Origin of the sequence: Leucothrix arctica, from assembly GCF_003172895.1 — a bacterium.
Lineage (GTDB): Bacteria > Pseudomonadota > Gammaproteobacteria > Thiotrichales > Thiotrichaceae > Leucothrix > Leucothrix arctica.
Genome location: NZ_QGKL01000006.1, coordinates 1 through 111125 on the forward strand (window position 1 = coordinate 1; position 111125 = coordinate 111125).

90 protein-coding genes, 1 pseudogene and 5 CRISPR repeat arrays are annotated in these 111125 nt (G+C 44.7%); of the genes and pseudogenes, 38 read left to right on the forward strand and 53 right to left on the reverse strand.

Features of this window, described 5'->3' with window-relative positions; genetic code table 11:
- A partial coding sequence (locus DKT75_RS00965) for an integrase core domain-containing protein (protein ID WP_146201295.1) occupies positions 1–365 on the forward strand: 365 nt, incomplete at its 5' end.
- A 286-nt stretch (positions 366–651) separates the two neighbouring features.
- Positions 652–1344, forward strand: coding sequence for a DUF3047 domain-containing protein (locus DKT75_RS00970; protein ID WP_109821571.1), 693 nt, complete (start codon positions 652–654; stop codon positions 1342–1344).
- Between the two features lie 9 nt (positions 1345–1353).
- On the opposite strand, the gene DKT75_RS00975 is transcribed toward DKT75_RS00970, so the two are convergent.
- Both DKT75_RS00975 and DKT75_RS00985 read right to left on the reverse strand, forming a co-directional pair.
- Entirely contained in the window at positions 1354–1611 is a 258-nt protein-coding gene (locus DKT75_RS00975) for a cysteine-rich CWC family protein (RefSeq protein ID WP_211665107.1), read from the reverse strand.
- A 539-nt stretch (positions 1612–2150) separates the two neighbouring features.
- Complete coding sequence (locus DKT75_RS00985; protein ID WP_158278770.1) at positions 2151–3161, reverse strand: pentapeptide repeat-containing protein; 1011 nt, start codon at positions 3159–3161, stop codon at positions 2151–2153.
- A gap of 373 nt (positions 3162–3534) precedes the next feature.
- On the opposite strand from DKT75_RS00985, the gene DKT75_RS00990 reads away from it, so the two are divergent.
- Positions 3535–4164 (forward strand): LysE family translocator, encoded by a 630-nt coding sequence (locus DKT75_RS00990; protein WP_109821574.1) that lies wholly within the window; start codon positions 3535–3537, stop codon positions 4162–4164.
- Positions 4165–4269: 105 nt separating this feature from the next.
- On the forward strand, positions 4270–6033 hold the full coding sequence (locus DKT75_RS00995) for a chloride channel protein (RefSeq protein ID WP_109821575.1): 1764 nt from the start codon (positions 4270–4272) through the stop codon (positions 6031–6033).
- A 41-nt stretch (positions 6034–6074) separates the two neighbouring features.
- Here the strand turns inward: DKT75_RS00995 and DKT75_RS01000 are convergent, their stop codons facing one another.
- The 4 genes from DKT75_RS01000 to DKT75_RS01015 form a co-directional block, all read right to left on the reverse strand.
- The gene (locus DKT75_RS01000) at positions 6075–7058 is read right to left on the reverse strand and encodes a hypothetical protein (protein ID WP_109821576.1); all 984 of its coding nucleotides are present in this window, start codon (positions 7056–7058) and stop codon (positions 6075–6077) included.
- 100 nt (positions 7059–7158) lie between these two features.
- The gene (locus DKT75_RS01005; RefSeq protein WP_109821577.1) at positions 7159–7926 is read right to left on the reverse strand and encodes a lysophospholipid acyltransferase family protein; all 768 of its coding nucleotides are present in this window, start codon (positions 7924–7926) and stop codon (positions 7159–7161) included.
- Positions 7927–7933: 7 nt separating this feature from the next.
- The gene (locus DKT75_RS01010; protein WP_109821578.1) at positions 7934–8662 is read right to left on the reverse strand and encodes a UDP-2,3-diacylglucosamine diphosphatase; all 729 of its coding nucleotides are present in this window, start codon (positions 8660–8662) and stop codon (positions 7934–7936) included.
- Positions 8663–8676: 14 nt separating this feature from the next.
- A complete protein-coding gene (locus DKT75_RS01015; protein WP_245923028.1) occupies positions 8677–9318 on the reverse strand; it encodes a peptidylprolyl isomerase in 642 nt (213 codons plus the stop codon).
- Positions 9319–9546: 228 nt separating this feature from the next.
- Here DKT75_RS01015 and cysS point away from each other — a divergent pair, with 228 nt between their 5' ends.
- The 4 genes from cysS (at position 9547) to DKT75_RS01035 (ending at position 14238) form a co-directional block, all read left to right on the forward strand.
- On the forward strand, positions 9547–10932 hold the full coding sequence (gene cysS, locus DKT75_RS01020; protein ID WP_109821579.1) for a cysteine--tRNA ligase: 1386 nt from the start codon (positions 9547–9549) through the stop codon (positions 10930–10932).
- Positions 10933–11072: 140 nt separating this feature from the next.
- Positions 11073–12725 (forward strand): glycosyltransferase family 32 protein, encoded by a 1653-nt coding sequence (locus DKT75_RS01025; RefSeq protein ID WP_109821580.1) that lies wholly within the window; start codon positions 11073–11075, stop codon positions 12723–12725.
- Positions 12726–12825: 100 nt separating this feature from the next.
- Positions 12826–13926 (forward strand): YHYH protein, encoded by a 1101-nt coding sequence (locus DKT75_RS01030; RefSeq protein WP_109821581.1) that lies wholly within the window; start codon positions 12826–12828, stop codon positions 13924–13926.
- Between the two features lie 12 nt (positions 13927–13938).
- Positions 13939–14238 (forward strand): hypothetical protein, encoded by a 300-nt coding sequence (locus DKT75_RS01035; RefSeq protein WP_109821582.1) that lies wholly within the window; start codon positions 13939–13941, stop codon positions 14236–14238.
- An 82-nt stretch (positions 14239–14320) separates the two neighbouring features.
- On the opposite strand, the gene yghU is transcribed toward DKT75_RS01035, so the two are convergent.
- On the reverse strand, positions 14321–15103 hold the full coding sequence (gene yghU, locus DKT75_RS01040; RefSeq protein WP_109821583.1) for a glutathione-dependent disulfide-bond oxidoreductase: 783 nt from the start codon (positions 15101–15103) through the stop codon (positions 14321–14323).
- Positions 15104–15284: 181 nt separating this feature from the next.
- On the opposite strand from yghU, the pseudogene DKT75_RS01045 reads away from it, so the two are divergent.
- From DKT75_RS01045 to DKT75_RS01055, 3 genes and pseudogenes are all read left to right on the forward strand, one after another.
- Positions 15285–16868 (forward strand): annotated as a pseudogene (locus DKT75_RS01045) (ATP-binding protein).
- Between the two features lie 171 nt (positions 16869–17039).
- A complete protein-coding gene (locus tag DKT75_RS01050; RefSeq protein ID WP_109821584.1) occupies positions 17040–17663 on the forward strand; it encodes a metallophosphoesterase family protein in 624 nt (207 codons plus the stop codon).
- A 92-nt stretch (positions 17664–17755) separates the two neighbouring features.
- The gene (locus tag DKT75_RS01055; protein WP_109821585.1) at positions 17756–18130 is read left to right on the forward strand and encodes a TIR domain-containing protein; all 375 of its coding nucleotides are present in this window, start codon (positions 17756–17758) and stop codon (positions 18128–18130) included.
- A 204-nt stretch (positions 18131–18334) separates the two neighbouring features.
- A CRISPR array of direct repeats spans positions 18335–19068; the repeat unit is 36 nt; unit sequence GTCTTAATCCCTTCTTCATCAGGGCACTGTTTTCAC.
- Positions 19069–19267: 199 nt separating this feature from the next.
- On the opposite strand, the gene cas6 is transcribed toward DKT75_RS01055, so the two are convergent.
- From cas6 to csm6, 12 genes are all read right to left on the reverse strand, one after another.
- A complete protein-coding gene (gene cas6 / locus DKT75_RS01060; RefSeq protein ID WP_109821586.1) occupies positions 19268–20209 on the reverse strand; it encodes a CRISPR system precrRNA processing endoribonuclease RAMP protein Cas6 in 942 nt (313 codons plus the stop codon).
- 26 nt (positions 20210–20235) lie between these two features.
- Positions 20236–20834: direct repeats of the CRISPR family, unit length 36 nt.
- Between the two features lie 95 nt (positions 20835–20929).
- Positions 20930–21352, reverse strand: coding sequence for a hypothetical protein (locus DKT75_RS01065; protein ID WP_109821587.1), 423 nt, complete (start codon positions 21350–21352; stop codon positions 20930–20932).
- A complete protein-coding gene (gene csx16, locus DKT75_RS01070; RefSeq protein WP_109821588.1) occupies positions 21349–21645 on the reverse strand; it encodes a CRISPR-associated protein Csx16 in 297 nt (98 codons plus the stop codon). The genes DKT75_RS01065 and csx16 overlap by 4 nt, the downstream gene beginning before the upstream one ends.
- Before the next feature lie 4 nt (positions 21646–21649).
- On the reverse strand, positions 21650–22789 hold the full coding sequence (locus DKT75_RS01075) for a Card1-like endonuclease domain-containing protein (RefSeq protein ID WP_109821589.1): 1140 nt from the start codon (positions 22787–22789) through the stop codon (positions 21650–21652).
- Positions 22786–24051: a TIGR02710 family CRISPR-associated CARF protein gene (locus DKT75_RS01080; RefSeq protein WP_109821590.1), complete on the reverse strand. Its 1266-nt coding sequence runs from the start codon at positions 24049–24051 to the stop codon at positions 22786–22788. Before DKT75_RS01080 ends, DKT75_RS01075 begins: the two co-directional genes overlap by 4 nt.
- Positions 24052–24053: 2 nt before the next feature.
- On the reverse strand, positions 24054–25166 hold the full coding sequence (cmr6, locus tag DKT75_RS01085; protein WP_109821591.1) for a type III-B CRISPR module RAMP protein Cmr6: 1113 nt from the start codon (positions 25164–25166) through the stop codon (positions 24054–24056).
- The gene (cmr5, locus tag DKT75_RS01090; RefSeq protein WP_109821592.1) at positions 25163–25588 is read right to left on the reverse strand and encodes a type III-B CRISPR module-associated protein Cmr5; all 426 of its coding nucleotides are present in this window, start codon (positions 25586–25588) and stop codon (positions 25163–25165) included. The genes cmr6 and cmr5 overlap by 4 nt, the downstream gene beginning before the upstream one ends.
- Positions 25588–26502: a type III-B CRISPR module RAMP protein Cmr4 gene (cmr4, locus tag DKT75_RS01095; RefSeq protein ID WP_109821593.1), complete on the reverse strand. Its 915-nt coding sequence runs from the start codon at positions 26500–26502 to the stop codon at positions 25588–25590. The genes cmr5 and cmr4 overlap by 1 nt, the downstream gene beginning before the upstream one ends.
- Positions 26499–27683, reverse strand: coding sequence for a type III-B CRISPR module-associated protein Cmr3 (cmr3, locus tag DKT75_RS01100; protein ID WP_109821594.1), 1185 nt, complete (start codon positions 27681–27683; stop codon positions 26499–26501). The genes cmr4 and cmr3 overlap by 4 nt, the downstream gene beginning before the upstream one ends.
- Positions 27680–29731, reverse strand: coding sequence for a type III-B CRISPR-associated protein Cas10/Cmr2 (gene cas10 / locus DKT75_RS01105; protein WP_109821595.1), 2052 nt, complete (start codon positions 29729–29731; stop codon positions 27680–27682). Before cas10 ends, cmr3 begins: the two co-directional genes overlap by 4 nt.
- A complete protein-coding gene (cmr1, locus tag DKT75_RS01110) occupies positions 29728–30729 on the reverse strand; it encodes a type III-B CRISPR module RAMP protein Cmr1 (RefSeq protein ID WP_109821596.1) in 1002 nt (333 codons plus the stop codon). The genes cas10 and cmr1 overlap by 4 nt, the downstream gene beginning before the upstream one ends.
- Positions 30730–30912: 183 nt before the next feature.
- Positions 30913–32034, reverse strand: coding sequence for a CRISPR-associated ring nuclease Csm6 (gene csm6 / locus DKT75_RS01115; RefSeq protein ID WP_109821597.1), 1122 nt, complete (start codon positions 32032–32034; stop codon positions 30913–30915).
- A gap of 58 nt (positions 32035–32092) precedes the next feature.
- A CRISPR array of direct repeats spans positions 32093–33035; the repeat unit is 36 nt; unit sequence GTCTTAATCCCTTCTTCATCAGGGCATCGTTTTCAC.
- A gap of 220 nt (positions 33036–33255) precedes the next feature.
- Between csm6 and DKT75_RS01120 the strand changes: the two genes are divergently transcribed.
- The 4 genes from DKT75_RS01120 to cas2 are packed head-to-tail and all read left to right on the forward strand — an operon-like array spanning position 33256 to position 35541.
- Positions 33256–33540 carry a CRISPR-associated endonuclease Cas2 gene (locus tag DKT75_RS01120; protein WP_109821598.1) on the forward strand — a complete coding sequence of 95 codons (285 nt, stop codon included), beginning with the start codon at positions 33256–33258 and terminating at the stop codon, positions 33538–33540.
- A gap of 4 nt (positions 33541–33544) precedes the next feature.
- Complete coding sequence (cas1, locus tag DKT75_RS01125; protein WP_109821599.1) at positions 33545–34513, forward strand: CRISPR-associated endonuclease Cas1; 969 nt, start codon at positions 33545–33547, stop codon at positions 34511–34513.
- Positions 34494–35258, forward strand: coding sequence for a CRISPR-associated endonuclease Cas1 (locus DKT75_RS01130; RefSeq protein ID WP_109821600.1), 765 nt, complete (start codon positions 34494–34496; stop codon positions 35256–35258). Before cas1 ends, DKT75_RS01130 begins: the two co-directional genes overlap by 20 nt.
- Complete coding sequence (gene cas2, locus DKT75_RS01135; RefSeq protein ID WP_109821601.1) at positions 35245–35541, forward strand: CRISPR-associated endonuclease Cas2; 297 nt, start codon at positions 35245–35247, stop codon at positions 35539–35541. The genes DKT75_RS01130 and cas2 overlap by 14 nt, the downstream gene beginning before the upstream one ends.
- A CRISPR array of direct repeats spans positions 35542–36135; the repeat unit is 36 nt; unit sequence GTCTTAATCCCTTCTTCATCAGGGCATCATTTTCAC. It begins immediately after the preceding gene.
- Between the two features lie 184 nt (positions 36136–36319).
- Here the strand turns inward: cas2 and DKT75_RS01140 are convergent.
- Positions 36320–37702: an ATP-binding protein gene (locus tag DKT75_RS01140; protein WP_109821602.1), complete on the reverse strand. Its 1383-nt coding sequence runs from the start codon at positions 37700–37702 to the stop codon at positions 36320–36322.
- A gap of 83 nt (positions 37703–37785) precedes the next feature.
- Positions 37786–38771: direct repeats of the CRISPR family, unit length 36 nt; unit sequence GTCTTAATCCCTTCTTCATCAGGGCATCGTTTTCAC.
- 299 nt (positions 38772–39070) lie between these two features.
- Complete coding sequence (locus tag DKT75_RS01145) at positions 39071–39391, reverse strand: HPF/RaiA family ribosome-associated protein (RefSeq protein WP_109821603.1); 321 nt, start codon at positions 39389–39391, stop codon at positions 39071–39073.
- Positions 39392–39692: 301 nt separating this feature from the next.
- Between DKT75_RS01145 and DKT75_RS01150 the strand changes: the two genes are divergently transcribed.
- The 3 genes from DKT75_RS01150 to DKT75_RS01160 all read left to right on the forward strand — a co-directional run bounded on the left by DKT75_RS01150 (position 39693) and on the right by DKT75_RS01160 (position 44778).
- A complete protein-coding gene (locus DKT75_RS01150; RefSeq protein WP_109821604.1) occupies positions 39693–40811 on the forward strand; it encodes an endonuclease/exonuclease/phosphatase family protein in 1119 nt (372 codons plus the stop codon).
- A gap of 85 nt (positions 40812–40896) precedes the next feature.
- A complete protein-coding gene (locus DKT75_RS01155) occupies positions 40897–41859 on the forward strand; it encodes a PDC sensor domain-containing protein (protein ID WP_109821605.1) in 963 nt (320 codons plus the stop codon).
- Between the two features lie 225 nt (positions 41860–42084).
- Positions 42085–44778 (forward strand): ExeM/NucH family extracellular endonuclease, encoded by a 2694-nt coding sequence (locus DKT75_RS01160; protein ID WP_109821606.1) that lies wholly within the window; start codon positions 42085–42087, stop codon positions 44776–44778.
- A 113-nt stretch (positions 44779–44891) separates the two neighbouring features.
- Here DKT75_RS01160 and DKT75_RS01165 read toward each other — a convergent pair whose 3' ends face one another.
- The 10 genes from DKT75_RS01165 to DKT75_RS01210 form a co-directional block, all read right to left on the reverse strand.
- Positions 44892–45884: an ABC transporter ATP-binding protein gene (locus DKT75_RS01165; RefSeq protein ID WP_109821607.1), complete on the reverse strand. Its 993-nt coding sequence runs from the start codon at positions 45882–45884 to the stop codon at positions 44892–44894.
- Between the two features lie 69 nt (positions 45885–45953).
- Complete coding sequence (locus tag DKT75_RS01170) at positions 45954–46937, reverse strand: ABC transporter ATP-binding protein (protein ID WP_109821608.1); 984 nt, start codon at positions 46935–46937, stop codon at positions 45954–45956.
- Positions 46934–47872 (reverse strand): ABC transporter permease, encoded by a 939-nt coding sequence (locus tag DKT75_RS01175; protein ID WP_109821609.1) that lies wholly within the window; start codon positions 47870–47872, stop codon positions 46934–46936. The genes DKT75_RS01170 and DKT75_RS01175 overlap by 4 nt, the downstream gene beginning before the upstream one ends.
- A gap of 17 nt (positions 47873–47889) precedes the next feature.
- A complete protein-coding gene (locus DKT75_RS01180; protein WP_109821610.1) occupies positions 47890–48870 on the reverse strand; it encodes an ABC transporter permease in 981 nt (326 codons plus the stop codon).
- Between the two features lie 13 nt (positions 48871–48883).
- Positions 48884–50530, reverse strand: coding sequence for an ABC transporter substrate-binding protein (locus tag DKT75_RS01185; RefSeq protein WP_109821611.1), 1647 nt, complete (start codon positions 50528–50530; stop codon positions 48884–48886).
- A gap of 171 nt (positions 50531–50701) precedes the next feature.
- Positions 50702–54187 (reverse strand): hypothetical protein, encoded by a 3486-nt coding sequence (locus tag DKT75_RS01190; protein ID WP_211665108.1) that lies wholly within the window; start codon positions 54185–54187, stop codon positions 50702–50704.
- An 87-nt stretch (positions 54188–54274) separates the two neighbouring features.
- Positions 54275–54937: a hypothetical protein gene (locus tag DKT75_RS01195; RefSeq protein ID WP_109821612.1), complete on the reverse strand. Its 663-nt coding sequence runs from the start codon at positions 54935–54937 to the stop codon at positions 54275–54277.
- 24 nt (positions 54938–54961) lie between these two features.
- Entirely contained in the window at positions 54962–58045 is a 3084-nt protein-coding gene (locus DKT75_RS01200; RefSeq protein WP_109821613.1) for a glycoside hydrolase 5 family protein, read from the reverse strand.
- A 201-nt stretch (positions 58046–58246) separates the two neighbouring features.
- The gene (locus tag DKT75_RS01205; protein ID WP_211665109.1) at positions 58247–59836 is read right to left on the reverse strand and encodes a glycoside hydrolase family 30 protein; all 1590 of its coding nucleotides are present in this window, start codon (positions 59834–59836) and stop codon (positions 58247–58249) included.
- Positions 59837–59947: 111 nt separating this feature from the next.
- Entirely contained in the window at positions 59948–64087 is a 4140-nt protein-coding gene (locus tag DKT75_RS01210) for a carbohydrate binding domain-containing protein (RefSeq protein WP_109821615.1), read from the reverse strand.
- Between the two features lie 589 nt (positions 64088–64676).
- Between DKT75_RS01210 and DKT75_RS01215 the strand changes: the two genes are divergently transcribed.
- On the forward strand, positions 64677–65747 hold the full coding sequence (locus DKT75_RS01215; RefSeq protein WP_109821616.1) for a LacI family DNA-binding transcriptional regulator: 1071 nt from the start codon (positions 64677–64679) through the stop codon (positions 65745–65747).
- 10 nt (positions 65748–65757) lie between these two features.
- Here the strand turns inward: DKT75_RS01215 and DKT75_RS01220 are convergent, their stop codons facing one another.
- Positions 65758–66636, reverse strand: coding sequence for a glycoside hydrolase family 16 protein (locus DKT75_RS01220; RefSeq protein WP_109821617.1), 879 nt, complete (start codon positions 66634–66636; stop codon positions 65758–65760).
- Between the two features lie 35 nt (positions 66637–66671).
- Positions 66672–69380 (reverse strand): glycoside hydrolase family 3 protein, encoded by a 2709-nt coding sequence (locus tag DKT75_RS01225; RefSeq protein ID WP_245923030.1) that lies wholly within the window; start codon positions 69378–69380, stop codon positions 66672–66674.
- 154 nt (positions 69381–69534) lie between these two features.
- On the opposite strand from DKT75_RS01225, the gene DKT75_RS01230 reads away from it, so the two are divergent.
- Together DKT75_RS01230 and DKT75_RS01235 are read left to right on the forward strand one after the other, a co-directional pair.
- Positions 69535–72225, forward strand: a complete 2691-nt coding sequence (locus tag DKT75_RS01230) for a di-heme oxidoredictase family protein (protein WP_211665111.1) — start codon at positions 69535–69537, stop codon at positions 72223–72225.
- Positions 72226–72314: 89 nt separating this feature from the next.
- Positions 72315–73154: a formylglycine-generating enzyme family protein gene (locus DKT75_RS01235; RefSeq protein ID WP_109821619.1), complete on the forward strand. Its 840-nt coding sequence runs from the start codon at positions 72315–72317 to the stop codon at positions 73152–73154.
- On the opposite strand, the gene yjeH is transcribed toward DKT75_RS01235, so the two are convergent.
- Positions 73151–74386 (reverse strand): L-methionine/branched-chain amino acid transporter, encoded by a 1236-nt coding sequence (gene yjeH / locus DKT75_RS01240; RefSeq protein ID WP_109821658.1) that lies wholly within the window; start codon positions 74384–74386, stop codon positions 73151–73153. The two genes, DKT75_RS01235 and yjeH, sit on opposite strands and share 4 nt — an antisense overlap.
- 120 nt (positions 74387–74506) lie before the next feature.
- On the opposite strand from yjeH, the gene DKT75_RS01245 reads away from it, so the two are divergent.
- Complete coding sequence (locus DKT75_RS01245; RefSeq protein WP_109821620.1) at positions 74507–74929, forward strand: Lrp/AsnC family transcriptional regulator; 423 nt, start codon at positions 74507–74509, stop codon at positions 74927–74929.
- A gap of 271 nt (positions 74930–75200) precedes the next feature.
- Positions 75201–75914, forward strand: coding sequence for an autoinducer binding domain-containing protein (locus DKT75_RS01250; RefSeq protein WP_158278772.1), 714 nt, complete (start codon positions 75201–75203; stop codon positions 75912–75914).
- An 83-nt stretch (positions 75915–75997) separates the two neighbouring features.
- Here the strand turns inward: DKT75_RS01250 and DKT75_RS01255 are convergent, their stop codons facing one another.
- Positions 75998–77122, reverse strand: a complete 1125-nt coding sequence (locus DKT75_RS01255) for a Gfo/Idh/MocA family protein (RefSeq protein WP_109821622.1) — start codon at positions 77120–77122, stop codon at positions 75998–76000.
- Positions 77123–77162: 40 nt separating this feature from the next.
- On the reverse strand, positions 77163–77885 hold the full coding sequence (locus tag DKT75_RS01260; protein WP_109821623.1) for a GntR family transcriptional regulator: 723 nt from the start codon (positions 77883–77885) through the stop codon (positions 77163–77165).
- A 145-nt stretch (positions 77886–78030) separates the two neighbouring features.
- On the opposite strand from DKT75_RS01260, the gene DKT75_RS01265 reads away from it, so the two are divergent.
- Genes DKT75_RS01265 through DKT75_RS01290 form a run of 6 tightly spaced genes read left to right on the forward strand, consistent with a single transcriptional unit; the run spans position 78031 to position 83585 of the window.
- A complete protein-coding gene (locus DKT75_RS01265) occupies positions 78031–79188 on the forward strand; it encodes an LLM class flavin-dependent oxidoreductase (protein ID WP_109821624.1) in 1158 nt (385 codons plus the stop codon).
- Positions 79188–80090, forward strand: coding sequence for an aldo/keto reductase (locus tag DKT75_RS01270; protein WP_109821625.1), 903 nt, complete (start codon positions 79188–79190; stop codon positions 80088–80090). The genes DKT75_RS01265 and DKT75_RS01270 overlap by 1 nt, the downstream gene beginning before the upstream one ends.
- A complete protein-coding gene (locus DKT75_RS01275; RefSeq protein WP_109821626.1) occupies positions 80087–80575 on the forward strand; it encodes a flavin reductase family protein in 489 nt (162 codons plus the stop codon). The genes DKT75_RS01270 and DKT75_RS01275 overlap by 4 nt, the downstream gene beginning before the upstream one ends.
- Before the next feature lie 55 nt (positions 80576–80630).
- Positions 80631–81188 carry a TRAP transporter small permease gene (locus DKT75_RS01280; RefSeq protein WP_211665112.1) on the forward strand — a complete coding sequence of 186 codons (558 nt, stop codon included), beginning with the start codon at positions 80631–80633 and terminating at the stop codon, positions 81186–81188.
- Between the two features lie 3 nt (positions 81189–81191).
- The gene (locus DKT75_RS01285; protein WP_109821627.1) at positions 81192–82478 is read left to right on the forward strand and encodes a TRAP transporter large permease; all 1287 of its coding nucleotides are present in this window, start codon (positions 81192–81194) and stop codon (positions 82476–82478) included.
- Positions 82479–82514: 36 nt separating this feature from the next.
- Complete coding sequence (locus DKT75_RS01290; RefSeq protein WP_109821628.1) at positions 82515–83585, forward strand: TRAP transporter substrate-binding protein; 1071 nt, start codon at positions 82515–82517, stop codon at positions 83583–83585.
- A gap of 76 nt (positions 83586–83661) precedes the next feature.
- Here the strand turns inward: DKT75_RS01290 and DKT75_RS01295 are convergent, their stop codons facing one another.
- Positions 83662–84150: a tetratricopeptide repeat protein gene (locus DKT75_RS01295; protein ID WP_109821629.1), complete on the reverse strand. Its 489-nt coding sequence runs from the start codon at positions 84148–84150 to the stop codon at positions 83662–83664.
- Between the two features lie 86 nt (positions 84151–84236).
- Between DKT75_RS01295 and DKT75_RS01300 the strand changes: the two genes are divergently transcribed.
- Positions 84237–85586, forward strand: coding sequence for a cytochrome-c peroxidase (locus DKT75_RS01300; protein ID WP_109821630.1), 1350 nt, complete (start codon positions 84237–84239; stop codon positions 85584–85586).
- 24 nt (positions 85587–85610) lie between these two features.
- On the opposite strand, the gene DKT75_RS01305 is transcribed toward DKT75_RS01300, so the two are convergent.
- From DKT75_RS01305 to DKT75_RS01380, 16 genes are all read right to left on the reverse strand, one after another.
- Positions 85611–86372: an SDR family NAD(P)-dependent oxidoreductase gene (locus DKT75_RS01305; protein ID WP_109821660.1), complete on the reverse strand. Its 762-nt coding sequence runs from the start codon at positions 86370–86372 to the stop codon at positions 85611–85613.
- 22 nt (positions 86373–86394) lie between these two features.
- Positions 86395–87132 (reverse strand): SDR family oxidoreductase, encoded by a 738-nt coding sequence (locus DKT75_RS01310; protein ID WP_109821631.1) that lies wholly within the window; start codon positions 87130–87132, stop codon positions 86395–86397.
- Positions 87133–87173: 41 nt separating this feature from the next.
- Positions 87174–88211 (reverse strand): LacI family DNA-binding transcriptional regulator, encoded by a 1038-nt coding sequence (locus DKT75_RS01315; protein ID WP_109821632.1) that lies wholly within the window; start codon positions 88209–88211, stop codon positions 87174–87176.
- 339 nt (positions 88212–88550) lie between these two features.
- A complete protein-coding gene (locus tag DKT75_RS01320) occupies positions 88551–89417 on the reverse strand; it encodes a DUF1853 family protein (RefSeq protein ID WP_109821633.1) in 867 nt (288 codons plus the stop codon).
- Complete coding sequence (locus DKT75_RS01325; RefSeq protein ID WP_109821634.1) at positions 89410–90135, reverse strand: lipoprotein intramolecular transacylase Lit; 726 nt, start codon at positions 90133–90135, stop codon at positions 89410–89412. Before DKT75_RS01325 ends, DKT75_RS01320 begins: the two co-directional genes overlap by 8 nt.
- Before the next feature lie 21 nt (positions 90136–90156).
- Positions 90157–91386: a heme biosynthesis HemY N-terminal domain-containing protein gene (locus tag DKT75_RS01330; protein WP_109821635.1), complete on the reverse strand. Its 1230-nt coding sequence runs from the start codon at positions 91384–91386 to the stop codon at positions 90157–90159.
- The gene (locus DKT75_RS01335; RefSeq protein WP_109821636.1) at positions 91383–92468 is read right to left on the reverse strand and encodes a uroporphyrinogen-III C-methyltransferase; all 1086 of its coding nucleotides are present in this window, start codon (positions 92466–92468) and stop codon (positions 91383–91385) included. The genes DKT75_RS01330 and DKT75_RS01335 overlap by 4 nt, the downstream gene beginning before the upstream one ends.
- 18 nt (positions 92469–92486) lie before the next feature.
- Positions 92487–93257 (reverse strand): uroporphyrinogen-III synthase, encoded by a 771-nt coding sequence (locus tag DKT75_RS01340; protein WP_109821637.1) that lies wholly within the window; start codon positions 93255–93257, stop codon positions 92487–92489.
- Positions 93257–94189: a hydroxymethylbilane synthase gene (gene hemC / locus DKT75_RS01345; RefSeq protein WP_109821638.1), complete on the reverse strand. Its 933-nt coding sequence runs from the start codon at positions 94187–94189 to the stop codon at positions 93257–93259. Before hemC ends, DKT75_RS01340 begins: the two co-directional genes overlap by 1 nt.
- A gap of 479 nt (positions 94190–94668) precedes the next feature.
- Positions 94669–95499: a class II fructose-bisphosphate aldolase gene (locus DKT75_RS01350; RefSeq protein WP_109821639.1), complete on the reverse strand. Its 831-nt coding sequence runs from the start codon at positions 95497–95499 to the stop codon at positions 94669–94671.
- 18 nt (positions 95500–95517) lie between these two features.
- A complete protein-coding gene (locus tag DKT75_RS01355; protein ID WP_109821640.1) occupies positions 95518–96357 on the reverse strand; it encodes a 5-deoxy-glucuronate isomerase in 840 nt (279 codons plus the stop codon).
- Between the two features lie 2 nt (positions 96358–96359).
- Positions 96360–97346, reverse strand: coding sequence for a PfkB family carbohydrate kinase (locus tag DKT75_RS01360; RefSeq protein ID WP_109821641.1), 987 nt, complete (start codon positions 97344–97346; stop codon positions 96360–96362).
- The gene (locus tag DKT75_RS01365; RefSeq protein WP_109821642.1) at positions 97339–98463 is read right to left on the reverse strand and encodes a Gfo/Idh/MocA family protein; all 1125 of its coding nucleotides are present in this window, start codon (positions 98461–98463) and stop codon (positions 97339–97341) included. The genes DKT75_RS01360 and DKT75_RS01365 overlap by 8 nt, the downstream gene beginning before the upstream one ends.
- A 40-nt stretch (positions 98464–98503) precedes the next feature.
- The gene (locus DKT75_RS01370; protein WP_109821643.1) at positions 98504–99268 is read right to left on the reverse strand and encodes an ATP-binding cassette domain-containing protein; all 765 of its coding nucleotides are present in this window, start codon (positions 99266–99268) and stop codon (positions 98504–98506) included.
- A gap of 1 nt (position 99269) precedes the next feature.
- Positions 99270–100391 (reverse strand): ABC transporter permease, encoded by a 1122-nt coding sequence (locus tag DKT75_RS01375; protein WP_109821644.1) that lies wholly within the window; start codon positions 100389–100391, stop codon positions 99270–99272.
- Between the two features lie 72 nt (positions 100392–100463).
- The gene (locus tag DKT75_RS01380; protein WP_109821645.1) at positions 100464–101420 is read right to left on the reverse strand and encodes a sugar ABC transporter substrate-binding protein; all 957 of its coding nucleotides are present in this window, start codon (positions 101418–101420) and stop codon (positions 100464–100466) included.
- Positions 101421–101736: 316 nt separating this feature from the next.
- On the opposite strand from DKT75_RS01380, the gene DKT75_RS01385 reads away from it, so the two are divergent.
- From DKT75_RS01385 to DKT75_RS01420, 8 genes are all read left to right on the forward strand, one after another.
- A complete protein-coding gene (locus tag DKT75_RS01385; RefSeq protein ID WP_109821646.1) occupies positions 101737–102579 on the forward strand; it encodes a MurR/RpiR family transcriptional regulator in 843 nt (280 codons plus the stop codon).
- Between the two features lie 10 nt (positions 102580–102589).
- Positions 102590–104491: a bifunctional 5-dehydro-2-deoxygluconokinase/5-dehydro-2-deoxyphosphogluconate aldolase gene (locus DKT75_RS01390; RefSeq protein ID WP_109821647.1), complete on the forward strand. Its 1902-nt coding sequence runs from the start codon at positions 102590–102592 to the stop codon at positions 104489–104491.
- A 72-nt stretch (positions 104492–104563) separates the two neighbouring features.
- Positions 104564–106405, forward strand: coding sequence for a 3D-(3,5/4)-trihydroxycyclohexane-1,2-dione acylhydrolase (decyclizing) (iolD, locus tag DKT75_RS01395; protein WP_109821648.1), 1842 nt, complete (start codon positions 104564–104566; stop codon positions 106403–106405).
- Positions 106405–107202 carry a 5-deoxy-glucuronate isomerase gene (iolB, locus tag DKT75_RS01400; RefSeq protein ID WP_109821649.1) on the forward strand — a complete coding sequence of 266 codons (798 nt, stop codon included), beginning with the start codon at positions 106405–106407 and terminating at the stop codon, positions 107200–107202. Before iolD ends, iolB begins: the two co-directional genes overlap by 1 nt.
- 20 nt (positions 107203–107222) lie before the next feature.
- A complete protein-coding gene (iolE, locus tag DKT75_RS01405; RefSeq protein ID WP_109821650.1) occupies positions 107223–108122 on the forward strand; it encodes a myo-inosose-2 dehydratase in 900 nt (299 codons plus the stop codon).
- A 22-nt stretch (positions 108123–108144) separates the two neighbouring features.
- A complete protein-coding gene (iolG, locus tag DKT75_RS01410; RefSeq protein ID WP_109821651.1) occupies positions 108145–109143 on the forward strand; it encodes an inositol 2-dehydrogenase in 999 nt (332 codons plus the stop codon).
- Between the two features lie 47 nt (positions 109144–109190).
- On the forward strand, positions 109191–110285 hold the full coding sequence (locus tag DKT75_RS01415) for a Gfo/Idh/MocA family protein (RefSeq protein WP_109821652.1): 1095 nt from the start codon (positions 109191–109193) through the stop codon (positions 110283–110285).
- Between the two features lie 183 nt (positions 110286–110468).
- On the forward strand, positions 110469–110831 hold the full coding sequence (locus tag DKT75_RS01420) for a DUF3316 domain-containing protein (RefSeq protein WP_109821653.1): 363 nt from the start codon (positions 110469–110471) through the stop codon (positions 110829–110831).
- The last annotated feature ends 294 nt before the right edge of the window (positions 110832–111125 follow it).

A 111125-nucleotide genomic window follows, 5' to 3' on the forward strand; every position in this document is an offset into this window, starting at 1 on the left:
TAAGAATGGCCTATGAAAGCAGAAGGAAACCTAAACGTATTCTATTTCATAGTGACCAAGGCTGCCACTACACCAGTAAGGCGTACCGTCAATGCCTGTGGCATTTTGGCATGAGGCAAAGCCTTAGCCGACGAGGAAACTGTTGGGATAATTCACCCGTAGAACGGTTCTTTAGAAGCTTTAAAACCGAGTGGATGCCAAAATCAGGTTACGTTTCATTTAACGAAGGTGCTCAGGCGATTACTCAATACATTAATCAGTATTATAATCGTTACCGCCCACATGCTAACAATGGCGGGCTATCGCCAATAATGGCAGAAGAAAAATTTGGATTAACCTCTAAAGAGGTGGCCAGTTTTAGTTGACCACAACACTGCGGCTAATTGGTCGACCAGACTTTTTCCGACTAAACCAGTGGCTCCTACAACTATTGCTATTTTCATAGTATTCACGTTTCCTTGTAGAACTTACATATTCAATCTACCATAATCAGTCTAAATACTGTGTCCCCACGCAACTAAGTAGATCATTCTTGCGTATATAAATTTAAAGGATTGTGGCGTATGAAACGCCTCACAAACTGGTTAGCTTCGAAGCCATAAAGCTTTCAATCGCTTTAGCCCCTAATCAACACCGCTGCAAAGGTTCAATATGAAAAAAATACTACTCATCCTAGTTCTTATTACCGTTGCAGCTGCTGTTTACTGGAAAACACGACCATCACCATTCGATACTGGTGACCAGTTGCTAGCAAGCGGTGATTCTGTCGCACTATTGGCAGGTCTCAACACTGAGGAGCTACCATCAGGTTGGGTGCATCGAAAATTTATGACGGTAAGCCCTGCGGACTATCAAATGGTCGAAGACGATGGGAAATCAGTGTTGCGCTGCTCCACAGACAATAGCGCGTCTATCTTTGCCCGTGATACTGCTATCCCGCTCGATACACTTCCAATGCTCTCATGGCGCTGGAAAGTCACTCAACCAATCGACAGTGACGTTGATGAAGCCACCCACGAAGGAGACGATCACCCTGTCCGATTCTATCTAACCTTCTCGAACGAGAACGGAGAGCGCCGTTCGATGGAAATTATCTGGAGTAACAAAAAGTATGCCTCAGGCGATTACAAAATAATCGGTAACTTTTACCACTACGTAGCAAATGGTCTAAATAGTAATGTCGGAAAATGGTTTGATCAGAAAGTCGACCTTAGACAACTATACAAAGACATCGGTGGTACTGGCACAGCAACACTCGAAACCCTTGGTTTCTTTTGTGATAGCGACGAAACCGCGGCCAAAAGTGAAGCTCTAGTCAGTGATGTCGTGCTTTCGGCAAATTAAAATTTACGTCTATCGAGCCTTGTGCTTTAACGCACAAGGTTTACAGATACAGGCTTTATTTTTAGCGGCCACTTCAACTTGATTGAGTAGGCTTTCTGGAAACGTAAATTTTTCGTCCATACACCAACACGGCTTATTACTGTTTGATAAATTACCGCAGTCATTAGCTTTATTACACAATGGGCAGTTTTCAGGACTGACGTACTCTTCATTACTCATAAGCAGCTCATATAAAAAATCACGTGATCTTGGTTGTAATTTATCCATTCCAGATGCCTTGCAGTATCTGGTTACCAACCGCTTAGTCCTTGTGCTGTTGGTTCGTTTCCCCTTTGTAAATCATATATGTCTCAAATATATTAACCAATCCTATGATCAGGAAAAACCACGCGCCATTTTGAATCATCCAATTATCGCTTTCTATCAATCCTAGAAATAGAACCACTGCGCCTACAAACCAAAGCAAGGTAACAGCACTTCGGAGGTATACTTTTTTAGAAATTTTCATCCAGTCAATCCCGATCAATAATCATCAGTGCCATGGTAAACCAATGTCTTTAGTAGGCACGAATACTTTGACCTCTTTAATGATAAGTCTTACTCAGAAAACTCAATCAGAATTCCCTCGCCTGTTTCGGTATCAATCCCAACCAAGCACTCACCAAGCACTCTAGGAATACTAGGGAGTAATTGAAATGCCCATTTAGGTCTCATAAATTTAAGGTTCTTATTTGGTAGTTTGGGATTCTATTATTACAACTCACCACTTGTTAGTTATGTTAATTAAGGTTTATTGAAAAGTCTTGTTAGGTATTTTCAGAACCACTCGGATTTAGAGTGTAGTCACCCTCTGGAAACATACTAGTAACGGATTTGAAGCCTGACTCATGTACCTCTTTTTCTGTGGGGCTACCAGTATTAACTCTCACATTATCACTGAAAGTAGCATCTCCCGAGCAATGTACTTTTTTAAACTCAGTATCATGGAATTTAGCATTACTAAAATCTGTATTAAAAACACTAGATTTATTTAGTTTACAAAAACTAAACTCCGCACCAGAGAAATCAGCTTTGTTTAATCGAGTTTTTTCCATAATTGCATAGGTAAAAATCGCATCTTTACATCTACAACTCTCAAAGCTTGAGGATTCAGAGTTTGCATACTCGAAGTTGGACTTCTCTAAATCAGATCCTTCAAAATCAATAATTTTACATTCAGACTTACTAAAGTCAGCACCAACAAGGTATGAACCTCTTAGATTTGCACTATTCAAAATATCATCGAAATGTTTTTTAAATAAGCCATCTTCCTTGAAAAGGAGATCAATCGTAACTTGAACTTCATTAGAAGGCGCGTTCGAATTATTAAGTTGATAATCTTTCTCTTGAGTTCTACTACGTATATATGAACACAGAATATTTGCAATAGTATTTCTATACTTATCTTCTTCAGTAGCTAAATAAAATAACGAGTAAATTCCACCAATTCTTACAGATATGTCGTCACCACCTAATAACTCAATAGATGACTTGAACCTGTCATCTATTCGATGCTTAATTTGCAGTTCAATTTGTTCTTTTTGATTAGCAGTTTGTTGAATCTGGATATCCACTTGCTTCTCTTGGTGATGGAGCCTAAGTGCAAAAAAGTATAGGGTAATAACTGCTGCTATATGAGTGAATATTTCAATATAACCACCACACTTTTCAGCTTCACATGTAAATTCAGAGAATAAACCTTTACTCAACCAAAAGTAATGTACCGCTATTACAATGCCGGCAAGTAATATAGGAAAAGACCATTTTATAATTTTCATAACGCTTTTCACCATTAATTAATACGTAAAAACTAACTGAATAGTACCATTTTTACCCAAAGCAACAACGCTACATCTACAATATGGATGTATAAACATCTCCGAAAAAGCTAATTAATCCCAAGCCTTAACAATCAACCGCACCACTATTCGCACACTCATTGTTATAGGCAATTTCAGCAATGCATCCAAGCCTACAACTCGCCTACGAGGCACACGAGCCGAAACAGTCTGTACATATTTTAAAATAATTCCAGCCAACATTTAAATAACAGCAATTACAACCGCTTGTGGACTACACTTCAATCCACGAAAAACATATACTCCAGAGTACAACTTAGGATTTATTCCACCCTACTCTAGGAGCGCAAAAATGGACCTGACAACATGGCTTGCTTACTTAGGCGTCGTATCGCTATTAATAGCAACGCCCGGGCCTTCATGTTTGTTAGCGACGCTCCACGGATACCAATACGGGGTTAAAAAAACTAACGCGACCATCATCGGGGATGTCACGGGGAGTTTTATCCTTATGCTTATCTCAGCATTGGGACTTGGAGTATTACTTGCCTCTTCTGACACGCTCTTCATCGTGCTCAAAATTGCAGGTGCGGCATACCTTGTTTACCTAGGCGTTCAAACATGGCGTAAGCCTGTCACGACAACGGATCCTTTAGCCGTTGATGGCAAAGCCGACGAGTCATCTCGGCAGCTATTTAAAAAAGGCCTTATCACCAGCCTTACTAACCCAAAAGACCTACTGTTTTTTGCGGCACTTTTTCCAGCATTTTTAAATAACCAACAACCGTTCTTCACACAGTTAACCATCCTAATGGTGACATGGATCACGGTGAATTATGTGATTACACTGCTGTATGCCATCGCTGGTACCAAAGTGAATAAACAATTTTCTAAACCGAGCTTTATGAAAGTATTTAACCGCGTGACCGGTGGTATTTTCATAAGTTTCGGTGCGCTACTGGCTGGCTCTACGAGTTCTTAAACGCCGTCATCACGTACAAAAAACAACACTTTTAATAATAATTTTTGAACATTTCTAATTATTATTAACACATAAAACTACTAACACACCGACGATATGCCTCGAATGCGGACCACAAAAGCAATTAGAAAGATCTGGCAACACTGGCTGGAAAACGAACGTATTCAGTTATCGCAACCTGACGCTCCCATGCACCTTGCATTGGTGGGACTCATTACCGGTTTTTTAGCGGGTGGTGTGATCATTGTTTTCCGACTACTCGTCGAGACAATTCAAGAGAATATTCTCCCCGGTCAAGGCTCAGAAAACTATGAAGGTTTAGATGCGTTTGGTCGCTTCTTGCTGCCTGTATTAGGCGGTATTTTACTCGCCTTATTATTCTATTTTTACTCAACAAAAAACCTGCGTGTTTTAGGTATCGCTAAAGTGATCGACAGACTGACTTACCATCAAGGTTACTTCAGTGTTCGTGGGTTTATGTTGCAGTTCTTTGGTGCCGCTATCGCTATAATTTGCGGTCACTCCGTAGGTCGAGAAGGCCCACACGTTTACCTTGGCGCATCCATCAGTAGTTTGTTTGCACAGAGCGTATCGCTGCCTAATAACAGTATGCGTACCATGGTGGCCTGTGGCGCAGCGGCAGGTATTGCAGCGTCATTTAACACACCACTGGCGGGCGTATTATTCGCACTAGAAGTGGTGATGATGGAGTTCAGCCTTGCGAGCTTCATTCCCATCATGCTGGCTTCAGTGGTTGCCACTAGCTTGTCTAACGCAGTGTTTGGTATCGAGCCCTCTTTCGTTGTGCCAGATATGAATTTAAGCTCGCTCAAACAGTTGCCAATTATTATCGTGCTAGGCGTGTGTATCGGTGGCGCTGCGGCCCTGATGAACCACATGTTAGAAAACATATCCAAACACACACGTGAGATAGAGATCTGGTGGAAGCTAGCTGCCGCCGGTGTTATTGCAGGCATATGCTCAGTGATTGAGCCAGCAGTCATGGGCGTTGGTTATGACACGGTTATCAATCTATTAAGAGACCCGCAATCATTCACCGTATTAGCGCTGTTTAGCCTCGTGGCCTTTAAGTTGGTCGCGACGAGCTTCTGTGTTGGGTTGGGTGTGCCTGCGGGAATGATTGGCCCTGCCTTTATTATAGGTGCAGGTATCGGTGCTATCGCTGGGTTTGCAGTGAGTTTTACCGAAGGTTGGACGCCTGCAGATATTGGCTTCTACGCCCTACTCGGCATGGGCGCAATGGTTGGCGCTAGCTTACAAGCCCCCCTTGCCGCACTGACTGCGATTATCGAGCTCACTTACAGTCCGGGCATCGTTATGCCGGGCATGTTAACCATTATTGCCGCACAGCTGACTTCACGCGTTATCTTCAAGAAAGAGTCGCTGTTTCTCACCATGCTACGCAGCAATGAGCAGGACTACCAAGTCAATCCTGCTTCTAAAGTTTTGCAGCAAATTGGTGTTGCTAGCGTACTGGCTAGAAACTTCACACGCTCCACGCGAGTCATCACACAGAGTCGTGCCGAGGATATTGTGAAGAGTCAGATAGAGTGGATTATATTGAGTGAAAATGGCGCACCAACTCGCGCATTCCCGACGGTGGATTTAGCGAAATACCTGAGTTTAAGTACTGAAGATTTAGCTGAGATTGACTTAATCAACATCCCTGGTGGACGTTTACACTTAGACCCAATCTCGCTGCAAAAGAACCTCTACGAAGCGCACCAAAAGTTCCAGTCTGGGGCTGAGGCATTGTTCGTGGTATTTAAAGAGAAAGAAGCCACCGACCAGTCCAGAATTTATGGAGTGTTAGTTCCGGACATGGTCGAAGCGGCTTATCGTATCTAGGCCAGTTGAGTTGTGTTTAGCCCAACTTAATCTAAGCTAACCTAGTCTTCGTCTTTATCAGAGTAGGCAAACTTGGTTAGGCTCTTATCGTCACGCTTTGACATCCCTTGAGGATGCTCAGGGTCGACTTGTAAGTCAGTCACATTAGTCGCGTTGCGCTTGCCTTGTTTAAGCAAGTTCAACACGTTCATACCGCGATAGCACAGCTCTTTAAACGCAGGCACAACACCTTCAAGCTCAGTCGAGCGCTGTGTGATACCCAACGGCTTCAAAATGTGGTGATTAGCGCCATGAACACTCAGCTGACGACGGCTCTCTGCCGAGCCATAACTAGTCGTCAAAGACACATTAAAGTCCACGTTCTCCACACGATGCGGTGAATGCTGCGGCCAACTAATGGCTTCGCCCGGCTGCAACTCATGACTAATGGCATGATCATCATACCAACGCTCATAAGGAATATCTTCATGGCGGTCTTGGCCAATAATTTCTTCAATATACGTCTGCGGTGTGAAACGTTCATCTCGTGCAGGATAAACCCAAACACGCTTGCGACCTTTTAAATGCCACAACATATTCGCATCTGCATCGATATGACAGTAAACCTGCACACCCGGTGACGACAAGATCAGTGCACTAAAGGCCGATTTAGCATTGGTAATATGATCACATTTATCATTGATGGTCACGTACATCTGCCTGATTAGCTCGGCATACTCGCCGTTATACTTATCAATATTGATGACGTTGACCCACATACGGCCGCGCTGCAATGCTTCTAAAATCTCTGCGCCAGTGTTATCTGCAATATGGACAGGCGTCCAGTCTTGATGATTTTCAGGGTCAAAGCCCATGGTGTAACACTGCAACCACTTACGTGGATAGTTATCTAATAATGCTGTTAGCGTTTCGTCGCTAAACAGATCCAGCTTGTGATAAGTATGGGGGGATACTTGGGGTACTTTACCGAAGTTATTAAACTCGTCCGCACTCCACTGAATACACTCGGAATAATTCTTTGCCATAATTCAAACTCTATACTGTTTTTATTGATTAATTGAGTAAGATTAATTACTTAATAACCAGTATAGAGTCACAGACAGTAGCCTGACAAACTTTTATAGATTAGTGGCTTAAACGCAGCTTAGCTTGTGACTTTTGCAGGGTAATCTGCATCTGAGTTTGCAGTGTATTGGCCAGCTCTTTACGAGGCATGTCACCTGTTTCAACGGGGGGTAAGAAATAGACATTAGCGTTTAAGTCCTTACAACCCAACACCGCCCACAAGTTAGCTATGAGCGTTTGCTTACCAATATAAGGCACTCGCTCACTCTGTTGCGCATCCGTATTATTATCGGTGTAGTGAATAACAATAGGCTGAACAGGTGCAGACACCTTAATCGGTGCGCCAAACAAACGGGCATGAAGTCGACCCACGACCTTGCCGTCAGTGGTTGTACCTTCGGGGAAAATAAGGATTTGGCTTTTCTCTTCCAACCCCTCAACAATCGCTGCACTCGCCGCTTCTGCAGCCGTGCGATCGCCACGCACAATAAACAATGTGTTTACCTTGCGAGCTAACCAACCAATCACAGGCCAACTGCTGATTTCTGATTTAGACAAAAACCGAGGACTCGCCACGCTGGCAACCAAAGGAATATCTAACCACGAGACATGGTTCGCAATAAACAACACCGGCCCATCAATAGGCTCGCCCTGCTGATTAATCGTGATACCAAGGATGTGACATGACTTAGCAAACCACTGTCTAATACGTGCCTGAACTTCTGGGTTTTGCGCGCTACGTTTCTTAATTCGAGTTTGATAAAACACCAACCAAACACCCGAAAATAAATGCGCAAACATGCGTAAAAACTTCAGCACTTTTATCATGTCGAAATTAACTCAGTTTGAAAGTATCAGCATTGACTTCTAAACAACTCATTTGCTCATACCAGTCACCCAATACAACACGCTTTGCAGGTTGGCCCGCAAGCTCAAACTCATGAATAGCGGGACGATGAGTATGGCCGTGGATCAATTGCTGAACCCCTGCTTCCTGCATCGCTAACTCAACCGCTTGCTGATTCACATCCATAATCTCGGATGACTTCTCTTTCATTTTCGCTTGGCTTGCTTGACGAATACGATCAGCCTCGGCCACACGTTGTTCAAAGCTAAAGCTCAAAAATTGCTTACGACGCTCGACGTCATAAAACATTTTGCGTAACTCTATGTACTCAACATCGTCAGTACATAAGGTGTCACCGTGCATCAATAAGGTCTGTGTGCCGTATAGATCGATAACTTTCTTTTCTGGTAATAACTCGCAACCAGTCATTTCAGAAAAACGCTCGCCAACTAAGAAGTCTCGGTTGCCGTGCGTAAAATACAACTGGGTGCCGCTGTCAGATAACTGACGCAGGCCACCCAGTAATGGCGTCACTATTTGGCCGGCTGGCGAGTCAACAATATCGTCACCAATCCAATACTCAAACAGGTCGCCCAAGATATACAGCGAGTCCGCTTTACCGTGGATGCTACCAAGGAACTGCATAAACGCCTGCACAATGTGAGGACGCTTAGCGTCTAAATGTAAATCCGAAATAAACCAAGTACTCTTCTGCATATCTAAGACCTCAATTACTCAACAATAGTCATGCTGTTGATAGTGATAGTCTCTGTAGGCACGTCACCGTGGTAGCCTTTTTGGCCAGTCTCTACTGCAGCGATTAGATCAACAACATCCATACCGTCAGTTACTTTACCAAATACTGTGTAGCCCCAACCTGCTGGAGACTCACTTGTAAAGTTTAGGAAGTCGTTGTCTTTCAAGTTGATGAAGAACTGTGAAGACGCAGAATGAGGATCGTTAGTACGAGCCATTGCCAACGTACCACGGTCATTTTTCAAGCCGTTGTTAGCTTCATTCTTTACAGGAGGACGCTTGTCTGCTTTCTCAGACATGTCAGGATTCATACCACCACCCTGAACCATGAAATTAGGAATTACGCGGTGAAAGATCACACCTTCATAAAAACCATCTTTGATATACGCTTCGATGTTAGCAACCGTTAAAGGTGCTTTTTCAGCGTCAAGCTCAAGCATGATTACGCCCTTGCTAGTATCCATTTTTACATTAGTCATCGACTTTTTATCTCCAGGAGGTTGTGTTTGTGGTTTAGTACTTGGTTCAGCCACTACTTCTGCAGACTTGTGTGAGTCAGCATTGCAGCCACTGATTAAAACGAAAAAGGTCAGAAATCCTATCAGAAAACGATTCATAGTTTCATCCTAGATTATTCTTTGCATTAAATGGCGCATGATAGCTGATTCATTGGGTCGCTGCTACTTTCCACAACACCTCTACTAGCTCAAGCTTTAAACAAAAAAAACACCTTGCTAAAACACGACTATTTATAGCCTTTAAAGCGCTGCTCATAGCAGATTCAAAATACCTCTGATACTATGCGATGAAGCCCTATCACACTCATCGGTACGTTGAAAAAATATATGTTACAGATCTATAACAGCCTAACTAATAAGAAAGAAAAATTTGAACCACGCACAGCTGGTGAAGTAAAACTTTACGTCTGCGGTATGACGGTATACGACCACTGCCACCTTGGCCATGCACGCGTATTAGTTGCCTTTGATGTGGTTTATCGTTACCTACAAGCACGTGGTTTGAATGTAACTTATGTGCGTAACATCACTGATATTGATGACAAGATCATTGCGCGTGCAAACGAGAATGGCGAAGAGTTTTTGGCATTGACTGAGCGTTTCATTGACGCGATGCATGAAGACGAGCGTGCGCTGGGTGTACTACCGCCTACACATGAGCCAAAAGCGACTGAGAATATTCCAGAGATCATTGCGATGATCGAGACGCTTATTGAGAAAGGCAATGCTTACCAAGGTAAGAGCGGTGACGTTTACTTTGACGTTTCAAGCTTCCCTGACTACGGCAAGCTGTCTGGTCGTAAAGTTGAAGACTTACGTGCTGGCGAGCGTGTTGCGGTTGACACCTCAAAGAAAGATCCACTAGATTTCGTTCTTTGGAAACCTGCTAAAGAAGGCGAGCCTTCTTGGGAGTCTCCATGGGGCAACGGTCGTCCGGGCTGGCACATTGAGTGCTCTGCTATGTCGACTAAGATTCTGGGTAATAGCTTTGATATTCACGGTGGCGGACACGATCTTCAGTTCCCTCATCATGAAAACGAGATTGCACAGAGTGAAGCTTGCACTGGTGAGCACTTTGCAAACTACTGGATGCACAACGGCTTTATCCGTATTGATGACGAGAAAATGTCTAAGTCTTTGGGCAACTTCTTCACTATTCGTGACGTGCTAAAGACTTACTCTCCAGAAGCAGTGCGTTACTTCTTGATCTCTAGCAACTACCGCAGCCCGCTTAACTACAGCACTGAGTCACTTGACGCCGCTACATCTGCCCTTGACCGTTTGTACAACGCGCTACGTGGCATTCCAGAAGTGGAATACACGCGTTGGACAGCTTATGAAGATAAGTTTTACGCGGCGATGGATGATGACTTTAATACGGCTGAGGCGTTGGCTTCGTTGTTTGAGTTGGCACGTGACGTAAACAAATTGAACCAGACTAAGGGTGAAGCAGAAGCTGCACCGTTGGCTGCTTTGTTGAAGCACTTGGGTGGTTTACTTGGATTGTTGCAGCAAGACCCTGATCAGTGGCTACAGAAAGATGCTGGCGAAGATGGTTTGGATGCTGACGCGATTGAAGCGAAGATTCAAGAACGTATTCAGGCTAAAGCTGATAAGGACTGGGGTAAGGCTGATGGCATTCGTGATGAATTGAAGGCTGCTGGTGTTACGTTGGAAGATAAAGGTACTGAGACTTCTTGGCGTCGTGACTAATCATAGCGTTTATAGAAAGTGAATTAGATGAACATCTTATCTAATTGAGAAAGGGCCTCATTTACCTGAGGCCTTTTTTGTTTAAAATCAGGCTGATGATCCAACATATTTCAAGAGCGATTTAAGGGAAGGAAAAGTACATGGAAGCTTTAAACTTACACCAATTGAGAACCAAGCTACTTAACCTTAGAGCACAAGGAGAACACGACGCAACTATTGAAGGCTTCAAAGGACTCCTCAACCAATATCCCGATGATCAGCGCTCATACATCGATATAGCCATTTCTTTTCGTGAAGTTGGAAATTTAGAAGAGAGCATCAATTACATTAACGCCTTACTTAAACGAGAAGATACCCAAGACAATTGGCGACAAGTGGCTGAAAAAAACTTAGTGCAAGCTCTATTCCCTTATGTAAACCAACTCATATCAAAAGGACACTTCAACAGAGCACGTTTATTCTGGCAAAACCATCTTAAAGAGCAAATCATTCTAGAGGCCGATATCCCCAGAGTTTCTCTAATAAATTTTCGCTTTTCTTGTGAAGCAGGCCTTGGAACAATAGCTTCTTTTGAGCACTACTACTTCCTAGAAAAACTAAAAGATCGAAATAAATATGAAGCACTCGCTCGAGAAGTTGCATTCTATTGCTTTAAAACTGGTGAATATACGTTAGCTGACACTATTGCAAGCTGGTACCAGTTACACCCTTGGTCAGACCTTTTAAAATTAAACGTATCTTTGGAAACTAAAACATTTATTCAAACTTTACAACTCTCTGACCAAATACTTGCTAAACCTAAGCTACCATTACATTTGAAGCATAACGTCTATCAAAAGCGCTTTAGTTTAGGTTTACTACTTGCCGAACCTCAAATAACTGATGATGCACTAGGCCAACTACTTAAATTAAGTAATACCGAGAATCAATGGGGACAGGCAATGTTAAATATTCGCAGACAATATTTAAACGTGTATAAAACTGTCGATGTTGTGCAACTTGCGAAACAGACCGATAAGCAGAACCTGTCATTAACTTACATACAACAAATCAAAAATGAAGAGAACTTCTTCAAACAAGTTGTAGTGTCGTCTTTATATCTATCCAAGCTAATACTGCCTAACGGTCATAACGCAAAAATCTCTGGCGAACCTACTCATGTCCCTAAAAAAATAATGCAATATTGGGATCAACAGACACCTCCTGATGATGTATTAGTGAATATCGAAAGCTGGAAAAAAGCTTACTCAGACTACGAATATAAACTATTTAATTTTGAGTCAGCCAGTAACTATCTGCTGACTCACTTCGGTCAAGAGCAAGTTGATCTGTTCCAAAAGCGTAACCACCCAGCAATGCAAGCAGATATATTCCGACTTTTCTTTTTATATAACGAAGGCGGGGTTTATGCAGATGTGGACATTTATTGCCAAAGAAAAGTATCAGCAAATAATTCCGCGACTCTTAGGTATCAAATATTCAATATTTTGGAAATCACGAATGACTTTATAGCTCTCCCTAAACAGTCGCCCATTATTAAATTAGCACTCGAAACATTGGCTACGTTTGAAGAGGACTTGCTGCAAGACAAAAATGTATGGTGGGTCACAGGTCCTGGTCTGTTTAACTACTGCTTAGCTCAAGCCTTTAGCCACAGTTTGGTTAACCAAACTGAATTTGACCACGAAATCACACTAATTCATAACTGCAACTACCGACAATCCATTAAAAGCTCAGAGCTAGAATACAAAAAAAGTACACGTGCTTGGCAGCTCCAAGTAACCAGCGAATAATAACAACCTCCATCATTCCTACACATTCCTTTTGTACTATAGTGATATATAAAACTGGCTAATAAATTTAAACATTGGCAGTCACAAAAGGACGTAAACCATGAGTCTATCAATTCATAAATCACTACTCGGTATTGTTACCTTGAGTGCATTTGCTTTAGCTGGGTGTAACAGCACCCCAAGCGACGCGAAGCCAGCAGCGACGGAAGTGGCAAAGGTTGCTGAGAAGGTTGTCGAAGTTGCTGAAACAGCCGTCAAAACAACAAGTAAAACGGTCAATGAAGGCATCAATCTTTCGATGTTTGTCAAAGATGCGTTTACCTCAGAGCCAACCATCGTTGACTGTGAAACTAGCGCGGGCACGGCCACTAAGTGCTATCAGTTTGTTACTGCTGGCGCACCGGCAGGTCGTGAGCCTGGTCCTTATTGCCCAAGAACAACGTCTGATAGTGCAGAAGTCGGTGGTGGTTGGTTTAGTAAAGAAGGCTCGGGCGACCTTGTCGACATCACGGGTGAATTCATCCTAAATCTTAGTAGCTACTATGACGATGACAAGTGGATGCTTTATGACCCTGAAACAAACAAAATCCGCTATACCGCAACGAAGGCTGCGTGCTTAGGTGCTGCAAAACCAGACGTTGAAGAAGAGTACATGCAGAACTGTATTGAGTGTGAGCTTTCATACCTTGATGACGATTTCTCTCGTACCTTCCTAATCCCTGTGACGCCAATCCCTGCTGCTGAGACAGGTCGCGTTAGTACTGCGGGTATCGCACTAGACGGTAGTGAGCTTTCAGGCTCAGCGCCTATTGACGCTATTTTAGGTGCTTACACGATTGCTGCATTCGATGACTGCGGCGGTCACGTGAATACTCACCAAGGCTACCACTATCACTCAACAACGGGGTGTTCAGACGCTGCTGAAAAGTCAGATGACGGACACGCGGTTCTGATTGGTTATGCGGCCGACGGTTATGGCATGTACGCGATGAAAGACGCAGAAGGCAAAGAAGCGATAGGTCTAGATGAATGTCGTGGTCAAACGGATGATGTGCGTGGTTACCATTACCATGTTGCCAGCCCGAGCGAAAACATGTTTATCGGTTGTCTTCACGGGGAGTCAATTCAATCGGGTCGAGGCCCTGGTGGCCCTCCTCCCGGCGGTCGTCCTGACGGCCCTCCACCACATGATGCAGGTTAATAGGATTTACTCATGACATTTAAAAAAGTGTTAAATAAAGCACTGCCAGTATTGGCAACGATAGCCGCAGTACTCACCTTTAGTGTTGCCTCGGCACACACTGGCGCGCCTAGTGGTGCAGCTTTGCTAGCATGTGAAGCCAAGCAAAAGTCACAAGCCTGTCAGTATGAAGGTGCGCATAGCGACCTATACATTGGTACTTGCCAATACATGCCTGATCAATTGTTGTGTGTTAGAAACCAACCAATCCAAAAAAAGGTTGAGTCTGAAAAGACAGAGACTGAAGAAAAGCACGAACCTCACAAAAAGTGAGTTAACGCTTGTTACAAAAATGGCGCAGCTTGTTTTCAAGTCTGCGCCATTTTTTTAGCCGTAAAACTTAAGTTTGAACCGCTTACAAAGCAGTCGCTAAACCTTTCTTAACCGCTTCTCTTTCTTCGATGCGCTTCGCCCATGCTAAAACGTTTGTGTACGACTTCGTATCTAAAAACTCTTCCGCACCATACACATCACCCGTTGCAACACGCCCGTACCAAGGCCAAATCGCGATATCTGCAATTGAGTAGCCACTCGCACACATGTAATCCTGCTCGGCCAAGTGACGGTCTAATACGTCTAACTGACGCTTAGTTTCCATCGTGTAGCGATCAATTGGATACTCCATTGGGTACGGCGCATAGCTGTAGAAGTGCCCGAAGCCACCACCTAAGAATGACGCACTGCTCTCCTGCCAGAACAACCACGAAATACACTCCATACGCTCCACAGGATCTGTCGGTATAAATGCGTCGAACTTTTCGCCCAATGAAAGCAAGATTGCACATGACTCAAAAACAGGCTGTGGCGGTGTTTTGGAGTAGTCGACCAATACAGGGATTTTTGAATTTGGGTTTAGCTTTACGAAGTCAGAACCAAACTGCTCGCCTTCACCGATGTTGACGATGTGCAAGTCATAGGCTGCTTCTGTTTTGCCAAGTGCTAATAGCTCTTCAAGCATAACAGTGATTTTAACGCCGTTGGGTGTGCCTAGTGAGTACAACTGTAGTGGCTTATCACCGATTGGCAGCACTTTATCATGCGTTGGGCCTGCGATTGGACGGTTGATGCTTGCCCATTTGCCGCCGCTTTCGCTGTCCCATTTCCAGACTTTTGGTGGGGTGTAGTTGTTGTCGCTCATTATCAACGCCTCTGTTATTCGTCAGAAATCTAAGTTAGAGCATAAAGACTACCACGGAGGTCTTTGACCGCAAAATAGTACCTATTCATCATGGTATACCTGAAACGCTAACGATGAATATAAACGTAGCTTACAAACATGTTAAAGTATCAAGCAGTTAACCACAGTCAACGCTACGTTTATGAGCCAGAAAAAAAGACTTCCAATCGGCATTCAAACTTTTCGCGAAATACGCGAGAACAATTACTATTATGTTGATAAGACTCAGATGGCGCTTAACCTCATCAATGAAGCAAAGCACTTTTTTCTGTCTCGTCCACGCCGCTTCGGTAAGAGCTTATTCCTTGATACTTTAAAAGAATTGTTTGAAGGAAAAGAGACGTTATTTACAGACTTAGCTATCCATAAACAATGGGATTGGTCTGTTAGTTACCCTGTGATTCGGTTTAGCTTTGGTGGTGGTGAATATACTGCAATCGATGAGCTGCAGCAGAACATCACTGAACAGCTGGATGACTTAGACAAAGCATTCAACCATCACACAACACACACGACCCTCTCTGGCCGTTTTAAAGCCCTCATGCGTCACATCCATGAGCAAAGTGGCTTACAGGTAGTTGTGTTAGTTGATGAATACGACAAACCTATCCTTGATGCCCTACAGCAACCAGACGTGGCGAAAACAAACCGCGATGTGCTGCGGGGCTTTTACGGCACGGTGAAAGATAGTGAGGCTCACGTAAAGTTTAGTTTTTTTACAGGGGTCAGTAAGTTCGCTAAGGTGAGTATTTTTTCGGGTTTGAATAATTTAACCGACATCAGTTTAGATCATCGCTACTCTACGTTATGCGGTTATACAGACCGTGATATTGATTTGGTGTTTGCCGCTGAACTTGACGGGCTTGAACGTGATGAAATTCGTCGCTGGTATAACGGCTACAACTGGCTAGGTGATGGTGTTTACAACCCTTTCGACATTCTTCAGCTCTTTAATAAACGAGAGTTTCAGAACTACTGGTTTGAAACGGGCACACCGACATTCTTAGTTAACTGGTTAATCAACCATAAGATTGCTACACCTAAAATTGGCAGTTTACTGTCGAGTAGCGATATGCTCTCTAGTTTTGATATTGAGAATATGAATGCTCAAGCGCTATTGTTTCAAACAGGCTACCTAACGATTAAAGACAGCAAGCGACTCGGCGGGCAAACCTACTACACCTTGGGTTACCCCAATCAAGAAGTACTACAAAGCCTCAACGAAAGTTTGTTATCAGTACTAGTGCATAATGAAAATGAGCGCAGTCAAAATACCGTTTCACTGATTGAGCGTTTGACGGTTAATGACTTTGATTGACTAAAACAACTGTTTCATAGCTTCTACTCCAGCATCCCGCATCAGTGGTATACCAATAACGAAATACAAAATTACGAAGGCTATTACGCCTCAGTATTTTACTCTTACTTTGCATCGTTGGGTTTGAATATCATCGTAGAAGATAGCACCAGCCTTGGTCGTATCGATATGACACTGAAGTTTAACGGCCAAGTATATATTTTTGAGTTTAAGGTGGTTGAGCTAACGCCTGAAGGTAAAGCGCTACAACAAATCAAAGATAGAAATTACGCGGATAAATACCAAGCTCTGAACCAAGTAATACACTTGATTGGTGTGGAGTTTAGTAAAGAGACTCGTAATATTGTTGGGTTTGAAGCCGAAACAATGTCATCACTTTCTAGCAAAACTACTCCTCCACAGAAATAAACAACTCAACAAAGGGTTGTGGAATGGGCCCTTGAAAGCCAAAGCGCTATTGTTTGAGGCTCTACCCGTTGTGACAGTTTATTACTCTAATTTAATTGGTAAATTAGTTCACTTTTGCAACAATAAGTCCCTTGTGCCGACAGTCGGTAACATTCTAAGGGGATTAAAATAATGAAAATAACAGTTATTAGTGACACACACGGACAGCACAAACAACTAGGTGCGATGTCGGGCGATGTTCTGATTCATTGTGGCGACATGTTTAATCTGTTTGAACCCAGCGGCTACGATGTCGATATGATGGATCATTGGTTCGGTAAGCAAAAGTTTGATCTCATTCTTTGCGTGGGTGGTAACCATGATAATAACTTGCAAGACAGGTATGAAGTAGAGGGCAATCCTTTCAATAATGCCGTGTTTTTATGTGACGAGAGCTACGAATACAAAGGCATCCAGTTTTACGGTTCGCCTTGGGTGCCAGAGCTTTACCAACAAGCATTCTTTAAGGAAAACGAAGAACTTGAAGAGGCTTGGTCAAAGATTCCTAATGAAACTGACATCCTGATTACTCATACACCGCGAAAGGGTGTGTTGGACAAGTCGAGCCGTGGCGCTTCGTATGGTTGCCCTTACCTATCAAAGGCGCTTGAGAGAGTTAAGCCGCGCTTTCATTGCTTTGGGCATGTGCATAATAGTGCTGGTTCGTTGACTAAGAATGGTACGACCTATATCAATGCGGCTATGGCTGGTCGGAGGCATGAGTTGGTTCGGGGTGGGTTTCAGTTTGAGATTTAATTGAACTTAGGTTATGACTACAGCGCACGAAAATGTAATACAGGTAAGGAGAAACTAAAATCGAACACAGAAACATAGCACTATGCGGCTCCATGATGTTTATCGGACAAATGAAAGAGATTTCAGTACTACTAACCAAGGCTGGAATATCGAGTTATTACCCCATAGAACAAGAACGTGATTTATCACGGGCTGAAATAGGCGAAGAAGCTTTTGCCGTTCAAAAAGGTGACTATATTCGTGCCCACCTTATTAAGATTGAAAAGTCGGACAAGGTCTTAATCGCTAACTACACCAAAAATGGAATAGAGGGCTATGTTGGCCCCAACTCATTGATTGAGCTTGCGTTTGGGTATGCGCTAGGTAAACCACTCTATTTGTTGAATGAGCCGGGTGAGCAGTCGTGTAAGCCTGAGATACTTGGCATGAAACCAATCATACTGAATGGCGACCTGAAGAACCTATAACAACATCCCTAACGATGTTGTCATCAATGACGGGAACCATCTTGAAACGAAAGGTGTTTGCGGCGTCGTTCCTGTTGAGATTAAAATTTCTCTTTCTCGATAAAAAAACAAGTTTGAACGTTGGTTCGGGTGTGTTTTTACATGCCCGTTTTAAATGAGTTCATTACATTAACTTGATACTCAATAGTTAAGTAGTGAACTTACGTTTTTATCCCTTCTTCATCAGGGCACTGTTTTCACCTCACCTGTTTGATCAGCGTGAATTCAATAACGTGTCTTAATCCCTTCTTCATCAGGGCACTGTTTTCACACATCATCAATGAGCGTATGCAACTAGCCAAGAAGTCTTAATCCCTTCTTCATCAGGGCACTGTTTTCACGGTTTTGAAGCAGCAGAGTCAGGTCTTAATCCCTTCTTCATAAGGGCACTGTTTTCACGCCTTAGCCGCTCCTGTGTGCCTAGCTCAGTACGTCTTAATCCCTTCTTCATCAGGGCACTGTTTTCACCTTGAAGTTGAAGACGAGCCAGTAAAGAAAGCACCAGTCTTAATCCCTTCTTCATCAGGGCACTGTTTTCACGGTAGAATTGAAACCGTGTGTTATGTGGAAAACTTTTTGGTCTTAATCCCTTCTTCATCAGGGCACTGTTTTCACGAGATTAAAGAAGCAGGGTTTAAATATAGCGGCGGTCTTAATCCCTTCTTCATCAGGGCACTGTTTTCACTTAATGATTGTGGCGCGAGCGGTGAAAACACTATACGTCTTAATCCCTTCTTCATCAGGGCACTGTTTTCACCACGTTGATAACATGGTATTGGTTACAAATACTCTGTCTTAATCCCTTCTTCATCAGGGCACTGTTTTCACCGCGTTGGTCGGAGGAAGAAGCCGATAAATTTGGGTCTTAATCCCTTCTTCATCAGGGCACTGTTTTCACTGCAAGGCACCTTTTCGACCTTTTTAAACAACCACTTACAGAGGGGGTTGGCTAAAATTTTCAAATCAAAAAAGTTAGGTTTGGGCACTTACTCTCCCAAAAGCCAGTAAAATCACAGATCAACTTATCACCATTCTCCCAAACTTATCATTCATTGTCACGTCGTCAAAAGCTTGTTAAACAAGCAACCACATTTATGTTTAAAGACTCACTTTAGGCACCACGTTTTCTGCATGTAGAGTGAAGCGCCCTAGCCCCATTCCTGTGCCTTTTCCTGCGTGTATAAACTGACCTAAATACAGAATAGACCAAAATGCTTTCAAGTTTGCGCCATCGAGCGTGATGCTACCCATTAGACCGCCCATTTTTACCGACGTTTTTTGACGAGATGAGTAACGCGACCAGTCATGCCAATGTAACTCACTGCGCAATATAGTCATGGCTCTAGCCTGATCAGAAAGCTCCTTAAAGTCCAACGCTAGCTGTGTGTCTGTGTGAAACTGACGCAACATAGATAGTCGCCTCATAAGGACACTAAAGAGCGAATAAAAGTCTAAGTTTTTAGGGCCAACTTCGCGCTCTTTTAAACGCAGTCTTAGCGGTGTTTCTAAGCGCAAAACCACCTCACCTTGCGGACACTCGGGTATAACGGGCAACTGCTGCGGCAACGCTTGCAAACTTCCTCCCGCTTCATAAATGCATTGCCAATCATCTTGCTGCTGCCACAAGGAAGTCACAGAGAACTGCCCTTGCTTAGTACCCAAGCCTCTTTCTCCTGCCTTTTCTAAAGCGTAGAGAATGTATGGCAAGTGCTGATTGGCTTTTCCAAACAACGTGAAATCGAGCAGCAGTTCGTCACCTTGCTTGACCTCAGTGGACTGATTGGCGTTAGGAATCAATACAAAGGGGTGTGGCGCTGCGGTGTATTTACGCATGACTTGAGTACCCGCTGGTGGCGGTGTTTCAAAGACGTAGCTATACACACAGTTTTGATACAGCAAACAACCTTTGCACTCAGGCTTCCCCGTGACACATACGGCTGACCTCAAGGCGTGACCAAACAGCCCACGCCACGCTGAACCTGTGTAGGCGGGTAGTTGAATATCTTCCTTGGCTATCGCTTTGAGGCGGTACTGAGCCATTGGCAGTTGTATTTCGTTTTCTTTCATATTTTATCCCTTCTTCATCAGGGCACCGTTTTCACTACATGGGCAGAGATATTGAGGCAGTTGCTAAAGTCTTAATCCCTTCTTCATCAGGGCACCGTTTTCACCGACTAAGACTTGCTGTAGTAGAGTTTAACGATGGGTCTTAATCCCTTCTTCATCAGGGCACCGTTTTCACCATATACACTAGCCGCAAGAATCGTATCTCTTAGTCTTAATCCCTTCTTCATCAGGGCACCGTTTTCACTTACAAGGAAGGGGCTACATTCAAGCAAAAAGCACAGTCTTAATCCCTTCTTCATCAGGGCACCGTTTTCACCTTAAGCCTAAGGCAGAGCAAACAGAGCAAGAGTAGTCTTAATCCCTTCTTCATCAGGGCACCGTTTTCACCTAAAGAGCTAGGCAACCACGGGTATTTTATAGCCGTCTTAATCCCTTCTTCATCAGGGCACCGTTTTCACATAAGACTAAACGAGAAGCAGTGACCGCAGCAAAGTCTTAATCCCTTCTTCATCAGGGCACCGTTTTCACCTACTCAAACCTACCATCTAAAAGCTTTTTCGTAGTCTTAATCCCTTCTTCATCAGGGCACCGTTTTCACTGCAAGGCCTCTTTTCGACCTTTTTAATCAACCACTTGCAGAGGGGGCTGGTTAAAATTTTCAATTCCAAAAAGTTAGGTTTCATCCCTCCTCCTTTAGATTTCGCTAATCTCACAAAAGGTCTCCAGTCTCGCTTTATCAAACTGCATCAAATCATCGTTAGTACATAAAATATTTACCTCATAAATATCTCTAGACACCTGAGCCTTTTCAAGCGAGGAAAAAAAGTCTACATGGTTAAGCCCGTCAAGCTCATATCGTTTTCCTTTTTCATTCATCGGCAGCATACCTAACAAGCCCTGCAACTCAGCCCTTGTTAAGTTCTTACGACGAATTTTGCAGGGTAACGTCGCTTTGTAACCCACCGATAAGTCCAGCAAATTAACCGCTATTAAGTCGTTGTCTTTTTTCTCACGCCATTTTAGATGTAACCAAATCAGCATCGTTATCACACCAGTAATCAGTCCGATAATGATGCCAAAGCGATCTAGCTGTTCCCAAAAAAAACCCCACGTCATCTATCTAGTCTCTTTGCGCTATAGTGCTCTAGTCGCGCCCCGTATTGTTTCATATCCTCAGCGGTAATCTCTTTACCACGAATCTCAGAAGGAAGGTCTAGTGAGAGGTGGTAATAATCGCCACCACGCTCGTTCACTTCTGCTACAAGGTTAATGGGTAACGTGCCTAGGACTTTGTCACCTTGTTTGACTTGCTTAGGGTCAAAGTGCGCTAGTTGCTCATCTACATGATGACCCTCGGAGGTTGCCCAATCGACAGCCCCTGGGTGACGGGAAATAAAGTATGTTGTCATTTTACTATGCTCGATTAATCCAGTTTTTTAGTTTTACTCTGAGTTGTTTCAACTCACTACCGTGAATAATTTTCACACCCATTTCAGAAGCCCGCTTTTTGTCATACTCGCTTAGCGGTTGGTAACTGACCAACAACGACTCCGCTTTAAGACCGCCGACAGCTTCAACCAAGCTATCAAGTTTATAGAGCGTTTCTGCACCGCTCGTTGCAGTACCAGCCTTAAAATTCTTTGCCTTACACTCAATAATATGTAAACGGTTATCTGCTAAAAACACAACATCTAGCTCATTTTTAACCCCATCACCACGAACAATTTCAACACTAGAAGCAGTGTCCTGAATCGAAGGTAGATCTTTCTTTAGACTATTAAGCACAGATAAAACGTACTGCTCAAGCCACCCACCATTAGCAAAAAAACGCGCTTCTTCACTACTAAACTTCAACCGACCATTAACTAAACTAACGAGATTAAGGTCACTTAGTTCTCCAAGTAATTCACGAAACCCGTGATTTCGAATTGCAGAGTCATGAACAATATCTGATGATAACGTTTTCATCGCACTACTCGCATACCAGTTCAACGTACCCAATGACCTTGCATACTGCTCAATGTTATCAATCAATGTATTAGCAAAATCACGATAGCTTGGTGGAATACTAGAAGCTCCCGTAGAAACAACCTTGCCGCCATAAGACTGAATAAAGTGCGGTATCTTCACTCGATCAGCAAGTCGATGACTAGGCTGGTGACTAGGGAACAACCAAACCAATTCATCTCGCTCTGGATGTACATAAAAAATAGGCTTTTTATCTGCACGAAATACTTCATACGCGCCAATACTCATTGGCTTGGTGCCGCCAGTTGCATTCAAAGCAATGGAGTCATCATCTAACTCAGCAATTAAATCTAAAATACGATCTTGTACGTGAGAAATATTCCACGGGTGATTAATAGGCCATAGAGAAACTTTAACGCCAGCTGCTGACTTCAACACATCTGATAACCATTCAGCTTGCTTTTCCATGTCAGGACTCACAACTAAGACGACTGACTCTGGGCGCGTTCCACTATCTAGAGCAGGTGTAATATTAGGCGTTGCCTGAGCAGATACTAAATATACATGCGTATTTATTTTGTTCATTTTAATAAGCCAATCAGCTCAGTTGGCAACTGAACTTTATTTAGCTTTATTTTTTGCTTTTGAGCTTGCTGAGTTAACAATGGTATTAATCCATCTTCAATGAAATTAAGCATACGACTCCACTGAGCTTCCGTAATTGGGTCAAAACCATGAGCAAGTATCGAGTTATTTCGAATGCTCAATAAGTCCTTCATTCTCATTTCATTTTCTTGCCAATATTCCTGAACGTCTTCACTACACTTGATCGATGCAAGCTGCCACGAGTCAAGCAATGCTGTTTGCTTTATTCCTTTACTATTCGCGTAAATCACCATTCCTTCTGGAATTTGCTCATCTTGTATATTGCTCGCATCAATCCCAGCTTGAGACTGTAACAACCACTGTGCTGACCATTCTAATAGTCGATAAGCTCTAGACGTAGCATCATCAAAACGTCGCTGTTCTGCTCTTCGTTGCGCATTTAGCCACAGGTCAAAGAGCAACACTGGTACTTTTTTAGGGGAGTCTGTTGTAATTAATCGAAGCTGTGTCAGGTAAGGAATCAGCTGAACACCAAACCGCTTCACATAAGACTCAATAATACTGAACGCTTCCTGATGCTCAAAACGATCCCAAGCTGCAAATGCACGACTCAAGTTTCTAACAGCAGATAAGTCAGCACGATCATCACGATAAGTCGGAGACTGCTGTGCAAGCTGCAAAATTGTATCGTCATATGCATAAACTTCCCAAGACGCTAAAGCCTGTCGCAGCTTCAAGCGGAAACGAGTTCTACCGATGCTTGCCTGAACAGCTTGCTGAGTTCCATCGCTCACTTTATTCAAATCGGCTCGCATACCAGTAACAAGCTGTAAACTTACCGACTCAAAGTCAAGCGCGGCCAAACACAGAGCAGCAGACATAGACTTAGTGCCGCCCGTATAGTCCACAAGCACCTCATCACCACGCTCAACAAAGTCACTGACTCTCTGTGAGATTTTGCTATAAGCATCATCTAAGTCATCAGAGTGCACACATAAAACCTCAAACGAGTCGTCTATCATTTCAAGCTGACTCGGGATATTAGCCTTCGTTGGCTTTTCATCCTTAAAGTTACTTTTTAAGAAAACACCTTTCTTCGTTATCTGCTCATAAGACCCAGATCGGCCTGTGTCTAAGTCATCCTCAGAACATACGAACAGAACAAAGTCAGGCTTAGTTGCCAAGACTGCTGTCACGATTGGCTGATACGAGCCGCCTACTGTGCAAACTAACGTTTTCATCGTTAACCGACCCGCCCTGTTTGGTTCTTCAATTTCTTAAACGCTTTTTCGGGTGCTGAATTCTTCGGTGCGTTTGCCCATGCCTCGATTTTAGATCTCTTCACATCAAACAACGCATCCAACATAGTCTCCCAGCTATCACCTGCTGACTTCAGCGTCTTATTAAAATCTTTACCAAACATCTGAGCTAATGTCTTCTCTTCCATGTCAGAGAACATCTCTCGGTAACGTGCATCTTCAGGCAACTCCGCCAACGCAGCTTGTTTTTGCGCCTTCTCAATGTTTCGGTTGGCTTTTTCATCCGCTTCCATACGGCCATAACCAGCGGCTGTTTTTGAGCCCGCACCAAGCTGCTCTAAAGCATAAGACAACACTTCCATTACTTGCTTGATGTCGTCTTTTGCATCTTCGGTTCTAGCACCCACAGAAAACAGAAACTTTGCTTTCTTAACCACTAAAAATGGTACGGGTACAGGGTCGTGCCAATCAGCAGGAATTGCAGTACTATCCTTTGAAACATCACTAATTTGGCTCCCTTTCGAGTACCACTCTTTCATGTGTGGCGTCATAATGTCACAGCCTAAGCTGACAGGCTCAAACGGCACCGCATCAAAGAAGATAATACTGCCAGCACGGTTGTCTTTAAGCTGCTCCTTAGGTTCTTTGGATTCGCTTCCAAACCACCTTAGCGATGCAGCACGTAACTCATCACCTTCCAAACCAGACCAACTTTCAATCCATTCACGTACCAAGCCTTTAACTGATGCACCACTCAGATAAGGTGTTCCAAGTGTTGGGTGCCAGCTAAAGCCGTTCTCAATGGGATGTGAATTTCCCATACCTGTCACAAAATTCCATGTCGTCTCAAAAATACGAGACTGTCCGCCAAGTTGTTGTGCAAGCTGTTGTTGAGACTCAGCAAAAACTTGAAGCTGTTCACTATCTCCAGCATTACCACTGACAGAGTCTATCCAGTTACTTTTATCTTCGTCAGCCAACTCCCAATATTGGTCATACTTATCAAAAAAGCGTTCAAACCATAACCCTTTATGGGCACCTAGTTTTTTTCTGCGAGAAGCTCGAAGCCGAGTCTCATCATATAAAGGCGCTGTCATTTCTTAGGTTCCTCCATATACGCTTTTGCAAACTTCTTCACCCAATCTAAAAGCGCCTGTGCTTCTGACTGAGCTAACATGTAAGTCTGCATATTTTCTTTAGTCAAACCATGTAATAAGCCACTATCACGAGCATTCTCATTATCACGATGTGCTGAATAAGGTTGACCCGCATTAGTAAGCCAGTCAGATAGCAATTTATAAAGACAACCATAAGCAATTGCCTTACTGTCTTTGCCCGCTGACTTACTACGGTAAAACGCAGCCGCCTGCCCCAAACCATTCATTTGAATCATCGCAGGCAAGCCAGACGCATAACTTTTATAAGCGCTCTGAAAGCCCTTGGTATTCATGTTTGCATCACGGTCTCGCTCGACACGCTCCAGAGCAAACGCCGCTCGCTGTTGTTGTATCGTCTGCATTATCGGCCACCCACAAGTTCTGTCGTTACAGCACACCAGCCCATTCCGACCGTTTCGTTACCACCAACTTGTAACCACTTATTACTCTCTCCAAATAAACCGTTCTCAACCATATTTGCAACGGCCAAAGCATCCAACCGAGTCGGTTGTGCTTCGCCTTCTTTAGCCTTTGGAACTCGCGAGCTATTCGCCATAATCGGCGTGTATAAAACAGTTTCTGGTGGCAGTGTTTCTTCGTACCACAAAGCGCCCTCTTTCACCGTTTTGCTGCCATCGCTATTAATAGCAATATGAGCATTAACAGGCGTTGCGTTTTGCACTAAGTAAGCAAACATATCGTCGCTCACAATGACCAACTGTTTCTCAAGCGTCTCCTCAAAACCTTCACGATTGACCAAGCTAGCTATAGCACTAATTGTGGCGCTCAGATCCTGCTGTTCAGCTTCAAAGCGATACTCTTCCAAATAGAGATCATCATTTTCCGCAGACCAAAGCGCTTGCGACTCACCACTTACACTAATTTTAGATAGCGTCAGAGACTTACCCAACATTCCAAGGTCACGCTCATAACGACTCAAAGCCGCTGGGCATGTTACCCACTTAAACGCTGAAGTCAGCGAGCGAATAGGCAATAACAACAAACGCGCATCACCCACCGAAATAGCACCTGCGTGGGTCACTTGACTACCAGATGGAGGCCCAAAAATTGTATCAATCAACGGCTGATCATCTTTAAAGACAGCATCAGCCTTAGCTCTCAACGCTCCTTTAACAGAAGAACCAAAAATACAAGGCCAACCATTATGACCTTCACGCTGAATCGGTAAGTCAACAACACCCGCAGAGCTTCCTGCTCCAGCATGAATGCTCGTTTGAGCGATTAAACCAACGATTAAATTTGCTTGCTGACTCATAGTGTTGTTCCTGTAAATTCTGATTCATTCCATAGAGCGCACACGATACGTCCGCGCCCCAATTCTGTTTGATTTCCAATAGTTTGACCGTGCAACGCATTAATCGCGGCCTGTATGTCATCACCACTATCGACGGTGCAGTAAAAACAGCTACCTGCTGGTATAAGGCTTTCAACGGCTCTTGGTTTATGCTCTGCAACATTCCAACCACCCTCACGTTGAGACTTACCAATCACAGCGGCATGAAGTGTTAGATTTACGCCTGCGACTTCACCATTCCAATGTTTTATTTCTGAAGTCTCATTGACAACGAAGCCAGAAGGCAGCCAACTTCCTTCAGAAAAGTGTGCAGGTGTCAGTAGTACCAAAATAAGCCCTTTAGTGTTCGCAGCTACCACTGGCGCTTCAGGCAAAGCTTGAACGCTGTCAGTCCCGACTAACTCAACCCCAGACATTCGCCCCTCAGCACCCAAACGTAAAACCCGCTTATTGAGTAAACCATCTGGCACGCCTGAAATATCAACCTCAACCGTTAAATCATCGACAGGTCGAATGTGCTTAGATTGATAAAGCATTTTGTCCTTAACAGCCCCCGTTTGACGGTCAATAGCGATACCAAGGCGTGACTCCTGACTAAACAGCTGCTTACTTTCATACACATCACCAGCCGAAGGCTTTTCACCAGCCAATACTTTAGCTAGACCAGACTGAGTTAACCAATCAGAATCAAGAGGCGTATAACCCACTTTATTCGTTGGCATCTCTGGCAAACAAACCTTGCCAAGATGTGTTGTCACAGGCTTCCCTATCTGTAATCGCTCAAACTCCTTGCTCCCATCGTCAGTCGACTTTTGCAGAAGTAATAACGGCACTGGATATAAGCGCTGCTTCTCAGAGCCAATCGAAAACCAAATACCATCTAGTGATAAGGCTCCTAAGTCATCACCATAACCAATGATGTCTTGCACCTCTCGCGTCTCTTCTGAGCCTTTAGAAAAGGCAGCCCAGTTCACTCCTTTCGCGTCCCCAATCGCGGTGCGAATAGCTCCCATAATCGTTCTAGGCGGTGGTGGAAACACACTGGAAAGCTCAGAGCCACCAATCGATTCAAACGGTCGCGACTCTTTAAAAAACAACGTATCAAACGCACCAAAGCGGAATGTCTTTTGATTTGTACTCATCGCTCAATCCCCTTGTTCGCCAGAAAACGGACTAAGAGCGCGCCATCAGCACTAAACCCTTTATCCTGATCTACCTGAAAGCTCACTGCTCCTGAGTCTTTCAAGTCTCTAACAATATATTGGCACTGCTCCATCAAAGGGCGAACCATGTCCCGAGCAGCATCCATACTGGAAACTATAGACTCACCCGAGTTGAGATACTCCATAGCCATCAATGACACTGCTTTTTCAAACCCACCGTCATGATTAAATACACCAACCGCTTCTTGGTTATCGTTCTTAACAGTCTTGCCATCTTTATCCTTTAACGGATTCAACACATCGAAACGCTCACGAATACGATAGAAAAATTTACTCGCAAACTTACCCAGTTCCGCTTCATCATCGCCGATGGAAGCTCTAAAACTGTCGGCCAAATTCTCAATAATGACCTTGCCCGAGTCTTTACTATCTAACGCTTTTGACCAAGGCATCGCCCACTCAATCTGTAAACCGCCCGGCTTCCAGACTCGACAAGCAACTGCATCTCGCCCTCTTGAGCTTTTAGCCACGTTGTCCAATAAATCGTGCGCATCACTTAACACACTACCTAGCGGCATTTTGATATTCGTGTATTGAATAGCCGCGGAAATAGACGTCACTATCTGATTTTCATCATTCAAGCTTTGATTCTGCTTATCAAAGCACTGGTTATAAAACCCTCTTAACTCAGCTGCGCACGACAACGCATGTTCAAGCGGTAAAATAGCGAGTACATCATCACCACCCGCATAGATCAGAAAGCCGTTATGATCATCAACAAAGTCAGTAACACCTTTTGTAAACTCGGATAAACCAGCCGTAATACCTGGCTGCTTTTCTGGTTTACTCATTTGCTTACCTAGCTGATCACCATCCATCAGCAAGACTGCATAGAAAGGCGACACAGGCTCTATGTCCGCAGCTTTACAAAGTTTCTTAAGCTCGTGCAAAACCAAGTCTGCATCAATAAGGTCATCATTATCCCAAGCGTTTGGGTTGCTTAACACCGACTCAAAAAAGACACTACCATCCAGCGCAGCAAAGTCTTTAAGCAGACTATTTTCACCCGTCTCTTGAGTAATACTCTTTATATTACTGTCTCTTTCGCCATACTCACCAGTGAGAGTATGAGCAACATCATGGAATGCTCGGATACGTTCATTTAACGCATCGTCGACAGCAGCCTTTTGCAATACTTTTGTTAACCAAGGCACTGCCGCCAAATACTGCACCGATGGCACATTACTAGGTAGCTTCCAACCTTTTACAGCCCACGCGCCATCCTGAATTTCAATCGTTAAACGACTATCAAACACTCTAGAAAAACGTCGCTTGATATAAGCAAGTGCACACAACTGCTCACCTTCTCGGAGATCTGTTTTAATACCTGCTTTGCCTTGCTCTCTCAGCGTTTGCCAGAATGTTGCAGAACTCTGTTTGCTACTTGTATATTTACCCGGTGACTCAACTCCTGAAAGCTCCTGCCAACCAGACATCAACATGCACTTTTGACCCGGCTCACTTGGTGCCATATGTGTACGGAAATTTTTCATACGATCAAGTGTGTTTGACGTTGTTTCATCCTCAATCAAAGCCCACTGAATATCCCAAAAACCTTTAACCTGACGATCCCATATTGCCTTAGTGTCAGTCGTATCTATGCTGAGCGGCTGGAAGTCATGATTCCAAACTGCATTTGCAAGTCCTTCCCATGCGTCATTCACCGCACTTACTACAAGCTCTGGTTTAAAGTCATTAGTAACTTCTGCCTTAAAGCGATTAGGCACATTACCCTGCTTGATGTTGGAATTACCCAACTCAAGCGCTTTCATAAACTCCATATCAGGCACTGGGAACTTAATTGATTCGTTACCCGCTTGAGCTATCACTGCTTTCATCGCAACGGAAGATAGCCACGATAAAATAAACGAGCCCGCCCAAAAGTCGCGAGTACGTCTAGCCTGTGCCACAAAGCCTTGAACAGGGCCTATTGTGAAGTGGAAGTATTCTTTGTTGTCGATACTCATACAGCCGACCCTCTTGCAAACTCAGCAACCTTATCGATTTTGATACCACTGTACTTCTCATCAAAATGGAATTGACTACTCGGTAGATAAATCATCGCTGTAGTAAAACTTTCATTCTCAAGCTCGTGAACATGAAAAATCAAAGGGCTTGCTCTACGTTGCTTCTCATCTCCAAACTCCTTTAAAGGTAGACCAAAGCCCGCTTTCGCAAATGACTGCCCTTTTAACGTCGACCGAAATTCTTTGTATCGACTACCCGTCTTTGTCAGCGCTTCTCTTGCTTTGCGGTTGCTATCCACAGTCCTATGAACACTATCTTTACTAAAGGCAGTGTAAGGCGACGTTGAAACTTCTGAATAATCACCCAGTAATGCTTCCACACGATCTTGATAACTCGCTTTAGTCAGCAACGTATTCTCACCATTTAACGAGATCTGTGTAACAGAACCCATACCTCTACGAGAACGCCCACCAAGACCACCAAATAAAGACCAAGCTTCCAGCGTTTTCTCTATTTCAGCAACGTCACCATCGACCATTCTTTTAGGGTTAAAGACTAACTTCAGACTAAACTCTGTGCCTTCAATAATTGCCCCTCGGTGATCATCATCACCCTCACCCAAGAGACCATAAGCCATAAAGCTTGCGCCATGCTCTGGCTTTTTTTCTGGCGGCCAGTCATAGACTTTTTGCTGAGAGGCTATGTCCTGCTGAATAGATAATAAGAACACTCCCTGCCCCCCAGTAACTTTCTCTGCATTCATTGCCGCACCAAATAACCGTGCTTCTTCAAGGTTCAATGCCTTTAAAGCTTCAGAGGCACTCATGCCTTGAAACTTTCCCCAACTTAACGCTCGCCACCAAAACCGTAAAGCACCTTTAACAGAGGGTGGGCGCACACCATCGGTTGTGTTTTGATTAGCATCACCAATAAACATCGGTGTCACAATTCGATAGGTCGCCCTAATGATGTGAGGTTCTTTAAAATTAAGAGACATAAACAGCCTTTTGAAAGATATGATTCAGCTTAGAGAATACGCTGAGAATAAACACACAGTCACGCCTTACAAGCTTGTAAGACAGTATCAAGAATGAAAAATCGGTAGAAATAAAACCAATAGTACCCAAGTAAAGACAAACGGTATATTAGTTAAAGTAATTACTTAGAATAAATAACGACTTTAAGCCAACGTAATGACGCTAGCTGACAACGTTAAGCCAAACCTTGTGTTCGGTCTTTTACCATGCGAATCAATAATATAATGCGTAGAAAGACGCTTGCCTAACGCTTCTCTGAGTTGACGATTAACGCGTGACTTCCGTTGCTCAAAATACTCTTTCGTCATACCGTTTATCAGCGTTTTCTTAGCACGATCATAGCCACCGTTTAGGCCATTCAACGACTGGTACACGTCTAAAAAATCGTCACCCAAACCTGTGTCCGTCCAACGCACAGGCTCCAAGTCCAACGCACATCGACGCAGCATCATCACGTAAAAGCTTAGCTCGACAGCGTTCATACTCACCTGTGTTTCACCACAAAATAACTGCACTGTCAGCGCGTTAAACACCACCTTTGCAGGTAACAACTCCGCTTGAGCAGCGTCAACCGTATCACTAAAGCTGGTCTGTCCACTGAGTAAGCGAGACGGCAACCCTTCACGCAAACGCACAAAAGGAATATCCGCTAACGTCACCTCAACCTTACTGGCGTCAAAGCCCGTATTATCCTCACGAACGACCCATGTTTCGGTTGGTGGTGGGTAGAAAAAGTCACTGTTAAAAAAGTATTCATCTTCTACTAACACATGCGTCAGCCGATCTTGAGGGCGACCGTATAAAGACAAGGCATAACCCACGTAAAACGTCATGGTGCGTCGCCCACCAGACAGTGACACAACCATTTTGCTATCTAGGTCTGCGGTTAACTGCTGGACTGTTTGAGTTATAAAGTCAGCGGCATCGGTGTTATCCGCCCGAGTGCGAACATCATCCAAAGGCTGTCCGTCCGCATCAGATATAACGTGAATATGTAACTTACTTTGGGCTGGGCAAGGTAGCGAGTAGTCGTCACATAAACGGTGCAACCAACCTTGTTTGCCTTCTTCACCAAAGACTTGATGAATGTACGACTGACCAAGCAAGGTCGTGATGACGTGAATCTCCGTCGGCATAAACGCAGGCTCAGTCTGCTGCGTTAGCGCGTAAATCGTCTCGGTGATAATTTGTGGCGAATGAGAGGCTACCGCAAGTAAAATGCGGCGCTCTGGCAGTGGGTGATTCCGTGGCTTGTGGTCAGTCATGTTGAGATTATAAACATACTAAGCGTTTATCTACCACCGACATTCAATCTAGCACTGGTGTTAAATCCCTTCTTCATCAGGGCATCGTTTTCACATACATTCTCACGCATAGCGATGGTGGAATATGCGTCTTAATCCCTTCTTCATCAGGGCATCGTTTTCACATATTCAGGGTTTCGTAGCGATGGCGGGTATTCGGTCTTAATCCCTTCTTCATCAGGGCATCGTTTTCACATTATATCAGCAATTATGTTAGCAGTGATTATTAGTCTTAATCCCTTCTTCATCAGGGCATCGTTTTCACGTGCAGAGCATGGTTGTCTTAACTGGTTCTCTGCGTCTTAATCCCTTCTTCATCAGGGCATCGTTTTCACCTATCTTTAGCGACTGCTGTGATGGTAATTATGTCTTAATCCCTTCTTCATCAGGGCATCGTTTTCACCTCAAACACTAGACAACTTACCAGAAACACACAGTCTTAATCCCTTCTTCATCAGGGCATCGTTTTCACTGAATAGTTTGGATATGCCTATCGAATATATCAATGAGTCTTAATCCCTTCTTCATCAGGGCATCGTTTTCACCGCAGAGCTAGGTAAGACTGGTCAGGACTGGGCGGTCTTAATCCCTTCTTCATCAGGGCATCGTTTTCACCTAAGGCGCTAAAGGTGTTGGACGTGCATCACCTGTCTTAATCCCTTCTTCATCAGGGCATCGTTTTCACCCAAATGGTTTGAGTGATACCGAAGTAATGACCGAAGGTCTTAATCCCTTCTTCATCAGGGCATCGTTTTCACAAACAATTGGGTGTACATGGATTTCTCAAACGGTCTTAATCCCTTCTTCATCAGGGCATCGTTTTCACAGTAAAATAAGCTGTAAACCACCGTATATACGGTCTTAATCCCTTCTTCATCAGGGCATCGTTTTCACAGTAAAATAAGCTGTAAACCACCGTATATACGGTCTTAATCCCTTCTTCATCAGGGCATCGTTTTCACTGCAGGGCACCTTTTCGACCTTTTTAATCAACCACTTGCAGAGGGGGTTGGCTAAAGTTTTCAATTTCAAAAAGTTAGGTTTTAGCATTTTCATCACTTCAACCTCATGCATAACAGCGAATTAACTCATTATACATTGTGCTGAAACAAACGCCACCTGTCACCTCCCCACAAGCTTGTAAGCCGAGTAATACGGTTTATTTTCGGTTTAAATCATCGCATGAAAAATCGAACTCTACACCTCATCGCTTACGACATCAGCAAACCTAAATGCCTAAGAGCAGCCCTCAAAGCGACTCGGGACTATGCAACAGGCGGGCAACAGTCCGTTCACGAGTGCTGGATGACCGATGCAGAGCGAGGCGACCTACTGGCCACTCTCAGCATGCTAATTGACGAATCAACAGACAGCCTCATTTGCATTCACCTAGACACGCGCCAACAAGTCATCACCCTCGGTAAAGCGAAGTCTCCCAATGACACCGACTTATTCTATATAGGCTAACACCATGACAACCTTATATATCGACCGTAAAGAAACAGAGCTAAAAATAGAGTCCAAGACCATCGTGTGCTTTATCAGCGGTGAGCGTCAACGCCCTATTCCATTGCTATTACTCGACCATGTCGTGGTCAGCAGCACTGTTCAGTTTAAAAGCTCGGTGCTATTAAAGCTTTCAGAGCACGGTATCTGCGTTACTTTTATCAATCCTCGAAACAGTAAACAACAAGCAATGCTAGCGGGGCCTTTGGGTAAGAATCCAAACATTCGACTCGCGCAATATATCGCCCAGCAGAACCAAGAAGCCAGTGAAGTGATTGCTCAGCAGTTGATCATTGCTAAGGTTCGAAACCAGCGTCGCTTATTAGAAAAATACCTAATCACTAGGGACGACTTACGCTTCCCTCTGACTCAGGCAGTGCAACAACTAGCCCAGTCACTTAAGACATTAGAGCAACCTGTCAGCGTTGAGCGTTTACGGGGGATAGAAGGTAGCGCTGCGCGTGTGAGTTTCATCGCTTATCAAGCTATTTTGCCCGATGCCTTGGCATTTACTGGCCGCAAGCGACGCCCACCCCCTGATCCTGTTAACGCCTGTTTGTCATTGGCCTATACGCTGCTGCACGTTCGAGCGACACAGCAAGCATATGCGCAAGGTTTTGACCCGATGCTTGGCTTTTTGCATGAGCCAAAATACAGCCGCGACTCCTTAGCCGCTGACCTTATAGAGCCGTGGCGTCCACACGTGGATGAGTGGGTGTTGGAGTTGTTCACTAGCCGTAAGCTTCGCCAACAAGACTTCACCACCGACCAAGGAAGTTGCTTACTGGGCAAGGCAGGACGGCAGCAGTTTTACTCAAGTTATGAGCCTGTGCTTAAGGTCATTAGCCGTGGTATGCGCTTGCAGTTATTTAAACTAAAGAAGGCACTCTTGTCTCAACAGGAGGAGGCACTCGATGAAACCTCTGTATCTTAACGGTAACACCGTCGAAAGCATTCGCTTAGAGCATGAAACACTGCGCATTGTGTCGCGCCAGTACTCTGACACTTGGCTACCACTTAACCGTGTTTCACGCATTATTTTGAGTGGTGACATTGCCTTATCCACACCTGTTTTAGCGGCGTGTTTGTCAAACAGTATTGCGATCACCGTGACAGGCAAGCAAGGTGAATTTGTGGGTATTTGTTTTGGCACAAATTACAAAGACCAATCCTTACAATCTCACTTGGCAGAACTTCAAGACTCACCCAATCGACAATTCATTTTGGATAACTGGTTTTCAGCGCAGCAGCGCAAGAGTGTTTTACGCATCCAAAAGAAGTTTCATTTACCGCGCGAGCTACTTGCACCAGCTGAGGTGAAAGCGAAGTTAAGTGAGCAAATTAGTCTGAGTTACAGCTTTTACGATTGGCAAACGTGTTTAACAAAAATCATCCCGATGCTGGCCGCTCAGTTAACCATGTTGCTGAAAAGTTTTGGACTACGCAGTGAAGTGTTGAGACCCGCGCCTTCTGACATTGGCTTGCTACAACGCTTTATCAACCTTTTAGAGTGGGAACTCTGGCAGGCAGCGGCAAACGGCAACTTGCCTTCGGGAACACTGCGCAACCAACTGATTCACTATTATCAATCCCACTCGTCAAAGGTCGAGCGCTTAACTCGTTTCTCCATTGACCAGTTGTGGCACCGTTTTTATGAGGTAGAACATGAGCAAAACTAAAGTTACACCGTATTTAATCGCTTACGATATTGCTGACCCACGTCGTTTAAAACGAGTGCACCGCATACTCAAAAATAACGCCATCGCGATGCAAAAGTCGGTGTTTATTACCGTGATGAATCGCGCTGACTGTCTAGGCTTAGTGGATGAGTTGGAAGCAGTTATAAACCCTAAAGAAGATGATATTCGGTTTTATCCGCTGCCGCAGAAGCCGCAATGGTACGCGTGGGGAAATACCTTGTGGCCAGATGGATTGGTTGGGGTCTTGAGTAGTAAATCCTAATTTTTTATCCCTTCTTCGTCAGGGCATGGTTTTCACACAACGACATTAGCTTATACAAGGTCGTTGATCAGTCTTAATCCCTTCTTCATCAGGGCATCGTTTTCACTGAATTCAGAATCTAATCCGCAATTCAAATTGGCGTCTTAATCCCTTCTTCATCAGGGCATCATTTTCACTAAGTCAGAGGCGGTGGCTGATTATCTCGTTGGGTCTTAATCCCTTCTTCATCAGGGCATCATTTTCACTGCCAACCCTGCTAAAATTTACCCAGACTTAGTTGTCTTAATCCCTTCTTCATCAGGGCATCATTTTCACGATTTCCTCAGCAACACCAAAATGAACGTCCGTCTTAATCCCTTCTTCATCAGGGCATCATTTTCACAAAGCAGCAGACAAGGCAGTGCCAAAGAGTAACAAGGTCTTAATCCCTTCTTCATCAGGGCATCATTTTCACGAAGAAGATACACCTACTGACTAACAGAAACCCGTCTTAATCCCTTCTTCATCAGGGCATCATTTTCACAGTTGGCATCTATGTGAATCGATGATTGATGAAGGGTCTTAATCCCTTCTTCATCAGGGCATCATTTTCACTGCAGGGCACCTTTTCGACCTTTTTAATCAACCACTTGCAGAGGGGATTGGCTAAAATTTTCAATTTCAAAAAGTTAGGTTTTAGCATTTTCATCACTCCAACCTTATGCATAACAGCGAATTAACTCATTATACATTGTGCTGAAACAAACGCCATTTGTCACGCATTCGCAAGCTTGTAAGGCTAAGCAATCAACGCGCCCAAGCGATTAACCAAGTAAAACGGTAAGTTCACTAGCTTAAAGTCGCGCGTTTTATTATTACTTTTAGCTACCAACTCATTAACCGATGGTTTGCCTGAACTCACTCTTACCGCTACATCAGCCTGTTTTTTTATCACGTAAGACTGCAATGACTTTATCGTTCCCGTGCTGCCCGCCTTCACTTCGACAGGAATAATGGTGTTACCTGCAACATACAAAAAGTCGACTTCCGCTTGTGCCTCAGACCTTGGCGGGTGCCAGTAGTAAAGCTCAGGGTTTACATATTCAGGTTTTGAGTAAAGCAGCTGCTGTCCAACAAACTGCTCAGCAAGTGAGCCACGGTTTGCTAACTCTAAGGTGTTACTCATGACCTCTTGAGCGGGGATACCTTGAGCAGATAACAGCAACCCCACATCAATAAACAGAAACTTACTAATCCGCACTTTTGTCTCAGAACCTAGCGGAACCGTTTGCGCGTTACTGTGCAGCACTCTGTAAAAAAGACGCGCTTCTTGAAACTGTTCCAATGCGGCATTGAGCTCTCGATTATTGCCACTGCTATTACGTGCTATTTCATTCGCTTGCTTGTGAGAAAACTGCTGCCCAACCTGCCCTAGTGCGCCATTAAAAAACGCGTTGAGCATCAAAGCACTTTGCGAACCTCGGTACTTGGCAAAGTCGTCTTTATAGGTTTGCAGCAAGGCGGTTTGGTATCTCAATATATCGGCATGGTTGAAGTGACTGTTAATACCAATTTGTACACAGTGCGGCATGCCACCGCTTAAGGTATAGCGGCGCACTAAACCCAGCAGCTGTTCGTGCAAGCTGTCAGGGATCAGGTGCATATTATCCAAGGTCAACATATCCAACGCACGAAGTTCTGTTTCAGCACCAATCGCTACTAGAAATTCGTCGAACTTCAGCGGCCCCATAAAGTAAGGCTCGATACGTCCAACAGGGCTGGGGAGTTTGTAATTATTCAGCACTTGGTCAAGCAGTGAGCCAGTTAAGATGACGGCCATATTTGGCATATCTTCGTAAAAATAACGTAAGCAGGCATAGGCCGATGGAATAGCCTGAGCTTCATCTAAAAACAGTATCGCAGGGCTGTCTTTACTCAGCGCCTGCCCTGACAGTAGTGAGAAGTTAAACAACAAGTCATCTAATCGGAAACCATCAAACAATGGTGCAAGGTCTGTATGACGCTCCAAGTTGATCTCTATCATCGGGACATTTAACTGCTCGGCAGCCATGCGCACACTGGTGGTTTTGCCAACCTGCCGCGCACCCCGTATGACTAAAGGTTTGCGCTGTGTTTGCTTATACCAATGAGTGATATCTGAGACTGCTTCACGAATGAACATAAACCACCATAACTCTTAAGCTGAATTAAAGTGTAACACTTTTTTATATTATTTGAATTAAAGTGGTTGATTTAAAAACGAGGTGTTTAATCCCTTCTTCATCAGGGCATCGTTTTCACTCTCACGCTCGTCTACGCCTCCTGTACGAGCTTCGTCTTAATCCCTTCTTCATCAGGGCGTCGTTTTCACGAATATCGAGTATGACCTTCTGCCTCAAGCCTTTACGTCTTAATCCCTTCTTCATCAGGGCGTCGTTTTCACTTGGATTAATGCCGTAGCAGTCAACACGGAACGGTCTTAATCCCTTCTTCATCAGGGCATCGTTTTCACTTGGATTAATGCCGTAGCAGTCAACACGGAACGGTCTTAATCCCTTCTTCATCAGGGCATCGTTTTCACAGCACCATCAAGCCAAACTATGTTGACTATCGATGTCTTAATCCCTTCTTCATCAGGGCATCGTTTTCACAGGTAGAGCAGGTCGCACTAGATCCAAAGGCTAAGTCTTAATCCCTTCTTCATAGCACAGCCATCATTCAAGGAAATGTCTTAATCCCTTCTTCATCAGGGCATCGTTTTCACCCAAGCTATTATCAACTACCTTGAATCGAAAGGTCTTAATCCCTTCTTCATCAGGGCATCGTTTTCACTTTTGTAAGTAAGTCGCAGTCATTTTTTGACGCACAGTCTTAATCCCTTCTTCATCAGGGCATCGTTTTCACGGAGTTAGTATTCTTTAACAATGGAAAATTAAACGTCTTAATCCCTTCTTCATCAGGGCATCGTTTTCACTGATGTTTTAAATCTGGCAGCGGAAAACTTACGTCTTAATCCCTTCTTCATCAGGGCATCGTTTTCACCCAAAAAAAGGAACAGTTTGGATGACTGACAAAGGTCTTAATCCCTTCTTCATCAGGGCATCGTTTTCACTATATACTTAAACAATATAGGAAGTAATACAAAGTCTTAATCCCTTCTTCATCAGGGCATCGTTTTCACTTCTAGCGAAAGCCGAAGCGATGCAAGCCGAAGCGTCTTAATCCCTTCTTCATCAGGGCATCGTTTTCACTGCAGGGCACCTTTTCGACCTTTTTAATCAACCACTTGCAGAGGGGGTTGGCTAAAATTTTCAATTCCAAAAAGTTAGGTTTTAGCATTTTCATCACTTCAACCTTATACACAACAGCTAATTAACTCATTATACATTGTGCTGAAACAAACGCCACTTGTCACGTATTCACAAGCTTGTAAGGCTAAGTCAGCTTGCTTCTTAGGTACATTTAACTACGCCAGCAGCACACACAAAAAAACCCAGCAAGCGCTGGGTTCTTTATCAATCTAAATTTGTACTTACACAGTCACAAAGACCTATTCAGACACTTCAGCCCTCTTAGCTCTACGACGTTTCACTCGACGCAAGGTAGTACGAGAAGCACGTGACATGGCACTGCGAATACTCGCATAAGCGTCAGTACTACGTTTACTTACAACAATAGGCGGCTGCCTAGCTAATTTCACCTCAACCGTGCACTCTTTGTCTTGCAGTGGACCGTTGATTTTTTTAAGTCGGACAATCAAACTTTCAACTCTATCTGAGCACTTAGTCATCGATTGACCAGCCTGTTCTTTGATAAAAGTTTCTAGTGCGTCAGTTAGTGCGAAGTCGCTTGAGTGTATTGTTGTTTGCATTGTGGTACTCCTAAACTTAAGTGATTAATTAGTTCGTTAAAAATAAACTCGTTGTCTGTGCCTCTACTATTTAAAAAAACGCTTACATAACAGTCGAAAAAGCTAACGGCGTTAACTTCATCGACCAATAAATCTTAAATTCAACATAGCAATTTTTTGCTTCAATGCCAAATATTCCACACATCTTTAATGAATACGTAATGATGTAACTAAGGAATCGATCTTTCGTTATTCGTAAAAGATGCGTTTAAATTTTAGTAGTATGATACGAAAACCAACTAAACAAACTTAGGCCTTCTGAATGTTTCCGATACTTGTTATTTGCACATTGCTGACACTCTTAGTAACCCTACTACCGTTGTCACGACAGTCGCATTGGGTTATCAGAGGCCTCGACTTTCCACGCTTACAGTTCACTGTCTTTTCAGCGGTTTTATTAGTCGCTCATTTCATCTTTCTAGATACTCAAGCACTCAACTCTAAGCTTCTCATTTTAGTCACGACTTCATGTCTAATCTGGCAGTTATGGTGGATATTGCCCTATACTTTTTTATGGCCCAATGAAGTTAAAACGTCCAAAGATGACAGCCCAGATAGGCAACTCAGCATCCTCACCTCAAACGTACTCACGCCTAATCGCAATGTTGATGCGCTCATAAAGCTAGTGGAAAAACACCGTCCCGATATTTTAGTCACACTAGAGTCTGATCAGTGGTGGGAAGATAAGCTCCAAGTGTTAGAAGCGGAGATGCCTTTCAGTATTAAATGCCCACTTGATAACCTCTATGGCATGCATGTTTATTCGAGACTCCCTCTGCATGACACAAAAGTCTGCTATCTCGTTGAGAAAGATGTCCCATCCATGCACGCCTCCGTAGAGTTGCTAACTGGGGACAAAGTACGAGCGCACTTTCTCCACCCTGCTCCACCGAGCCCAACAGAAAACACCGAGTCAGCAGAGCGAGATGCTGAGTTAGTTATCGTCGCTCGAAGTGTTGCAGACAGTGATCAACCGGTGGTGGTAACAGGTGATTTAAATGACGTTGCATGGTCAGCAACGACTCGGCTTTTTCGTAAAATAAGTGGGTTGCTAGACCCGCGTGTCGGACGTGGCGTCTGTAACACCTTCCATGCTGACTACCCGCTTGTGCGCTGGCCCTTAGATCACTTATTTCATAGTCATCACTTCACCTTGCAAAACATTCAACGACTACCTTCGATTGGCTCAGACCACTTTCCATTACTCGCAAGACTATCGTTTACCCCCGTTCAAGGTGTTAATCAAGCAGGCGTAGAAGCGGATGAGTCGGATAAAGAGTGGGCAAAGGAAATATCTGATGAAAAAAATGTTAGCAAATACGATGTGCCAAAGCCGGGCGAGATATCCACAAAAACTAACCCCCACCCTTACAAAAACTAGCCCTCAACCACCTTCTCCCTGTAATAGTTTTATGCGCATAATAAGCGTAGGTTAAACAATCATAACGACAAGGGAACGAACCTGTATGGCTGACATGAGCTATGTTCATATCATCGATTATTATCACCTGCACACTGAATCTATTAACGAACTAATGGACTCAATACTCAGTGGCGTTAACGACGCGTCTATATACATAGACGCTGACACACTACAATCGGCAATGTCTCGTCTCGAAGAAAAGTACCCGTTTGTAAGCATGCTTTACACCCTTGACCCAGACGGTAAGCAAAACAGTCCCAACATCTCCCCCAACCCAAAGCTGTCTGACCCAAGTCCAATCGGTAAAGACAGAAGTCACCGCCCTTACTTTGTTCAAACAAATGAAGACCCTACACACACAATTACGTCGCCCTATCTTTCTATATCGGGTCGTAGTTTATGTGTTTCGGTCATGGCTAAAGTCTATTCCGATGACCGCGAAGTGATTGGCTACATCGTACTAGATGCGTCACTCACTGAAGTGATTTCATTCATGATGGGTGATCAACGTCGCCGCCAATTTAACGGTGTGTTTAAGTGCATTTATGCCGCTATTTCAATCGGTCTATTTTGCGTGGTTGGTATACTGTTTTACTTCGCCATGTCGGAGCTTGTGAGCATATTTACCGCGCCCGAAGGGGAAACAGTTGAGCACTACGCCAAACCCTTTGGCACCATTATCTACCTGACCTTAGCCCTCGCCATATTCGACTTGGCCAAGACAACGCTGGAGGAAGAAGTGTTGATGCACAAAGATATCTTCCGACACAGCTCAACGAGGCGCACCATCACCCGTTTCATGGCCGCTATCTTAGTGGCGGTATCTATTGAAGCGCTGGTTCTGATGTTTAAGTCAGTGATGAGTGACAGCGGCATGTTAACGGGCGCGGTGATGATGTTGTTAGCCGCTGCGGCGTTGCTTTTATCGCTAGGTGCTTACGTTTACTTGGGCGCTAAAGCTGAAGTATTGATGCTGGAATCAAACCAACCTCGACCTCGACGTTAAATCCCCCTTAACGTCGGGTCCAAAGTAATGGGCGATAACTTACACTTATTAGCCCATTATCAGCCTAAATTGTCGCAACAACATTTATTCAGGTCATTATTAAACAAATTGTAATTTTAAAGGAGCAAAGACATAAAACCGTAACATTCCCCGATTAGTCTGGCGCAATTCGACGTGTTTTCGAAACCCAAACTATAAAATATCATCACACCAAAAAGGCCCTGTATGAAATTAAGACCCTTTCTATATTCAGCTACTGCGATGCTTTCTCTCAATGGTGCTGCATCTGCAGAACTGATTTTCTCTGAGTACATCGAAGGTAGTGGCAATAATAAAGCGCTAGAAATCTACAACTCATCTACAGCAGATGTTGACCTCTCAACTTACAGTGTCGTTGGTTATCAGAATGGTGGGGCAGACGCTGGTTACAGCGTTGACCTAAGCGGTACTTTGACCGCTGGTAGTGTTTATATCATTGCTCACAGCTCGGCAGATGCTGAGATTCTTGCGAAAGCAGACCAACAATATGGCTTACAGTTTAACGGTGATGACGCAGTTACGTTGCAAAACAGCGGCACGATTGTTGACTCGATTGGAAAGATCGGAGAAGACCCGGGCAGCGAATGGGGTAGCGGCGACAGTACAACTAAAGACCACACCCTACGCAGACAGGCTGGCCTAACAACTGGTGACACTGACGCCACAGACGACTTCGACCCAGCAACACAGTGGGATGCATTTGAAAAAGACGACTTCAGTGGCATAGGCGCACACGGCTCACTGGTTGTTTCAGACGGTTTACCCGTTGCCAATGCGGGTACTGATCAGTCTGGAATTACAGCAGGCGCAGTCGTTACCTTAGATGGCTCAGGCAGTGTTGATACGAGCGAAGGTGGTTCGATTATCGACTACAACTGGACACAAACATCAGGCACAACCGTTGCGTTGGATACTACTGACCCAACCATGCCAAGCTTTACTACTCCGTTGGCAGAAGACTCGCTAACATTCATGCTAACTGTCACGGATAATGACGGAAACACGGCTACCGATACTGTCACAGTGAACGTAAATGCTGTGCTGATTAGTCAGTGTAACGCTCAAACACATGTGATTTCACAGATTCAAGGCAGTGGCGACACTTCTCCTTTAGTTGATGAAGTTGTTACGGTTCAAGCGGTTGTGACTAAGCTATTACCTGAGCTGACGGGTTACATGATTCAGGAAGAAGCGGCTGATGAAGATGGCGATGCAGCGACTTCAGAAGGTGTTTTTGTATACGACTACGCAAATAGCCCAAGTGTTGGTGACGTGGTGTCTATCGTTGGAACGGTTGCCGAGTACTACGACCTGACTCAACTAAAAAGTGTTTCCAATTTTGATGTCTGTGACACGGGCGTAAGCATTGCAGCAACGGATGCGAGCCTACCTTTCACTGCTGCAACTGACATTGAAATGTACGAAGGTATGTTGATCACATTCCCTCAGGAGTTGACGGTCACAGAAACATACTCGCTAGGCCGTTACGGTCAGGTTGCGTTATCGTCTTCAGGTAAGCGCCCTAACCCAACACAAGTCGCTGCTCCGGGTGAAGATGCTGTTGCACAAGCTGCCGCAAACGCGCTAAACCTAATCATTATGGATGACGGTAGCAATGCGCAAAATGCGACTATTAGCTACCCAGGTTTTGGTGAGTTAACTTACGACAACGCTATTCGTGGTGGCAACACAATCACTGGCCTAACAGGCGTAGTGAATTACACATTTAGTACTTACAGTGTCGTGCCTACTGCTGACGTTGCATTTGAAGATGACAACGCACGTACAGCAACGCCAGAAGATGTTGGCGGCGAGCTAAAAGTGTCTGGTTTCAACGTGCTGAACTACTTTACAACACTGACAAGTGCTGGCTCTGAGATCTGTGGAAGTGGTGACAACTACTGCCGTGGTGCTGACGATGCAGCTGAGTTTGAACGTCAAAACGCTAAGTTAATGAGTGCGCTTTCAGCGATCGATGCTGACATTTTTGGTTTGATCGAAATTGAAAATAACGCAGAAGATACAGCGGTATCAACTCTGGTTGAAAACCTAAATGGTGAAGTGGGTGCTGACACTTACAGCTACGTTATGACGGGTATGATCGGTGAAGACTCTATCAAGCAAGCGTTGATTTATAAGCCTGCTAAGGTCGAGCCTTTCGGTGACTTCTCTATCGTGGATTATAACGATAGCAAGAACCGCCCTAGCCTCATTCAAACGTTTAAAACAGTTGGCGGTGAAGATGAGGATGCGTTTACTGTTGTTGTTAATCATCTGAAGTCGAAAGGTTCTGACTGTGATGAGTTGGGTGATCCTGACTTAGAAGACGGCCAAGGTAACTGTAACCTGACACGTTTAGGTGCAGTTGAAACACTTTTAACTTCACTAAACAGCATGGATAACCAAAACATCCTACTATTGGGTGACTTCAACTCATACGCGATGGAAGATCCTATCACTGCTCTGAAAGACGCAGGTTATGTTGACTTAGGTGCAGAAGCCGGTGAAACAGCGTCTTACGTTTTCGATGGTGAGTGGGGAACATTGGACTATGCATTCGCAAGTGCGTCATTGGCTGACAAGGTTAGCGACACAACAGAATGGCATATCAATGCAGACGAGCCGATCAGCTTTGACTACAACACAGACTTTAAAGCCGATACTGAAATCGCTTCTTACTATGGTGATAGTGCATACCGCTCTTCTGACCATGACCCTGTGATTGTTGGTTTAAACATTACTCCTGTTGTTGATGACGGTAGCAATGATGATGACGATGACGATGACGACAGTAGCGTCGGTGGTGGACTGGCTATGTCTCCATTATTCATGCTGTTCTCATTACTTGGTTTTGCTGCGATTCGTTTACGTCGTAAATAAACTGGTAGCTGTTTTAGTGGCTTAGTCAGCACAACAAACACAAAATCGCCCGCTTTAGTAAGTGGGCGTTTTTGTTTCTATAATGACCGCTTTTATTTAAGAGTCACAACGAATTATTGACCGCTACCATCATGAAGAAAGCACCGTACAAAGTGCTTCTCTGAGATCTTGGTTATCTCAGGCATACTTTGCGAACACTTATCCATTGCATGAATACAGCGTCCTACAAACGGACAACCGACGCTAGAGGCTGTCCAAGTAGGGATATCTTTATTCTTAACATGCAGTGACTTCTCCTCCTTCTGGTGACGCTTTAACGGACTAGGAACAGCAGAGATCAATAGTTGCGTATACGGGTGCTGTGGGTCTTGAATGATATCTTCAGTTTCGCCCCACTCAACCATGTGCCCGACATACATTACCGCTGTTCTTTCAGCAAAATAACGCGCTGTCGCCAAGTCATGAGTGATATACATAAACGCAACGTTATGCTCGCGCTTCATCTTCTGCATGAGGTTCAGCACACCCAGACGAATCGAGACATCCAAGGCTGAGGTTGGCTCATCAGCAAGTACCACATCCGCACCGATAGCCAGTGTCTTAGCGATACAAACACGCTGTCGTTGGCCACCACTTAGCTCAAAGGGAAACTTCTTTGCTGTTTCTACAGCAGGCGTTAGTCCCACCTCTTCCAACAAGGCATGAATCTTATCTGGCAGCTCTTTCTTACTCTTAACTTTTTTATGTATCAGTAATGGGCGCGCCAAGTGATGATAGATAGTATGAACTGGGTTTAGCGAACCGTAAGGATCCTGAAAAATCATCTGCACCTGCTGTCGGTAGCGTTTGATTTCTTCACCAGAAAACCCACTGATCTCAGTTTCTTTAAAGTTAAGATCACCAGCGCTTTTGTCGTGCAACAAACTTAACACACGCGCTATTGTGCTCTTACCGCTACCAGACTCTCCTACGACGGCCATTGCTTCACCAGAAAATAGCTCAAAGCTTACGTCATTCAATGCACGTATTGAGTTGGGGCCACCAGCAGTTGGAAAATCCTTAACCAACTTTTTGACGGAAAAAATCGGCTTAGACTCTGAAGACATAGCAGTACACCTTTGCAGAAAAATTTAATTTAAATAGACACATAACAATCGCTAAATGACGCTTCACAACTAACTTAACAAGTGACATTTTGCTTTGTGCTGAGAGTTTAAGGTAATTAACGTAGGGTCTGATTTTTTGCATTGCTCAGTACTCTCAGGACAACGCTCTTCGAAATAGCAACCCGCTGGCGGGTTAAATAAATTCATTGGGTTACCTGCGATCCCAGTCAGTTCTTTTTTCTCACCGAGCAAGTCTGGGAATGAGTTCACCAAGCCTTTTGTGTAGGGATGTTGCGGTCTAAACAGCACATCTTCAGTCGGTGCTATTTCAACCAGTTTTCCCGCATACATGACAGCAATACGGTCGGTGATTTCGCCCATCAAACTCAAGTCATGACTAATCAACAAAATCGAGAAGCCAAATTGTTCTTTTAACTCAGACAGCTGATCCATGATTTCACGTTCCACCACAACATCAAGCGCGGTGGTAGGCTCATCCATTATGATTAGCTGTGGTTTGAGTGCTAGAGAAATCGCGAGTACTGCACGCTGACGCATTCCACCACTGAACTGATGAGGATACTGATTTAACCTGTCAGGATGGATACCTACAATTCGTAGTAACTCTCTCGCTCTATCCTGTAATTCACCACGATTCATCGCAGGGTTGTGCACACGGAGTACATCGCAAATCTGCTGATTGATCGAAATGACAGGGTTGAGGCAGTTCATGGCACTCTGAAACACCACGCTAGTTTCTTTCCAGCGAAAGCGTCGCAGCTCTTCCTCGTCAAATGCCAATACATCCTTACCATCAAAGATCACTTCACCTTCAACAATTAAAGCGGGTGGCTTTTGCAGTTTTGTTAAGGCAAACGCCAAGGTGCTTTTACCGCAACCAGACTCACCTGCAAGCCCGACGGTTTCACCTTTATTAATGGTGAAGCTGACATTATCGACCGCACGGAGTCTTCTATCACCGACTAAATATTCAACGCTTAAGCCTCGAATATCCATCAATGGCTGTGACTGTTTTACCGATTGTTCACTCATCCTTCCACCACCTCACCCGCGATTTTACGGGACTCTTGCTTCTTTTTACGATTGGCTTGCAACTCATCATTCAACTTCTTCCACTGCTTAAGGTTTTTACTTCCTTTCAACTGCGGATTACTAATCTGATCCATTCCCATGTTTAGTAGTGCTAGACCCATCGCAAAAACTGCAATAGCAACACCAGGGACAATGGCATCCCACCAAGCGCCAACAATAAGAGCGGAGTTATTTTGAGCCCAAAACAGCATGGTTCCCCATGAAATAACGTTGGGATCACCTAGTCCAATAAACTCTAAGGCAGCCTGCCCCATTACGGCTCCAAGTGCTGCACCTGTAAAGGTTCCCACAATCAGTGACACCATATTGGGCAATATCTCTACCACAACAATTCGCCACTTGGACTCACCAATGACTTCTGCAGCGGTCACAAACTCTTTTTCCCGAATCGACAGTGCCTGCGCCCGCATTACTCGCGCCCCACCCGGCCAACCAAACAGCCCAAGAATAAGTGCAATGGATAAGGGCCCGACCTCCCCGAGAAAGGCCGCTAGCACGACGATTAAGGGCAGTCCCGGCAACACCAGAAACACATTTGTCAGAAACATTAAAAAGGCATCGACTCTCCCACCTACATAAGCAGAGGTCACACCTAGTAGTACCGCGATCACTGTCGCGATCAATCCAGATGCAAACCCAACCGTCAATGATATACGCCCGGCATAAAGCACTTGGCTTAACACGTCTTTTCCTGAACGCGTGGTTCCTAGTATATGCTCTGCGCTTGGTGGTTGATGTCCACGTGCGACTCTTTTCTCAGCATCGTACGGAGCAATCCAAGGCGCTAGGGCACTCAGTAATATAAACGTAAAAACGATAATACTGCCCATTAAGGCCGGTGTATTACCTCTATAAAATGCAAAAATACTTTTCATGGTAAATACATCCGTTCTTATGATTTACGTAGACGAGGGTCTAGCCAAAGGTAAGCTAGATCTGCCAAGAAATTAGCAACAAGCACACACCCAACGATGGTCAGTAATAAGCCCTGCAATAATGGATAATCTCTGCCAGAAACGGCAGTTAGCATCATATTACCAACGCCCGGATAGTTGAAAATCATCTCAATAATCAACAGTCCCGCAACAAGGAAACCAATATTGAGTGCGACCGCAGTCACTACCGGCAAAATGGCATTTCGCGCTGCATATTGAACCATGACACGTCGACCTGATAAGCCTTTGGCTTTACCCATGGTTATGTAGTCTTCGCCTAAGGTATTGATCATGCTGTTACGCATCAAAAACAACCAACCACCTAATCCAGAAATCACCAGCGTTAATAGTGGTAACGCGGCATGACTGGCAACGCTTAGGAAAAACTCTAACGTCCAACCAGCATCAATATCAGGGTCGTAGCCATAACTAATCGGCAGCCAATCTAGATGCAAACCGAATAAAAATAAGATCAGCATGGCAGAGACCATCTGCGGAAAAGCACCCAGCAGTGTCAAGCCAGGCGAAGCTATTGAGTCTAGCTTTCCGCCACGGTGGTAAGCCGCAAATATACCTAGCGAAAGACCAACCGTAATACTGATAAAAGAAGAGACGCCTGCCAACAATAAAGTCCAAGGCATAGAGCCTGCAATTATCTCAGTCACTGGTGTTGGGTAATAAATTAGGGATGGTCCCAAATCACCACTGAAAATCCCTTTAATATACTCCCAGAACTGCACATGCCAAGGCCCAGAAACAAAACCGAATTGCTCCTTTAATACTTCCAGTTGCGCAGGTTGTATTTTGCCTTGTGATGCCGCAAACATAATTTCAAAAGGATCCCCCGGCATTAGCCGAGGGAGCAGAAAGTTAAATGTTAATGCGACTGCGAAGGCTGCTATGTAATAAAACAGCCGACTACTTAAGTATCCTCCCATATCAGATCCAACCCTATTTCAGATACAATTTATTGATCATTAATGCACGTGAACCGTCATCATAAAATCGTGGATTGATGTAAGGGTCTTCTGCCGTAGGCCAGCCCGCGAATTTCTTAGTGCTGTACTGATACCACTCAGGGTTTGAGAAGATCGGCACCAACATTAGGTTCTTCGCAACGAACGCTTGAAGTTTGGCACTAATTTCACGTTGACGAGTGTTGTCTGTCGTACGTGTAAACTCATCCAGCAAGCTATCCATTTCATCACTGAAGATACCGTGGCTTGCTTGTAATGCGACGCCTTTTCCTTTGGTATGCAGTACATTTTGGTAAACAGAATGTGGTGTTGAACCTACATCTCCCCAAAGAATACCTGCGTCAAAGTCAGACTTTTTGAAGTTTTCAATCAAGTTACCAATTTCGACCGTTCGGGTACTAGCATCAATACCGACTTCACGAAGGTATTCCGTTGCCATCTGCACTGTCTGTACCCAATCCGTCCAGCCGTTTACCACCATGATTTTGATCTTGGCTTCACTACCATCTGGGTTTTCACGCAGACCATCACCATTGATATCTTTGTAGCCCGCTTCGTCTAACAGCGCTTTCGCTTTCTCAGGGTTGTACTCATTAAGATAGTCGTATTTCGCATTCACTTCATCGTCGTACCACTCACTGAAAAAGTCACCTATTCCTGTGATATGCGGGTTCACTGAAGCATAACCATACGTCGCTAGGTCAACAATTTCAGGGCGATTCAGCGCCATACTGAAAGCCTGACGGAAGGCTAAGTTATCCATTGGCTTACGTTTAGTATTTAGATAAATACTGACGGTAGGCCCTGCTGGGTACCAAAAATGGTTATTTTCAGGGTCTTTAGCAACAAAGGTTTTCTCAACATCAGGAATGAAGTTAGAACCCCAGTCGATTTCACCACGCATCAAGGCAGTCTGTACCTGATCATTGCTTTTGAACTGTCTTAGCTTCAGGCAATCAATATGTGGTTTACCCGCAGCCCAATAATTTGGATTGCGACAAATAATCATTTGCTGTGGTTTAAAATTCTTAATTTCGGTTAATGGACCACTACCCACCGGCTTTTTATTTCTAAACTCAACAGGATTTTTTTGCTCAGACCAAATGTGTTTTGGCACAATATAATGCGCAGCAATTAGACCATGAACACTGGAATCTGGCTCTGCCATGGTGAAACGAATGGTCTGCTTATCCAGCGCTTCCATGCCACTTAGCTTAGGCTTATCACCCTGCCATAGTGCATAGACATCAATCTTGGCATCTTTCTTTGCCATACCATGCGAGAACAAAATATCTTCAGTCGTCAGCGGCTTGCCATCTGACCACTTCAGTCCGTCTCGTAGTTTAAAGGTAATTGTTTTCAGGTCGTCAGAGTATTCAAACGACTCTGCTAGTCGATACTCAACTTTATTGCGCAATGTATTTTGGAACAGCATTGGCTCATAAATAAACCCACGTGATGGGTTTGCACCAGCCTGCTGAGTATAGGGATTAAAGTTCTCTATCAGCGTATTGGCGATGACTGGCCCTGTTACAGTGCCACCCTTTTTAGGTTCTTCAGCATGCACTGACGAGCCCATAAGCATTAGGCCCGATAGTAGACCCGGTAAGATACGATTCATTTTTCCTCCACACACTTTGAATATAATTTAGCAGTTTTATTTAAGTAAACACTTGCTCTATAAGCATTTATTAGCCACCACACTGCTATATAGCAATATGGTGGTTTTTTAACATACTGTCAAGTAAAACGACCTTAAAAAAGACTAACAGTTAGTTCAGTACCAACCCTATTAACCCTTGAATAACAAGTCACTAGTTACATTGAACGTTATTCTGCTGACCTTTCCTGTGTGCCTAAAGATCTCATCACTCAACGCGGCTGATAAACATAACTCAGTGAGGTGCTGTTGCGTTCCATCTGCAAACTCAATAGTAATACCTGCTTGCTTCTGGTCACTTAATAGATAGACAAACGGGATTTGACACCAAGTAAACGCTAAGCCAGATATCGGCACATCGATGCTTTTGTTATCCCCTTGTGAGTCGATATAGTTAAACGTGACTGGCTCCGTTAAAAACTCTCTCTCTCTTAACAGACACGTATCAATTTGAATCTGCCCGTCATTCACATGAATACCTAGCTCACCGAAGCGGGTTAATACCTCTTCTTTCACTTGGCCAGTCATGCCCGGCTGTTGTGCACCTGCATGTTTTGGTGTGTGTGAGTAAGGATCGGTAGGAAAGGCGCCGTATTCAGCTGGCGTCTTATTAAAACCAATACCTTCACGTACTCGATAATATGACTGACCTAAACGCTGAGTTAGTGCCGCATCAGCCCCTTGTTTTTTCGCCTCAAAGTAGTTTTCTTGCGCAGCCAATAATAGCTTCGACACCATGTGCCAATAAATACTACCCAAACCTTCAAAACCAAACATACCACCAGAGCGGCCTGTAAATGCTTTGTGATTAAACACGGTCTCGTAGAGCGCCTGAACATCACTTCGCAGCGATTCATACTCATCACCATGAGTCATCACTAGCTGGTTAAAGGCCTGGTCAAGATCTTCTTTATTGGTCAAAGCCGCATTGAAGTGATATTTACCTTCAACATCTTTCTCCAGAATACTGCTTTCCCCTAAGGCAAACAGTTTTGACAACGCTGGGTAAGTATCGATTGTCTGTTGAGAAATACTGTTCTTTTCGAAAAAGCCAGGTAAGTCACGGTCAGGATAAAGAATAAACGTATGCTGATCAGCGCGGTACAAACTCGTCTCAAACAGTGACTCAAGCATGCCTGCTGCTTCATCCAGAGGTAGCGCTCCAGAGCTCAGTGCGGCCACCTGCCCTTCAAGCATTGGATAAAGATAATCAACACCCAAAGAACCATCCTTCAGGTTTAATAAATTGTAAGCGTGGTAAAGACCGTCTTCTCTTTTATTATGCTCGATAGAAGTGTCAATGACTTCAAGTGCGTTAGCAAATAGCTGCTTAACACTCTCCATGGTTTGCTCAGTTTTACCTGTAAAACCACGCTGATAAACCGCTGAACGATACTGATCTGATGACTGCTGTAATGCTTCAAACACAGAGAATCGACGCTCCTGCGTTAACTCACCTTGTTTGTAGTTACTCGCAATCGTTCCAAAAATATCGGTAGTTTCAGTCAACCAAACCGCGACTTCGTTGGATAACTCAAACGACGCCTGCTCTGACTCTAATATGTTTTGTAAGAAGCAGATATGTCGACGTAAGTAGTTCAACGTCACCATCGACAAGCCATGACCTACTAATGCGTTATTTGCATCATTCCACTCTGGGCGCTGTGCGTTTAACCAAATACCACCATCTGGCACTAGGTTACTTAGCTTGCAGAGTATCGGGATAAGCAGCTTTTCCAGAAGGTTTACTTGATAGACCTTGTCATCTTGGTCTAACAACAGCTTGCCATCAGCACCTATCGTGCTCACTCGCTGATCTATAGTTGCAGAGAGCTCGAAGTCATAATCTACTGTATCTTTCGGGTTTTCGCACATAGATGCAAAAGGCTTAATTCGATACGGCACATTGGCGTAACAATAGATGGGGTGCCTTAGCAATTGGTTTAACTTGCCAGGGTGGAAGTTTGAGGATAGCTCCAGCAGCTTCAACAGATAGATGATCTGATGATCACCCCAATATCCGATATAGCTCCATGGGTTACCCTCTTCCTGAACTTCCCAATCAATCCCTTGCTTGGTAATTCGATAAGGGTTGTAACCATCTACCGTACTCGCATTCACAAACTTGGCGATAATGTTTTCAACAAACTCAGGGTAACTAAATAACAACGCTTCCCAGTTCTGGAAAATATCACGCCAGTTACCTTGGTACGACAACAGTGGGTCACCGTGCTCATCTTTCAGCTTAATAGCGAACTCATTCCACGGACGGCTTGGGTCACCATGACGTCGACCAAAAGTAATCGGTAAATACTCATAGGCTAAACGTTCGAGATCTAAATCTTTACACGCCTGAATAGTGCCAATGAAGTCGCTCAGCTCCATTGATGCAGGACTGTTCTCTAACTGTGCGCGGTTCTTTTCATAAACAGAGCTATTGAAGTGACTCAACATCCCCATAAAGTCTGCTTTATCGATCTTATATTGCTGATCAAAAACACCACCACGCATACTATTAAACAGTACATTGGCGTAATGATGAACACTGACATTTTCTTCTGCGGTCAGCTGAAAACCATCTACTGCTGCAATGATTTTTATAAGATCTTCAGAACCTTCAGCAACTGACTGTTCGATGGCTAACTCAATTTTCTTTTCCTGAACTACCTTTTGGCGTAATGCGACTACCTGCGTTTGCGTTTGCTCCACATTCGCAATCAACTGCCATTCTTTAGCGCTACTAGCGTCCAGCTTGAAACTACTGTTAACCAAATACGCACCGCGTAAACCACGAATGCAAGTTTCAGGCTTTAGCGTATGACCTTTGCGAAATGCAGCTAACTGTTTCGATGAGAGTAAGACAGTAGGTTTATCTAATCCAATAGAAAATACCGTATTTGCCCACATGGATTCCGCAGGTGCAGCTCGGTCACTGATTCCCGAATATAGGGTAAATGATCCAATGCCCGATTTTAGGTCTAGTTCATTCCACTTATACGCATTCACAAGATTACTTGAAGAAGACTGCACTTCTCTCGGTGTTGCACCGGCTAGCAGGTTCTGCAACCCATCGACCATATCGATATCAACAACATTTCTGTCTAAATTTTCCAGCTCACAGTGACGCACAAACCCAAATTCATCGGATGTCATCCACGTATAGCGAAAAACCAACTCAAGGTCATGGTTAACTTCTTCAAAGCACAGCTTGTTACCAAGTGTGTTTTTATAAAGATTCCTTGTTAACTCATACTTGTCTGTTTGCTCTTCGTTGAACGGCTCCCAGTTCACAACAGCCGAGTGCTGCTGCTTCACTTTGAGAATAGTCTTACAGCCTGTATGAGCAGCGCTGTCTTCGATTCTGTCGACTGGGCCATAAGGGAATAAGGCCGAATCAGGTGATACTCGTCCGGCGGTAATTCCGCCATTGGAAGAAGCAAACAGCCAGTGGTCGCTATTAGATACGACACTAATGAAAAATGCAGGCATTTGGTCAACATTACGAATCGCATAAAAGCGTTCATTGCCTCGGGTAATAAACTCCCCGTAAGCATCTGGCATTAAGTTTAAATCGGTAGTCATTTCATGATTTGGTATTTTAACAGCTGGTGGAACCATCTTTATGATATCTCCCTAAGGAATCTTTAGCTTTTTAAAAAAGCAAAGACCTGGTTTGACAAGGCCTTTGCTGCAAGGGGAATCGAGTTAGTTGGTCTTTTTTGAAAGGGTCTGGGTACCGCTATTATACAAATACCCCCAATCGTCCAGCGATTGAATGGCTAATGACTGGTCATCATACAACTGAGGTAACCCTATCGCTGTTGGGTTTACCAAGCGGTCAGCAACCCAGTTTCTCAACAAGTTTTCAGTCTGAGCACTAACAGGTCCAGTAAACGTCACTGAGCCATAAAAGTTATCCAATACCGAACGATAGCCCTTTTTAGCTTGCTCCTGAGCGAGAACACTGCCCTCTTCTCTGTAGATGTTATGAAGACTATCCGCCGTGTAAAACTGGTTTTCACCTTGAGGGTTATTGACCAATGCCGTTGCCCAAAGGTAAAACTTAGACTTAAAGGAAGGCGCATCAGCGGCTAAATCCCACTTAGTGATATCGTTTACCAAGGCATTTGCATAAGGGTTTACTGGATCGTAAAGTACACAGTTTTCTTCACCCACTCCTATGTCCTCGCAATACAACGATGTGAATTCATCTGTTGGTAGCTCGATATAATTCGCTATCTGACCGCTATCCGATCCAGAGTCCCCGCCACAACCGACAAGAGACACGGTTATTAGCGACACCGCAAGTACCATTTGAAACGCCTTAGACTTTTCAAAATGACCATTCTGGTTTGTTAAATATTTCATTTGTAATCCTCCTGACGCTTCAACTTAAAAGTTATATTCAAAGAATGCTTGTATCTCGAGCATGTCTTCATTCAGCCCATCTTGGTAATAATCGTCTTCAGAGTTTTCATCCAAAGTCCGATACAAGGTTTTTACACCAACTTTACTAGACGTAGCCTCAGTCTTACCTTTATTCAACAGTCGGGTATAAGCCAGCTCGATTTGGTCTGGGTATTTAATATTGAAGTCTCGTTGGTAATTGTAAGACCCCCAAGCATCCTTCTTATAAGTCGCTGAGAATATATGCTGATCATTCAGAATGTATTTACCTTGGGCACTGTAATACTCATTCGTGTCAGCAGCTTCACCCGCAAATTTCATTGTCGGCTGTTGTCTACCCGCTTCAAGGTTTATCACTGCCTTAGAACCAGACCTAGGATTGAAAACCATCTTACTTTTTAGCAGCCAAACATCTTCAGCAGCTAATGAGCCACCTGAACTAACTTGCCCCTCAACATCATCGTTGTAATACACCGATGAGTCAGTACCCGTCCCATAACTCGTCGCAGTTACACCGATATTAAAGGCAAACTTTGCGTCTTCTCGTAGGTCGTTATCCCAGTCATAAAAATAAGTCCCTGGTGTTGGATCATAAGTCAGATAAACCTCAGCTGATTTAGCCGCACGATTACCCAAGACAGCAAACGGGTCATCATTGGTATTACGCGTATCGATACCTGTGTAGAAAAGATTCCCTTCAGTTCGTGACGCTTGAGGGTCATCATTTGCATCAACAATATTCTCTCTGTAAAACAGGCGAGGTACAATACTTACGTTTCCTCGTGTAACTTTCATGCCTATTTCAAACTCTCTTTTATTTCCAAGACCAGAGTAAGGTAGCTGGCTCGCTTCTTCAAGAATGGGGTCACCACCATCGGCAACAATACCTGCTTCAGTCACGGCAGTATAAGCCTGAATATTAGAAGCGGCATCCCAAGTCAATTTTGCCTTATAAGCTAATGTATCTTGCCATTTAACTTCTGCCTGAACCACATCACTGCCGTCTAGACGATCATACTTATCACCAAGCTTATGTGTACCAGACATCAGTCCACCTACTCTGAACTCCATACCAGGCTTAGGCTGGAATTTTGCTTGTAGCGTCGTTTGGCGCGTTTTGCTACTGCTTGACTCCCCAAGACCTGTTGAGTCTTCCTCAGACAAATCCTCTGAGTGAATAAAGCTATATTGCTTATTTTTACCAAACTGGTACTTCAGCATTGCCTTAGGGTTAGCACCCCAATAAATCTCAGGACCCGCAACAACGGTTAAGCCATCCATCCAACCTTTTTTGCCCGAAAACTCGAATCCAGAAGGTGCTTTAGCGTTCCAGATATCCTGACCTTCCATATCCGTTGCTTCTCTAAGAAGACCAAAGAAGTCTCCTTTGTCTCCCCAGTGATAACGAGGCACATGATAAAAGCCCAATAAATCGAAGCTATTTCCCGTGTATCCCACTTCAAAGTCATATATCTCAACCTTGTTACCGCCATTGGTTAGTCCAACGTCTTTAACACGATCGCCATAGCGTTTTTCAAAGTCACTCTCAAATGCAGTTGGTGTCACATTAACAGTGAAACTACCTTCAATATTTCGGGTTGGATTGAACTCAAAATCAACACTCCCCATGACTTCACGACTATACTTTACACCGTCTTCACCATTCGCATTCCAGTCTTCACGAAGTGTGCCTGCAAGCTGACCGACTCTCAAACTACCGCCTGAAACCTTAAATTTCGCATGCTCTTTTCGTATAATATGACGATCTCTCTTCTCACTAGCTGCTGCCAGTGATTTCATATCGATTCGCTTTAATGCGCTTTGAACAGAAGCTTTGTCAGCGGCATATGGGTCAACCTTCCAAACCTGACTTAACACGTCATATGCCATTCTTGGTTGAGTAGTATAGATACCGGCTTTATTAATAGGTCCAAGACGAGTGATACCCCACCACTCTTCATTCATATTATTCTGACCTTTGACATAATCGTACGCGTAACCACCATTCGCCCAAGACGCATTGCGGTCATGCTTATCCAAATTCACTGTCTGTCCGAACTTCCACCACTCATCACGCCACTGGAATACAAATCCACCAATCGAATTACCTTCTTGTCGATGACCATAACTCTTTTGGTACATCTCATCCCACTGCCCTTTCAAGTAAGTACCTTGAGCGACTTGGTCTTCTCTAAACTCTTTCGCGTTAAATGCGTCACTACCAAATTCGAACAGGGCAATCGGTAAATCTAGCTTAGCTTTAGTTTTTGACCATAGGTCAGTAAAGCTAATTCCGCGATAGGTGTTAGTCCCGATCAAATCCCAATTCTTTCGGTACTTAGCAATAATATCGATGTACTGAAGGTCGCCATTTACAATAGTGAATGGGTGATTGGGGTCAATCTTTTTTCCCTCGACGATCACTTCATTGAACAAGCTGTAGAGGAATTCTGCACGCGCTTTATTTTGTTCGCCTTCCGGTAAGTTTTCGATTTCAAAACTCTTCCAAGAAAGACCGTAGTTACTCTCGTTACCCAAGGCAAACATAAGTACACCTGGCACGTCTTTATACTTACGGACGTCTTTAAGCACTTCTTCTTTCAGTGTTTTACGGGTAAGTGGGTCTGCGTAGTCTGTATTTGGACGCCATGTACCACCAATGCTCGCACCGTAACGACCCATCAACGGATTAATCGCCGTCATAATGCCGTACTTTTGGTAGACGTAGGTCACCCATTTAGGAGGGATGGTTGCAAATGAACGGATTGCATTGACGTTCGCTTTTTTCATCAAGCCAAAGTCATAATCCAAGATTTTGCGAATGGTTGCTTCGGGCTGCGCCCAAAGATTGAATGTGTAGTTTTGACCTCTTGGAGAGTAACCCCAGACCACACCTTTGATGTAAAAGTCATTACCATCAACTTTTAATTTCCAGCCTTGAGCGTCCTGCTGCGTAGTGACCACTTGTGGTGACTGTGCGAATGATGGGCTGCTTAAAAATAAGCACATCATTAGCGATAAGACGACGCTAAGCTTTCTGAAAGAAATATTATTTCTCAGAGTTTCCATTTCCTCTCCCATTGTATTTGGTGATTAGCGGCACTTATATAACAATATACCGCTATATAGCAGTTTGTACAAAACAGACATAATTGTCAAGAAAATAAAAACAATAAAACACTTATAAACCCACAATTTATAAGTGTTTTATTGAAAATATATGCCAACAAAATCTGCTATCTAGCAACCCTTACTGGCAGAGCAATTGATTCATAGCTGAACAACAAGTGTTTGCAAAGTATTGGCAGGAATAACAACTTCTGCATGCTGTTCACCGACTTGCAATGCATAATCAAGAGGCTGCTTCCCAGAGTTAAACACTTGAACGCTCAACTTTTTCTGAGGGCTGATTGATGCACTAGCAATTAACACCCCCTTCAAGTCAGACTCAAGGTTAAGACTAGTTTCCACCACCACATCATTCGGGCGAATGGTTTGACTAAACTGCTTTAAAATTGAAAAAACGGGTGTGTAATAAACATATCCCGAGTCGGTATCAATCATAATCGGCGCGCCACAATAGTTGCCAACATGGTTCGGGCCACCGCGCTTATCCAATACAATATTCCAATCAATCCACCCTGAAAGCCAGTGGTTCATACCGGTAATTATGTGCTGTGCATAGCGGTGTACGGGTGCGTAAATAGGATGATCTTCAACGATCACACTTTCCCAATCGGCACTGTAGCCCCAGTCTGTTGCATTCTCGTTCCACCAGAACTCATCGTTATCAAACCAGCCTGATTCTTTATATCTAATCGGATCTTGAATCCCCGGCTTTGCATCATTACCCAAGTCGTCGATACAACCTTCGGTATGGATAATTGGGAATGTTGGGTATTTCTCATGAACTCGGTCAAAGACGTCCTCAAACACCTTTTTAGTACCTTCATACCAATGCACAGCTGAGCCATAAACGTATTGATTGGTTTCCTCATCACCTAAAATCGTGTCAGCCCAATCTTCTAACGCACCCGAGTTATGGTCGAACATCATTAGGTTGATAGCTTCATTACCACTTTGCTTTAACTTGGGGCCCAAGTGGTTTTTAATGAAGGTATTTTGAGTCTCTGGGGTGAAGTGCATACTTTCCCAGTTTCCGTTATTACCACCTGGCTCATTGACAGGTGTTAGCCCCCAAATATCGACACCTTCTGAGCGATAGGCCTCTAGGTATTTAACTAGGTAATCCGCATAAACAGACTCGCACTCTGGCTTTAGCGCACCACCGTACCCTTGAAACCCATTCTCTTCGGTTCCAACGTCATGCCAACTATTGTTATCTTTCATCCAAGGCGGAGCTGTCCAAGCTGACGCTACTATTTTAAGCTCGGTATCTTGCTGTGCCGCCTTAATAGATTGCGCCTGCTTTATCATTGGCAACAGATCAAAAGAGCTATCCTTGATACCCGAGTATTTATCTACCGAAAAACCATCCTGATCAACTTCAATCGAGAAGTCTTTCAGATCCTTATTTTCTTCCGTGTCGGCATAGGAGTAATGGCCTTCTACACAAAAGTCACAAGAGGCTATATGAGTACGAGTAATAGAGAAGTTAGCACCCTCTTCAGAGAAAATATTGTGCATAACTTCCTTTCGCTTTACTGGCTCAAGGTGTGCGAGAACAAAAGCCGAGGACTCAGTAAAAGAGGTACCGATACCCTGTAAAGTCTGCTTTTTTTTGTCTAAGTCTACTTTGATAGTATTGCCATTGGCGCTACCTGTCTGCATGGAAATACTAGCTTTGGGGGTGACTTTATCCCCTTGTTCTGATGTTTGTATAATCTGAATTTTAGTCATAAATTTATCACTGCTCTGCATTCATTGAAAATTTGAGGCTGACAAATCGCCTCCTTAAAACACAAAAGCCACCGTTTTTAAGCGGTGGCTTTTGCTACTAACACTTACGGTCTATTCAAAATTGATACCATCAATCAGGATGTCAACGGCAACATATGGAGGTGCACTTTCACCCGAACTTGTTGGGTTCCAGAAACCAATTGCTTTGATAACCGCTGGATTAAATTGACCATTAAACAAAACAAAGTCTGCTAACGGGATAGAGTAAACATCCCAATCACCTGTCGTTACTGGCGTATAGTTTAGGATATTAAGTTGGCTATCCGTTCCTACACCATCACTCTCAAGCTTCACACCTAAGTAGCTAACCGTGTCTGGAACATTTGATAATGCAAAAACCAGATTAGTTTTACTACTTTGATCTAATACCGGACTAAAGACAGTATAAAAACCACCCCAGTCCTGATCACCATTGTGCATAAACCTCAGTGACTCTGATCCTTCATAAGCTGTACTACTCGTTGAAATACTCACTTTATTAAGCGCTTCAGCTTGACCAAAAGACCACGTTGCAGCAGCGGCATCATTCATTCCAACTTGAATAGTCGCTAATGCTGATGAAGGTTCAGCAGCACTCTGAGCAATGTCATCGGCATAAAATGTCCATGCTTCCGAACCATCACCTTCGTTACCAAGATCAACGATCATAACTACTCTAACAACATTACCTAAGGCAGCTGTTTGTCCAGAGAAGTCAAATGTCAACGACTCCCAGACACTACCACCACTGTGATTTGCAGAAACTTCTGCATTGCCACCAGTACCTTCAAACTTAAACAATACCGACTTTGCGCTAGCTGACCAGAAGTTCATCGTAAACGACTCACCCTGTGTAAAGTCAATCGCACTATCCAGTGTTAACACACTACCAGCCCATACAGCACCAACACCTTTAACCAGTTGGATTACTTTGCTACTACTGTTTCCTGTCGTTTGAGGGTTATCAATAATAGTGGCTACACCACCATCAAAATCTTCCAGATTGAAAGTTAAGCTATCACTTTCGAAATCAACCGGTACCGTTACGCCTTCAACACCACTATCCTCAACGACACTTTGCTCAATATCATCAATATAGAAAGTCCAGTCTACAGAGCCATCGCCTTCTGCTCCGTTTTCAACAATAACGGTCATGTTGACAACGTCACCTAAAGAGCTGGTCAAATTACTAAAGTCAAACTCCAATAGCTCCCATTCACCACTACCCGTGTGATTAGCGGTAATCTCAACATTTCCAAGACTTCCCTCTAACTTCAGTAACACTGGCTTTAGACTAGCTGACCAGAAGTTCATGGTGAACAAATCACCCTGAGTAAAGTCGACTGCTGTATCAAGCGCTAGCGTACTACCAGCCCATGACTGTCCTTCACCCTTAACTAGCTGGGTCACTTTTGCACTGGTATTACCTGCGGCTTGCGGGTTATCTATTATCGTTGCTTCACCACCATCGAAGTCTGTCCATGTATAAGCTAGCTCAGCATCTTCAAAAGTAACAGGAAGAACAACGCTGCCTGTAGCTGTTTCTGGTGGAGTCACCGTTGCCGTAGCTCCGACGATTGAAATATCATCAATCACAACCAACCCATCTTCGCCTGCCAATTCAAAGAAGACACGGTTTAGATCGCCACCAAAATCAGTAGCCGTTAATGTGACTTCAAAATCTTGCCAATCTGTCGTCAAAGCAACACTCTCTTTAACGTTAGTCCAAGGATCTTGATTAAGCCCAATTCCTACAAAGATACTTCTACTTCTATCTGACTTTGCCTTAAACATGACTGTATAAGACTCACCCTGCGTAATAGGAATTACCTGTTGAAAGTTTCGGTTCCAAGGTGCGTCCGGCGTCGCTGTACCATCTGGAATAGTCACTGAGTTAACACTGTTTCCATTATCATCGATGATATTTACGCTTCCATTATCACTCGTCCATTCGCCTGCCGCTGCAAAGTCACCATCAGTCACAAGATTGGTATCACCATCATCTGGCGTAGTTGTATCGTCTTCATCAGTTGGCGTTGACGTCGTGTCACCGCCAGTTTTGTGGAAGTAGATGTTATCTAAGTACACATCAAACGACTCAGTGTTTGCACTACCATCGCCATTAAACTGACCGTCAAACTTCATCTGTAGGACAGAGTCCCAAGTCATTCCCGTAAAGGCACTCTTAGGTAAGTCCACACTATTCCAAGCACCCGGTGTCACTGGAACAGTAACCAGTACCTCACCTGCTCCGGTACCATTATTGATTGGGCTCACTTTCACCAAACGATCGGTTCCTTCTGGCACCCAAATATCAACATGCAAATACTCCATCGCTGAAGCATCAATGGCTGCTAGCTCTGTGCCCTGATAATTGAAGTTCACATAAGCTAACGATAAATCACCATCGCCTGGATTGTAAGAATCGTTCAAGTCATTAACACCTGACTGACCCCAATCTGGGTTGTAGTTCAAACCAGCGGTTGCGGCATATGCCTCACCGTAGACTGAGATTACATCACTTGCAGTTCGTGCTGGCGGCGTTGCAGCCGAATCCGCTGGTGCAGCAGCTGAGTCTACAACTGGCGTTTCCCCACCCACTGGCACGTCAAAGGATATATCATCAAAATAGCTGACGGTGTCTGCCGCGCGGCCATCTAGATTGTAGTCTGGGAAGACAACAACTTGATCAACTTGCTCTGAAGCATAAACAGCCTGTCCAATATAACCAGAGAAATCAAAGGTCAACTCCTCCCATTGGTTAACGACAGTATTTGGTACTTTTAACTCTCCAAGAGCACCTCCAGACGTAGTCACTAGCTTAATACCAACATCGCTGATTACTGTCTTATAAACCAATATCTTTATGATGCTTTCATCAGCACTTAGGATAAATGGCCCGATAGCACCGTGAGCGGTTTCTGTTCCAGCCCAAGGCTGACCCGCTTGTCTTGCTGTAAATTTAGCAACCGTCGCCGAGGTATTTCCCTCACCCGAGACTGGGTTAGCAATTATCTCTAATGCTGGATTATCATCATTTTCAAAAACAGACCAGGTTGAAGTCGTTGTTGCCGTTTCAAAGTCAAAAGCAGCTGAAGATGCAACCGGTTCAGTTGGCTCAGTTGGCTCTGCCGTTACTTCAGCAGTACCCTGTGCAAAATCATCTGCATAGAATGTCCAGTCTGCTGATCCATCACCTGCGGCACCGTTTTCAACAATAACCGTGACTTTAACAACATCACCTAAAGCGCTGGTCAAACTTGTGAAATCAAATTCTAATGACTCCCAAGTGCCACTACCCGTATGACTAGCAGTTACCTCAGCCTCTGCAAGACTTCCCTCTAATTTAACTAATACAGGCTTTAAACTAGCTGACCAGAAATTTACAGTGAGCAATTCACCTTGAGTAAAATCAATGGGTGTATCAAGTGTTAGAAAACTTCCGGCCCATGGCTGCCCTTCGCCTTTAACAAGCTGGGTTACTTTTGCACTGCTATTGCCTGTGGTTTGAGGGTTATCAATAATCGTAGCTTGACCGCCATCGAAGCCTTCCCAAGTGTAAGCTAAGGCATCATCTTCAAAAGTAACGGGAAGAGAAACGCTGCCAGTACCTACTTGTGGTGTTTCACTCGCTACATCAATTGAGACATCATCAATCAACACCGATCCATCTGCATTCGCAAGCTCAAAAAAGATGCGGCTTTCTACGTCCGCCCCGCCAAAATCAGCGGCAGCCAAAGTAACTTCAAAATCTTGCCATTCAGTAGACAAAGTCACGCTTTCTTTTATATTTGCCCAAGGTGACGCATTTTCACCAATCCCTACAAGAATATCTCTATCTCTATCAGACTTAGCCTTAAATTTTATTGTATACGACTCACCTTGTGTAAGTGTGACTACGTGTTGAAAGTTTCGATTCCAAGGCGCGTCAGGCGTTGCTGTACCATCTGGGATAACAACCGAATTAACATTATTACCGATATCATCAACGATATTGACACTGCCATTATCGCTAGTCCATTCACCTACCGTATCAAACCCACCGGCACTCCCAAGTAGAAGGCCATCAAACGTTACTTGAGTGGTTGGTGTATCTGTGGAAGGTGTATCAGTAGATGGTGCGTCTGCTTGTGCTGAAGGCGTGGCATCACTCGAGCACCCCGCAACAAATAGCGTGACCGAGATCGCCGCGGCTGTAATAAGTCGTTTCATGTAAGATTTTCTCCTTTAAATTATGCGCATTTGAATATCTATTAAAGGTGTGATTTAAGCCCACTAACACCACAATTCTCCTCCTTGTTTGATATTCAATTCATAGCTCATGAGTCCTTCTATTTGACAATAAAATTAGAAACACCAATTAGATTACCACTTGCTATATAGCAGTTTTATCATGCAATAAATAACAAGTCAAGAAAACAGATTTCGACTCATGAAGAAGAGGTGAAAAGTTTAGGTAGATCACCCACAGGAGAATTCTGTGAATTAAGGGAGTTGAAATAAAGTAAAAAATAAAAACTGTATCCTATTGAAATAAAATATATTTATTTATATATCGGCCAAGTCAAGCACAAAAGTTATTACACAAATCAAGCTGTGGAAAATATCAGTTTTAGATGTTTTCCAAACCACATAACTTGCTATGTAGCAGCAACTAATTTATTATGTTTCATTAAAAACATACCCTAGAGCTGTCACCTAACTATTTAGAGTTAAACAAGTTAGCGTATAGCCTTTACAAAGCCCCTATTATAAAATAACAAGCATAATATGACATATCTATACATTTGGAGAGAATGTTATGAGTGACACAACACCAAAGTATATTTTTGTTGAAAACCACATAAAAGCGGCGATCAAAAAGAAAGAACTTGTCGACAAACTTCCTGGTGAACGCACATTGGCAGCGCAACTCGGTGTTTCTTACATGACTGTGCGTAAGTCGGTTGAAAACCTTGTAACACAAGGCGTGCTTTATAAGGTTCCTACAAAGGGAACCTATGTAAACTATGAGAAGCCTCAGCGCAGCAAAAACTACACCATCGGCTACTTCCTCGATGCGACTATGATTGCTGGGATTTCCAGCCCTTATTACTCACTAATTTTCGATGCTATCGAAAAGGTCGCAGCAAAGGATGATTACTCTGTTGTTTATTTTTCAGATAATAATCCTGATCGCTTGAATCGGACACTAAGCAAAGTTGATGGCGTCATCGCGACCTGTATCCCTAGAATTGAACACGTAATTCTGGAAATGAAACAGTCCGTTCCTGTCGTGGTGATTGAAAACAGTGCCGCTGACAAAGTCATCCCATCGGTTATTATAGATAACTTCAATGCCGATGTTGAATCTGTTGATTACGCCTGCTCACTAGGCCATAGCAAAATCGGATTTATGACGGGTCTAGATGACTCTGATGTTGGTAAAAATCGTTACGCAGGCTACCAGTACGGCCTACGTAAGAACAAGATAGAACTTGATAAGTCCTTGGTATTTAATGGGAATTACTCCTATCAATCAGGGATCGAAGGCGCAGAGTATTTTTTAACGTTGGATGAGCTTCCAACCACAGTAATCTGTGCGAATGACTCTATGGCGCTAGGCGCAATTAGACACTTCAGACAGGAAGGTTTAAATATTCCCGAAGACATTAGCATTATTGGTTTTGATAATATTGATGTTGCCGCGCAGATCGTCCCATCGCTTACGACGATTGCATCACCCATTGATGAAATAGCAAAGCACTCTTTCTCAATTTTGAAAGCGTTGATTGATGGTAAGACAATCGAGCAACAACACATTGCTCTTCCTGCCCATTTAATCATAAGAGACAGCTGCGCGACGGCAAAAAATAAGTCGGCAGCTGCTTAATACTTAAGCGTTATTCTGTATCCTGAAACACACGAACATAATCAACAGTCATTGATTGAGGAAGCTCTGTAGTGCCATCAGGCGCACCCGGCCAGTTACCGCCCACTGCTACGTTCAAAATCAAGTAAAACGTCTCATTAAATGGGTAGTTCTCCGTACCCACAGTGGCGCCAACGCTAGCGCGTGAAATCGAATGGTAACGGACATCATCAACTAGCCACTGAATAGAATCCTCTGCCCATACCGTACTGAATACATGAAAATCATCAGCAAACTCTCCCGCTGCCAATGAGTAAGAACTGCCACTATTTTGGCTAACGCCAACTGCTGGGCCGAAGTGAACGGTACCGTGTACTCTATCAGCCTCATGTCCTACTAACTCGACGATATCAATCTCGCCACTAGCAGGCCAACTACCATAGACGTTATCCGTAGGTAACATCCAAATCGCAGGCCAAAGGCCCTGTCCTGTTGGCATCTTCGCCCGAATATCAATACGCCCGTATTTAAACTCCCGCTTACCACGAGTGATGAGTTTTGCCGAACTATAGCTTGAATTTTGGATATTCTCAGACTTTGCAACTATAACTAAGTTGCCATCAGCAAGGTATGAGTTGTCAGAAGATGACGTATAATACTCCAACTCATTATTTCCCCATCCACACAAACTGGGACAACCATCCCCCACATCATAAGACCAACTGCTTAAGTCCAACGTCTCACTCTCAAACTCATCCGCCCATACTAGCGTCATACCTTCATATGAAGTTCGACTTTCGCCGGTAGTATCAACTACGACTTCTCCTGAGGTTGAGCTAGACCCTCCGCCACAAGCGACAAGCCCTAAAGATAGACACATTACGCCTAAATAACTGTTTCTGTATTTCATATAAATCTCTTATCTTGGTGATATGATCAAAATGATCATCCAGCTAATGCCTTACAACTTAACGCATCAGCAGCATCATCAACGCTTTTGGGGACAACTCTAATATTGCCCAAATCGAACTCAGCCTTTCCATCGCTAAATAACAGGAAAGAGGTATTCAGATTCTGAAAATCCACGCCCTTATCCTTAAAGCAAGCCAATGGAACCTTCATAGTGGACCACTCATTAGAACTTGCTGGTAGGTGATCATTTAACGCCATCTCAGCCCGACACGGATAAACACAGTGCTGCGCTATAATGAGTTTTGACGTTGGCTGTTTATACATTTTGATATCAAATTGCAGGGTTGATTCTGCATTTAAATAACTCTGCAAGTCCCTACCTGTCGAGTCGTCGGTCTGCATATAAATTTGTGCTGGGCTCTTGCCATTGAAGCTCACGTGAACGGCATCATACTGTGCTTGATAGTTAATCGGAGTAGTAGATACTGCCCCCTGATCCGTTACCGTCTGCCCAGACACATCAATGCCTTTCCAGTCATTCTCCGCACCTGCAACACGCAGTAAAAACTCGCTGCCAGATGCAGTCCCGTAAACAAACAACGGCATCGTCGCTACACCATTATCTGGCTCTTTCTGACCACAACCATAGCCACGATCATCTAAATCTAGCGGGGCTAAGTTAGAGCTATCGGAATAAGTCAGACCATAGCCAAATGCAAAGACGGGGGCATGCTCACCTTCAAGGCTCTGCTCCCACGCTGGCATCACATAGTCTTTGATATTAGGCGGGACACGGTTGATCGTCGTTGAACATACCTTATTAGGCCAGCTGTATGACAAGTGCCCACTGAAATCAGCACCATCCTCCTGATACAAGACATCGGTAATTCCACCCGCTTCAGTACCAGGCAGCCAAGCTGCGATAAAGGCATCGGAATGATTGATTTCCTCATTCACATACATTGGACGGCCAGAGATGAACACCGTCACGACTTTCATCCCAGCGGCTTTCAGGTCTTTAATAGTTTTAAGGTCAGCTGCATAGCTTGCTTTAAGCGTTGAAAATCTCAGTGTCTGATGAGGCTTTATGTCACCGACACTCTCTGCATAAGGGTCTTCCCCAATCGCCACCACTGCAACTGTATTTTCGTCTACCTTAGAAAGATCGGTGAGGATATTTTCTGCGCCTATTTGATTTTCCAACGCCATTTTTAAAGTGGTCGCGTCGGGGAAATCCTCAAGCGTATTCTCAGTACCTTGCCAAGTGATTGACCAACCACCAGTTTGCTTTTGGATATTATTCGCAGCACTACCGGCTAGATACACTTTTTGAGTGGGCTTCAATGGCAGTACGCCATTATTATTTTTCAATAGAACCAGTGATTTACTGACCGCTTCACGCGCCAATGCACGATGTTCTTCAGCTCCTAAAGCCTTATCATCGCCCGCCAGAGAGCGCTTAGATGGCATAGGCTTCTCCCACAATCCAGCACGCATTTTTACTCGCAGAATACGCGTCACCGCATCATCGATACGAGACATTGCAATAATGCCGTCATTAACCTGAGCAATTACATTCTTGTAAAAACCCTTCCAGTCGTTACGCTCAGTCACCATGAAGATATCATTGCCCGCGTTTACCGCGGCAGGACAGTTAGCTGAAGTACACTCGTTTATTTCACTATGACCATTCCAGTCAGTGACTACCAGTCCGTCAAAACCAAGTTTGCCTTTTAGAACATCAGTAACGAGATACTTACTACCATGGACTTTCTTGTTATAACGTCCAGAACCCGTTTGGTCATAATTTTCATTATCATGCCAAGAATTGAATGAAGTCATCACCACTTGAGCGCCAGCGCTCAGACCAGAAAAGTAGCCCACGGCATGGACGTTAATTAAATGCTCTTCGGAGTAGTATGTTTCACCCCGATCAACACCATTTTTGGTTCCGCCGTCACCCACCCAATGCTTCACATTGGAAATCACTTGCGTATCAGTTTTTAAGCCAACGCTATCACCCTGCAAACCTTCGACCATCTTGCCTGCATAGTTATAAATGATTTCAGGATCTTCTGAGTACCCTTCATAAACACGCCCCCAACGATAATCTCGTGGTGCGGCAACTGTTGGTGCAAATGTCCAATCCAAACCTGTTGCAGCGACCTCTTTCGCTGTCGCCTGTCCAATCCTAAACACTAGGTCTGGGTCATTAGCCGCACCTAGACCAATATTGTGAGGAAACACCGTCGCACCATACACATTGTTGTGTCCGTGAACCGCATCGGTTGCCCACATAAAAGGGATTTTAAAGCCGCGGTTTTCATACGCATCATCCAAAGCTACCCAGTAACTATCCGCTGCAACTACCCAATCTTTAGCACTCGCATGCTTGTCGCCATTCGGCCAAGAACCACCACCACTTAATAGCGAGCCCAACTTGTATTGTTTGGCTTCTGCAGGCGTTACCTGACTGAGATTCGGTTGAATCATCTGACCGACTTTTTCTTGCAGCGTCATTTGACTGAGAATACTGCTAATTGCAGATTCTATTTTCGGGTCCGTTTTTACTTTGCTTGTCAGCGCCGGCCATTCGGAGTAATAAGCTAAGCCAACCCCGGCCTCGTCACCTTTTTCCATTTCCCTTCCATTTTCAGTATTACGAAGTACTGAACCACAACCACTCAACACTAATGCTGATAGAAATATTGGTATCAGTTTCTTTGGGTGGTTACACATCATATAGCCTTCTGCTTAACTCCATTTTATCTCCAATGGACTATTGTTCTTATTCTTGTATTCGTGACGTCAGTAAATTTATAGACACACATAAGTGCTATATAGCATTCCATAAAAGTATGTTAGGGTGCAAGCAAATAATTACAGGTAATGACCTATGATCACCTCTCGCTTGGCGCCACTTCTGATATTTTTCCTCTTGTCGTTAACTGCTTGCGGCGGTAGTGGTGACTCATCAGACAGCACTAACTCTTCTACCAATGACAACCCAGCAGACGTAGTCTCAGACTCAGAAGATGATCAGTGCGCCGATAGTGATGGCTGCGACGCAGTGCCAAGTAAATTGACTGCTACCGCAACAGCATCCTCAGCTCTACAAGTCGCGTCACTGGCACTTGACGGTGACAAAACGACTCGCTGGGAGTCGCAGCATGGCATTGACCCAAGTACTTTGACGCTCGATTTAGGCGGTACTTTTGCGCTAAGTGAAGTTGTTATTTATTGGGAAGCGGCCAATGCTAAAACCTACACGGTACAGGGCTCAAATGATAATAACCAATGGGTCTCTTTAGCAAGTTTCTCGGATGGAGCTTTCGGCCTGCGTACTGATAAACATGACGTATCAGGTGTTTATCGCTATGTGAAAATAGAAGGTACATCACGCAGTGTGGGTAATAATTGGGGATACTCCATCTTGGAGGTAGAGGTTTACGGTAGCCCAGGCACTCCCCTTCCAGATAGCGATAATGACGGAGTGAATGACAGTTTAGATCAGTGCGTCAATACACCCGAGACAGATAGTGTAGATGATGAAGGATGTACTGTTGTTATTGTCACAATAGAAGATGGTGACAAAGACGGTGTCATTGATGGCAACGATGACTGTCCAAATACATCAACCCAAACGAATGTTGATACTGCTGGCTGCCCTGTTGTAACAAATACTGGGGAGATCGTTCCTTTGTATGATACGTCTACAGCTTTGGAGCCTGATAGTCAGTTTGACCGAGGAGATGCCTTAGTAACACGCTGGTCAGATCGCCCCCGAACACGGCATGCACGTGAAGACGAATTCCAAGCCTATGATCATTATATCGCGTTCTATTTCGAGAACCGCTCTAGTAATATTGAAATTGTAGATTATGTCGCTAAAGGCGGTAGTACCATTGAAATGAATGTTCGTACACTCTTCCCTTTAAGCCCAATCGAAGCTGAAAACCGCTGGTGGTATCAAGGAATTACAACGGTTGCACAATACGCCAGTAACGGCGTGATGAATGACTTAGGCTTTGATGGTACTCATTACAACTACCAAAAGGTGGGTAGTTACAACACTCGTTTGGGTAGAGACATTCAACTGGGTGATAAGTTGGAGTTTGAAATCAGTCAGTTTAGCGCATCTGGTATACCTCGTGGTCAGGCTAACTACTATGGCACCACCTTTCTCTACATTGTGGGTGAAGGAATTGTTCCTTGGTATGCATCAGCTCCTGGTGTGGGGTACCGTGAAGACAGTAACAAAATACCGGAAGAATACCTGCTAGGTGGCAAGACCAGCATACATTATCAATACACTAACGAGCCCAATGATAACTTTTTGCAAATGGCGACTAATCTGGGTTACGACAACGGTCAAACTTTCTTGCTAGGCCGCCGTGTACTTCACTCATCAACTATCGATGGTCAGCATGATGAGATTCCAGAAAATGGTGTTTTCCCTGAACAAGTGGGCCTTACAGGAACGAAGTTTGTAAATGACCGCTGTACTGCTTGTCATGAGCGAAATGGTGGCGCTCCAGTGGCTGAGAATGGTGAGTCGTTAGACAAATGGGTGTTTAAGGTGGGAGATGCTGCGGGTAACCCCGACCCTGATATCGGTCGTGTACTTCAACCCAATGGATCAAGTGGTGAAGGTGATGTTTCGATTGCTTCTTGGACAGAGACTGATGGCTTACGATCTCCAAACTACCAGTTCACCAAGGGCACTCCAGCAACATTCTCCGCGCGTATAGCGCCGAGGCTTGTCGGGCTAGGCTTGCTTGAAGCGGTACCAGAGTCAGCAATTTTGGCACGAGAAGATGTAAACGACACAAATAGTGATGGTATTTCTGGGCGTGCTAACCGCATAGCTGACCCCACCAACCCAAGCCTGACACGCTTAGGTCGTTTTGGTTGGAAAGCTGCCACCATAAGTGTGCAACATCAAGCAGCTTCAGCTTTGAATACCGATATGGGTGTTCGTACATCTATGATGCCAAACCCTGACTGTGGGTCAAACCAAAGTAACTGTGGCGCTGACTCCCCTTTGATGGATGATCAGAACTTAGAAGACCTGACGTTATATTTGTCTACACTAGGTGTACGCCCTCAGCGTGGATGGGAAAAAGGCTCAGAAGACCAAACCATTGTGCAAGGTAAAACCTTGTTTAAGAGTATTGGTTGCGCGGCATGCCACACCGAAACACTTCAAACGAGTGCTTTTCATCCACTTGCAGAAGTCCGCGACCAAACTATTCACCCGTATTCAGACATGCTGCTGCATGACATGGGAGAGAGTTTAGCTGATAACTTAGGTGAAGGCGATGCCAGCGGAAATGAGTGGCGTACAACACCATTGTGGGGCTTAGGTTTAGCTGCATGCGTTACCGGTGGCGTGGTTAACCCCATTGGAGGAGAAGGTAATGAAGTTTGCTCACCGCATCATGCCTACTTACATGATGGTCGCGCACGTACAATCGAAGAAGCTATTTTATGGCATGGTGGTGAAAGTGAGGCTTCTAAGCAAGCTTATGAAGGCCAGAGTAGTACTAATAAAACAGCAATACTCAGCTTTTTGAAGTCGTTATAACAGAGCAATGTAAGTACCCGAGGCTGGCTAGAAAACCAAGATACATCAATTTTCTAGCCAGCCACGTATGATCTAAACAAGGAGGCACAATGAAATTCTTATTTGGATTAATACTCAGTTGCATCGTTAGCCAGACAGTATCGGCAGAAACACCTACGCTCATCAACATACCATCAGGCACTTTCATACAAGGCTCTGATGATATAGAGCGCGAAACCGCCTACGCACTGGACGAAGCAGCTTACGGTCACTCAAGCACTCGCCAGCAGCAATGGTACGCGGGTGAGTTCCCAAAACAGCAAGTAAACACAGCCGCCTACCGAATCATACGTAACCTAGTCACCATGGCGCAGTATCAAGAATTCATCACCGAGACCAAGCACCCTGCTCCCCAAATAAGCAAAGCACAATGGGCAAGCTACGGTGTAAACCACAGCTATGAAAGCATCCAGGCCTACCAATGGCACGACGGTAAATACCCCAAAGAAAAGGCCAACCACCCAGTCGTACTCGTTAATCACAATGACGCAAGCAACTACGCAAAGTGGCTAAGCAAAAAAACAGGACAACACTGGCGACTACCCTACGAAGTAGAATGGGAAAAGGCCGCTAGAGGCGTAAACGGAAACTACTTCCCATGGGGAAACACCTTCGACGCAACGCGTCTAAACACTCACGACAACGGTAAATTTGGAACAGCCCCAGTCGGTCAATTCCCGCAAGGCGCAAGCCCATTTGGACTACAAGACGCAGCAGGCCAAGTATTCGAATGGACACAAAGCAAACAAGGCAACAACCGAATGATCGTCAAAGGTGGCTCATGGGATGACAAAGGCTGTGGCGTCTGTAGACCCGCGGCAAGACACGGCAGACCCTCAACCCTAAAACACACCCTCATCGGTTTCAGATTGGTACAAACACCCAACTAAGCCACAACCTTTCGATGAAACCTCTGTGCCCAAAAGAACAATACAACAGCCAGCAAACAGCCATAAACCATCGAAGGCCCCAAGCAATAAAAGAACACTGCACACACCAACAAGCCCAACACAATTGCAGGGCGATGCTTCTTCCCTAACAAACGCCAAGCCGCCATCATCGACAAAGCATAAATAAACACAAACACCCCATTCACCCAACGAACAATCTGCTCATAAGGCTGGTCACTAATAAACGTACCAAAAATAATAAGTATAGAAATCGCCTGCACCACTAACAGTGCTTGTTGAGGTATGCCGTGTTGGTTAGTCGTACCCAAAGCCTTAGGCAATACTCCATCGTTACTCAACACCCAAACCAAACGCGCCACACTCGAAAAATAAACATTCACCGTCGCAAAACCACTCACCAAACCCAAGATTCCAATCACCCATGGACCACTATCACCCAGTAACATTTGGTAAGCAGACACCATCGCCAAGTCCGCACTTGGGTCAAACATCGATAAGTAAGTACAAAAAACAAAAACCACACCCACCAACGCAACACCCATCATCACCGCAGGCACAAAGTCCTTCTTAGGGTTCTTAAACTCAGACGACAAATGTGTAATCGCTTCAATCCCCAAAAACCCCCAAATTGCCAACGACACCGCCGCCATAACGCCAGTGGCAGAACCTTGCTTTAAGTTCTCAGCAACTGCTACTTCACCCGTTCCCACCAACAAAGCAACGATCATTGCAAACACAACCGCCGCAATGGATAAGGTGATATACAACTGAATCTTCCCAGACAGCTGCATACCTTTAAGATTGATAGAGAACATTCCTAAAATAACCGCCACCTGCGCGATCATTATTTGAAGCGGGGATAATTCAATCAATGGCTTGAGGAACTCAAACGTCATCATCAGCGCAGCAGGTGCGCCCAACGGCACAACGCAAACAAACATTAGTCCAACGATATGCCCGTAACGAATACCAAAGGCCTCCTGCACGAAAAACGCAGGCCCGCCCGCATGAGGGAAGTCTCGACTTAACACTGCAAACACCCAACCTAGCGGCAAAATAGCTACCACCAATAAAGCCCACGTCCACAACGCCCACGCGCCAGCCGCATTCACCGTGAGTTGAGGCAATATAAAAACGCCCGTACCAAGCAAGGTACTTGCCATTAAGCCGACACCTTGCCAGCGGGTAATTGTTGGAGTAAGTCCTGTCATTTTCATTTCCCCGATTAAAGCAATAGTTTACTGTATGCCCCTGAATCACTTTGCCGTTAGCGCCGACGGTTTGTCGTGATTCACCCGAATAAAGCAGCACATCGTCACAAGGTTTTACAAATGGACAAATTTGACCAAAAAATTCTCAACGAACTACAGCGCAATGCACGTCAAAGTGTCTCTGCGATTGCCGAAAGCGTTAGCCTCTCTCGCTCAGCCGTTTCTGAACGCATCAAGCGTATGGAAGACAATGGGGATATATTGGGATACCAAGTCATTTGCAAACCACAAACAACGACATCAGTAAAAGCCTACTTTGAAGTACGACACGGCGGATACCACTGCGAGTCTATTGCAGAACACGCCCTACTCATCAACGGCATAAAAGTATGCCATGGGATAAGCGGAGACTTAGACTTAGTCTTCTACGCAGAAACAGAGTCACTAAGTATGCTGCACGATATTCGTAGCAAACTAGACAACATACCTAATATCGGCACCATCACCACCCACATCGTCATGAACGAATGGAAAAAAACGTAAGCATGCTTAATAAATTCAGCAGCAAACTTTCAGTACTTAATGAAACAACCACTACGCTCGCCCAAGGTCGGCTGCGAGCCCCACCCCACGCAACCCATCATCAACCGTCACCGCTTTATGAAAACCAACATGCTGGTACTATAAGCTCACTTTAAATAACATGACTCATAGCCTATTTTCATCATAAAAGGGGAGAAAACCCTACCCTTTTTCAATTTTATGATACTCTTCATCGCTAATTTTAAAGAGTCTAAATAGGGAGAGTAAGGCTGTGAGCGATGCTTTTAGTGAGCTAACTAAGGATATAACTTCACTTGGCTTTGATGCCGTTTTATATTCTTTTTTCCCTAGACCCATGTATATAAACGCTAAGATCCAACCGGTTTTGCACTTCTCAGAAGCGTTTGCTCCTTTTGTCTCTAACTACCTAACTAATGATTACGGTAACCGTGACTTCATTCTTAGACTTGCTTTAGAAGGCCGCCAAGGGACGGTGGATTGGTGGGAAGAAATTAACTCTGGTAACGTAACCAAAGAAGAGCAAGAAGTCACCATTGATGCTAAGCAAAACTTCGGCATCCACCACGGTCTTTCTATTCCTATTTTATCTGGTTCATTTGCTATTTCTGGCATCTCAGTGATTAGTAAAAACCCTGACCTCAGCCATTTTCAAGAAATAAAAGAGCAATCACTAGATGCCCTCAAAGAACTGGCTTCTGACTACCACACCAAAATTATTATGTCGCAAAATGATGTTCGCTTCTTTGTGCTGCCTTTAATCGAGCAACTCAATGACACCAAGAAGAAAGTAATCAAGCACCTCATGAGTGGCAAACCAATGAAGAACATCTCAGACACTTATGGTGGCCTCACGCCTAGATATGCGGAGAAAGTTGTAATTGAAATCCGCAAAGAGTTTGGTGATATTTCAAAGAATGAGCTTATTTATATTCTTGGGATGATTCATGTTCATCAGTTTTTGTAAAACAAATTTAGCCACCCTACTTGAATATGAGTGAGCAAGACTAATACCCAAGACGGATGGCGACCTACGAAGTCACAAAGCAATCAAGCCGAATACCCAAAGCCATGTTCAGTCACATAAACAACCTGCCCCGTACGAATAGACTCCTGCGCAGCCATACCAATCACAACCGCACGCAATCCATCATCAACCGTCACTTCAACCTCAGCACCTTCCGTCACTGCTTTATGAAAACCAACATGCTGATAAAACGTCGAGCCATTATGGTCCCCCGCTTCAAGGATAGTAGGATCAACCGGAATATCTGACTCAATTGGCCCTTTCGGATCACGTGGACTAATGATCACCTTTGACACAGGTGCCGCCCCTAATGTCTCAACAGGCCAAAAACGTCCCGGCCCAGGCAACAAACATTCTAACTTCGCATCTGGCCCAATCGCCGTAATCTGCTCTTGGTAACGAGAACCTTCTGCAAACATATTTAACTCAAGCATTGCGCGCTTGCCCGATACAAAGTTCACGATCACAAACGCGTTATCAATAATGTCAGGTTGCTCGCCATCATATCGCTCATCGATATGATTATAATCCATTGCACCAGAAGCCATCACGCTGAGCACTTCTTCTTGCATCACTAAACGCATCAAGTCGAAAAAATGACAGCACTTCTCAACCAGCGTCCCACCTGAATTTTTATTAAATCGATTCCAGTCACCCACCTTTTCTAAGAAAGGAAAGCGATGCTCACAAACGGTCAAGGTCTTTAAATCACCTAGATCGCCATCAAGCACATGTTTTACAAACTGAGTAATCGCTGGCATGTAACGATATTCCATCGCCACCCATACCGGTGCAGGGTGCGCTGCTGCTGCCTTACGAATCATTGCAACATCTTTAAGCTCGGTGCAGATAGGTTTCTCAACCAGTATTGGCAGCTGTGTCTTTGCAAACACTTCCATTAACTGGCTAGCATGTTGGTAGTTCGGGCTAACGATTAATAACGCGTCAAAATCATTCCCTGCTAACAACTCATCAAGGTCATTACAAAAACGTGCATTGGGTGCGAAACGTTTATTTTCCTGCTGCATACCAGCATCAGGGTCAGCGATCGCTGTCACACTCGCGCCCTCAATCAGGTCAATGTTACGAATGTGCTCTTGCCCCATCATGCCACAACCTAAAATACCGTAACGTAGTTCCTTACTCATTGATTTCCTCTCTTTCTAATATTTTCTAGCCGTTTGTAACTTATGACAAACGCGCCACATAGCGACTCTGCAACGGGTCAAACCACGTTTGCGAGTACTCTTCAATACGACCATTATTCGCCCACGCTTGACGACTTATCCAACCAAGCGTCGTAGGAACAGGTGTATTTAAAAGCTGGCACGCCCACTCAGGGGCTTCCTGACAGCTCACTTCATCGGTTACATGTGTCATCCAAAAATCAAACTCTTCACGATAATGAACATATAACGATTCATGCATATCCTCGACCGACAACTGCTCAGCATGTCGCCCATCGAACCATATTTCTTCTGCCGCAACGGGTGTTTGGTTTAAGTAACGTAATCGGCGAATGCGCCAATACTGCTTATCGGGGTTCCCTGCCTTTCCAAACTGTTTTGCAACGTCGGTACTTTTTAACAAAGCGACTGACTGTGTCACCGCTCTAGGCATTCCACCACCGTTGAGCAACTCCAAACGAAAGAACTGATACACCGCACCACCTTCTGGCGGCTTACGGACATAAGTACCAGAGCCTTGTCGACGCTCTAGCAGCCCATCCTCTTCCAATACGGTCAACGCCTTACGTAATGTGCCAACAGCAACATCTAAGTCTTGCGCGAGTTGAGACTCCGTTGGTAAACGCTCACCGGGTACCCATTGGCCCGCGGCTATTTCACGGTGCAGCAGCTCACTGACTTGAACGTACAATGGTAATCGGGTCTTTTTCTTACTCGAACTCATCACATTCACTCCTCAGGACATAGCCGTATAATGCACTAGCTTAAAATAAATTCATATAGCATTCATTTATTTTATTGCTAATTCATTCACTATTGGTTTATATTTATTCTAGTGATAGAAAAACATAAACAAGGAGGAGTCATTTATGAGTGTTGTACCTATTTATAGTCAGGACTTAGAGGCAGCTGAAGTGTCGTGGTTTGCACCATTGTGCAGTGATGACTACCGCCTGTTGGGCAAGCCAGAAGACGATCTACGTTCTAGCTGGGAAAATACGCGTGATATTACATTGACTGCTGACCGCTTAGGTTTCCGCAATATATTATGCCCTTCATCCTATCAAGTTGGCCAAGATACATTGACCTTCGCGTCAGCGATCGCGCCACTGACTCAACAAATGAATTTACTCGCAGCGATTCGCTGTGGTGAGTTACACCCAATGATGCTGGCACGTACTGTTGCCACTCTAGACCACGTATTAAAAGGTCGTCTGACGTTAAATGTCATCTCATCTAACTTCCCTGGTGAAGACGCGCCAAGCCCTTACCGTTACCAGCGCTCCCGTGAAGTGGTTGAAATACTCCGTCAGTGCTGGACACAAGACGAAGTGAATTACGAAGGTGAAATCTACAATTTAAAAGGCTTGAACACTGACCCTGTACGCCCTTACCAGCAAAACGGCGGCCCACTACTCTACTTCGGTGGTTACTCACCGGACGCACTAGAGCTTTGTGGTCAGTTCTGCGATGTTTATTTAATGTGGCCAGAAAACGAAGAAAACCTTGCACAGCGCATGAAAGACGTGAATGCTCGCGCTGAAGCACATGGTCGCAAACTTGACTATGGACTTCGTGTTCACATGATCGTTCGTGACACAGAAAAAGAAGCACAAGAATACGCAGAATACCTTGTCTCTGAGTTAGATGATGACAAAGGCGATGCGATTCGTAACCGTGCGTTAGACGCTAAAAGTTTGGGCGTCGCACTACAAGCAGAACAACGTAAATCGGCGACTGCAGAAGGCTATTCAGAACCAAACTTATGGACGGGCGTAGGACGCGCACGTTCGGGGTGTGGGGCAGCGTTAGTCGGTAGTGTCGATCAAGTCATGTCGAAAATTGAGCGTTACCAAAAAATGGGAATGCGCTCGTTTATTTTCTCAGGTTACCCACATCAAGCAGAATGCGAAATATTTGGTGAGAAAGTCTTACCACAACTTAAAACATGCTCGTTGCCGGAAGAATATGGGCGCGTACCTGCGTCAACCCCTGCAACACCACTAGGAATTGGAGAAAGAAAATAATGGAAATGGTTCAGCTTAATTCATCACTACCAGCAATGAGTCGCTTGATTTACGGCGTATGGCGCTTAGCAGATGATGAAAACACTAGCACTGCCCATGTCCGCGCTAAGATTGACGCTTGCCTAGAGCAAGGCATCACGACCTTTGACCATGCTGACATCTATGGTGAGTATCAGTGTGAGAAAGTATTTGGTCAGGCTTTGGCAGAAGATTCGTCACTACGTGATCAGATGCAAATTATCAGCAAGTGTGACATCGCTATTCCAACGTCACTTTACCCTGAGCGTCGTGTGAAGTATTACGACACTAGCCCTGAATACATCCGCATGTCAGTGGAAAATAGCTTACGCAATTTGAACACGGACTCGCTAGACCTACTGTTGATTCACCGCCCTGACCCATTTATGGACGCGACTGCAACAGGCGCAACCTTAGATGAATTGATCAAGGAAGGTAAAATCAAAGGCGCTGGTGTGTCTAACTTCAAACCTTCTGACTGGGAGCTACTGCAAAGTCGTATGGACAACACGCTAGTGACTAACCAGATCGAAATGAGCTTGTTAGAGCGTGATGCATTCACCAATGGTGATCTTGCACACTTACAAACACTAAACCTACACGCAATGGCGTGGTCACCTCTAGCGGGTGGTCGCATCTTTGGTAATGACGCTGACGCACAACGTTTACAGCCAATACTAAAGCGCATTGCTGATGAGCAAAACTGTGATATCGACCATGTTGCTGTGGCTTGGTTGCTGGCTCATCCAAGTGAAATTCTACCGATCGTCGGTACTAACAACCTTGATCGTGTCAAGACTATGTCCAAAGCAATGGACGTAGAAATTGATCGCCAAACATGGTTTGAACTATTAACAGCTGCAGCAGGTGAGGAGGTAGCATGAGTAAAGAATTACGTAATGCACTAGGTTGTTTTGCAACAGGTGTTACCGTAGTCACAACACGTTACAAAGGACAAGACTACGGAATGACCTGCTCGTCATTTAATGCCGTATCACTAGAGCCAGCAATGGCGCTTTGGAGTATTCAAAAAACTTCGCAGTGCCTAGAAGCGTTTCAAAACAGTGAAGGCTACACCGTGAGTGTACTTAGCGCTGAACAAGGTGAGCTTGCGATGCACTTTACTCGTGGCTCTCAAGAAGAGCGCTTTGCTGATCTGTCAGATGAACATAGATTAGACAGTGGCCGCATCGTTATTCCTGGGTCTTCAGCTTGGTTTGACTGCGACCTAAGACAAGTTATTGAAGCGGGCGACCACTATATCTTGTTATCTAACATACTTCAGTATGGTTCATCACAAGATACAGCAGGTTTGATTTTTGAACGTAGCCAGTTTGGCTCAATGCAGCAATTGAAAAAAGTCGCATAACACTAGCCCTACACGGTTAGACAAGGAGAGGAATTATGCAAAAAAGGTGCGTCTTATGATGGCAACTTTAAAAAGGCTATTGCATGGCCTAGAAACGTTCAATACGTATATGTTGGCCGCAGGTCGCTCTATCGCATGGGTACTTGTACTCCTGATGGTGTCCTGCATTCTTGTCCAAGTCTTTTTCCGTTATGTGTTAAATGACGCGCTGCCGTGGCCTGAAGAGGCTGCGCGCGCGTTCATGATATGGATGATGGGTCTGGTGGCAGGCTCTGGCTATCGCTGGGGATCATTCGTGGCCATCGACTTGGTCAATGACTACCTACCTAGCCTGATCGGCCGTATTCTAAAACTACTGCTATTGATACTAGCAATGGTTGTGTTAATGCAGTTATTTGTATTGGCAATAGAGTTCTTCCAGCGTGGCTTCCGTACCCGTGCTGCTTCATTCCACCTCCCAAGAGCGTGGATTTATCTCGCTATGCCTGTGTGCTTTGGTTCGATGTTGATGGTCAATATCGAGCTAGTACTTCGTGAGTTTGGTCGTGTCTTTGGTAATCCCGACGACTTCCCTGACCCTGTAAAACCTGAACTCAATACATCCGCGGAGTAAGCCATGTTAATTTTCTTCTTAGTTATATTCTTGGTATTGCTGCTGCTAGGTATGCCAGTATTTTTTGCAATGCTTACTGGCCCCGGCATTATGTTATATGTCGAAGGTATGGAACGTGACATCCCATTACTGTTCCGCAACATCTACAACGGTATCGACTCGTTCCCGTTAATGGCAATCCCCTTCTTTATGTTGGCGGGTGAGCTAATGAACCAAGGCGGCATCACCATGCGTTTGGTGACGTTTGCTCAGTCACTCATCGGTCACGTACGTGGTGGTCTGGCGCATGTAAACATCTTATCCAGTATGTTGTTTGCGGGCCTGTCTGGTTCGGCTGTTGCCGATACTTCTGCGTTAGGGTCTATGTTGATTCCTGCGATGGAAAAGAACGGTTACTCGCGAAAGTTTGCGGCGGCTATTACCGCGGCATCGTCAGTAATCGGACCCATCATTCCACCGTCGGGCATCATGATCATCTATGCCTACACTATGGAAATATCGGTAGCGGCACTATTTGCGGCAGGTGTTATTCCAGGTATTTTAGTGGGCCTTGGCCTAATGGGTATGACGTCCATTTTGGCTAAAAAGCACAACTTCCCACCGGCTGGACCGAAGTTCACTTTAAGAGAAAAAGGCCTAGCGACTCGTAAAGCGATTTTACCGTTGCTAACACCCGTTATTATCTTAGGTGGTATTTTGAGTGGTGTGTTTACACCGACTGAGGCATCGGCAATCGCAGTGGCATATGCGCTATTCCTAAGCTTATTTATACTGCGCAGCGTTAAGGTAACGGACTTACCTGCCATCTTCACTCGTAGTGCGATTTCATCATCAGTGGTGTTATTGCTGGTTGGTGCAGCGATTGCCTTTAAATCGGTGGTCAGTTTATCTCATGCCGCTGAATTTATGGCAGACTGGACACTATCTTTAAGTGACAATGCGCTGATATTATTATTCCTAATTAACATACTTTTGTTTATTGTGGGTATGTTCTTAGACGCTGGCCCTGCGATAATTATTCTTGGTCCTATCCTAGCGCCTATCTTTATCCAGCTCGGTATTGATCCGGTTCACTTCGCGACAATTATGAGTGTTAATTTAACGGTTGGACTCGCAACACCGCCCATGGGCTTAGTACTCTTTGTGGCCTCCAGTGTCTCTGGAGAAAAAGTACAGACCATTGCGCGCGCTATCCTGCCGTTCTTATTTGTTGAAATAATTGTTATCTTTATGATCACCTTTATTCCTGCAATTTCCATGACCATACCTAGACTATTAGGGCTGGCGTAACACGTGTTTCAAAAAGCTTTAGAGGAGCTAATCATTATGAACAAAACGACTAAATTATTGATGTCTACCATCCTTGGCGCATCGGTTCTGTTTGGTGCGGGTATTACCGCAGTGCAAGCCGCTGACTACAAGCTACGTGCGGTTGCTAACTCCAATGAAAACGACGAAGACTACGATGGTCTTGTGGTATTCAAAGACTTTGTTGAGTCACGCTCTAACGGTAAGGTAGAAGTTGAGCTATTCATTGGAACACAGCTTTGCGCTAACGGTACTGAGTGTCTACAAGCAGTAGAAGACGGTTCGGTTGATATCTACATCTCAACAGCCGGTGGTGCAGCCAATATGTACCCTTACGTACAGGTGCTTGACCTACCTTACGTACTTTCTGACGATCGTATTGCTGAAACAGTACTATCGGGTGACTTCACGCGTGAAATGCGTAAAGCGATCCTAAAAGATTCTGACGATAAAATTCGTTTGATGACGATTGGTAACACCGGTGGTTGGAGAAACTTTGCTAACACTAAGCGTGTTGTTAAGACGCCTGCTGACATGAAAGGTTTGAAGATTCGTACGGTTGTTGCGGACCTACCTCAAGAACTTGTTAAAGCACTGGGTGCTAGCCCTACGCCAATCCCATGGCCTGAGCTGTTCACTTCATTCCAGACGGGTGTTGTTGAAGGTTCTAAGAATGGTATCACTGACATCATGGGTATGAAGTTCCCAGAAGCAGGCCTTAAAAATGTAACACTAGACGGTCATGCTTACATGAGCGCACTTTGGTACATGAGCAACGAGAACTTCCTGAAGATGGACGAAGAGACTCGTAAGGTTATCGTTGACGGTTTTGATGCACTACAGCAAGCAACATTTGCATCTCCAAAGCGTAAGTCTATCAAAGCGTATGCTGACTTCAAAAAGGCTGGCGGTAACTTGTACGTGCCAACACCTGCTGACAAAGCAGCGTTTAAGGCAGCAGCTCAGCCTGTTTACACTTGGTTCAAGAAGAGCGTAAAAGACGGTGAGAAGTGGTATGCACTACTATCATCTGAAGCAGCTAAAGCAGAGAAAGAAGTTGCAGCAGCTCATGCGGCTGATATTAACTAAGTTGTTACTACTCAGTTAGATATAAGAAAGCCGCTCTGATGAGCGGCTTTTTTTTGTGCCTTGAAAGTTTGTAGATTCAATCAAACGGATAAAGATGCGGCTTATAATCTGCTATCAAAATCTGTGCTTCTTTCACCTGCCCAGGCGTCATTTTCTTAATCACTTCTTCCTGACTAATAGCTGCATCGGGATCACCACCAATCGCTGACAACACGTACCACATATACGCCCGCACCAAATCAACCTCAACGCCTCGCCCGACTTCGTAATACCATCCAATACCCGACTGTGCACCAGGGTGCGCTTTCATTGAGGCACGCAAGTACCATTCAAAGGCGCGACGGTCGTCTTTTTTAACGCCCAAACCCATCGCATACATCACACCTATCAACTCTTCCGCATCCGCATTTCCCGCTTGCGCTGCAGGCAGGAACTCTTGCATGGCTTCAGTAAATTTGCTCTGCTCCATTAGCTGCCGACCTTTTTCCACATCGGCAAACGCAGCTTGGCTAACTAACAGGCTAAACACCGCCGCAGTGACAACCTTGCATAAAAACTTTCCCATAACGCCTCCTTATCCATTCACAGGGTACTTGTCGAACTAAAGATAAATGTATAGTGTATGAATCATTGGAGAAAGGAAATCATTTAATGAGTCAAAGGCAGTCTTGGCGTGCATGCGCCCTTGTTCTTTTAGCGTGCTTTTCGAATAACGTTATCGCGGCTGATAACGCAACTGCTCTGCCCCAGCCGCTTACTGATAACGACTATCGCACTGTTAACTTAAATGCAGCCAAGCTAGGCCAGCAACTTTTTTACGACAAAATCCTCAGCGGCAATAAAAACATCGCATGCTCAACCTGTCACCACCACGACCTTGCCAGTGGCGACGGCTTGTCACTCGGTGTTGGCGAAGGTGGTATTGGCTTAGGCGAAAAACGTATCGTCGGCGAAGGCAACAGCCGCATCAAACGACGTGTCCCCAGAAACGCGACCCCACTGTTTAACCTTGGCGCCAAACAGTTCACCCACCTATTCCATGATGGTCGCGTATCGGTTGACCCTATTTTCCCTAGCGGCTTTAACACCCCCGCCGAAGAGTTTTTACCCAAAGGCTTAGAGAGCTTATTAGCCGCGCAAGCCCTATTCCCTGTGACCTCAGCCGTTGAAATGGCCGGTGAGCGAAACGAGAACCAAATCGCAGGCGCAACCCGCCGCCGACCCGATTATGTCTGGGCTATTTTAGAAAAACGCCTACAAGGTATTTATAGTTACGAGCAACTGTTTAAAGACGCTTACCCTGAGCAAGTCAAACAAAGCAGCGACATCAATATCATTCAAATGGGCAATGCGCTGGCCGCATTTATCGAGCATGAATGGCGAGCGGACAGTAGCCCCTTTGATGCCTTTGTTAGTGGCGATAGCGACGCATTAAACGAGAAACAAACACAAGGCATGAAACTATTTTATGGCAAAGCAGAATGCAGCAGTTGTCACAGCGGCGCTTTGCAAACAGACCATGACTTCCACGCCATCATGCTACCCAGCTTTGGCCCCGGTCGTACCCGTCGCTTTGAGCATATCGCGCGTGATCGTGGACGCATAAACGAAACTGACCGCTTAGAAGACAGCTACCGCTTTAGAACACCAAGCCTACGTAACGTGGCTGCAACAGGACCTTATGGTCACAACGGTGCTTACAGTAGCCTAGAGGGCATTATTCGTCATCACATCGACCCTGTTAAAAGCATTGAGAACTATGACGCGAGCCAGTTGGTGATGCCGCAGGATGAGTACCTTGTAAAGAACGACTTTCTTATCCAGCAAGATAAGCGAGAAACGGCGAGTTTGAAGCGCTATCGGGATATTGATTTGCCAGCATTGACTGACTTAGAAATAGAACAGGTGATTGCGTTCTTAGAGGCCTTGACCGATGAAAAATCGCTCTATGGGAGACTCGGAGCACCAAGCCAGGTACCTAGTAAAATTGCAGTAGATTAGGCAGCACAGCGGCTGCCTTAACCACTAACTCCCGTAAACGCCGCCATTGACATCGATGGTTGCGCCAGTAACAAAACCGCTGTGCTCACTTGCTAAAAACAGTACAACACGCGCAACATCATCCGCATCTCCAGCACGTCCTAATGGAATACCGAGAACGGTCTCATCTGCTGACTCTTTAGTGGTGTGCGTATTGTGGAAGCTTGTACCCAGTATCAAACCCGGCGCAACAGCATTCACTCGAACGCCCTTTGGCCCCAGCTCATTTGCCAATGCACGTGTCCATGTGAGTACCGCGCCTTTCATGGTTGAGTACGCTAAAGACCCAGCATGACCACCCTTACGACCTGCCAATGAAGCCAAGTTAACAATACTTGAAGAGCCCGCAGCCGTTAGCGCTGGCGTTGCCGCTTGAGTCACCCAAAGTACTGATGATAAGTTTAGGTCAACAGAATCTCTCCAGAAGTCTTCCTCAAGCTCTTCAACACGACGACGGCCAATCAAAGACCCTGCGTTATTGACCAATACATCCATGCCGCCTAAAAAGTCCAATGCTGTTGCCACAACCGCTTGTGCTTGCTCTTTATTTCTCAAGTCACCTTGAATCAGTTTAATCTGGCTAGCATCAACACCTGCTTCACTCGCCAATACTTCAATATTTACTTCTGTAGAGAAGTAATGAACGGCTACTTTGCAGCCTGCTTCTAGCAAACGAACGGTTATCTGGCGGCCTATACCCTGTGTTCCAGCAGTAACTAATACTCTTTTTTTGGTCAAACTATTCACGCGTGGTGTCCCCATATCGGTTTTATCTTAAGGATGGTTGTAAAACTATTTCTGATACATGCGCCCTTGCTGGCAGGCTCATCACAAACAGGCAGGTTTCTGCGATGTCTTGAGGTTGCAATGCTTTAAAGCGCATCTCAGGTGTTGGTCGTGTCGGCCTTTTGTTAAGCAAAGGCGTGTCGGTCATGCCCGGCATAATCACGGTTGCTCGTACACCGTTATGCCACTCTTCTTCCATAATGGCGTGCGTCATTGCCAGCACACCTGCTTTTGTTGCCTGATAAGCCGCACCTGAAAGGTCAGGACTCTTGGCCGCGGCAGAAGACACATTGATAATTAAGCCGTTTTTCTTGGATCTAAATATAGGTAAGACAAGCTGCGATAAATTAAAAGCACTCGACAGATTCGAATCAACCATTGAGCGCCAAGTGTCTGGTGTTAACTCCATAAATCGGCGTTTTACAAGGTTAGTGCCCACGGTATTGACCAAGGTATCTACCTTTTCGAGTAGCTCTTGATGAGTCTCAGTCGCATCAAATAAGTCATCATGATTACTCGCATCCACACAGATCTGAACTACCTTTGCAGCCCCTAACTTAACCGCTTCCATTTCAACTTGTGCAAGGCGCTCACTATCTCGCCCAAGAAGAACAAGCTGAGCACCTTCTGTTGCAGCCGCAAAAGCAGTCGCCCTCCCCATTCCACTACTTGCGCCTGCAATCAATATGCATCGTCCTGACAGTTTTTTAGTGTCGCTCATTTACGTAAACCTCTTTGAATGCTTTAGCCCGTGATACTGCGCTAAAGTTGACGGGTAGATGCGCGAACAATTAGCTCCGCACTTACCTCAACATGAGGTTCAATCACCTCATCAGTGCTTTCTAACGTTTCAATTAATTTACTGACAATGATCTCTGACATCTGAGCGACAGGTTGGCGAATAGTCGTCAACGGAGGCTGCATCACCTCGGCCATCATAATGTCATCAAAACCAATCACAGAGATATCTTCTGGGACGCTATATCCCAGCTCTCTAGCACCTGCACAGGCACCAATGGCATACATATCATTGACTGTCAGCACTGCAGTCGGCGGATTATCCAGAGTCAGTAATTCTCGAATAGCGGTTCTGCCAATTTCAGCAGCTCGGAAGTCCCCAAATGTCGACACGTTACGACCTCCCCAAACCAACGATTCATCTGGGGTAATACCTGCTTTTTCAAGCTCGCTATTCATACCTGCTAGCCTACCCACTCGACTGTTTGTGCCGATAGGGCCAGAAATAAATGCAATTCGCTTGTGACCTAAGCCGATCAAATGACGGGTCGCAAGCCTCGAACCAACCAACTGATTGATGCTGACACTACAAGCAATGACACCGTTTGTGCCTTCGTTGTCTCGGTCAATGGCAGCAATTTTCATGCCCTTGTCCGCATATTCTTTTAGGTAGTCAAATGACTCTGGAGAAGAACCAAGAATCACACCTCTTATGGATGAACCAAACAGCGACTCAACATAACGAGCCTCTACTACGGGGTCACGCTCAGCATTACAAATAAGTACCTGATAACCACGCTTTTGCGCAGCGGTCTCGATCAAATGAGAAACCTGTCCCCAAAATGGGTTTGCTACCGATGGAACGATTAACCCTAGTGTTTTTATCTGTCCTGTTTTCAGTTGTCGGGCAGCCGAGTTGGGGGTGAATTTGAGTTTGCGGATTGCTTCATTAACACGGTTTAGCGTCTCAACGGCCATCTTCTGATGACGGCCATTAATCACGTTTGATACTGTACTAACTGAGACTCCAGCATGGCGAGCTACTTCTTTCATCCCTGCCATTATTCACCACTCCAATGCTTGGCTATTTCTTTAATTACTGTCATTTTTATCAGCCTTCCCGATCAATCTAATATAAGCGAAGATCATACAATAGGTAATACGTTACACCATTAATAATAATATAACAAACATAAGCTTTATTATAAAAAGGTGAAACGTTACACAAATCCCTATTAATCGCAGTATAACCAAAAGCATACGATAAGAAACCAACGAATTCAGCTTTGCTTTACGTGCCAAAGTAAAAGATGGGAAGGTCGTACTTTGAAACTGGCTAGAAGATATCGTTGCTGTAAGTAGTGCTTACCAAGGCTAATACGTAAGGTGGGGTGCGACCTGTTACCCCTTAGACATAACCGAATCAAAATACCCAACCGGATATTCAAAGTATCGCCCAACTTCCCTACCCTGATTCAACAACACATAACACTGCGGCCCACCCTGAAATTTTGATAGAGGCTCCTCCACAAAGTCACCCACATCAAACTCTGCAAACCAATATCGCTTAGCAATGGCAACCAAGTCACTCCCCATACGCTCAGCATAAGCCGCAACATCTGTTCCCAAAATACCTCGCAGATGATCACCACTCACCATCTCTGGTCCAATACCTGCTTGGTCATACTCAGGATAAAACAACCGTCCTTTCACACAACAACAGCGCTGATCAATAGCCATAGGCAATAACTCAGGCTGCTGCAAACTTAACTGAGTCTGCTTAGTGATAAGGTGGTTTATTTTACTATCCAGCGAGTCTTTGAGGTTGCTGCCATACCAGCGATTGAGTTGATTCAGCGGGTCTAAACCCATAAAAAACTTCACCGCCACTTCAAGATGAATCACTTTTTGAGTACGGTTATCCCGCAGTATAAAATCCAATTCACCCAGCGTGCGACCGTCGCCATGCAACTGAACACTTCGATGCAGTAATTCAAAGTTAGGACTTATTTGCATCCAGTAAGCTACAAATGCTTCAAAACGATGGCCGAGCGCCTTACCTTTTTGCTGATCTAAGTAGTTTATTAAAGGCGAAGGATCTTGGTCTAACGATTCAAGTGAAGGTAAGCAGGCTTGGTATTCCGACAACACAAACGCATTATCCCACCAAACCACGCCATCATACTCGCCCGACGCTAAGGGTGGGCTAGCAATCACCCATGCTAAATCTCGAACAACACGATGTTTCCAACGCTGCCAGTCAAACATTGTTCTGGCTTCTAAGGCCAAGGAACTGTTTAACCAACCACATCATGACTGCGAAAATAGGCACAGCAAGCACAACGAGTAGTACTGCAATATACGCGAACAAATCTGGTGCTTTCATGAGGTTACTCATCACTGATTCCTCGTAATAAAACTTCCACTTATGCTCTTCAGGAAATACCCAAATATGGAGTTGGGAGAATATTTCGTAAGGGCCAACTAGCAGCACAACAACCGTAATCAGCAACAAAGCGATGATCACATACGCGAGTAGTGACTTAAACGAAGGCAGTACCTGACGAGTAATAGACAACCATGCGAGTAGCACAACAAATACGACCAGCATGACCTTCAACCCAAGCAACAGGCGATCAATGAGAATCGCAACATCTTGCAGGTGAATCACTTCATCGTTATTAAAGGCAGTATTGAGCAACTGTCCGTCGGGCGAGTAATAGCTCAACGTCGCCAAACCACCGCCCTGATTATGAATAGCCGTCACCACCTCGGCAAACATGCGAGAGTGTTCCGCAAAATTGGTCTCAACGAAGTCAGCTCGCTCCGCATATTCAGGCGCATATTTAGCGATGTGCTTGGGTATATCCATGAAGGAATACAGCCAGTCATAAGCAAAATCAACTTGCGCTAACAGCAACCAACTCGCGCCTAAAGCTAAACAAAACGCGATGACCGTCACACACAACCAACGGACATTTCCCATCACTCTGCCCTCTAAAATTAATTACTGACGCTTAAACGGTCGCGCCTTACCCTGCACACAATAACGCAAACCTTGTCGGTAACAACGCCCCGCATTAAGCTCATCGCCCATCAACGTCAGCAACTCGCCCAACTCATGATAAACACGCTGATCTGGTACTAACATCAACGCCTTTTCGTAATAATTTGCACTGTTTTCGTGATCATCCGTTTGCTTGTACAAACGCGCCAAGCACAGCATTAAAGCAGGATCACTGGGCATAGTGTCTTGCCACTTCAACACCCTTTCCAACGCAGTTTTTGGCCAACGATGTTCAATACGACCGTAACTAGCCAACAACTCACACGCAGGTTTCTGCTCCATCGCTTGCTCTAAAACAGGCACGGCAACATCACCACCACCCGCGTTATTTAGTGCGTTGCAGTAAGCTTCAACCGCGTAAGTTTTTTGGCGAATATCGCTCGGGATGCTCTGCCAAATATCACCCAATACGGCCAAGTCTTGCTTGCCACTATTCGCTTCAAACAACCCAATGACTGCTTGCTTCATGTAGGCTTTTTGCTGAGCAATTTCGACAGGTGTTATCTCATCATTTTCCTGCTTCATCAGCTCAGGCACTAACTCTGCCAAGTGCTTCCAATCTTCCTGTTGAAAGTAAACTTTTGCTAGTAACTGGTTAGGAAACGGATGACTCGGTGACAACTCGCGCAAGTGAATCAGCGTTGCACGTGCCTGCTCGACCTGACCACTCTCAAACTGCATGGTTGCTTGAGAAACCGCAACGGCAATCTCTGCCTCTTCACCATAAGCACTGGCTGTTTTCAGGTAGTCATCACGCTTTGGATACGCTTGTCTCATGTGAGCCGCACGCGCTGCACCTAGGTAATTTAGCAGCGGTGTTTCTGAGTACCCCACACGCTCCATCATCAGTTTTTCAGCTTCAGGGAAGTGTCCTTCGACCAAGCTTACCATACCGTTTTTAAGGTCTTGCTGAGACTCTAGTACACGCTTTATATCGTTACGCTGGTTAATACGGCGCGGCGCCATTAGTAAAGTATACACACTAGAAACCACTAGATAGCAAAACGCAAAACCAAACAGCAGTGCCATCGCTAGGGTGAAAGTACTCACCTCAACCGTCATACTTTGCCCCCATAAAATCGTTAAATCTTGTGAGTTACGTAGCAGCATAAGGCCAACGACGTATATAACGCCAATGGCGACAATGATTAAAAATGGATATAAAATCATTGAGCCGCCTCACTCTTATCAAGCAGTAAAGTGCCCAACATATCTGTTGAGACAATCACCGGAACGCGAGCAATTAACGTTAACGACTTCAACTCATCAAAGCTTTCCTTTTGTGTTGAACTCAATGAGGTGGTATGATCATTTTCCAGCTGCTCGATGATCTGAGTCAACTGCAAATCATAAGCAGTTTGCTGGTGTTTAAGTGCCAATAGCTTCAAGCCTTCTAGCTTCAATTGCAGTAATGCGTAACGCACGGTGTCCGTATCACCAGTGATTTTCTTCGCTAGTTTTTCATCGTAGGTACGGATAACAACAGCATTATTAATACTTTCTTTAACGCGATTAATCATCGAGTTACGACCATCTGTTTCTGTCACTTTCAGAAGCTTTCTGATAGATGCTTCGGCAGGTATATCTGAGTCTTGAGGTCTAAGACTTTCCGATAAGTTTCCAATTTTCTCAACCACATCAGCCAAGTCCACAGGCTGATAACTATTTAGCAATACAATGTCTTTCGCTATTTGCGCACGTACGGTTAATAAGCGAGGCATCGCCGCTTGAGCTAACGCTTGATCAGCTAATACTAATGCTTGTTGAGCAGCCTCTATATCTTGGTCTAGTAATAACTTTCGTGAGGCAACCTGTAACAAATAACGTGCTTCATTAGCCTTCCACTGCTGGCTTGGTGCGACTGCTTGTTGCTGGCTGTTTTGCTGTATCGTCATCTGCTGCGCTTGCTTACTCAAAGCCTCTGTGATGAACTCGTTACTCTCTTTAACTGCCTTTAATTCGCTTAGCTCTGCCGATGCCTGAGCGTTAGTTTTTTCTAACTTTTTAGAGATGCCTTGCTGCCAAGAGTCAACCTCTGACTTGGTCGCAAAGGCCGGTGCAATATTAGAAAATTGTAGCGCCATTTCTTGTGCAGCTTTAGCTTTGTCATGAACGCGCAGAAAGTTCTTATAACCTGCTGCAATACCGACAACCGTGAAAAACAGCGCCAACCACGTCAAAAACAAGGTGAATGTGGAACGCTTACGCAGCGTTCTCAGCTGTCTTTCCAAGCTGGAGTTACTATTCATCATCTAAGACTTACCTTATAATTATTTCTGATTTGCCCATGAAATTAGGCATTTATAGATACTTTCGTCACTAGGGTCGGACGCCACTAGCAGCTCACCCTCATAAGCCGCTAATACCGAACTGTTAGCAATACGCGGACTTCCTAGTAAAAGTGTTGTGTGACTCAGCACTGTTTGTCCCCGTGTAACATCAAACAGATTGAGCAAGCTTTCTTCGCTTGTAAGTAGGATTATAGCCAGTGTTTGCGTATCAAGAAACTTAACTAATGGCAATAAATTAGCCATTGGACAGATCCGTTGATAAACATCAACATATGCCACCTCAGCCCCTCGCTGACTTAAGGTTTCTTTCAGTAGCTCGCGACCACCCTCGCCTCTGATAATACTGATCTTTTGCCCTGTTACATTTTGCAACTCGGGTAAGGCCAGCAGTGCTTCACTGTTAAATTTTTCCTGTGGAACAAGTGTTGCTGTTATGCCATGAGTCGCTAATGCTTGCGCTGTTTTTTTGCCAACCGCTGCGATATTACAACGGGTCGGTAAGGGTGCTTTGAGCTTAGCCAGCGCATATTCTACCGCATTAGCACTAGTGAAAATCACGCAGTCTTGCGAGTGTAACGCTGATAACTGTTCAAGGCAGCGAGCCATATTACTTGGCTCGGTAATCTCTAATAAGGGAAATTTTAGTACCTCTGCACCCGCTGCTATCAACTGCTGTTCTGCATGTTGTGCTTGGTGTGTTGGACGCGTGATAACAATCCCGCATCCTTTTAAAGGCAGCGTTGTTGCCATTACTCGACGTGGATACCAATGCTTTCAAGCACTGCACGACCACCTTGGTCTAGTAGATCTTCTGCAACCGCAACACCGAGCGCTTCTGCATTGGCAATCGCACCTACTTTTTCACTGCGGTAAACTTTTGAACCATCAGGGAAACCGATCAAACCACGTAGCCGAATTTGATCACCTTGCAGCTCTGCAAAACCTGCTACTGGCACTTGGCAACCGCCGTTTAAACGACTATTTAGCGCACGCTCTGCACGTACTCTTATGTCTGTTTCTGCGTGAATGAGTGGTGCTAATAAGGCATTTACACGCTCATCATCCACACGGCACTCGATACCAACCGCGCCTTGACCAATTGCTGGCAGACTTTGGTCTGAGCTAATGCCTTGACGAATACGGTCTTCAAAACCTAAACGAATCAAGCCTGCTGACGCTAGGATAATCGCATCATATTCGTCGTTGTCTAGCTTGGCTAAACGAGTGTTAACGTTACCGCGCAAGTCCAAAATCTTTAGGTCAGGACGGTATTCACGAATCTGTGTTTGTCGACGTAAGCTACAGGTACCGACGCGCGCGCCTTGTGGTAACTCTTCAATCGACGCGTAGGTGTTTGACACAAATGCATCAGTTGGGTCTTCACGCTCCAAAATGACTGGCAAATGTAGGCCTTCTGGAAATGCCATGGGCACGTCTTTCATAGAGTGAACGGCGATGTCTGCCACGCCTTCTAGCATGCCTGTTTCTAACTCTTTAACAAACAAGCCTTTGCCACCGATTTTTGCGAGTGGTGTATCCAAAATAACGTCACCACGCGTCATCATTCCCACTAGTTCTACTTCTAGACTTGGGTGAATGGCTTTTAAGCGACTAGCAACGTGTTCTGCTTGCCAAAGTGCCAGTGCGCTTTTACGGGTTGCTATACGTATAATATTGGGCATAAGACTGACTTCTTAAAGAGGATGGAAAATCAGCACTTTACGATAAAAGCCGTTTTTAGGCAAAGCAATCGGAAAAGCATAAGGATGATCAAGCTTACTGAGTCATCTTTTTTATGACACAGAATAATCACTCAACGTTCATAAGTGACATAACTGACTTTGCTTCGTCGTATGGTGACACTTTAGGTGCTGTGTCAGCCTAAAGTGTCACGTACAATAAAAACAACTAAACACAACACTTTCAGAAACTTATATTAATTACAACTTTTTTGGCATGCCATCTGCATACTACTTATCAACAACAGAAAAGAATAAAAACGATAATAATAAAAACCAAATTTACCAGCAAGCCCCTGAGAAAGATCGATCTACTAATAATAAAAATAAGATCATCGGCAATCTCAACACCTATACGCTCTTTGCTTCCCCCGGCAAAGAGCGTTTTTTCTTTCTGAAGTGCCCATTACTTAAAACCCAACTTACTGCCCAAGTAACACAATCATCTTCTCCGCCTCATCTGCCATCTCAGGCACAACCTGCTTCATAATTTCAAGCCGGTCAAAAACAAAGTCATCTTTCTCAAAGATATCTCTCAAAGAATTACCAAATCGCTGACGCAAACACGTTCCAATATTAAACTTACAAATACCCTTACGCGCCAACTCCTGAACATCATCATGCCTAATACCACTCGTCCCATGAATCACCATCGGCGTTTTCACAGAATCCATCAGCAACTGAAAGTGCTCAAAATCAATATCAACAAAGGCATTTTCAATACGGTGAACATTCCCCACCGAAATAGCGATAGCATCTGGCCCAGCCTGCTCTTCCATCGCTAGCGCTTCACTTATTTCAGTCAACGCTGACTTTATGTGATCACGCCCAGTCGCATACGGCACTGAGCCAACCTCAGCTTCAACAGAGACATCCCTCGCTTTGGCATACTCGACAACTTCTCGAATACCCGCAATATTTTCTTCGATAGACTTCTGCGAACAGTCATACATCACTGACGTAAAGCCACAATCAACCGCCTGCTTTACCGTTTCAATATCATAAGTATGATCAAGGTGAAGACAGACTGGAGTAGTCGCAGACTCCGCAAGTTGAAGCAGCATCGCAGCGATGGTTTCCAGCGGCATAAACTGCCGCATATCAAGATTAATGGATAAAATCACACTGGCATTGCGCCGCTCAGCAGCCGTAACAACCGCCAGTGCATCCTCATATCCAAACACATTAAAACAGGCTACGCCGTAGCCTTTCTCACGTGCAGGTTTAAGTAAATCAGCTAAGTTTTTTAACATAGGACAGACACCTAATTGTTATTTGAATTTACTAATCATGTCTTTAATGCCGGGAATAGTTTCCAGCTGATAGGCATTTTCCGGATGGAAGTTTTGTTGCAGAGAACGCTGCGACAAACCTGCAAGAATAGTGAAGTAGTACATTTCATAACCTGGCGCAACGACGCAAGGGTGATAACCCTTTTCAATCTTAATCGTTGAGCTATTCTTGATATGGTAAACCTCTTCACTATTGTCTTCTTCGCGTGTCATAAACTGTGCACCAAAGCCATTTTCAGGATTAAAGCGGAAGTTATACACTTCATCGTGACGAGACTCTTCTGGCAAATTATCCGTGTCATGCTTATGTGGTGGGAAACCTGACCAACCACCTTGGCCAACTGTAAACAACTCGCTGACCAATAGCTTACCTACTTTTCCAGGCGGCTTCTGACCAAGGATATGCTTTATCTTACGGTGAGTTTTAGTATCATCTGAGCCGTATTGAACCATGTCAACATCACTCTCACGAACCACAAATGGCTCATACACTTCATCATGCTTAGCACCGGCAATAAACACTTCTGCGGACTCTGAAACACACGTCAAAGTAGCCTCTGCACCCACTGGTACGTAAGCACCTTCTGGGTCGCCTTCCCATATATGGTTACGCTTACCAACAGCATCAAAGGTTTGCTCCATCACGCTGACATCAACACTGCCCGTCGCTGGTGCTACACACGTCTCGTAACCGTCTACAGAGTAAGTGTAAGTGTCCCCTTTTTCCAACTTCACTATATTAAAATAACACAGCGGTACTTGCTTATCATCTCTACCAACAATCGCTTCATTACGATTGTCGTATGCTGGTATATGCATCTTTATCTCCAAATAGCAGCAGGCTTCATCTGCTGCTGAGTCATTAATTGTTCGATTTCTTTCGCTGCCGGCATCACGCTTGCACAACCTCGCTTTGACACCACAATCGCAGCAGCGGCACTGCCGATACTAATGGCTTTCTCCCAGTCATTTAACTGGTAAAAACTAGCCACTAAGTTGCCAAGAAACGCATCACCCGCTCCATAAGGCTTGAGTGGTGTGACAGGATATACGCCACTGTCTAATCGAGTAGCTCCGTTAAATACACTAGAGCCAGCACCGCCTCGTTTCAAAACGATGACCGTGTTACTTTCTTCATAGTACTTAACTAAGTTGTCGACATCGTCATTGAGAATCGCAAACTCTTCTTCATTTCCAACGATCACGTCACAGTAACTCGCCGCTTCCGAATAGACCTGTCTGGTTTCAGCTTCATCGCGCCAGTTAAACTTTCGGTAGTCCAAATCAAACCATATTTGGCAGTCATTGGATTTGGCAATTTTTATCGCTTCGAGGGTATTTAAGCGTGACTCGGTATCAATCAAACTCGTCCCTGTAATCACTAAGTCAGTGGCATTTTCTAACGCTATTCGACTTTCATCGGTTAGCTTAAAGGCCAAGTCCGCAGGATTATTACGATAAATAACGACTTCGCTGTCATCCTGACACACTTCTGCCAGCGCCAAACTCGTTCGCTCATTACCCTCAGTAACTGTTATCAAACGACGATTAACACCAAAGGTTTTTAGCTTTTTAAGAACAAAGTCACCCACAGGGTCTTTTGATACACCAGACAACAGAGCAACCGACGCGCCAGCACAAGACATAGCCACTGCGATATTTCCTGCTGACCCGCCAAGGTCAGCAGTAAATGAATCTGCATCTCGTGTTTTACAACCGTCTGGGTCTGGATATAAATCCATCCCAGCACGGCCAATCACGATAGCATTCAGCGCTTGCTTTGTTTGTGAGGCGTTAGACTCAGACATCAGTCCATGCGCCAGACATCGCAGAGCGATCTATGGCATCCATTACTTTTTCAATCTTCAGCCCGTCTTCAAAACTAGGCCATGCTGGGGTGTTCTCTGAAATTGCTGTTAGTAGTTTATGTAGCTCACAAACCTTCACATCAATAAAACCAAGTGTGTGTCCTGCATTTGGCAAAAATGCACTATACGGCTCATGGTACTGACCAGAGTGTATGGTTCGGAAACCTTGCTGTCTTGGGTCATCACTGCGCTTATAAAGTTGTAACTCGTTCAAGCGTTCTTGGTCATGACAAATCATGCCTTGCGAACCATGTATTTCCCAACGTAAACCACACTTTCTACCCCAAGCCACACGACTGACTCGCAGCGTACCTTTAATACCACTTGAGAAATGCGCCAATGCAGTACACACATCATCGTTATCTACTGGCAACATCTGCTCAGGATTATTAGGATCTTTACGCTCCTTATAAACCGTATCGTAATCACCGACTAAACGAGTCACTTCAGCACCCGTCATGAAGTGAGCCATACTCACTAGATGACACATCACATCCGCATTGGCACCTGTTCCAGACGCTTCGCGACTCATACGCCAGCTGTGTGGACGATCAGGATCCGCTTCATTATCCACATCATAAATTCCGTGGAAACCAGTCACTTCACCAATCACACCTTCATTAACAAGGTCACGTGCCGATTGGACCAACGGGTTTTGCGTGTAGTTATAACCTAGCATTGTTTGGCAGTTTGACTCATTAGCAGCCGCTAACATTTCTTCTGCTTCAGGCACAGTCGTCGCCATCGGCTTTTCACACCAAACATGCTTACCTGCTTTAAGTGCTGCAACTGCTATTTCTTTATGAACGGAGTTAGGCACACAAATAGAGATCAACTGAACCTTAGGATCATTCACTACATCCATATAGTTTGTAGTTGAACGAGCAAACCCCATTTCAATTTGTTTTGCCTTTGCAATATCAGGATCAATATCACACACCATCTCTAAGCGTGGTCTTAACCCGCCACCAAAAGCAGTACCAGCAGCCGCATAAGCAAGTGAATGAGCTTTGCCCATAAACGCTGTACCAATTACACCAACACCAATTTCTTGCATCTTTCGAACTCTCCATCACAGGAAGTAATAATTTAGGGGATTACCTGATTTCTAACTTAGCTAGCTCTTGACCACCAGCCATAAGGTTTTGCAACTCATCTGCTTCAATTTCACCACGCTTGGCAGTACCTAGCGTCTTACCTCGATTTAGTACCGTAAAACGATCACCAACCACCATCGCGTGATTGACATTGTGAGTGATGAAAACCACACCGATACCTTGCTTACGTACTTTCTCAATCGTCGCTAGAACATTAGCCGTTTGACGTACACCTAGCGCAGACGTTGGCTCATCCAGTATTAGCACCTTCGCACCAAAGTGAACCGCTCTCGCGATAGCGACAGTCTGACGCTCACCACCTGACAACGTACCAACCGCTTGATCTGGCGATCGTAAGTTAATACCCATTTCTTTCATTTCAGCCATCGTAATATCGGCAGCTTTCTTATGATCAAAAAAGCTAATACCCGCGACCTTTTTCGTCGGCTCGTTACCCATGAAAAAGTTACGTGTTACCGACATCAGCGGAATCATTGCCAAGTCTTGATACACTGTCGCAATACCAGCAGTGATCGCTTCTCTAGGGCGCGAAAAGCTCATCGGCTTGCCTTCAAAAAATATCTCACCTGAAGTTGCCTGATGAACACCCGACATCGTTTTAATGAACGTCGATTTACCCGCACCGTTATCACCCAGCAAGCAGTGACACTCGCCAGGATAAACAGACAGCGACACACCTGATAACGCAATCACAGAACCAAAATGCTTCTGGATGTTTTTCATTTCAATAATTGGAGTTTCCATGTTACTTCTCCCCTGTGATCTTACGTCGTATATACGTATTCAATATGACGGCAAGTAATAAGATGACTCCTAAAAACACTCGGAACAGCGAGCTTTCAACACCCGCAAAGAACAATCCCTGCTGCACCACACCAAAGATAATCGCACCTAGTGCCGCACCAATCACAGAACCATAACCACCGGTTAATAACGCGCCGCCAATGACTACTGAAATAATCGCTTCAAACTCTTTCAAGACACCACGGTCAGCACCTGCTGAACCAAACTCCATGACTTGAGCCGTAGCAAAGACACAGGCACAAAAGGCTGTGAACATGAACATTGCTATTTTTACACGGTTAACGGGAACACCCACGTAGCGAGCTGCTTGAGCATCTCCACCAGCGGCAAAGATCCAGTTACCAAATTTTGTTTTGGTTAATAAGTAGTGACCGAAGATCACTAAACCCAATGCCCAAACCATCAACATTGGAATACCTTCTACAATCGGCTGACCTTTTTTAACACCACGACTAAACGTGTCTATCCAACCTTGATCCGCCATCCACTGGAATGCACCAGTAAATACTTTTCCACCAAAAATTGGCGCTAACCAATCACCTTGCGCAACATCTCTCACACCGCCAACGATGGTTTTATTGGTTGCTGTAATCGCACCAAAGATCGTTAGACCACGTAAAATAAACAACAGAGCCAGTGTCACGATAAAACTAGGCAGCCCCGTTTTAATCACTAACCAACCATTCAAGCCGCCTATAAGCATGCACAAAATGAACGTTAAAATAATCGCTGACCAAACGGGTAAACCGAACGTCACTGACAGCAATGCAATACTCATTCCTGCAAAGCCGATCATTGAACCTACCGACAGATCGAACTCACCAGCAATCATTAGTAAGCACGCACCAACGGCAATAATAATAAATTGCGATGACACCACCGACCAATTCATTACCCCTGACAATGAAAACATTCCAGAGTCCATAGCGGTCAGCATGAAAAATGCGAACACTATAATAACGCCACATATACCACCCAACTCAGGACGTATTAATAACTGATGAAAGCTAGACCGCGTTTTAACTCGCTCATCGGGTGTAGCAGCTGTTTGTGTTTGACTCATAGCAAAAACTCTTAAGATGTAAGAAAAAAGCGACCGCGATAACACAACACGGCCGCTGTATTTAAAGGGAGCTTATCTAAACTCACCTGCATACTTCTCAACTAAACCCAGTGCTTCTTTCGTCACAAAACCTGGTCCTGAGTTGATGTTATTGCCCGGAAGCACACCATATCGGTCATAGTTCGTAAGGATTACAACAGGAAGATAAGCCTGTAAGAACGGCTGTTGGTCTATTCCCCATTTGATGATGTCTTCTTTAATTGCTTTCACAATCTCAGTGCCTAAATCAAACGTACCGAAGTAAATATCACCCGCCATGCCATTCTCTTTAAGCGCGGCAATGGTTGGATCTGCTGAGGTTGGACCAAGCGTTAGAATTGCATCCGTCTTAGGATTTGCTGCTAAGTAAGCCAGTACACGGTTCTTGATTTCACCTGGATCTTCACCACTATCAAGCATTGATTTACCTAGATCGATACCAAGTGCATCCGCAAAACCACGGCAACGCTCTGCAACAACTGTGTTAGAGATCACGTGATTGACACAAACGAATGACTTAACGCCATCGCCTTTAGCTCGTTGACCCGCAGCGAAACCTGCGTCGTACTCTGGCTGACCCACAAACATTAACGCGCCGACTTCACGCGTTTGCTCTGGTGTCCCTGAGTTCATGATAATGACATTGATGCCCTGATCGACTGCCGATCTAATAGGACCGCTTAATACATCAAAGTCAGCTAATGTTGTGATAATTCCGTCGGGCTTTGATGCAGTTGCTTGCTCAATGATACGCGCCATATCTGCCAAATCACCTGTTGGTGGGTTGCGATATTCAACTTTAACGTCCATTTGCTTGCCGGCAAGCTTGATACCGTTCTTTACGGTATTCCACCAGCTATCAGAATCTGGTGCATGACTAACTAGAACGTATCTTTCACCATCTGCGTGAGCCGTTGTTGTGACCATTGCAAACGGAACTGCCATTGTTAAAGCCAACGCCGTTGACTTAAATAACTTGGAAAGTTTCATTAATCCTCCTCATAAGAATCGTAACTACATTATTAAACTTAGTCGTAATCAACTGATTTAATTACTAATGATCAATAGCTGCCACCACTTTTGACAGAGGCTTAAAAAAGCCGTCTATCAATCACCGCTAATATTAGTAACATGAATGGAATATAAATTACAAGAGATTATAAAATGAAATATTCATTTCAAAAACAGAATTTTTATGTATACTTATTTCAAGTTGGAATAAACAATTGTCTTTTTCAGCAAAAAAATTAAGACAATAAACGTTATCTCTAGGAACATAGTAAGACATTGAGGAGTGAAAAATTAGATGCCAAAGACTGAACAAACTCAGCCACCAAGAACGTATAGCGAACTTAAAACGTGGATACAAGAGCACTACGACTCCTTACCGAAGCGTCTACAAAGTGTCGCGGCTTTTGCCTTAGATAACCCTGATGTCGTTGCATTAAAAACGATAGCTATTATCAGTGAACAAGCTGAAGTCACCGACTCAACCTTGGTGCGGTTTGCAAAATCGATTGGCTACGATGGCTTTACTGACATGCAGTCAGTATTCCAAGAAAGTATGCGATACATCCCTCAGCCTTACGCTCAACGACTCAATCGCTTAGAAACGGATAGCCAATCTGAGCAGTCTGCTTTACATAAATTTAGCCAAGCCGCGAGTAACTCTATACATAAACTTGAGCAGCAAATTGATGAGAAAGACATACTAAAAGCCAGTGAACTGCTGTCAAAAGCGCGCACTATCTATATTGCTGGCGCAGGTCGTGCATTCCCTGTCACAACGTATCTACATTATAACTTTCTGAAAATGGGTATACAGGCCGTCATCATTGACGGGATAAGTGACACCATGACAGAGAAGGCTAAGTTGATACGTAAAGACGAAGCGTTAATCGCGATTACCTTTAGCCCCTACTCTGCTCACACCAAAGAACTTGTTGATACTTGCCTTGTAAATGAGGTGCCTGTTGTTGCGATTACTGACTCGACGCTTAGCCCTATTTCTCGCTCTGACGATCTTCATTTAGAAGTTGTTGAAGAGGAAGTGAGTGGCATACGAGGCTTGTCGGCAACCATGTGCCTTGCACTTTGCTTAGCCGTAGAGACTGGAAAGCTAACGTCCAAACTAACCCCAAAGACTTAAGTAGACCGTTATGACACAAAAAGACTTAGACATTCTATGCATTGGCCGCTCAAGCGTTGATCTATATGGTCAACAAGTGGGTGGACGACTTGAAGACATGGGCAGTTTTGCAAAATATGTTGGCGGAAGCCCAACCAATACCTCCATTGGTGCGGCCCGCCTTGGACTAAAATCAGCTTTGTTAACGCGTGTTGGTAATGAGCACATGGGTCGCTTCATTCGCGAGAATTTAGAGAGTGAAGGGGTTGATACAACGGCTGTCATAACAGATCCAAAACGTTTAACTGCGTTAGTGTTACTCGGCATCCAAGATGAAGAACGCTTTCCGCTGATTTTCTATCGTGAAAATTGTGCAGACATGGCGATTACTGAGCAAGACGTTAGCCCTCAACAGATTGCTAGAACACGTGCCGTCGTTTTATCCGGCACTCACTTTAGTACGGTAGAAACCGCTAAGGCGAATGAAAAAGCCATGACGCTAGCCAAGGAGCATGGCGCTAAAGTGGTACTCGATATCGACTACCGCCCTAACCTTTGGAACCTAGCTGGGCATGGTGACGGTGAGTCACGCTTCATCGCCGACCAAAGTGTTACGGAACACATACAACAGTATTTAGGTGGCTGCGATTTAATCGTGGGTACGGAAGAAGAGTTTCATATTGCGGGTGGCAGCGATAATAGCCTTGAAGCACTCAGTAATGTCCGCAAGCTAACCGATGCCATACTTGTTTGTAAACGGGGTGCGTTAGGTTGCCGTGTTTTCGAATCAGACATCGACGGTTGGGAGTCTGGCGTAACAGGTCCCGGCTTCAAAATCGAAGTATTTAATGTGCTGGGTGCGGGGGATGCGTTTATGGCTGGCCTACTTCGCGGCTGGCTACGAAACGAAAGCTGGGAAAAAACCTGTGCTTACGCAAACGCGTGCGGTGCATTTGCCGTTTCTCGTCATGGCTGCTGCCCTGCTTACCCTTCTGAAATTGAGCTATTCGAGTTTATTGAAAATGGCAGTGAGTGCCAAGCACTTCGGTTTGACCAAGACTTAAACCATATTCACCGAACCACTAACCGCCCTAAAACTTACGGTCAAATGCTCGCGTTTGCGTGTGATCATCGTGTTCAGTTTGAAAACTGGGCGACAGAATACGGTCGCGATACAAAAGCGATCAATCAGTTTAAACAACTCGCGTGGCAAGCTGCTTTCGAAGAAGGTAAAGACGTTGAAGGTTTTGGCGTGTTATTGGATGACAAACTCGGTCGTCAAGCGCTGCACACAGCAACATCGACCAATGCTTGGATTGGACGACCTATCGAAGCATCAGGTGTATTTCCGCTAGCGTTTGAAGCCGAAGCAGAAATTATTGAACACCTTGCCGACTGGCCTTTAAATCAAACCGTCAAAGTACTTTGCCCTTATCGCCTAAATGATGATGACGCGACGCGTGAGCACCATGAAACGCTTATAAAACAACTCAACCGAGCGTGCCTTCACACAGGACATGAGTGGCTACTAGAAATAATCACTGCGCGCAAAGGTTCTGAACCACATTACGACACAGTTGCTGAGATCGTTGCCCGCTTCTACGAAATAGGCGTCAAACCAGACTGGTGGAAGTTAGAGCCGGGTAAAGATGACGCATATTGGAAAGGTATTAGTACCGTGATTGAAGCTAATGACCCGTACTGCCACGGCATCATATTGCTAGGCCTAGATGGCAGCATTGAAGACATATCCCAATCCATTCAAATAGCGTCAAGCCACCCATTGGTGAAAGGCTTTGCTATTGGACGAACACTGTTTGGAGAGTCTGCTAGGTCTTGGCTGGCAGGGAAAATAGATGATGAAACCGCTGTGACTGATATGCGCGGTCGTTACAGACAAATGCTAGATGTTTGGGCTAACGCCCGTCCTTAAACAATTTACCGACGTTACCTAAATTTCGATACTTCCGAAATGCAGGGTAAACCAAACTTAAGAGTTAGAAACATGAAAACTATTCGCTTAACCGCCGCTCAAGCTATCGTAAAGTATTTAACAAACCAGTATATGCGTCAGGATGATGGTACTGAAATCCCCCTATTTGCTGGTGTTTGGGCAATATTTGGGCATGGAAATGTAGCAGGTATCGGTGAAGCGTTATATCAAGTTAAAGAACAACTGCCCACTTACCGTGGCCATAACGAGCAAAGCATGGCGCATATCGCGATTGCTTACGCTAAAGCGGCACGTCGCCAACAGATGATGGTTGCTACCTCCTCTCTTGGACCAGGTGCTACTAATATGGTAACGGCTGCCGGTGTTGCTCACGTCAATCGCTTACCCGTGTTATTGATTCCGGGTGATGTGTTTGCCTCTGGCTTACCAGACCCTGTACTGCAACAAGCAGAAGACTTTAGTGATGGCAGCACAACGGTAAATGACTGTTTCCGTCCTGTTAGTCGCTACTTCCACCGAATTACTAGACCTGAGCAGTTAGTACAAGCACTGCCTAGAGCATTAGTTGCACTGACTGACCCCGCTATGTGTGGTCCAGCAACGATTAGTTTATGCCAAGACGTTCAATCACAGGCGTTTGATTTTCCGGAGATCTTGTTTAATAAAAAGGTTTGGGGATTACGTCGACAAGCACCAGATAGCTTCGAACTTGCCGCGTGTTTAGCGGCCATTAAACAGGCAAAGAACCCTGTCATCGTCGCTGGTGGTGGTGTGCGTTACTCCTTAGCTGAAAACGAATTAATGGCGTTTGCTAGCAAGCATAAGATTCCTGTTGTTGAAACTCAGGCGGGTAAGTCTTCTTTACCAGCTAGCCACGCCATGAACTTTGGTGCAGTTGGTGTAACAGGTGTCAGTGGTGCAAATGCAATCGCAGAAAAAGCAGACTTAGTGCTGGCAGTCGGTACTAGACTTCAAGACTTTATTACGGGTTCTAATAGTTTGTTCAAGGGTCAGGTTATTCAACTCAACGTACAACCAATGGATACGGTCAAATACCGTTCAATGCCTTTGGTCTCTGATGCGCGTATTGGCTTAGAAGTGCTAACTGAAGCACTTGGAGATTTTACGTCGCAAGACACGTGGCTTGAGTTTACAGAAGCCTCTCGCACGAGCTGGTTAACAGAGCAAAAAAATCACGATACCGCTGAAGCTGACGTCACTATTCCAAGTGATTCGCAGGTTATTCGAGCGGTTAATGATAGCGCGCCAGCTGACACGATTGTGGTTGCAGCGGCTGGAAGCTTACCTTCTGAGCTACATAAGCACTGGAACAGCACCGAAGTTGGTGGCTATCACGTTGAGTATGGTTTCTCCTGCATGGGTTATGAAATTGCGGGTGGACTCGGTGCCAAAATGGCTGAGCCAAACCGTAATGTCGTAGTCATGGTGGGTGATGGTTCTTACATGATGATGAACTCTGATATTGCCACAGCCGTAAGTATGGGTGCCGATCTAACAATTGTCGTGTTAGACAACAGAGGGTTTAGCTGCATTAACCGTCTGCAAATGGCAACGGGTGGCGCGAACTTTAACAACCTACTAAGAGATACTCACAACCAAGGTTTAGCCAATATTGATTTTGCTGCACATGCCGCCTCAATGGGCGCGAATGCCGTACAAGTTCAAACCATTGGTGAGCTAAAAGACGCGGTAAGCAACGCAGCACAAAGCAAAGGCGTCAATGTCATCGCGATAGATACCGACCCAATGCATGCAACGCCTGGCAGTAATTGCTGGTGGGAAGTTGAAGTACCGGAAGTCTCTGAGCGTCCAGAAGTCGTGGAAAAGCATAAGGAACAAGTGGCTCAACGCAAGCAACAGCGAGGATATTAATGAGTCATTTATTAGTAAAGCCCGCTGATGGACAAGCAGTGCATAACATCACCCCAGCGAGTGCTAAGTGGGAGTATGTTGGTTTTGCACTTTATGATTTAGCCGCTGGCGAAAGCATTCAACTACAGCAAGAGGGTCGTGAGCTTTGCGTCGTGATTGCATCTGGCTCAGCCAATGTCACTGCGAGCAACGAGCGCTGGGAGAACATTGGTGGGCGGGTATCAGTCTTTGAAGATAAAGCGCCCGGTGCCGTTTATGTACCGGCCAGTGAAACGGTGACTATCACCGCTATTGATACCGTTGAGTTAGCGGTCTGTAGCGCTCCGGGCAAGGGCTTAAGTGGCCCTGCTCGTCTAATTAAAGCCAGCAAAATGTCTCAAGAAGTCAGAGGCGAAGGCACCAATACGCGTTATGTTCGAAACATTCTACCTGAAGACGAACCTGCTGATGGTTTGTTAGTGGTAGAGGTTGTGACGCCATCTGGAAATTGGTCGTCATACCCACCGCATAAACACGACAGAACTGACTTGCCCAATGAAACGAAATTAGAAGAAACCTACTATCACCGTCTCAATCCATCGAGTGGATATGTACACCAGCGCGTCTATACCGACGACAGAAGTTTGGATGAAACGCTCAGTGCAGAAGACCGTGATGTAGTGCTTGTACCCGAAGGTTACCACCCCGTGGGTGTGCCTCACGGATACACGAGTTATTACCTCAATGTCATGGCCGGACCTATCAGGAAGTGGCACTTTTATAATGATCCCGCTCATGAGTGGATGCTTAAAAAATAAGATACTTAAGGAAAATAGAAATGAACTTACGATTTGGAATGTCTCCGATTTCATGGTCAAACGATGACCTACCACAACTTGGTGGAGACACTAGCTTAGAGACATGCTTGCGTGAAACGCGTTTAGCAGGTTACACAGGCACAGAAATGGGTGGAAAATTCCCCCGAGACAAAGCGTCTTTGCAGAAAGTACTGGCTGAACACGACCTAAAACATTCATCAGGTTGGTATTCGGGAATGTTGCTGCACAACACAGTTGAAGATGAACTGGAACTAATTAAGCCGCAAGTAGAGCTGTTTGCAGCGTTAGACGCGCCGGTGATTGTCTATGGTGAAACGTGGGAAACTGTTCAAAACAGACAAGACCAACCGCTAAAGAATAAGCCTATTTTACCAGATGCTGACTTCCCTGCTTATGGTGAACGCTTAACCAAAATTGCAGAGTACTGCAAAAGCCAAGGTGTACCGTTGGCTTATCATCACCACATGGGAACAGGCGTTGAGACAGAGCGTGAGTTAGACATGGTGATGGCAAGTACCGGTGATGACTTTGGTCTATTGCTAGATACGGGTCACATGCACTTTTCCGGTGGTAATAACTTGCGAGTGATCGAAAACCACGGTCACCGCATTGTTCATTTTCATGCAAAAGACATTCGTGAAGATATTTTCAAAACAGTCGATAAAGAAAATGACTCCTTCCTAGACTGCGTATTGCGTGGTGTGTTTACAGTGCCTGGCGACGGCATGATTGACTACGGTGCGATCATGAAAGCCCTAGCTGAAAAGAAATATGAAGGCTGGGTGATTGTTGAAGCAGAGCAAGATCCTGCTAAAGCTGACCCGTATGAATATGCTTGTATCGGTTACAAGGCACTCGAAACTGCAGCGGTTAATGCGGGTTATAGCATCATTGCTTAGCTGATCTAATAAGGAGGATTTCATGATTAATTTCGCATTATTGGGCGCTGGACGGATTGGTTCTATTCATGGCGCTAACGTCGCTCGTCACCCCGAAGCCAACCTCGTAGGACTCTATGACCCATTTCAAGACAATGCTGATCGACTCAGTGCTGAGTTAGGCTGCAAACAAATGACACTGGATGAGATCTTTTCAAGTGATGAGATTGATGCCATTTTGATTTGCTCAGCAACCGACACACACGCTGATTTTATAGAGAGAGCGGTTGCGAACAATAAACATGTGTTTTGCGAAAAACCCATCGACCTATCGCTTCAGCGAGTACGTGATTGCTGTGTCAGTGTTGCGGCGACTGATTGCAAAGCACTGGTGGCATTTAATCGACGATTTGATCCTAACTTTCAGTTGCTACAGCAGCAGTGTACGCAAGGTGTGATTGGTGATATTGAGATGGTTAATATCATTTCAAAAGACCCTTCACCACCTCCTATTGAGTACATAAAAACCAGTGGCGGTCTGTTTCGCGACATGACTATTCACGACTTTGATGTGGCGCGCTTTATGTTGGGTGAAGAGATTGTCAACGTTAGCGCTCACGCTTCTTGCTTAGTAGACAGTGACATCGCCAAGGCTGGTGATGTGGATACGGCAATGATTACGCTTAAAACGGCCAGTGGCAAACTCGCACAGATTACCAATAGTCGCCGTGCGAGTTATGGCTATGATCAACGTGTTGAAGTGCATGGCTCTAAAGGCATGTTAGAAACCCGTAATATCAATGAGAGTAGCGTCACCGCACATACCGCAACGGGCGTTAATGGCCCTAAGCCGCTGCACTTCTTTTTAGAGCGTTACGAAGCGGCTTATCAGTCGGAAATCGATACATTCATCCGTAGCTTGAAGGGTGAAACGGTCAGCTTCCCGACGATGAATGATGGACTACAAGCGCTACTTATCGCTGATGCTGCGTTGCTGTCATACCAGCAAGGTCGCACTGTGAAGGTGTCTGAAATTACTTAGGTTTATGAAAGTAACCTAATGCTCAAATTATCTATAACGGTTGAATTATGAAAGAAATTGGAATTGGTATCGTCGGTGGCGGCTATATGGGCAAAGCTCACTCTGTTGCGATGGCGTCGGTAGGTGCGGTGTTTGGAACAACGCTGCGCCCACGACTGGAAATGATCGCGGCTACTAGTGTTGAGTCTGCTGAACGTTATCAAAAACTATATGGCTTTCAGCGTTCAACGGATGATTGGCGAGCGTTAGTGGATGATGATCGTGTCGATGCGATCATCATCGCTTCACCTCAAGAAACACATAAGGACATTGCGCTTAGAGCTTTCGCAGCGGGCAAGCCTGTTATGTGTGAAAAGCCAATGGGCGTTTCGGTTGAAGAGTCGCGTGAAATGACCGAGGCGGCTGAGGCGGCAGGTGTCGCTAATATGGTTGCGTACAACTACATACGCACCCCTGCTTCGCAGTTTGCTAGACAGCTTATAGCCAGTGGTGAGCTGGGCAAGTTGACTTGGTTTCGTGGTGAACACACGGAAGATTTTGATGCTAACCCAGATAATAAAGCGACTTGGCGAAATTTTGGTGAAGCAAATGGTTGCCTGGGTGACCTTGCTCCACATCCTATTAATGCGATGTTGGCATTGATTGGGCCGATTAAAGAACTTAACGCGGATGTTGAAACGGTACATACGACGCGTGGCGGTGTTGCCGTCGATAATGATGATCAGCTACAAGTCATGTGTCGGTTTGAAAATGGCGTGATGGGGCACCTTTACTCATCGCGCACGGCTACGGGTCGGAAGATGGGTTATATCTATGAGATTACGGGTACTAAGGGAGCTATTCGTTTTGATCAGGAAGATCAGAATGCAATTTGGTTGTATCGCTCTGAAGGACCTGAGTCTGAGCTTGGGTTTAAGAAGATTTTGATTGGGCCAGAACACCCTGACTTTGTGAATTTTTGCCTTGGCGCTGGGCACGGTACGGGGTATCAGGATCAGATAACTATTGAGGCTCGGGACTTTTTACAGGCTATTGAGACAGGTGAGGCCGTGTGGCCTACGTTTAGGGATGGGTTAGCTGTGGCTGAGGTTGTTGGGGCTATTCGAGAGTCTAGCAAGAAGCGGAGTTGGGTTGAGGTTTAAACGTGAACCCTCCTTAAAAGTTGCCTGTTTTCGTTCTTTGCTGTCTAGAAAACAACATTTATCATGAGGTGACAAATAAAATATTAAAATGGCAAGAATGTCATTTTCCTGAAAGGTTCGTGTCAGCAATGCAATGGCATAGTTGACCCACTTAAACGAAAACCTTAAACAGGAAAACATATTATGAAAACGTTAACTTCACTAGTAGCAGCATCAGTTCTTTTAATCGGCGCGTCAGCAGCTCAAGCATATGACTTCGAGCAAAATGAAAAAGACACCGTCATGACAGAAACTGCTTCAAGCCGTTCTGAAGCTTACCAGCTGGGTCTGAATAAATTGACACAACTACAGTCTGCTTCACCCCGTCAACTGTTCAATGAACTAGATATCTTTTCTTTGGATGCCGATGAAAGCACGACTCGCCTAAACGATGGGGCATACATTACTGTTCAAGAACGTACAGCACCAAACGGACAAGCTGGTTATGTTGGTCTAGTAAATGTTGACGTGAGTTACCTTGAAGAGCGTCAGAGCGATAACGATTAATAGCATCACCCTGTAAGACCGCAGTTTATTTCATTCTGCACTCCTCCCTTTTAAGACCGGCTTTTGTCGGTCTTTTTTTGTCTGTAAATAACCGATTTAATTTAATAACAAATAAAGTCAGTAAATGGCAGTAATGTCATTTTTCTGAAAGGTTTGTGTCAGCATCACAATGTCATAGTTAACCCACTTAAACGAAAACCTTCAACAGGAAAACATATTATGAAAACGTTAACTTCACTAGTAGCAGCATCCGTTCTTTTAATCGGCGCGTCAGCAGCTCAAGCATATGACTTC

Excerpts from the sequence above, each read along its gene's own strand:
- DKT75_RS00970 (WP_109821571.1), top strand. The coding sequence starts at position 652 with ATGAAAAAAATACTACTCATCCTAGTTCTTATTACCGTTGCAGCTGCT.
- DKT75_RS00975 (WP_211665107.1), bottom strand. The coding sequence starts at position 1,611 with ATGGATAAATTACAACCAAGATCACGTGATTTTTTATATGAGCTGCTT.
- DKT75_RS00985 (WP_158278770.1), bottom strand. The coding sequence starts at position 3,161 with ATGAAAATTATAAAATGGTCTTTTCCTATATTACTTGCCGGCATTGTA.
- DKT75_RS00990 (WP_109821574.1), top strand. The coding sequence starts at position 3,535 with ATGGACCTGACAACATGGCTTGCTTACTTAGGCGTCGTATCGCTATTA.
- DKT75_RS00995 (WP_109821575.1), top strand. The coding sequence starts at position 4,270 with ATGCGGACCACAAAAGCAATTAGAAAGATCTGGCAACACTGGCTGGAA.
- DKT75_RS01000 (WP_109821576.1), bottom strand. The coding sequence starts at position 7,058 with ATGGCAAAGAATTATTCCGAGTGTATTCAGTGGAGTGCGGACGAGTTT.
- DKT75_RS01005 (WP_109821577.1), bottom strand. The coding sequence starts at position 7,926 with ATGATAAAAGTGCTGAAGTTTTTACGCATGTTTGCGCATTTATTTTCG.
- DKT75_RS01010 (WP_109821578.1), bottom strand. The coding sequence starts at position 8,662 with ATGCAGAAGAGTACTTGGTTTATTTCGGATTTACATTTAGACGCTAAG.
- DKT75_RS01015 (WP_245923028.1), bottom strand. The coding sequence starts at position 9,318 with ATGAATCGTTTTCTGATAGGATTTCTGACCTTTTTCGTTTTAATCAGT.
- cysS (WP_109821579.1), top strand. The coding sequence starts at position 9,547 with ATGTTACAGATCTATAACAGCCTAACTAATAAGAAAGAAAAATTTGAA.
- DKT75_RS01025 (WP_109821580.1), top strand. The coding sequence starts at position 11,073 with ATGGAAGCTTTAAACTTACACCAATTGAGAACCAAGCTACTTAACCTT.
- DKT75_RS01030 (WP_109821581.1), top strand. The coding sequence starts at position 12,826 with ATGAGTCTATCAATTCATAAATCACTACTCGGTATTGTTACCTTGAGT.
- DKT75_RS01035 (WP_109821582.1), top strand. The coding sequence starts at position 13,939 with ATGACATTTAAAAAAGTGTTAAATAAAGCACTGCCAGTATTGGCAACG.
- yghU (WP_109821583.1), bottom strand. The coding sequence starts at position 15,103 with ATGAGCGACAACAACTACACCCCACCAAAAGTCTGGAAATGGGACAGC.
- DKT75_RS01050 (WP_109821584.1), top strand. The coding sequence starts at position 17,040 with ATGAAAATAACAGTTATTAGTGACACACACGGACAGCACAAACAACTA.
- DKT75_RS01055 (WP_109821585.1), top strand. The coding sequence starts at position 17,756 with ATGATGTTTATCGGACAAATGAAAGAGATTTCAGTACTACTAACCAAG.
- cas6 (WP_109821586.1), bottom strand. The coding sequence starts at position 20,209 with ATGGCTCAGTACCGCCTCAAAGCGATAGCCAAGGAAGATATTCAACTA.
- DKT75_RS01065 (WP_109821587.1), bottom strand. The coding sequence starts at position 21,352 with ATGACGTGGGGTTTTTTTTGGGAACAGCTAGATCGCTTTGGCATCATT.
- csx16 (WP_109821588.1), bottom strand. The coding sequence starts at position 21,645 with ATGACAACATACTTTATTTCCCGTCACCCAGGGGCTGTCGATTGGGCA.
- DKT75_RS01075 (WP_109821589.1), bottom strand. The coding sequence starts at position 22,789 with ATGAACAAAATAAATACGCATGTATATTTAGTATCTGCTCAGGCAACG.
- DKT75_RS01080 (WP_109821590.1), bottom strand. The coding sequence starts at position 24,051 with ATGAAAACGTTAGTTTGCACAGTAGGCGGCTCGTATCAGCCAATCGTG.
- cmr6 (WP_109821591.1), bottom strand. The coding sequence starts at position 25,166 with ATGACAGCGCCTTTATATGATGAGACTCGGCTTCGAGCTTCTCGCAGA.
- cmr5 (WP_109821592.1), bottom strand. The coding sequence starts at position 25,588 with ATGCAGACGATACAACAACAGCGAGCGGCGTTTGCTCTGGAGCGTGTC.
- cmr4 (WP_109821593.1), bottom strand. The coding sequence starts at position 26,502 with ATGAGTCAGCAAGCAAATTTAATCGTTGGTTTAATCGCTCAAACGAGC.
- cmr3 (WP_109821594.1), bottom strand. The coding sequence starts at position 27,683 with ATGAGTACAAATCAAAAGACATTCCGCTTTGGTGCGTTTGATACGTTG.
- cas10 (WP_109821595.1), bottom strand. The coding sequence starts at position 29,731 with ATGAGTATCGACAACAAAGAATACTTCCACTTCACAATAGGCCCTGTT.
- cmr1 (WP_109821596.1), bottom strand. The coding sequence starts at position 30,729 with ATGTCTCTTAATTTTAAAGAACCTCACATCATTAGGGCGACCTATCGA.
- csm6 (WP_109821597.1), bottom strand. The coding sequence starts at position 32,034 with ATGACTGACCACAAGCCACGGAATCACCCACTGCCAGAGCGCCGCATT.
- DKT75_RS01120 (WP_109821598.1), top strand. The coding sequence starts at position 33,256 with ATGAAAAATCGAACTCTACACCTCATCGCTTACGACATCAGCAAACCT.
- cas1 (WP_109821599.1), top strand. The coding sequence starts at position 33,545 with ATGACAACCTTATATATCGACCGTAAAGAAACAGAGCTAAAAATAGAG.
- DKT75_RS01130 (WP_109821600.1), top strand. The coding sequence starts at position 34,494 with ATGAAACCTCTGTATCTTAACGGTAACACCGTCGAAAGCATTCGCTTA.
- cas2 (WP_109821601.1), top strand. The coding sequence starts at position 35,245 with ATGAGCAAAACTAAAGTTACACCGTATTTAATCGCTTACGATATTGCT.
- DKT75_RS01140 (WP_109821602.1), bottom strand. The coding sequence starts at position 37,702 with ATGTTCATTCGTGAAGCAGTCTCAGATATCACTCATTGGTATAAGCAA.
- DKT75_RS01145 (WP_109821603.1), bottom strand. The coding sequence starts at position 39,391 with ATGCAAACAACAATACACTCAAGCGACTTCGCACTAACTGACGCACTA.
- DKT75_RS01150 (WP_109821604.1), top strand. The coding sequence starts at position 39,693 with ATGTTTCCGATACTTGTTATTTGCACATTGCTGACACTCTTAGTAACC.
- DKT75_RS01155 (WP_109821605.1), top strand. The coding sequence starts at position 40,897 with ATGGCTGACATGAGCTATGTTCATATCATCGATTATTATCACCTGCAC.
- DKT75_RS01160 (WP_109821606.1), top strand. The coding sequence starts at position 42,085 with ATGAAATTAAGACCCTTTCTATATTCAGCTACTGCGATGCTTTCTCTC.
- DKT75_RS01165 (WP_109821607.1), bottom strand. The coding sequence starts at position 45,884 with ATGTCTTCAGAGTCTAAGCCGATTTTTTCCGTCAAAAAGTTGGTTAAG.
- DKT75_RS01170 (WP_109821608.1), bottom strand. The coding sequence starts at position 46,937 with ATGAGTGAACAATCGGTAAAACAGTCACAGCCATTGATGGATATTCGA.
- DKT75_RS01175 (WP_109821609.1), bottom strand. The coding sequence starts at position 47,872 with ATGAAAAGTATTTTTGCATTTTATAGAGGTAATACACCGGCCTTAATG.
- DKT75_RS01180 (WP_109821610.1), bottom strand. The coding sequence starts at position 48,870 with ATGGGAGGATACTTAAGTAGTCGGCTGTTTTATTACATAGCAGCCTTC.
- DKT75_RS01185 (WP_109821611.1), bottom strand. The coding sequence starts at position 50,530 with ATGAATCGTATCTTACCGGGTCTACTATCGGGCCTAATGCTTATGGGC.
- DKT75_RS01190 (WP_211665108.1), bottom strand. The coding sequence starts at position 54,187 with ATGGTTCCACCAGCTGTTAAAATACCAAATCATGAAATGACTACCGAT.
- DKT75_RS01195 (WP_109821612.1), bottom strand. The coding sequence starts at position 54,937 with ATGAAATATTTAACAAACCAGAATGGTCATTTTGAAAAGTCTAAGGCG.
- DKT75_RS01200 (WP_109821613.1), bottom strand. The coding sequence starts at position 58,045 with ATGGAAACTCTGAGAAATAATATTTCTTTCAGAAAGCTTAGCGTCGTC.
- DKT75_RS01205 (WP_211665109.1), bottom strand. The coding sequence starts at position 59,836 with ATGACTAAAATTCAGATTATACAAACATCAGAACAAGGGGATAAAGTC.
- DKT75_RS01210 (WP_109821615.1), bottom strand. The coding sequence starts at position 64,087 with ATGAAACGACTTATTACAGCCGCGGCGATCTCGGTCACGCTATTTGTT.
- DKT75_RS01215 (WP_109821616.1), top strand. The coding sequence starts at position 64,677 with ATGAGTGACACAACACCAAAGTATATTTTTGTTGAAAACCACATAAAA.
- DKT75_RS01220 (WP_109821617.1), bottom strand. The coding sequence starts at position 66,636 with ATGAAATACAGAAACAGTTATTTAGGCGTAATGTGTCTATCTTTAGGG.
- DKT75_RS01225 (WP_245923030.1), bottom strand. The coding sequence starts at position 69,380 with ATGATGTGTAACCACCCAAAGAAACTGATACCAATATTTCTATCAGCA.
- DKT75_RS01230 (WP_211665111.1), top strand. The coding sequence starts at position 69,535 with ATGATCACCTCTCGCTTGGCGCCACTTCTGATATTTTTCCTCTTGTCG.
- DKT75_RS01235 (WP_109821619.1), top strand. The coding sequence starts at position 72,315 with ATGAAATTCTTATTTGGATTAATACTCAGTTGCATCGTTAGCCAGACA.
- yjeH (WP_109821658.1), bottom strand. The coding sequence starts at position 74,386 with ATGACAGGACTTACTCCAACAATTACCCGCTGGCAAGGTGTCGGCTTA.
- DKT75_RS01245 (WP_109821620.1), top strand. The coding sequence starts at position 74,507 with ATGGACAAATTTGACCAAAAAATTCTCAACGAACTACAGCGCAATGCA.
- DKT75_RS01255 (WP_109821622.1), bottom strand. The coding sequence starts at position 77,122 with ATGAGTAAGGAACTACGTTACGGTATTTTAGGTTGTGGCATGATGGGG.
- DKT75_RS01260 (WP_109821623.1), bottom strand. The coding sequence starts at position 77,885 with ATGAGTTCGAGTAAGAAAAAGACCCGATTACCATTGTACGTTCAAGTC.
- DKT75_RS01265 (WP_109821624.1), top strand. The coding sequence starts at position 78,031 with ATGAGTGTTGTACCTATTTATAGTCAGGACTTAGAGGCAGCTGAAGTG.
- DKT75_RS01270 (WP_109821625.1), top strand. The coding sequence starts at position 79,188 with ATGGAAATGGTTCAGCTTAATTCATCACTACCAGCAATGAGTCGCTTG.
- DKT75_RS01275 (WP_109821626.1), top strand. The coding sequence starts at position 80,087 with ATGAGTAAAGAATTACGTAATGCACTAGGTTGTTTTGCAACAGGTGTT.
- DKT75_RS01280 (WP_211665112.1), top strand. The coding sequence starts at position 80,631 with ATGATGGCAACTTTAAAAAGGCTATTGCATGGCCTAGAAACGTTCAAT.
- DKT75_RS01285 (WP_109821627.1), top strand. The coding sequence starts at position 81,192 with ATGTTAATTTTCTTCTTAGTTATATTCTTGGTATTGCTGCTGCTAGGT.
- DKT75_RS01290 (WP_109821628.1), top strand. The coding sequence starts at position 82,515 with ATGAACAAAACGACTAAATTATTGATGTCTACCATCCTTGGCGCATCG.
- DKT75_RS01295 (WP_109821629.1), bottom strand. The coding sequence starts at position 84,150 with ATGGGAAAGTTTTTATGCAAGGTTGTCACTGCGGCGGTGTTTAGCCTG.
- DKT75_RS01300 (WP_109821630.1), top strand. The coding sequence starts at position 84,237 with ATGAGTCAAAGGCAGTCTTGGCGTGCATGCGCCCTTGTTCTTTTAGCG.
- DKT75_RS01310 (WP_109821631.1), bottom strand. The coding sequence starts at position 87,132 with ATGAGCGACACTAAAAAACTGTCAGGACGATGCATATTGATTGCAGGC.
- DKT75_RS01315 (WP_109821632.1), bottom strand. The coding sequence starts at position 88,211 with ATGGCAGGGATGAAAGAAGTAGCTCGCCATGCTGGAGTCTCAGTTAGT.
- DKT75_RS01320 (WP_109821633.1), bottom strand. The coding sequence starts at position 89,417 with ATGTTTGACTGGCAGCGTTGGAAACATCGTGTTGTTCGAGATTTAGCA.
- DKT75_RS01325 (WP_109821634.1), bottom strand. The coding sequence starts at position 90,135 with ATGGGAAATGTCCGTTGGTTGTGTGTGACGGTCATCGCGTTTTGTTTA.
- DKT75_RS01330 (WP_109821635.1), bottom strand. The coding sequence starts at position 91,386 with ATGATTTTATATCCATTTTTAATCATTGTCGCCATTGGCGTTATATAC.
- DKT75_RS01335 (WP_109821636.1), bottom strand. The coding sequence starts at position 92,468 with ATGATGAATAGTAACTCCAGCTTGGAAAGACAGCTGAGAACGCTGCGT.
- DKT75_RS01340 (WP_109821637.1), bottom strand. The coding sequence starts at position 93,257 with ATGGCAACAACGCTGCCTTTAAAAGGATGCGGGATTGTTATCACGCGT.
- hemC (WP_109821638.1), bottom strand. The coding sequence starts at position 94,189 with ATGCCCAATATTATACGTATAGCAACCCGTAAAAGCGCACTGGCACTT.
- DKT75_RS01350 (WP_109821639.1), bottom strand. The coding sequence starts at position 95,499 with ATGTTAAAAAACTTAGCTGATTTACTTAAACCTGCACGTGAGAAAGGC.
- DKT75_RS01355 (WP_109821640.1), bottom strand. The coding sequence starts at position 96,357 with ATGCATATACCAGCATACGACAATCGTAATGAAGCGATTGTTGGTAGA.
- DKT75_RS01360 (WP_109821641.1), bottom strand. The coding sequence starts at position 97,346 with ATGTCTGAGTCTAACGCCTCACAAACAAAGCAAGCGCTGAATGCTATC.
- DKT75_RS01365 (WP_109821642.1), bottom strand. The coding sequence starts at position 98,463 with ATGCAAGAAATTGGTGTTGGTGTAATTGGTACAGCGTTTATGGGCAAA.
- DKT75_RS01370 (WP_109821643.1), bottom strand. The coding sequence starts at position 99,268 with ATGGAAACTCCAATTATTGAAATGAAAAACATCCAGAAGCATTTTGGT.
- DKT75_RS01375 (WP_109821644.1), bottom strand. The coding sequence starts at position 100,391 with ATGAGTCAAACACAAACAGCTGCTACACCCGATGAGCGAGTTAAAACG.
- DKT75_RS01380 (WP_109821645.1), bottom strand. The coding sequence starts at position 101,420 with ATGAAACTTTCCAAGTTATTTAAGTCAACGGCGTTGGCTTTAACAATG.
- DKT75_RS01385 (WP_109821646.1), top strand. The coding sequence starts at position 101,737 with ATGCCAAAGACTGAACAAACTCAGCCACCAAGAACGTATAGCGAACTT.
- DKT75_RS01390 (WP_109821647.1), top strand. The coding sequence starts at position 102,590 with ATGACACAAAAAGACTTAGACATTCTATGCATTGGCCGCTCAAGCGTT.
- iolD (WP_109821648.1), top strand. The coding sequence starts at position 104,564 with ATGAAAACTATTCGCTTAACCGCCGCTCAAGCTATCGTAAAGTATTTA.
- iolB (WP_109821649.1), top strand. The coding sequence starts at position 106,405 with ATGAGTCATTTATTAGTAAAGCCCGCTGATGGACAAGCAGTGCATAAC.
- iolE (WP_109821650.1), top strand. The coding sequence starts at position 107,223 with ATGAACTTACGATTTGGAATGTCTCCGATTTCATGGTCAAACGATGAC.
- iolG (WP_109821651.1), top strand. The coding sequence starts at position 108,145 with ATGATTAATTTCGCATTATTGGGCGCTGGACGGATTGGTTCTATTCAT.
- DKT75_RS01415 (WP_109821652.1), top strand. The coding sequence starts at position 109,191 with ATGAAAGAAATTGGAATTGGTATCGTCGGTGGCGGCTATATGGGCAAA.
- DKT75_RS01420 (WP_109821653.1), top strand. The coding sequence starts at position 110,469 with ATGAAAACGTTAACTTCACTAGTAGCAGCATCAGTTCTTTTAATCGGC.